Consider the following 114,559-nt stretch of genomic DNA (forward strand, 5'->3'; position numbering starts at 1 on the left):
TCGGAGGCTAGTCGACGAGCAAATCCCCATCAAGCAGTTTTCCTCTGACAGCACCAGCGGGTGTATTAAACGTCACTTTGACATACAAAAACTTTCTTATGCCGTCTGACTCTTCGGATTCGATTAAACGCCGCTCACAAAAGTCAATTGGAAATTCAAAAGGTTGAGCATGCTCAGGCTGCCCAGAAAAAAATAGGTTAAGCGCCCTCACCACATTCGACTTACCTGAGTCGTTTTTCCCAAATATGATATTTAGATCTTTTAAGTGGCGAAATTTGAATTTATAGAAACTTCTAAAATAGGAAATCTCTATTTCTTCAATTAATTGCAATGGCACCTCATTTGTGGGTGAAAGCCACCCCCTTTAGGTTTAATGTACTTACTGAATATATCGCAAATAGAGTGTTTTTTGCAATATTATTATTTTTGCATTACCAACTTCTATAATCGTAAGTGTCGACACACGACTCTTGGCAACAGCAGCTCAATCATGTAGAAAATTAGCCGCTTAACCGGCACGCCCCTGACCATTTTTTAAAGGCTAATCCAGAATTCAACACCGATCAACGCAGCACCTTAAAAGCGCATACGTCTACGGATCATAGCCTCGTTATCTTGCCACTCCGCCTCATGGTTATAGTTCTCAACCATTTTGCGTAGCACGGATGCCATCCTTGGATAATCGTACTCGGATGCCACCGCCCACGCTTCGTATTGATTGGCCAGTTCTCGCTCCTGCGCACCACCTTCTCCTCGCCAAGTCGCTCCTCGAGAATTGTATCGCCCAATCGTAATACCGCGCGCCATATCAGAGTTGTATAGATCGTTGACAGCCTCGCGAACCGCTTCACAAGGCCAAGCATCGTCCTCACCCATAGGAGCGTGCGCGAGAAGTTCCCCGATTTTATAATCAAGCATGCTTCGATGGCCGGTTCTTTCGCTGATGCGACGTGCTTCCGATATCCAGGCTTTAAGCTTTTTAGCGTCAACTTTTCCATCATCATCGACGCCCGGAACAAAAGACAGCGCTCCAAGAAAAGTGTGCGCGTTGCTCGCGGCTCGCTCACGCTCATCAGATACTTCAGTTTCCCTAGGCTCGTCTTTGCCAAGGTAAGCGAAACTGATAGCCTCACAGAACATGGACGGATTATCGTTCACCTCAGCTTCCAGGTTAGGAATTTTCCCTTTGTCGAAACGGAAAAGTTTGAGATAAATAAACTCAAGGCTAGCCATTTTATCGCGCGGGATAGATCCACGTGCGTTCAACAGCTTGAACGTTTCCTCAATATAATGCGAATCCAGGCTGGACGCCCCTTTTCCAGCTTCAGCGCTTTCAGGGATTGCTTGCAGAATTGCGCATAATTGGTCAGACTCGATGCTCTTTAAATCGAGGTGAACGAGCTGCAACGCTGCTAGTCCACGATTGGCCTTTAAAAGTTTAGCAACGGCATATCGAAGCTCTCTCTCAGATTGCCTTGCCCAATTGGCAGGCACTTCTCGCCAGTAAGCTTGAATTACGGAGTGAATAGACCTCTCGACGGCACGCCAGGTGTTCTCACCAAATCGGCACAGGCACAGCAAACGAACCAATTCCTCTTCGGCAAGCTCAGCCCGGAGGTCCTCGATTACCTCTATGCAAGGCTCAGCGCCCAGTGAGAAGAAGAAGCCATCCAAAAGGTATTGCAGAACCCTATCCTTCAGGAAATCTTCGCGAGCAATTACATGACGTATAAATTCGAGTTGTTCATGGCGCTCGGAGAGAATCTCTGCCATCTTGTTGCCAACTAGGTGAGAAGCATTTCCCAAGAGCGCAAGTCGCACGACCCCAGGAAAGGCTTCCTTATCGAAAACCTCTTTGACCGCATCCCCTCTAAGCATCGAAATCCTATTGTCACGCGCTTCAAAATCGTGATCGTCTTCGCGAATATCGTCCCAAGACCACTCAACCCAAGCATTCTTGAACAGCCAGGCATATTTCCAAATTAAGTCTTTCGGTTCGAGCTCGAGATAAATGTCCTTTGCTTCGCTGATTTTTTCTTCTGCTTCCTGCTTCGATGCACCTTTTCGACTCATGCGACGCGCCTCACGACCGACATCCACACGAATTTTCTCCCGCAGCCAGGCAAGGTCTTCATCCGAAGCGGTCTTCGCCCAATCGAGTACTCGGTCCCACACACGCTTGGTATAGTCCGCATCAAGGATTTCTAGAGTGCCTATGAGATCCGCTAGTTTCTCTCTGTTGAGAGCTGCCCAGTTCAAAGCAGTGTCGAAGCAATGCCTCTCAAACTTCCCTCTCTGTCCATTGGTTACAACCTCCCCATAGCCGAAGGCATAGTCCCTCCATTTGGGCTTGACAGCGTACTCTCCAATACGCGAATGGGGGTCATATTGATCCTTCCCGACCGCCCAAGCTACATCAGGATAGTCTTTCACGAGTTGATCGAATGCAGCGATCCGTTTGTCCAGATCAGCGCCGGTTTGTGGCATCCAGCTTCGGAAAATCGAGCGGAGGCTTCCCATTGCAGTATTGCCGCTTTGATCGTCGGGTTCCATCTCAACGAGCTTGGCAAGTATATTGATTACTCGGTGCAGATATTTAGGCGACCAGGCCAGCAAGTCAAGCGCCCACAGCAAGCCGACGCGGGTATTTCTCGAAAAAACAACATCCGTCACCGGACGCATAAGTACCTTTGTTGTCGGGTCGTTCTTTTCCAAATCCCGTTCGATGATGCCCAAAAACTCATCGGGAGCCGCCTCTGCATAGCGCTGCAACTCATCCGATTGAGACTCAATTGTATCGGCAGTCATCCTCTCAAAAAGCTTACGTACAAGCTTTGAGGCTTCCAACTGACAATCAAAGCCAAGCCGGTTCTTGAACAGTGCAGGACCATGAATAGCCAGTATGACTAGGCTATCGGCAATCCCTTCACGCAAAGCCCCTGAGATTTTACGGGTTTTGTTGTAAATGCTCGCCGCCCAGCGGTCTTTTTCCGGCAAATCGAGCGATGGGTCCCGCTCGGAGAGAACCAGGTCGGCAGCCTCAAAAAAGCGCTTCAAATCCGCTTCGGTCACTACAGGGTGCACTGCGTAGAGCGCATCAATTTTTGATACAACACCTCGAAAAGAACCAATCGACCAAACAGGAGAACTATCCTTCCCAAGCAGTTCCCCGAACTTCCGCTCAATGTCTTCATAGCCTTCGGCTCCAAACAGATGTTCCAGCACAATGCGATCATCGTCATTGTCATTTTTCCACGCGCCCGCAAGCATGAAAGGAAAAACCGAGCGAGCGAGCGCTGCGTCCTGACTCCAGTCTGGAGATTTGATTGCCAAGTTCTTGGCGAGCCGTCTGCGAAGTACGGTGAGTGACCGGCCAGATTCATCTGCATAACGATCAATGGCTTCCCGGCCCAGTCCCATGGTTTCCAGTGCGTTATGGAAGGCCTTCCAGCTCAAGGTATCAAGCGTAATGTCCGTTTCGGCTTGAACCATTGTACGCGGGACTATCGAGATACCGCCTAACCTTACGCCCGTCTCTGATAGCTCCACTTCGGTTTCGCGATTTACAACTACTGGGATGAAGCGCGCAGACTTGTTGGCAAGTTCTGTAAGCGGTCCCTTTTCTGTAAAGATCACGATGCGGTCTCTGAGAGAGAGCAGCTTTTGGTCGCCAGAACTCAGCATGGAGTAAATGAAGGCCAAGCCTTCGAGCGTTGAGTCAGCGGCTATGCGCAGTGTAGTCTCTGATTTTTCCAGATGGGACAAAAGCTTCTTGCCCGCTATCAACTCGGCTTCGTCAAATATGTTGATCGTAAATGCTGGATCACAGTCAGCGTTCCATCTTGTCCAGCAGCGCTCCAACGAGAGTGTTCCGCGGTGCTCTTTGCCGAGTTCATTTCTAAACCAGACTTGAGCGGGGATAGACTGTTCAACCCATTGCTCCAAATCGCTGGAATCCCACACGATCACGTCTTTCCAGATATTTTTGCTTTTCTGGTCCTTTACCCATTTGACCTTGTCACGCCAGCGGCGGGGCGTAACGAACACAAAGGTTCTGTTAGGGCGCTCGGCGTTTGGCGTGGCTTTAACGCTTTTATCAAAGTCATCGTCCGCCTTCGTCTTTACTTCTTTGTTGACGCCAAATTCCCAACCCGAAAGGCCAACAGGCACCCAAGGATTTCCGCCAGATGTCTCCACTTCTCCATCCCATCCTGGGCGTTGAGAATCGTCGTGCGCAGGGACGTCGATCCGCTCTAAAGGGGAGCAAGTCGAATGAATCAATATCCTAAGAAAAGCTGCCAAAGTAGCGCGCGATGATAGGCTTTCAGACCATTGCTCAATCTCATTCGCTTTGGGCGCTGCGAATGGCGGCACAAAAGATCGAATGGCTGTCGAATTGACGGCTGCAACACTGTTTCCAGCCTCCAATGCACTTTGCTTAGACAGCAAATCACTGGCACTTTCACCAAAGGCCTTCTCAATTTTTGCCGCCATATCGCTCGACAGACTGGAATTTCCATTCAAGAGGTTCGACAACGCAGGTCTCCCAACTCCTAACAACTTGGCAGCTTGCGTTACCTTCATACCTTTCAGGATCTTATCTCGAATATGCGTTCCGATGTGTTCGCGCTTCTCGTCATTGCTCGACATGGCTTCCTCCAGATGTAATAGAGATTGATATGTGTATCGTGTAACGCTACACATGTCAATATTTGCGCATAAGCCAGCGGGGCGAGCTGTCGTGAACCGAACCCGACGCAAAGGAAAGAGTTTCCTCATTTGCGGATTATTGATCAGGACCTAAGGAACCGGGTTAATGAACGTCAGACAGCAACCTGCCCAATAAAGGTAAAATCGCCGGACGCAAGTTAAGCCGATAACATCGCCAGAAGCACCTTCTCAGTGGTGTTATGCTATGTGGAGAATGCGGTGAAGCCCTTACCATCGTCCAGACAGATACCTATGGCTGCAGCAACCACTGCAAAAAAGGGATTTGCTCAAATGAAACCCATATCGACCGCAAGGAGATGACAAAACGTGTCCTTTCAAACCTGATGAAGATTATGTCTGATGTTCAATATGTGGATCATTTCATTCAGGACGGGAATAAAGCCCTCGAGACACAATACGCCTATCAAACGGCGGAACAGGCACAAACCAAGCGCAGCCTAAAAAAGGTTAGGCGCGACATCGAAGCAACCTTGATTAATCTAAGTAAAGGTCCCGGCTCCAATTCACTACTTGAGCAACCGGATAAACTGGAAGAGGAAGAGAAAAGACTGGATGAGAAGATCGTGAAGACGCATAGCGACTACCCTGATGTGAATATACGTCCAAACAAGCGCGGTAAACTGTTAAGAGATCAAAGAAATTAGTCATGAGGAAGAGCCGGCGTCTGTCTATCATGTTGCTGAAAACTCCTTGTAGTTCTCAGCAACATGATAGACAGACGTTGGTTGCGGGGTAGGATTTGAACCTACGACCTTCAGGTTATGAGTTAGTTTTTCAAGGTTATCACGGATTAACATATAGTCGCATAGTTAGACATATATCGTTGTTATAATTATGATATTCTATGTAATCGCTACTCTTGCCTTCTCACAAATATCTTGATTTTCGCTGTCACTTGCTTCCATTATGCTTCCATATTGAAGGATGGAAGCGAATATGAGACTGAACAAGCGTAACATTGACGGCCTTTTAGCGAAAGAAAAAGACTATTTCGTCTGGGATGAAACCCTGCCCGGTTACGGCTTGCGGGTGCTGCCCTCCGGGCGCAAGACATTCCTCATTCAGTACCGGGACGGCGGCGGGCGCACCCGGCGGAAGGGGCTGGGGCGATACGGGACGGTAACCGCCGAGAAAGCCAAGGACAAGGCCCGTGAGCTGCTGGGAGGCGTCGCCCATGGGGCAAACCCTGCCGAGGAGGCCAAGCGCAAGCGCGGGGCGGCTCTGGTGTCGGAACTTTGCGAGCGCTTTATGTCGGATTATGTGCCGTCTCACTGCCGGGAAAGCACGGCGAAGGAATACCGGCGCTGCATGGACCTTTTCATCAAGCCCGCCTTCGGCGTGGTGCAGGTGGAGGACGTACAGCGAAGCGATATCGCCGATCTGCATCACAAGCACCGGGACACGCCCTATCAGGCGAACCGAACCTTGGGCGTTCTCTCTGTCATGTTCAATCAGGCGGAAGTCTGGGGCTTCCGTCCCGATAACTCCAACCCCTGCCGCCATGTCAAGAAATATGAAGAGAAGAAGCGCGAGCGGTACTTGAGCGGCGAAGAGCTTTCCCGGCTGGGCCAGACGCTGATTGATCTGGAAAAGGAAGGCATTGAATCACAATCGGCGATTAACTGCATTCGCCTGCTGATTTTGACCGGCTGCCGCCTTGGCGAGATACAGACCCTCAAATGGGAATTCATCAAGGGCAGTTCCGCTTTCCTGCCGGTATCAAAGACCGGCGCGAAACGGGTTTATCTCGGCCCGGCGGCCTTGGTGGCGTTATCGGAGATAGAACGTATCGAAGACAATCCCTATGTCATCACCGGCAAACTCCCCAGCTCTCATATCACCGATATGCAGAAGCCATGGCGGCGAATACGTAAGGCGGCAGGACTGGAAGATGTACGCCTTCATGACCTTCGCCATTCCTTTGCGTCAACAGCCGTTGGCACGGGCGAGAGCCTTCCGATGATTGGCAAGCTGCTGGGGCATAGCCAAGTGCAGACCACCGCCCGCTATGCCCATCTCGCCGATGATCCCATGCAGAATGCCGCCGAACGCGTATCGAGCGAGCTGGCGAGGTTGTTGAAGGGCGGCGCAATCGCATAATTCCTCGTATTGATTGGTATGGTTCGGAATCGAAAAGATACGTATCGTAACGTATAGGGAAAATGATTTTCCCAATAACTGCTTTGGCAGAAATTAAGCCGGTGCCCAATGGCCGGACTGAACGTCAGCTTTAATCCGCGTCGCCCCCATCAACTCCGCAACAATTGCCGCCCTGTTGTATCGGCGGGCAAGGAACCGTTCCATAGGAGCAATAGACACAGCAATCCCCTGCCTTGGGCTTCAGAAGAAGGCCGCAGCCCTTGCATTCATAAAACCACTGACAGGCATCCGTCGGCATGGTTTCCGCTTCGCTGTGCCCGCATTCCGGACAGGTAAGGGTCGAGGTCAATTCGATGTTTTGTGCTTGATTTTCCATAGGGCGTAACCCGTAATTCCTATAAATATCGCGAGCGCGGGCAGCAACACAATGTCCAGCACTCCCAAAATTGCCGAAAGGCCAACGGCGCTGACAAGGATAACGAGCAGCGGCGTAAAGCAACAGAGCGCCGTTATTACCGTCCCGACCATCCCGATTTTAAGCAGGTTCCTGTCTTGCATCCCCGTATGCTACAATCTGTAGTCGCTACAGGTACAAGGGAATTCTGACAATGAGCATAAAAAACTTTGGCATCGGCGCTCTGTCCCGGGAAACCGGCTGCAATATCGAAACGATACGATATTACGAACGTATTGGTCTGATCCCGGAGCCGCCGCGAAGCAATGGCGGGCATCGGAGTTATTCGCGTGATCATTTGAGGCAGCTGGCCTTTGTCATGCGGTCACGGGCACTCGGGTTTTCAATCAGCGAAATACGCCAGCTCTTATCCTTGATGGATGACAACAATAGCTGTGAGCAATTGCAATCCATCACCGTCAGGCATTTGAAAGAAATCAACAGGAAGATTGAAGAATTGACCCGGTTGCGCTCCGTGCTTGAAAGCGCCGCCGATAAATGCGCAGGCGGAACCGCGACGGACTGCCCGGTTATCGATATTCTTTACGAGAATGCCTGATCATGCCCATGAAATAGATAGATGCACCTCTACGTAACGATACGATACAAACCGTTTCCAAAGAATTATCTCCCAATCTATGCGCTCCTTGACTCAAACCCGTATGGGAACGTCTCACATTATCCCGTAAGGGAATTGATACGCCGGTATGCGCCAGTGGTTTATTTTTCCGTCTCTTTCCCTTATGGGTTATTCCCTCTCAATTACGTTGTTTATCCAGAAGGGTTTAATCCCATGCCGCTCAAATTCGATCTCGACAACCATTATTTCCTCTTGCAGGCATTCGATCGGCTCGGGCGTCATTTGTATCGAAACGATTGGACGGGCATGGAGGCTTTCGCTTCGCCGTCCGATGATCCGGACTTTCTGAAAACCCGGCATAACGAACTGGATGACCAGCTCGATACGATAGGGCTTGAGAAGACGGCGCTCTTTCAGAAGGGCGGCAGGTTGGAAGCGGGACCGGAGAAACAGCAGATTGATCAGCGGCTGTTCGAACTTCAAAGTCAGGAGCAGGAGCTTCTAAATCGGAAAAGCGCCCTGCCCTCCTATCGGGAAACCCTGATTGCCGATTATGAGCAATATCAGCGCGGACAGCGGGTGCGCGAAACCCTCTATGCCGGGTTCGCCGATAAAAAGATAAAGGCGCTATTCGGGCTGGACCAGATCATCGACTGGAAGCTCTGGTGCGGCTATGAGAGTTTTGAAACTTCCGTATCTCTTTCCCTTGCGACCGCACCGCCCGAATACAGCACGCGCGGGGATGCGCCTGTCTTCGTTTCGAAAACATCCTTTGAGCAATGGCTGATAACGCTTCAACCTCTTGTTGAAAGTGAGCCGGAAATCCTGACAATAAAGGAACAGGCCATCCGGCTTATTACGAAGCAAACGGAAACACATGAGAGAATAAAAAAGGATGATTGCTGGCAGGCAATGAATACCGAAATTCCTGATCTCACTCGCAATATGTTCGATGACGTCTGGAAAGATCATGCGCCTGCTCGTTGGAAGAAACAGGGACGGTTAAGAAATTAAACCTCCGACTTTTACCTTTTTATAGTCTGGGGTTTAATTTCTTTGAATCTCAACTCTTTGTTTTTAAGAACGATTAAACCCAAGGGTCAAAGCCTAGGGTTTATTTAAAACAGGTGGGGAGTTTTATCAAAAGACGGCGTTAGCGATATTCAGGTCATTCGATAACTTGTACGAAGGATTTGATACCATGAACGTTAATACTATCTCGAATGATCGTCCCGAAAATCCGGCCTATTACGACAGCCTGATCAATGAAACCGAAGCCGCGAAGTTTCTTGGCTATACCGTTCGCGCCTTGCAGAACTGGCGGGTACGCGGGGGCGGCCCGGATTTTGTCAAAGTCTCCTCCCGTTCCATCCGCTACCGCCGCCGCGATCTCATTTCCTGGGCAGAGTCTTTGCTGGTCGCCAACACGTCACAGTTTGCCGGGAGCTAACCCGCTTTATCCGCAGACTTGGTAATTTGAGGCTGTGAGGGGCTGTGGCGCAAGCGGCACCCCTTCGCCCCGCCCTCAAAACCCCTAAAAGCTTCCCCGGCGCGGAGCGCGCCAACAAACAAACTACTGAACACAAACCAACGGAACAATTCCGTTAAGGGGGGGTCTTGTAACACCCCCCTCCAGAAATACACGGAAGTAATAAGGAGTAATAGAAAATGAAATTGATTCATAAAGGCTTTGACGGATTGGATATCGCCTTTCAATCACACATTCCGGAAGAACTGGCGACCTTGCTGGAAGCGTCGAAGGAGGAGGCCGCAGTATCCCATGGAGAGACATTGCTGGAATATAACGGGGCCTTGATGCATGTCGCCGAAAGCGGCGGGCAAGGCGGCTATACTTACCGGGTGGATACCGGCCCGGACGGGGAAACTTGGTTCTTCAGGAAACCCAATCCCCGTGACCAGTGGGGCATCCGGGTTTCGGTTAAGTCCCTTTCGCTTGCCCTTTATGGTCTGGGCGGCGTCCGGGCGCGGTTGTTCGCCTTTATGGAAGCGATTGGCGCGCCCTATGCGAGCGGCGCGGAAAGCATTGGTCGCATCGATTACTGCCTCGATTTTCTAGCACCCGGTTTTCAGCTTTTTCCGGAACATTTTGTCATGCATTCCAATTGCAGCCGGGTTGATAATCATGAAATGGAAGCTCATGGCCGCTCGGGCCGCGTGACGGGCGTGCGCATCGGCAAGATGCCGGGGCGGCAGATTAATGTCTATGACAAGCGCGCAGACGTTATCGCCAAGCGAAAAGCGGAATGGTGGGAAATCTGGAACGCAAATCTAAAAGCGGAAGGCCTCCCGCCGCTTGACCCGCAAGACAGGGACGTCGCCCAAGTCTGGCGGGTTGAATGCCGGGCTGGCAAACGGCTTCTTAAAGATCGGTGGGATATCCGCAAATGGGGCGATCTTGACGACAAGCTTGGCGATCTGATGCAGGAGACATTATCCGCCCTCCGCTACTGCATCCCGTCCGGGGATACAAACCGCGCTCGCTGGTCCATTGATCCACTCTGGCGTCGGGTTAAACAGGAAATGCAATCCGACCTGTTCGAAATGGCTTGCAACGCCTCCCCAAGCGCCGTGAAAGAGATAATCCGCCATGAACATGCCGAAATGCTGGGACGGCAAATAACGGGTCTCTCCGCCTCATATGCGGCCATAATGGAGGACCGGCAAGCAGCGTCCCCGGAAACCCTTCCCGAAACTGTTCAAAAGCTGGTGCATGAAAGTCTGTGCCGGGATACGGACTATTTTTATTCCAAGCTCGAAAAGGCAGAGCGGCGGTATGTTTTCATAACTGCCTAGCAGGCGTCTTTCACAACGCTCTTCACGAACTCCCACTCTATTAAAGCGCAATTTCAGTGTCCGGATTTCCGGCCGCCAAAGCGTTCATATAGGCAAGACAAAGCTCGCAGGACCGGTACACACCGCCATAGGCGGCCTTCTCCTGCCGTTCGACGATGGGGAAGGTCGAATAGATATAGCGAACGTCGTCACGGTGGGTGATCCCGTAGAGGTGGAAGAAAACCGCGTCGAGCTTGGCGCGAAGGGTCAGGCGCCGTTCTTCATTCCAAGCAAAGGGCGGTAAAACCTCCCCGGCTTCATCCACATATCCCATATCTTTGGCGAGTGGGGCCATGTCATGCGCAGTGTAGGTCAGTTCCAGAACCGCCTCGCGTACGATCTGCGCGGCGGTTTTGAGGCCGAACCGGGCGGTCTCGAACCGCGCCGGCGGGATGACAGGGAGTTGTTCGACGATGAAAAGATTAAGAGTTTGCCCTTGAACTTTCTGTCGTGTCGCGAAGTCAAACGGAACAGCATTCATGTTGGCACACAATAGCCATTCCGCCCGTTCCTCCGTTGCTGGTATCAGCAACGGGACCTTATTCCCAAATCCAACGGTTGGAAACAACGTGGATATCATAGTTCTGACATTCGTCGGTGCAGTGATTTCCTTGAAACCAAGAACCCATCCTTGATCTGTCCAGTCGCATTTTTCTTCTGAAACCCAATACTGTGGATCGGGCAGCCAATTCGGGTCTTGATGCTGCTCCTTAGTCGCGGGAAAAGGCTGTGCGGGGCGATGCTGGTTTTCTTTATTCACCACGACATTCGCGGCGCGATGATCATAGGCTTGCACCATCTTGCCTTCGTAGAGTGGCACCCAAGGCCCGCCCGCACTTTCATATCGGTTCCCGCCGACGGGCCAAGCTCCTTCCTGTTCCTCAAGCTCCTGCTTGGTGCGGAACAGGCCAGAGTCGTTGGTCATGTGGAACATGGTCATGTATTTCACCGGCCATGCCTTTACGGCTTCGTCGGAGGATCGATCCACCAAGGGGACGGCGTTACCGTAAATCATGCTAGTGAGGTCCGCGTCCCGCTTTGACCGGAAAATCGGAGCTGTGCCGGTATTAGGGTTTACACGCGCGAAATCCGCGGCACTAAGGGTGAAACATATTTCCGGATCGGCAAGTTCCGAGACGTCATGGAGATAAAACGCACATTTGGCCTCATAATCGGTGGGGGACGGGCTAGCTACAAAGGTGCAGAATTTGAATGACGCGTGAACGTGTGGAAAAAACACCTTCCTGTTCTCAAAATCGTAGAGCGCCTTCAACCGACCCTCGGTCGCGACGCCCTTAAAAAAGTCGGCGGCGGTCTTGTCCGAGGCTATACCGGACGGGACGATCAGGCCTATCAGTCCTTGAAGTTGCACAATCGTCATCGCCCGCTCGACAAAGAGCGAATAAAGGTTTATATCGCCACCCGACAACAGGGGGTAATCCCCTCCCTTGCGCGCCATCCGCGTGCCTGCCTCGGCCCGCTCGGATGCCTTGGCATAATCCTGCGCCAAGGGATCATCGGCCTTCTCCAATGCCGTGATCATCTTTTTCCGGTCGGCAGCGCGCGGTGCCATGGCGATCCCGGGCCTGCGTTCGGCGAACCATTCAACCTGTTGCAGCTTCATCCGGTCCCATGGAGGGTTACCAATTACCGCGTCGAAGCCGCCGGTCAGTGTCTCCCTTTCCCAATCAGACCAAATGCCCGGAAATGTCACCTGCCAATTCATGAAGTTCTCTTCGTGAATGAGTACTTCCGCTTGTCCGAAAATTCCTGAAAAGTGATCGAATTTCTCCGCTGCGAGCATTTTTCCTTTCATGCCTTCTTCGGCTGATATCGCCTTTGGGCGAGCCAGCTTTCGTTTGCCCATCACGATCTCGATTGGATCACCAAACTCGCCGTCAAAGAAGCTGATCAGAGATGTCTTTTGGTCTTTGTCCTTGATATCGAGCCAGTCGAGCGCATGGATGAATGACAACAACGCGTCGAGCGACGCGGTCATTTCCTCAATCTCGGCGAAGACGTCCGCCGACCGGTGCGCCTCGGCGATTTCGGCGTCAGTCAGCCCTTCGACAATCTGCATCTTGGAAGCCGCGCGAAGGGCGCGCTTCATCGGCTCGTGTAGCAACAGCGGCGTGCCGTAGGTCGCGGCCTTGTCGATACCCTTTTTTACCCATGAGCCGAACAGGCTATCGCCGCAACGAAGGTGATGGTCAAGAAAGGACAGCGGCGCGCCAACGGTGAAGGTGTGCAGCCACAGCGCCACTTTAGCCAATTCGACCGCCATGGCGTTCTTGTCCACGCCATAGATACACCGCTTGAGGACCATTCGGCGAATGATATGCCGGTCGTCGAGCTGTTCTTCTTCAATCGTCCAGCTGCGCGCGTCGGCATTGGCTAAAATCGTATTGCGGATTGTATCAATCCGCTCGCCCAAAGGCGAGATGTAGTCACCCCATTCGACCGGCACTTCCAATTCTGCCTCGGCCATCGCCGTGATCACCTGATCGGCCATGAAGTCCACAAGGCTGACAAGAAAGTGGCCTGACCCCATGGCTGGATCGCATATTTTGAGTTCCAGCAACTTGGTGGCCGGGTCGATGGTTTTTAGCAAACCCATCTTCCGATGATCGGGAAGGGTACTTTTTGTCAGTTCTTCGATCTTGTCCAGGAACACACGTTTACGCTCCTCGACCAGCGGTTCGAGAGTCTCTTTCAAGATAAGCTGCACCAGATCATCCGGGGTGTAGTAGCTGCCCGATCCCTTGCGCGCAAATATGTTGGGGCTCACCGTGACCTCGCCCACGTCCCGCGTTACCTCGTATTCCAAAAGGCGCTCGTAGATCGAGCCGAGCTGCTGGACCGACAGATTGCGGTAATTGATATATTTGCGGCCGTCGGGCGTTCGCTCAAACGACATGGCATCAATTACGCGAGCCATAACGGAATCAGGGATGCGGATGTTCGTCAGGATCGGATGTTGCTCCTGATCAAACAGCCCGCCATTGTATGGCGGCAGGCCAATGGATGCATCCCCCTGATCAATTGCCATGAATAGATCGACCATTGCGGTCCAGTAACGCGCGGCGGTGTCGGAGAAGGTATCGTCGCGGTCCTTACGCACTTTCACGTCGAGCCGCACCTTGTTGCGCAGGCCATAGTCATCATATCGCGTGTCACGGACCGGCAAAAGGTCGCGGTCCTCAGCATAGAGGATAAAGAGAAGGCGATAGAGCAGGATCAGCGCGGCCTCTCGCACCTCCTGCAAGTCGGCGTCCGGGGCTGCCTTAGCAATCGCGCGGACCAGATCGGGGAAGACTTCTCCGAATACCTTCTTTGAAAGGTCTTCAGCCACCCGTTCTTCATAGAACTTGCCTTCCTCAAGAGCTTTTTCGTGGAATGTGCGTCGGTCCGTGCCGGAGGGAACGAAGGCGTCCCGCCGGAAAATCAGGTAAAAGACCGTCAGCCAGTGGCGACGGTCCTCATCACTCAGGGCAAACAGTCCTTCATTGTGACCCGGTAGATCAAGGACAGTTGCAATATCAAGCTCGAAAAACTGTTCGGACACGGATCGCGCGCCCGAGAAATAGAGCCGCCATTTCGCGCCGTTAGTCAGAATGCCCCAACGCAGGGCACCGCTGGTAATATCGTCTATACGCCGAAGATAGCGGAGCATTTGGGTCGACGGGGCAGTTTCCTCGCCCCGCTTTCCGGAACGGCGGTCGAGCGGTCGCCCCCAGCGTTTTGATTCAACAACGGCGCGCCCGAACTCGTAACGTTTCCATTCCTCGGGGAAGCCGTTCGCCTTGGCCTTCGTCTCTACACTATCGAACAAAAGGCCGTCAGGAACGTCATCGCGGCCCCTCGGCGAAAGGTTTTGCTGGCGAAGCGAATCCGTCCAGCCAAGAGCCGCGAGAATAGGCCAGATCAGGTCATCTTCCGTTTGCGATTCATTTGGAGTTTGATCTATTGGAAAGCTATCAAATATAGCTTTGAGGAGTTTTTCGAAATTTTTAATTTCGGCATTTGATAATGACTGCCATTCATCGACAGATACTATTGATTCTGTGAGGAAATCTGACGAAAATAAGCTTCCCTGCCCTGCAATCGAATCCGCCACTCTAACCCCATCGTTTTTTCTAGTATCAATTTTCTTGTTCACCATAGTTCTGGTGGATTTTTCAATCTAGCGTTTTTACAACTGATTTTCCTTCGACTGAATTCTATTCAATTCGCACGCTTCCGTATTGCTTCCAGATTTGATTTGATGGATGGGGTTGTTAACGCAAAAACCCACCTAACCTGTTGAGTTAGATGGGTTTAATTTGGTTGCGGGGGTAGGATTTGAACCTACGACCTTCAGGTTATGAGCCTGAGCGCCCTACGGCATCTCCTCCCACCAGTCCGGCCAGTTGACCTTCCAGGGTGTCCGTGTTGCTTTTAAAACGGTACGCTGCTCCTCACGCGATAGATGATTGTCTCCAAGGCGCTCGAGAGCGGCCTCGATAAGCCAGGGCTCCAACGCCATGCGGGCGGTTTCCCGATACTGATCAAGCGTCTTTCCCATGCGCAAGAGCTCAAGGGCGTGGTTAAGAGTACCGGGCGTGAACCGGTTAATGATGACCTCAATCAAACGCGATGCCTCATCCGACTGTTCGCTTTTCCCTGCTTCAATTGCTGTCATGGTCTCCCGGGCAGCCGAGAGGTCGCCCTCCAGCCCGCGTTTGGCAAGCTGCAGCAAGAAGGCTTCTGCCGCTGTGACTTTGCGCTCAATCCCCTCCTCCCGGATGGTCACCGTCTGGCCAAGTACCGCCTCATAAGGGGCCTGCTTGTGGCGTCCTTTTGGACGGCCCTTTGGATTGCCACTCCGGCCCTTTTTGAACCGTGTCGCGGCCGGTGGCTTTCCATAGCCGGCGACGCCGTCATCGCCGTTTCTGTCCCCGGTCACTCGAGTGCTCCTTTCGGCCAGCGAAGGCTGTCCGGATCATGTATGCATTGCCGGATCGCCTCGACCTCCTTCTTGTCAAGTTTTTTGCCGCCGCGGCGCCGGGTCAGGGCCGCCTGAACCGCCCAGGGCTCCAGCAACAGATGCTCTATAGCTTTATCATTGTCTTCATACTTCGGGTTGGGCGCGGCAACCTTCAGCAACAGAAGCGCCTCATTCGCATTGTCAGGACAATAGGAGTAGCGAACCGTCACTGCATTTGGAGAATTCCGCTGATTCTCCGCAGCATGATATTTATCGCGCCTGATAATCCATTTCAGCACCTCGCGCTGCGCGGACCGGTTCCCCTCCAGGGCCTGTTGAAGCGTATGTTGTTGCAGCGCCTCTTCCACGGATATTTCCCGCGGCTTTCCGTTGCGATTGACTATCAGCGTCTTGTCCAGGATCACTTCAATGGCAGAAGATGTCGGGGTCGCAACCTTCGATTTCGGACGTCCTTTCAGGTTACCGCTCTGGCCTTTCCGGAACCGTCCCGACACAGGCGGTTTTCCTCTCGTGGGTTTGTCCGTCATTGACCCTCTCTTTCTTCAAGCCGTGCCTCCTTGCCTGTCAGACTGGACCATCTCTCGAGGGCCACATCGACATAGGCCGGATCAATCTCGACACCGCGGAAGCGGCGCCCTGCCCGTTCAGCTGCAATCAGGGTCGTACCCGAGCCCAGAAAGATATCGAGAACTACATCGCCGTGACGGGTCACATCCTTGATCGCGTCCGCCACCAGTCCTGTCGGCTTGACGGTCGGATGCAGCGCCAGATCCTCGCGCCGGCTGCCACGGAAGGAATTGACGGAGGCATAGTCCCAGACATTGGTCCGGTTGCGGCCATGTTTGCCAAGCTCCACCATATTGAGATGTGTTGCCTCCCCGACCCGATAGACAAATATCAGTTCATGCTTTGATCGATAGAGCGAGCCCATCCCGGCATTGGATTTGTTCCAGATGCAAAGATTGAGAAAGGCGCCATAGATATCATGAGCAACAGCAGTCACATCCTCCATATGCCGCCAGTCCATACAGACAAAGTGAACCGCGCCGTCGCGGGAGACAGTGGCGCAAGCCCCCAGTGTTTCTTTTAGGAAGGTCCGGAACTCAGTCTCAGTCATTTCACCCGACGCCATCGCAAACTCCCGGTGCCGATCGCTGGTATTGGCATGTCCGCTGATCCGGACATTGTAGGGTGGATCCAGAAAGGCCGCATCGATTTGTGTATCTGCGCCAACCACCTTTTGTAAAAACGCGAGGTCACGACCGTCCCCGCAGCCAATGCGGTGATCCCCGAGTATCCAGATATCTCCTGCTTTGGTTCTCGGGGTTTCCGGGACAGCCGGAATGACCTCATCGTCGGGATCTGCCTGCCCCTCCAGAATTACATCGATCTCACCGGTCGAGAAGCCGGTCAGGGTCACATCCATATCGACATCAAGGGTGGCGAGGTCAGAGAGTTCCAGCTTGAGGATTTCCATATCCCATCCGGCATTGAGCGCGATCTTGTTATCCGCGAGCCGCAGCGCCCGCTTCTGCGTATCCGTAAGCCCTGTTAGGGTAATGACCGGCACTTCATCAAGACCCATCGCCTTTGCTGCAAGCAGGCGCCCGTGCCCGGCAATCAATAGACCTTCCGGATCAACCAGAATCGGGTTGGTAAAACCAAACTCATCAATCGAGGCTCTGATCTGCTCGATCTGCTTTTTCGAATGGGTGCGTGCATTCCGGGGATCCGGCACCAGATCGCTTACCGGGCGATAGGTCACGCTCAAGGAGTTTTCAGGGGCTGGCTTTTTGCTCATACCACTATTCCAATAAGGTGCTCGCTGTAAATACAGCCATGCTAGAGAAGAATCCAACAGCTGCCAACCTTTATAGGTCCAAACGGAAGGGAAGACTGGACTTCGGTGTACAAAGGAGCGGTACTGTCGCTGTGCCCGTTTACCGGGCTGTTGTCGGTAGGGACGGAATGCTTCCGCCCGATAACAGGAGGATAAGCTCTTATGGCATCTCACACTCCCAAACCCTCTGACCGCAGACGCGGCAAAGCAAACGACGCTGCAGCTTCCAAAAGCACAACGGCTACTCCGACCAAACTTGACCGGATGACCGCCCTTCTCCATCGAAAAAATGGCGTCAGTCTGGAGGAGCTATGCACTACTACGGGCTGGCAGTCCCATTCGGTGCGCGGCGCCATCGCCGGCTCATTGAAGAAGAAGGGCCATGTGATAACGTCGGAGAAGGCTGACGGCGTTCGTCGATACCGGATCGGGGATCCGCAATGAAAAGCATTTCCGAACTTGATGCAGAGGTCAGGTCATTGGAGACGCTGGGATTACGTGATCTGCGGCGTCTCTGGGCTGCCCGTTTCGGCCCGCCGCCAAGATTACGCTCCGAAGAGCTGCTGCGGCTGATGCTGGCCTGGCGCCTGCAGGCGGAAGCTCTGGGCGGGCTTCCACCCGGGACCCGTCGCCTGCTTGCCCGTCGTGGAGCCATTGCCCCCGAAGGCCGGGCCCTGGGTGACGGCGCCATCCTGCGGCGGGACTGGCAAGGCCGGCAGATCGAAGTCGTGGTCGAGGCGGACGGCTTTCGCTGGGAAGACAGGACATACCCGAGCCTTTCCGCCATCGCCCGGGCGGCAACCGGCACCCGCTGGAACGGGCCACGGTTCTTCGGATTGCGCGAGGAAGGTCCATGAATCCGCCGGTAAGGCGCTGCGCCATTTACACCCGCAAAAGCTCCGAGGAAGGGCTCAATCAAAGCTTCAACAGCCTCGATGCCCAGCGGGAGGCCTGCGAAGCCTATATCAAGAGTCAGGCGAGTGAGGGCTGGCGGGCCCTCCCCGCCCGCTATGACGATGGCGGCTATTCCGGTGGTACTATGGAACGTCCGGGCCTAAAACAACTGCTCACCGATATCTCACTGGAAAAGATCGACATTGTCGTCGTCTACAAGATAGACCGGTTGACGCGTTCACTTGCGGACTTTGCCCGCATGGTGGAACTGTTCGAGCAGCATGACGTCAGTTTCGTGAGTGTCACGCAATCCTTCAACACCACCTCCAGCATGGGACGGCTGACCCTCAATGTGCTTCTTTCCTTTGCCCAGTTTGAACGGGAAGTCACAGGAGAGCGAATCCGCGACAAGATCGCCGCCTCCAAGAAGAAGGGCATGTGGATGGGAGGCAGCCCGCCCCTCGGCTATGATCTGCCAGAGGCAGGCTCCCATAGCTTGCGGGTGAATGACGCAGAAGCCGACATTGTGCGCATGATCTTCAAAAGATACCTGCAGCACAAATCCGTCCATGCCCTGGTGCGAGAGCTGAAAGTAAAGGATATTCGATCAAAGACCCGGGTGACGCTGAAAGGAAGAACCATCGGAGGCCAACCCTTCAGCCGCGGCGCGCTGTATCATCTGCTCCGGAGCCGTGTCTATCTTGGCGAGGTTCCGCATAAGGATCAGTCTCATCCCGGGCTGCATGAGGCGATAATCGAGGCGGAGCTGTTCGACTCCGTGCAGGTGCAGCTTGACGAGAACGGCCGGCGTCGCAAGGCGACTGGAAAGAGGATTGCCAGCTCGCCGCTGGCAGGGCGCCTCTTCGATACGGACGGGCAATCGATGTCCCCGACCTTCGCCTATGGACGTGGCGGCAAGCTCTATCGTTACTATGTCTCCGCCTCTTTGCAGCGTGGGGCAAAACGGGACCAGCAGGACAACGCACCACGACGTGTTTCGGCGGCAACGCTTGAACGTCGGTTGATCAAAACACTGACCCGTCTTCTTCCCGATCTGCAGGTGGAACCGTTTGAGCTTATAAGTTCCATCGAGATTCATATCAGATGCGTCGAGCTTCTGATCCCGCTCAAATATCTTAACAAGGTCAACGGCAACCTTGCGACTGGCGAACGGGTGCGTCCGGATCCGGCAGAATCGAAATGCCTGCGGTTGACCCTGCCCTGGCGGATGCAGACGCGCGGGGGACGAACAGACATCCTTGCCGGCGATAAAAACACGCCGCAGCCGGACGCCTCTTTGATCCGGGCCCTGCGCAACGCCCACGCCATGCTGGATCGAGATTCAGAGAAAAGGCCCGTTCTGCAGGCAGCACCCATCTCTCCCTGGCGGCGCAACCTTGTCCGGCTGGCGTTTCTGGCCCCCGATATCCAGCGTGCTATCCTTGATGGACGCCAGCCGGATCATCTGACACTGGCTCTTCTGATGAAGAAAGAGGTCCCGTTGCTCTGGGCTGACCAGCATCGTAAATACGGGATCGGAATCACAGATTAAGGGTACGTATTCACCGTTATTCGGAACGTCGGAACTCACCTGTTAACAGGAATAAAACACCCTGTTAATACCAATAACAGGCCCTGTTATGGCAATTAATCACCCTGTTATGACGAATAACAGGAAAGTGGCAAATTCATCACGTAACTCACTGATATTAGGTGATAAAATATTTTGTCTTTCGATAACAGACATCAATTTTACCCTGTTAACGGTCATTTTTATAAAAAATTCCCTGTTAATGTCCCTGTTCAAGGGAAACTCACCCTACCATCAGACAGGCAGAGACTGGCGGGCAGATTGGCCCTGAAGAACCGTCATCTGACGGTCCGGAGACGATGCCAGGAATGGGATTGGCCGCGAAATATCGCCCTGTTACGGGCGGTTACAAGGCCTCGTAAAATCAGAGACGAATTGTCAGGGGTGGGTGGCGGAGGGAGGGGGATTCGAACCCCCGATACGGTTTCGCCGTATACACACTTTCCAGGCGTGCGCCTTCAGCCACTCGGCCACCCCTCCGCAAAGGCACCCTGCGTTTAAGTGAGGGCGCGCGGGGAATATACTTGAGAAGAGCGAGAATGCAAGGGATCAAACCCGACTTTGGCAAATTAATAACACCTTGATGACAATCGGGTGAAGACATGAGAGAAACTTTGAACTCCCGCCTGTTTCAACGTACCATCCGAGGCATGAAACATGCTGATGGAACAATACAGTGATTATCGGTCGCCTTTTGGGTTGGATTTTGGTCGGCTGCGCCTTTCTGGTGCTCGGTCACGATATCCTGCAATATCTGAATACCGAAGCTTGGCACTCCATTTTACTGGGGGAACTTTGGTACAACCTTAATCCGCAAGGGATAAATCTGATGCAGGCCGTCATCCAACGTTATCTGACTCCTGTATTGTGGGACCCCATCATTCTGACAGTCCTGTTATGGCCTGCCTGCCTGGTTTTCCTTACTCCCGGCATTGTCTTCCTTTTACTCTTTCGCAAAAGGCAATCCGCTGGCACCCGCCGTTTCTCCACTTAGTCATCCCCCATTTTGAGAGCCGCCAGAAATGCCTCTTGCGGTATGTCAACATTGCCGACGGAACGCATCCGCTTTTTACCTTTCTTCTGCTTTTCCAGAAGCTTTTTCTTGCGTGTAATATCGCCGCCATAACATTTTGCCGTTACATCCTTGCGGAGGGCAGAGATCGTCTCCCGAGCGACAACCTTGCCGCCAATTGCCGCCTGCAGCGCAATCTTGAAGAGCTGCCGGGGGATAAGATCTTTCAGTCGTTCACATAGCTGCCGACCGCGCGCTTCCGCCTGATCACGGTGAACGATCATGGCGAGCGCATCTACGGGCTCGCTATTCACAAGGATGGATAATTTTACCAGATCACTCTCAATATAGCTGTCAATTTCATAGTCAAAACTGGCATAGCCGCGCGAAACGGACTTCAGACGATCGTAAAAATCAAAAACGACCTCGTTGAGCGGCAGCTTATAGACAACCATGGCCCGACTCCCGGCGTAGGTGAGATCTGCCTGCACGCCGCGCTTGTCTTCACACAGCTTCAAAACTTGGCCGAGGAATTCGTCCGGCACCATGATTGTCGCCTTGATCCAGGGCTCCTCTATCCGGTCAATCTGCATTACATCAGGCATGTCTGCGGGATTATGCATCTCTACCATCGACCCATTCCGCATATACAGATGATAGACAACGGAAGGAGCAGTAGTAATAAGATCGAGGTCGAACTCCCGTTCCAGCCGCTCCTGAATAATCTCAAGATGCAGCAACCCCAGGAAGCCGCAACGAAACCCAAAGCCCAGCGCCGCGGATGTCTCTGCCTCAAAAGAGAAGCTTGCGTCATTTAGGCGAAGCTTGCCGAGGCTGGATTTCAACTCGGTAAAGTCCGCCGCATCAATCGGGAAAAGGCCGCAAAAGACGACAGGCTGATTGGGCTTAAATCCGGGAAGCGACTCGGCGGCAGGCTTCCGATCATCCGTGATGGTGTCGCCCACTTTCGTATCCGCAACCTGCTTGATGGCCGCTGTCATAAAGCCGATTTCACCCGGCCCCAGCTCATCCACCACCAGACCTTTTGGCGTAAAGACGCCCACCCGATCGACAAGGTAACTCGCACCGGTTTCCATCATCCGGATTTTCTGGCCTTTTTTTATGACACCTGCACGGACACGAAACAGCACAACAACGCCCAGATAAGCATCATACCAGCTGTCAATGAGCAACGCCTGTAACGGCGCTTTCCGATCCCCTTTTGGAGGTGGAATATGGGCGACAACAGCCTCGAGCACCTCATCTACACCCATGCCAGTTTTAGCTGAAATCGGAATCGCCCCACTCGCGTCAATACCGATCACCTCCTCGATCTGCTCGACCACGCGATCGACATCCGCCGCCGGCAGATCCACCTTATTTAGTACCGGCAGTATTTCGTGATTAACCTCAATTGCCTGATATACATTTGCGAGGGTTTGCGCTTCCACTCCCTGACTTGCATCAACCACTAAGACAGAGCCTTCGCAGGCAGAGAGCGAGCGGTTCACCTCATAGGCGAAATCCACATGACCGGGCGTGTCGATGAGGTTAAGGGTATAAGTCTCCCCGTCTTTTGCAGTATACAGCAGTCGAACCGTCTGCGCCTTGATCGTGATACCGCGCTCACGTTCAATATCCATGCTGTCCAGAACCTGTTGCTGCATCTCGCGATCATCCAGCCCACCGCACATCTGTATCAGGCGATCGGCAAGCGTCGATTTGCCATGATCGATATGGGCAATGATAGAGAAGTTCCGGATTTTACTGAGTTCTGTCATCTGGGTGCTTTTCAAGTGTACTGACTGTTCATCCAACTAGCAGCTTTGGGGACAAATTCAATCGAATTCATATGAATCAAATCGACGCGTCCGAATAGCGGCCTTTATCCGATGGAATTTTCATGATCCCGGAACCGCTGAATACCGTTTTGTCATCGGCCGTCAACAGGCATGTAGCGAATAACAGGCCACGGGTCTGCTTTACAAGCTGGGTCCGTCCTTGCAGCCAGGTGCCTTTTTGCGCTGGCGATACAAAGTCACAAGACATCTGTATCGTCGGAATGAATTTGCGAAGCCCGGACAAGGCCAACGCCCCCACGCCAAGCTGCATATCGGCAAATGTCATCAGCATCCCGCCATGGCATATTCCGGCAATATTGCAATGTTTGCCCTCAATCCGCAGGCCGAGATAAGCATCTCCCTCAACTCTCTTTACCATCAGCAGGCCCGTCAGCTCGACAAAACCGACATTGCCCTCAAACTCTTTAAACCCTTCCGGTGCGTTGTTCGTCATTCTTCTCTCCAGAAACGGAACAAGGGGAGCAACATTGGCTCCCCTTACTTTGTCCGGTCAATTTTGTCAGCTGCGCAAACTGCCGCCTGTCGCTTTCTCTACACTTCCAATGACCTTGGCCGCGACGGCATCGATTTCCTCTTCTGTCAGCGTCCGGTCCGTTGGCTGCAGTCGGATGGAGAAGGCCACAGACTTCCGCCCCTCCGCCATATGGCCACCCTGATATATATCAAAGATGGAAACATCCTTGATCAGCTTTTTATCGCTTCCCCTCGCGGCCCGGATAATGGTATCCGCCGGGGTATCGATATCCACTTCAAACGCGAAATCCCGTTCCACGGCCTGATAATCCGAGACGGTCAGGGGCGGGCGCGCCGTCGCCGTCGCTTTTGGCAGCGGGATATTGTCGAGATAAACTTCAAACCCGACAATTGGTCCTTTCACTTTCATGGTATCCAGCACCCGGGGGTGTAATTCACCAAACGCGGCCAACCGGTTCTTTGGGCCAAGCTGCATAACGCCGGAGCGGCCCGGATGATACCAGTCCGGTGCCCCTGTCACGATCTGAACAGAGTCCGCAGGTCCTCCTACCGCCTCGAGCAGCGCGAGTGCATCTGCCTTGGCATCAAAGGCATCGAACTTACGGCCATTTCCCGCCCAGTGGCGCGGTGATGTCAGCCCGGTGCGAATGCCCCCTGCAACAGTGACCTGCCCTTCGACCTGGTCCGAGTGATACTCCGAACCCACTTCAAACAGCGAGATATCCGCAAAGCCACGTGACATATTCCGCCCCGCCGCCGCGATCAGATTTGGCAATAGTGAAGGGCGCATGGCATCAAGATCTGCACTGATCGGATTTACCAGAACAATTTCATCCGGCACACCTCCGAATAGATCAGCATGGGCACGCGGCAGGAAGGACCAACTTACAGCCTCCATCATCCCGCGACCGGCAAGGGCCCGTTTGGCAATCCGGACTCGCCGCTGCTTTGCATTGACGGCCGGTTTTGCGACGACATTTTCCATCGGCAACGGAACCGGCGGAATATTGTCATATCCGTATATGCGCAGAACCTCTTCCACCAGATCCGCTTCGCCATCGATATCCATCCGCCAAGACGGAACCTGTGTCCGGATCACGCCGTCTGTCTCTTCCGGGCTGAAGCCAAGTCGGTCAAGAATAGCGAGCATTTCCGACGGCGGCACATCAACGCCGCCAAGCTCCCTGACACGGGGTTTTCTCAATTCGACTGTTTTTTGCCAGACGGGCCCCTCACCTGCAACGACCACCTCGCTGGCTTCACCGCCGCAGATATCCAAGACGAGCCGCGTCGCAATTTCCATGGAGGGCTCAACAAAATCCGGATCGACCCCGCGTTCAAAGCGATAGCGGGCATCGGATTCAATGCCAAGCTTGCGCCCCGTCGTCGCAATACGCACGGGATCGAACAACGCCGCCTCGATAAAGACGTTCATCGTTTCATCCGAACAGCCGGACAACTCTCCGCCCATAACACCGCCAAGGCCAACAGCGGATTTATCGTCTGCAATCACGCATGTTTCCGCATCAAGCTTGTATTCTTCCCCGTCAAGTGCGAGGAGCGTTTCCCCGGCGACTGACAGCCGCGCCTGAATGTTGCCGTCGATCTTGTCCGCATCAAACACATGGAGCGGTCGGCCAAGGTCAAACGTCATATAGTTTGTCATATCGACCAGCGCCGAGATCGGACGCAACCCGATGGAACGTAATTTATCCTGCAGCCACTTCGGGCTGGGACCATTTTTAACACCGCGAATATACCGGCCCACAAACTTTGAGCAGGGAAGCGGATCAACATTTTCAAAATTGAGATTAACGCCGATCGGGCTTTTAAACTTTCCTGCAACCGGGCTCATGTCCAGTGGCTTCAAGGTGCCGAAGCCGCTTGCCGCGAGATCACGGGCAATGCCGTAAACGCCAAGCGCATCCTGATGATTGGGCGTAATCGCAATTTCGATGACAGGATCGTCAAGACCGGCAAGCGATGCAAACGATGCTCCGATCTCCGCGCTGTCCTCCAATTCGATAATACCATCATGATCATCGGAAAGACCCATTTCCCGCTCGGAGACCAGCATGCCGTTGCTCTCGACGCCGCGAATCTTCGTTGGCTTCAGCCACAGATCCGTGCCTGGAACATATGAACCGGAAGGGGCAAACACGCCTTTCATACCCGTCCGGGCATTCGGCGCTCCGCAAACAACCTGCACAACCTCGCTACCGGTATCAACCTTGCATACACGCAAACGGTCCGCATCCGGATGCTGGACAGCCTCAATCACATGCGCAACCCGAAAGGCGGCCAGTTCCTTTGCGCGATCCGTAACCTCCTCAACTTCCAATCCAATCGACGTCAGCCGGGCTGTCAGCTCGTCCAATGTCGCATTGTAGTCAAGATACTCTTTCAGCCAGGAAATCGTGAATTTCATCGCGACAGCCCTCCCCCGAGTGTTGGTACATCGAGTGGCACAAATCCATAATGTTTAAGCCAGCGCAAGTCTGAATCAAAGAAAGCTCGCAAGTCCGGGATACCGTATTTCAGCATGGCAATCCGGTCGATACCCATCCCCCAGGCAAAGCCCTGATATTCCGCGGGATCGAGACCGCAATGCTCCAACACCCGCGGATTGACCATGCCGCAGCCAAGAATTTCCAGCCAGTCATCCCCCTCCCCGACCTTCACATGATCTCCGGCGAAGGTGCAGCGGATATCCATCTCTGCCGACGGCTCGGTGAAAGGGAAGTAGGATGGACGGAACCGCATGGTGACTTCTTCCAGTTCGAAGAAAGCCTTGCAGAATTCCGCCAGCACGCCTTTCAGGTGACCCATATGGCTGGTCTTGTCGATAACCAGTCCTTCGATCTGATGGAACATGGGCGTATGTGTCTGATCGGAGTCGCTGCGGAAGGTCCGCCCTGGCACGACAATCCGATGCGGTGGTTTCTGTGACAGCATAGTACGGATCTGCACCGTCGAGGTGTGGGTTCGCAGAAGCTGGCGTGAGCCATCCTCTTTTTCGGGCAGGTAGAAGGTATCATGCATTTGCCGGGCGGGGTGCTCCGGCGGGATATTCAGCGCCGTAAAGTTATTGAAGTCATTTTCAATATCCGGACCTTCGGCAATATTGAATCCCATTCCGGCGAAAATTTCCGTGATTTCATCCATTACCTGGCTGATGGGATGAATGCGGCCCATGGCCTCTGGTCGGGCCGGCAGGGTAATGTCTATCTTTTCCTGCAGCAGCTTTGCATCCAGCGCTGCAGCGTGCAAAGCGGATTTTGCCTCGTCAATGGCATTCCCCACCGTAGTCTTCAGTTTGTTGAGCTTTGGCGCAACTTCCTGACGCTCGGTTGGATCCATCTGGCCCAGCCCGCGCATCATCAGGCTGATGCTGCCTTTCTTGCCAAGCGCGGAAATCCGCAAAGACTCCAGCCCATCCAGATCGGCTACGTTACCGATCTTCTCCAGCAATTCCTGTTCAAGCTTTTCAATATCCTGCATCACAACTCGCAAATAAAAAGGGGCCGCAAACGGGGCCCCCTTTTAATAAAGTGGTCTACGAAAATGTCTAGGTTTTCGAGGGCCCGGATTATCAGGCTTTGGCGACAGCCTGCTGTGCTGTATCTACCAATGCCTTGAAGGCCTCAGGCTCGCGTACGGCAATATCGGCGAGAACCTTGCGGTCCACTTCGATGCCGGCCAGCTTGAGGCCGTGCATAAAGTTCCCGTAGGTCATGCCCTGTTCGCGCGAGGCCGCGTTGATGCGCTGAATCCACAAGCTGCGGAAATTTCGCTTCTTGGTCCGGCGATCGCGATAGGCGTACTGGCCCGCTTTTTCAACAGCCTGTACTGCTACGCGGAAGGTATTCTTGCGGCGGCCATAATAACCTTTTGCTGCCTTGATAACTTTTCTGTGGCGGGCGTGCGTCGTGACGCCCCGTTTTACACGTGCCATGAGTCTCTCTCCTTAGCCGTAAGGCATAAATTTTTTGACGATACGGGCATCCTGATCAGCAAGAATTGTGGTTCCGCGCTGATTCCGGATCTGCTTTTGCGTCCGCTTGATCATGCCATGCTGCTTGCCGGCCTGGTTTGCGCGAACCTTACCCGATGCGGTGAGAGAGAAACGCTTCTTCACGCTGCTCTTGGTTTTTAACTTGGGCATTTCTGGCTTCCTCTAAAATATCGTTGAAGCAATGAGCAAACTCGGCAGCCCCAATTGGCCGGAACGCTCAGCGAAGCGAGGGTTATACAGCCGCGCAAACGCAAATACAAGTCCTATGAAAGGCTTTTTTTGCCCTGCGTCACAAATCTTCATGTCCCGCGTCATCAAGGACAGTCTGGTTCGTCCAGCAGCGTCTCAAGTACTTAAAAATCCGGGTGGACAAAGAAAATGCAGATCAGTTTTTTATATAGAGCGCAAATGACCTTCCTCTGCGCCCTCTTCCTCTTTCTTATGGCCTCCAAGACGACAGCAGAAGAAAGCATGACGGCGGGCCCCTTCAGCTTTCTCGCCATTTCAGACATGCCTTATTCCTCGAAGGAAGATTACATCCTGACGCAACGCACGCGGCCCGCCATAAAGGCCAGCCCCCTGCCCTTCGCCATATTCATGGGGGACTTCAAGAACAGCACCCTCCCATGTACCGCCGCCTTGCTAACCGAACGGCGCAATCAGATCATGGCGCTTCATCCGGGTCGTGTTTTCTACACACCGGGTGACAATGACTGGACGGATTGTGACCGCACAGAGATCATCCAGCGTTTCTCCGAGCTTGATCGCCTTGATTTGCTGCGACGGCTTTTCTACGACACGCCCATGTCGCTGCCGCCGGAATGGCTTTATGCGCGCCAGGCCCTGTTCCCGGAAAATATGCGATGGGTCTATAAAAATACTCTTTTTGCAACCGTTCATCTGGTCTCTACGAATAACGGCCGTGAGGAAATCCTGCTCAGTGATGTGGATCTCGCCCTGACCCTCACGGATGCGCGGGACCGGGCCAATCATGTTTGGCTAAGCCAGACATTTTCCGAGGCGGAAAAAATCGGGGTAGATGCTGTCGTTATCGCAACACAAGCAGACGTGACCCGCAGCAAATACAAACCCCGCTGCACCGAGACCCTCCGACAGGAATGTGACGCATTCGCCGGTTTCAACCTGCATCTCCGTTATCTGTCGACACAATTCAAGAAGCCGGTTCTTCTGTTGCATGGCGACACCTTCCCGTACTGCCTGGATAAAGGATTTGGCGGCGCCGGTGCCCCCAATCTTTGGCGGTTCAACTCGACGGGGGATTACGGGCTAACCGACGCTACCATCATAACCGTCAACCCAGCGAACAGATCGACGCCTTTCGATTTTACCTCATTAACGGATAACATACCTCCCGCCCCCAGCTGTTAAGATAAATAAAAAAAGCCTGCAACCGATAAGGATTGCAGGCTTGAATTGAAACGATTTCTGTTTGTGCTTATTTGGTCGGCGCAATGACCATCGTCATCTGACGGCCCTCCATTTTCGGGTGCTGCTCGACTTTTGCAAGTTCTTCAGTTTCATCGCGAACCTTGTTCAGGAGCTTCATGCCAAGTTCCTGATGCGCCATTTCACGGCCACGGAACCGCATGGTCACCTTTACCTTATCGCCTGTGCCAAGGAACTTGTTTACCGCTCGCATTTTGACTTCATAGTCATGCTGGTCGATATTTGGCCGCATCTTGATTTCCTTGATTTCAAATGTTTTCTGCTTCTTGCGGGCTTTGGCGGCTTTTTTCTGAGCCTCAAACCGGGCGCGACCAAAATCCATAAGCTTGCAGACCGGCGTTTCCCCGGGGGAAACCTCTACCAGATCGAGGCCGGCTTCGTCCGCCAGCCCAAACGCGGCCTGAATGCTTACCAGACCGATATTCTCACCTTCATCATTGATTAATCGAACGTTGGCAACGTTGATATCTTCATTTGTGCGCGGCCCATCCTTCGTGGGTACCGTATTTCTTTGTGGACGAGCTATTTACTTTCTCCTTGAATGATTGATCCAATTCCCTCCCCATTAGGAGGGTTTAACTACGTTATTCTATAATTTTTAACGATTTATTTCCACCGCTACTTTCAGCGCCAACAATAATTCACTGGCCCGGCACAGCGGCCTCCTCAACAAGCTCGGCAATTGCCCCATCAAGGGGCAGTACTTTTTGGTGTTTTTCTCCAAGCCTGCGGATCGAGATGGTCTTCTCTTCTGCTTCGCGTTTTCCCGCAACCAGAAGTGCCGGGACCTTGGCCAGGCTATGTTCACGGACCTTGTAATTGATTTTTTCATTCCTGAGGTCAAGTTCAGCACGAATACCTTTGGCCTTCAACGCCGAGAGCACCTCACGGGCATAGTCATCGGCGTCATCGGTAATCGTCGCCACCACTACCTGCAACGGTGCCAGCCATAGCGGGAAGCGACCGGCATACTCTTCAATCAGAATGCCAATAAACCGTTCCATGGAACCGAAAATGGCACGATGCAGCATAACCGGACGGTGTTTCGCCCCATCCTCTCCGATATAGTTGGCATTCAGACGCTCCGGCAGAACGAAATCCACCTGCAGCGTCCCGCATTGCCAGTCCCGGCCAATAGCGTCCGTCAGCACAAACTCCAGCTTCGGCCCGTAAAATGCTCCTTCACCCGGATTCATGCTGTAGGCAATATTGGTGGCTTCAATCGCTTCTCTGAGCGCGCCTTCCGCCTTGTCCCATATTGTGTCGTCACCGGCGCGCACAGCCGGACGATCAGAGAATTTAACCTTCACTTCAGTAAATCCGAAGTCCTTATATATATCGAGAAGAAGTTCGCAGAAAACTTCGGTTTCCGACATAATCTGATCTTCGGTGCAGAAAATATGCGCATCATCCTGCGTAAAACCACGCACACGCATAATACCATGTAACGCGCCCGAGGGCTCATATCGATGGCAGGAGCCAAACTCCGCCATCCGGAGCGGCAGGTCCCGATAGCTGGTGATCCCCTGATTGAATATCTGGACATGGCATGGGCAGTTCATCGGCTTGAGAGCAAAAGTTCGCTCTTCCGATTCGGTGGTGTACATATGCTCCCCGAACTTTTCCCAATGTCCCGACGCCTCCCACAGCTTGCGATCAACAAGCTGCGGGGTCTTGACTTCCTTGTAATCGGCCTCTTCAAGTTTGTGGCGAATATAATTTTCCAACGTGCGATAAAGAGTCCAACCCTTTTCATGCCAAAAGACCATGCCGACAGCCTCTTCCTGCAGATGAAAGAGGTCCATCTCCCGGCCAAGTTTGCGGTGATCCCGCCGTTCCGCTTCTTCCAGGCGATGGAGATACGCCTTCAACTCTTTTTCGTTCCGCCAAGCGGTCCCATATATCCGCTGTAACATTTCATTCCGCGAATCGCCCCGCCAATAGGCGCCTGCCAACTTCATCAATTTGAAAGCATGGCCAAGCTTTTTGGTCGACGGCAGGTGAGGACCCCGGCACAAATCCTGAAAATCGCCCTGTCGGTAAATGCCGATCGGCTGATCTTCCGGAATTGCATGGATGATGTCCGCCTTGTAATGCTCCCCGGCATTCTTGAAGAAGTCGACAGCTTCACTCCGAGACCATTCCTCCCGGGTGATTTCCTCGTCCCGATCAACAATCTCATGCATTCGCTTCTCGATCTTTTCAAGATCGTCGGGCGTGAATGGCTCGGAACGGGCAAAATCATAGTAAAATCCGTTCTCAATGGCCGGGCCTATGGTCACCTGAGTCTCAGGATAAAGTTCTTTCACAGCCTCTGCCATCACATGTGCAGCGTCGTGACGCAGAAGTTCCAGCACTTCATCGCCTTCTTCGTTCGAGGTGACAATTTCTATGGCGGTATCCTGATCAAGGACCGTTTTCAAATCCTTCAGTTCACCATTGATGCGCAGCGCCAGCGCGGCTTTAGCGAGACCCGGGCCGATATCCTGCGCCAACTCTGCGCCCGAAATCGCTTTGTCGAATACCCGCTGGCTTCCATCCGGAAGCGTAATCTGTACCTGTCCGTTTGCCATTTTTACCATCCATTCCATGACCGGTACCGAGCAACACCCTGCCCTGAATTCGCGATCATGCCGGGGACTTTAGAAAACTGGGGGACCATGTCAAGCGATAGACGCGACAAGCCCTTATTTAGCGAAATATACCTTTGTCTTTAGCGGAAATAAGGCACCTTACGTGCGATCTTCAAGGATATCCTCATACAGCGCAATGGTGGAGCTACACATTTTTTCGATATCGAAGTGACTCTTCACATGTTCCCGCGCCTGATTTGCAACTGCTTCGCGCGCCTCCCAGGACAGGCCGATCGCAGATGCCAGCGCTGCGGCCATTGCCTCAACGTCACCGACCGGCACCAGCCAGCCAGTCTCGCCATCGATAATCGTTTCCATGGAACCGCCATGCGCCGTTGCGATAACAGGGCGTCCCATGGCTTGCGCCTCGACAGCGATACGGCCGAACCCTTCCGGTACCGTCGTCGCCGATACGACTACATCCGACAACATAAGCGCCACGGCCATATCGTCACAATGTCCCTTTATCTGGACCCTGCCTTCCAGTCCATGAGATTTCACCATGGCATTTAACTCGTTACAATATGCATCCCGCCCTTCCGTGCTCCCCACCAGCAGCGCAAGGAACTCTCTGTCCTTTATCCGGGCCAGTGCCTCGATAAAAGTCTGATGACCCTTCAATCGGGTAAGCCGCCCCGGCAGCATGATAACGGGAACGCCATCAGGCAGTCCCCAGCTTCGTGCCATGTCGATAATCCGCTCGGCATGAATGGCCGCCGGATTAAATTTCCGGCAATCCACGCCACGCGGAATTGTGATGATTTTTTCCGGCGCCACGTCATAGTTGCTGAGGATATGGTCAGCGATAAAATCAGAGATCGCGATAACCCGCTCTCCTTTGGTCATGATTGCGTTATAGGTATTTTTAAGAAAGCCGCCGCGATTGTATGCCGCATGAAAGGTTGTTACAAAATGTACGCCGGTTCTTTTTGCTGCATAATAAGCGCTCCAGGCCGGGGCCCGGCTCCGGGCGTGAATGATATCAACGTCATATTCACGAATGAGCCCCGCAAGGCGCGTTATATTTCGGCGCATAACCCAGGGATTCTTTGATCCTGCTGGCAAGATCAGATGGCGCACACCGATCCGTTTTAATTCATGGGTCATTAGCCCGCCGGAGGAGGCAACGATTGGTGTCCAGCCCCTCTCCTTCAGTGCCGATGCCATCTCCACCGTGCCACGCTCGACCCCGCCGCCGTTCAGACTTGGAAGTATCTGCAAGACAGTCGGATGACGGGTTTCGTTCATGGGGGAAGGAGTGTTATGCTCAGGGTCCATAATGATTTTCAACGGTTTCTGTTACTCAAAAATGACTTCGACTGACTCACCTAGTATGCTTGCCCGGCCTGATGGTCAATCCATTGCCTATCATCACCATGCCGGCTTTTCCCCCGGCGTGATTTTTTGCTCCGGTTTCATGTCCGACATGGAAGGAACAAAGGCACTTGCTCTTGAAAAAGCAATGACCGACCTTCATCGTAGCTATACACGATTTGATTATCTGGGGCACGGGCAATCGACAGGCAATTTCAAGGATGGCACCATTAGCCGTTGGACGGATGACGCTGTGGCGGTGCTGGATGATTGTACGGCCGGCCCGCAGATCATTGTCGGATCGTCCATGGGGGGCTGGATCGGGCTCAGAATGGCGCTGCTGCGCCCGGAGCGTATCGCCGGTTTCGTCGGCATTGCTGCGGCGCCGGACTTCACCAGCCGAATGTGGGATGACATGCCGGAAACGGGCAGGGAGTCCATCAAGTCAAAAGGATATTGGGAGCAGCCTTCGGAATATTCCGACGAACCCTATACCATCACCAAAAAGCTGCTGGATGACGGACCGCGTAATTTCCTGCTTGATGGGCCGATCAATGTAACCTGTCCGGTACATCTCCTGCAGGGGATGAAGGATGACAGTGTTCCCTGGGAAACGGCTCTTAAAATACAGGCTGCCCTTGTCAGTGACGATGTGACTGTTTCCCTCATAAAGAACGGAGATCATCGTCTTTCCGAGCCCGACGACATAACCCGACTTATACGGGCGACGGAAAGTATCGGAAACATGCAATAAATTGCCGGAAAATTTTACGTTTCGCCGTAAAACGGTCATATTATCTGAATAAAAACAAGTCAGTTTAATCTGTCCGTTGGATACTAACAGGCTATAAAATAATAATATTTTTTGATGCCGATAATTTTGGGATCCGGTTGGGCGCTTAACCGGAAAAAAGAGTGATACTGATCACTGGAAATTAATAAAAAAAACACCAGATAGGGTGTATAGCTTAGTACAGACGCTATCAAACTTTTGCTGATCCTTGGGAAAGTCCCCCTCTCCCATTGAAAGGCAATGTAAAGCCGGATCGATCCCCCCTCTCGATCCGGCTTTTTTTATAGTCTTAATCAACCTCCGGCATTGACTGCATCCAGCGAACTATTTTCATAGCCGGGAAAATCCAGATAACCCCCGCAACAGCATAGAAAATCAGCTCTGCCAGCTTGCTGTCCGGGAGAAACTGTACGGCAATGAAAACGCATATTCCACAATAGACAGCGAGGAGCGCCATCAACACAACTAGACCTATGACTTTTCGTGATTGCATCGGTATCCTTCAGATTCTACAGTTTCGCCTTCAACGGATATGGTAGTTGCCGCAGAGATGCCTTTTAAAGGAAAACTCTCGTTTATTGCCACATTTTTGACAAAGTACCAACGCATGCCGGACACTATTTTATGGCCAAATCCGGCATATTACTGAATTTAGCACTATTGGGGAAAAATATGTTTCAAAAGAAACCGAAATTGACCGACACACCCGAAAGTAACAAAGAGACATTACCTCCTTCTGAACAAAAACTGGAAAGCAGAGTTAAACCCATGACAACAACTGGCGGAACGAGAAGCTTTGGTATTGATAACAGCCTGCGCCCAAAATCATCTCCTTATGGTGCCGCTCCGGAAGAGAAAAAGGAAGGCAGCAAACTTCATGTTGGCGCCGATATTCATCTCAAAGGTGAAATTACCGCCTGTGATCGTCTGATCGTCGAAGGAAAAGTTGAAGCTTCGATGACCAGTAAGGAAATCGAAATCAGTCAAAGCGGTGTTTTCAACGGAACAGTCGATATCGATACCGCCGATATCTCGGGCGAGTTTGACGGCACCATGAAAGCCCGCAAACGCCTCGTCGTCCGGAAAACCGGCCGGGTTACCGGCGATATCAGCTATGGCGAGATTGAGATTGAGCCTGGCGGAGAAGTCGGCGGTACCCTGAAGAAAATTGCCGGGGAACAGCCAAACCTGCTGACGGAAATGGAAAGCGGCAAGGGCACAGCGAAAAAGACTGGCGACGCCGACAGCGAAAAAGAGTCGGTCTAGCTCTCTGCCCTTTCTTCATATTCCGCCATCGCAAAAATTAATTGCGACGGATTTGATCCTGCCGCCCGTTTAAAAAGTAAATGTGACGGGCGGCAAACAGCCGTTCCTTGGAAACCGTCAGGTGACTATGCATAATCCAAGCGAGATTGAAAAAGATGCCGCACTTATGCAAGACGTCGCTGATGGGAACGCGACAGCAAGCCGCTTGGTGGCCGAACTATATCTGGATGGACCTTTTCGGCTGGCGTTGCGCATTTTAGGGGACAGCAGTCTTGCAGAAGACATGGCTCAGGAAGCGTTTATCAAGCTCTGGAAGCAGGCGCCAAAATGGCAAGCCAAAGCTCAGATAAAAACCTGGCTGCATCGCGTCACTCACAATTTATGCGTCGATTATCTGCGTAAGCAAAAACGATATAGTGATGATGAAGTACCCGATATGGAAGATACTAGGCCGGGAGTTATTGAGCTAAAGGAGCAGCAGCAACTTGGTGACAAGGTGAATGAAGCCCTGCAAATGCTTCCTGCACGACAACGCATTGCCATTTCGTTAGTGCATTTTGAGGAATATGGGAATATAGAAGCCGCCGAAATCATGGAAATATCGGTGGATGCACTGGAATCCCTTCTTGCCAGAGGACGAAGAAAGCTGAAAGAATTATTGATGCCGACACGGCGGCTAATGGATGGAGAGGCAATATGAAGGAGATTCTGTCAAAAGAACTCGCCCGTTTCAAGACTGTCGTGGAAACCTATGGTGCTCGCGTGGAAAGCTGGCCAAAGGCTGACCTTCCCATGATGCAAAAGCTCCTGAGTTCTTCGGATGTTGCCCGCAGCCTGCTCCGCCAGGAGGCGAAATTTGATCAGCTCCTCAGCAGCAAAACCAAACCCGTAGTGGCGCCATCCGGTCTTATGGGCCGTGTTCTGATGAATGCCGAAGACATCAACCAAGGATCTTTCCTGAAAAGCCTCTGGCCCTTCGGCTCCATCTGGCAACCCGCCGCTGGGATGGCGATGGCTGCCTGCATCGGTATTCTGCTCGGCTTTACCAGCCCCAACATTCTCGAAAATAGCGATGACTTTGCGTTAAACGATCCGTCCTTCAGCGGTGCAACTATGTCTGATCTGGAATCTGAATATGAGAATCTCTAGGCAAAAAATTCTGTCGGCCGCACTGGTTCTATCGATTGCCGTAAACCTCATTATCGGGGGTTTCCTCATCACCCAATTGATTGACCATGACGGGGACAAGCGGCGACATGGCAAATTTCATTTCGACCGCAAAGAGGCCGTCACCGTCCTCGATGAAAAGGATCAGGAGCAAATTCGGCAGCAGTGGAAGGATAACCGTGGAAGCCTCCGCCCTTTCTTCCGGGAGTTTCGTGAACATCGCGAAAAACTCGCAGAGCTTTTCAGTGCGGAAACACTTGATCTTGTTGCGATTAACCAGACTTACGCAGACATGATCGCAACACAGATCCAGATCGAAAGTTTTTTGCAGGCCTCTATGATTGAACTTGCCAAGTCGCTTCCTGAAGACAAACGCGCGGCGTTCTTTGAAAAAGGATTTGAACATCGCCAAAAATGGCGCGACTCGAAAGATGAGGATAAAAAATGACAGATCGGCGGCAATTTGCCCCAGCGACCGAGCGAAATCGCAGTTCTATCCTGTCAGTCCTGAAAGTCAAACTCCCTGATACAGGCACAGTTCTGGAAGTTGCCAGTGGCAGCGGCGAACATGCAGTATTTTTCGCGCCCGCACTGCGCCCACTGAAGTGGCAGCCGAGCAATTATGACCCCGAACAGCTCGAAAGTGTTGAAGACTGGATCGCCCATCAACCATCCGACAATCTTCTTCCGCCAATTTCACTGGATGTGACAAAGCCGCTCTGGCCTGTCGAGGAGGCAGGCTATAACGGGGGGCCGATTACGGCAATTTTCAACGCCAATATGATCCATATTTCCCCCTGGCAGACATGCGAAGGGTTGATGGCAGGCGCACGCAGAATTCTGCCCGTCGGCGGACGGCTTATCCTTTATGGGCCCTTCAAAGTAAACGGTGAGCACACCGCCGCCAGCAATGCGAAATTTGAAAGCTGGCTGAAATCACTGGATCCCGATTTTGCCGTCCGCGACATAGAAGTTGTGAGCGCTGAAGCTAAGAAAAATGACCTTGGCCATACAGCGGTCCTGCCGATGCCCGCGAATAATTATATCCATATATTCGAAAAGACCTGATGCTGCCGTCTCAAAGGCAGGGTTAAGCACAAAAAAGGGCCGCCCCGAAGGACGGCCCCATTCTTTTGACATGCGGGTATGAACGGGCGACTTAGAAGCCCATGCCACCCATACCACCCATGCCGCCCATATCGGGCATGGAAGGTCCGCCACCGGAGTCTTTTGCCGGTAGATCCGCAATCATTGCTTCCGTCGTGATCAGAAGGCTGGCGATGGACGCTGCGTCTTCAAGAGCGGCGCGAACTACCTTAGCCGGATCAATAACACCATCTTTAGGCAGATCAGTGTATTTGCCAGTCTGAGCATTAAAGCCAAACGTTACACTTTTCTGTTCCAGCAACTTGCCAACAACAACCGCTCCGTCGGAGCCAGCGTTTTCAGCAATCTGACGGCAAGGAGCCTGAAGGGCGCGACGAACGATCTTGATGCCAACGTTCTGCTCTTCATTCTCGCCAGTGAGGCCGTCCAGCGCACGGGATGCATAGAGAAGAGCAACGCCACCACCGGCCACGATACCTTCTTCAACCGCAGCGCGGGTTGCGTGTAGCGCATCATCAACGCGGTCCTTGCGTTCCTTCACTTCGGTTTCCGTCGCGCCGCCAACCTTGATCACGGCAACACCGCCAGCGAGTTTGGCAAGTCGTTCCTGAAGTTTTTCGCGGTCATAGTCAGAGGATGTTTCCTCGACCTGAGCGCGGATCTGGTTACAACGACCTTCGATGTCCGCTTTTTCACCGGCACCGTCGATGATTGTCGTTTCTTCCTTGGAGATGGATACGGATTTCGCTGTACCCAGCATATCAAGGCCGACATTCTCAAGTTTGATACCCAAATCTTCGGAAATCACTTGTCCACCGGTCAGGATGGCAATGTCTTCAAGCATCGCCTTGCGACGGTCACCAAAGCCAGGAGCCTTGACAGCCGCAATTTTTAGGCCGCCGCGGAGCTTGTTGACAACAAGAGTTGCAAGTGCTTCGCCTTCGATGTCTTCCGCGATGATGAGAAGCGGCTTGCCGGCCTGAACAACGGCTTCAAGAAGCGGTAGCATCGGCTGCAGATTGGTCAGTTTCTTTTCGTGAAGCAGGATGTAGGGGTTGTCCATGTCGGCAACCATTTTCTCTGCGTTCGTGACGAAGTAAGGAGAAAGATACCCACGGTCGAACTGCATGCCTTCTACAACGTCCAGCTCAGTTGCAAGGCCTTTGGCTTCTTCAACAGTAATCACACCCTCGTTGCCAACGCGCTGCATGGCTTCGGAAATGATGCTACCGATTTCAGCTTCGCCGTTGGCCGAGATCGTGCCGACCTGTGCAATTTCATCCTGACCGGAAACTGGCTTGGACATTTCCTTGATAGAGTCAACGGCTTTTGCAACAGCAAGATCAATACCGCGCTTCAGATCCATCGGATTCATCGCAGCCGCAACAGCTTTTAGACCTTCCTGAATGATGGACTGTGCAAGAACGGTTGCTGTTGTTGTGCCATCACCGGCGATATCATTGGTCTTGGAAGCAACTTCCTTGACCATCTGCGCGCCCATGTTCTCAAACTTGTCTTCAAGTTCGATTTCCTTGGCGACTGTCACGCCATCTTTGGTGATGCGCGGAGAACCGAAGGATTTGTCGATAACTACATTCCGGCCTTTCGGGCCTAGGGTAACTTTCACAGCGTCCGCAAGGGTGTTTACGCCCTTCAGCATGCGCCGACGAGCGTCTGTGTTAAATTTTACATCTTTTGCCATGTCTATTTTTCCTCAATCATAAATGGGTTGATTAGGCCAAAATGCCCATGATGTCTGATTCTTTCATGATCAAGACGTCTTCGCCTTCAACCTTGATCTCGGTTCCGGACCATTTACCGAAAACAACCTTGTCGCCCACTTTAACGTCAAGCGGACGAACTGTGCCGTCTTCTGCAATGGCACCGTTGCCAACCGCCAGAACGTCACCCTGGGATGGTTTTTCCTGCGCGCTATCCACGAGAATAATGCCACCGGCTGTCTTTTCTTCGGCTTCGATACGCTTGACCAATACGCGATCATGCAATGGACGAAATTTCATTAAAGTCTCCCTCATGCTTGTTGAGTAACCGTTTCATTTGTTATTAGCACTCTCCAGGTGAGAGTGCTAATAATTTCGCTAGGGATGTAATGAAAAGTTCGTTAGGTGTCAAGGGATGTGAGAAAAATCGCCTCACAAAATAATCCGGAAGGGCAAATATTTTCCCTTAGGATCGGCGAGTGTCTCCAAAATCCTTGGCCCAAAACGGATTTTCCAGTAGATAGGGCCACATCGTCTGCGCGGGACATATGTTCGCAAAGACGTCTATACAAGTCAGGAACCAAAAAAGATCGGGAAAATCCGTGACAGCATCGCTTTTATCCCAGCTTAGCCAGATTGCCGGGCTGGCCTTCGAGACGGTTGGCCTTGATACCTCTTACGGCATGGTCGTACCTTCGCAACGGCGGGAATTAGGGCAGTTTCAGTGCAATGGTGCCCTCGCCGCCGCGAAACAGGCAAAACGAAACCCAAGGGAAATCGCGACCGAGGTTCTGGCCGAACTCGAAAAAACCGGGCTGTTTTCTGAGCTCACTTTGGCTGGCCCAGGATTTATCAATATCCGCCTCATGGATGATTTTCTCGTAGGCCATATCAGTGATCTGGCTGAAGATTCATATTTCGGGTGCCGTTCGCGTCATATCCCAAAGAAAGTCATACTCGACTATGGCGGACCGAATGTCGCCAAGGCAATGCATGTCGGCCATCTGCGGGCAACCATCATTGGAGAAAGTCTGCGCCGCCTGCGCGAATTTCTGGGCGATACCGCCATCAGCGATGTCCATTTTGGCGACTGGGGCCTTCCCATGGGCCTGCTGATCAAGGAAATCGAACGGCGACAGCCTGAACTCCCCTATTTCAATGCAGATTTCAGCGGACCATACCCAGAAGGCTCACCGGTGACGGTTGAGGAGCTGCAGGAGATATATCCAGCAGCCTCCGCCCGAAGCAAGGAAGACCCGGCCTTTCTTGAAAGTGCCCGCAAGGCCACCTTCGAGTTACAGAAAGGTCGCGTCGGCTATCTCGCGCTCTGGCAGCATATGCGTGACGTATCCATTGCCGAAACCCGGATAGATTTTGATTTGCTCGGCGCCCATTTCACCGAGTGGAAAGGTGAAGCCGATACGAATGACCATATCCCGCTGATGATGGATCGCCTCGCCAATGAGGGATATTCAGAAGTGTCCGAGGGAGCGGTGGTCGTTAATGTGGCTGAGGAGGGCGACAAAAAAGAAATGCCGCCGCTGATCCTGGAAAAATCCGATGGCGCCGTGATGTATGGCACAACTGATCTGGCTACTATCGAAATGCGGCGGAAAGAACATGACCCGGATGCTATGCTGTATGTTGTCGATGCCCGCCAGAGCCTTCATTTCGAACAGGTTTTCCGGGCAGCCCATAAATGCAACAGCATCGGTTCCGATTGCCAGCTTGAACATATCGGCTTTGGTACTGTCAATGGGAAGGACGGAAAGCCCCTTAAAACCCGTGATGGCGGCGTCGTCCGACTTCGGAGTTTGATTGAGGATGCAATCGGGGAAGCCCGCAAGGTCATCACCGAGACAGGAATGTCCGAACGGTTCGACGCGGTGGAACTTGACGACATCTCGACAAAGGTCGGGGTTGCCGCAATCAAATATGCGGACCTCTCGAACCAGAGAATGTCCAACTATGTTTTCGACCTTGAAAGATTCACGAAATTTGAAGGACGCACCGGACCGTATCAGATGTATGCGGCCGTTCGTATCAAATCCATGCTACGCAAAGCGGCAGAACAGAACCTGACGAAAGGCCGCTTACTGGCGACACATGATGCGGAAAGAAATCTGATGCTGGCGATTGCCGCCCTTCCGGAGGCCGTCGCCGCCGCTGCGGAGAAAAATGCGCCTAATATTCTCTGCGATCATGTTTACAATCTGAGCCAGGAATTCAATAGCTTCTACCACGAATGCCCAGTTCTTGGTGAGGCAGACCCCGGCATTCGCGCGTCCCGCCTGCGCCTATGCGGCATTACGTTGCGCCAAATGGAAAAGGTTTTGTATATTCTGGGAATTGACGTTCCCGACCGGATGTAAAGAATTTTAAATATTTGTCTCCTATCTTCTCGTGCAAATCACGAAAACTGTCATCAAGAGGAATTAAGACGTGCAAGAAAAAACCAAGAAGCTGAAACCAGGTGTCGTAACAGGGCGGGATTACCTCACCCTTGTTGAAAACTGTAAGTCGCAGGGCTTCGCACTTCCCGCAATCAATGTTACCGGCACCAACACCGTCAATGCAGCGCTGGAAGCTGCAATGCTCAGCAAATCTGACATCATTATTCAGCTTTCAAATGGTGGCGCACAATTCTTCGCCGGCAAGGGCATCAAGGATGTCGATAAGGCACGCATCGTCGGCGCCATTTCAGCTGCCCGTCACATTCATACAGTTGCCAAGGAATACGGAATCTGCGTCGTTCTGCATACGGACCATGCAAACAAGGGCCTTATTCCCTGGGTTGAAGGTATGATCGACGCCAGCGAGGCGGAATATGAAGCAACGGGCAAGCCGCTTTTCAGCTCCCACATGCTCGACCTCTCTGAAGAGCCGATTGAAGAAAATCTCGCCGATTGCGAGCGCATTCTGACGCGGCTCGCCAAGATCGATATGAGCCTTGAAATCGAGCTTGGTGTTACCGGCGGTGAGGAAGATGGCGTTGGCAGTGATGTCGATGTTATGGATAACAGCAAACTCTATACCCAGCCTGAGGAAGTGCTACAGGCATATGAGCGCCTCTCTTCCATCGGTCACTTCTCTGTTGCCGCCGCCTTTGGCAATGTGCATGGCGTCTACAAGCCGGGCAATGTTCAGCTTCGGCCGGAAATATTGCTGGCGTCGCAGAAGCATGTGCAGAGTGTATACGACACCAAGGAAAAGCCGCTTGATTTCGTCTTCCATGGTGGTTCCGGTTCAAGCGCCGAAGAAATTGCGGAAGCCGTCAGCTATGGTGTGTTCAAGATGAATGTCGACACCGATACGCAGTTTGCCTTTTCCAAGCCGGTTGGCGCCTATGTTGAAGCGCATCCGAAAGCATTCAAATACCAGATCGATCCGGTCGACGGCACGCCCTTCAAAAAGCATTACGATCCACGAGCCTGGTTGCGGGAATGCGAAAAATCCATGGCGGAACGCGTTCAGCAGGCATGTAAGGAACTCGGCGCAACCGGAAATACTATCGCCGAAGCCTGAGCCTCAAATCAATACGCGAGGGCGCAGCCGTCCTTTCGTGGTTCGGAGCCGGCGGAAAGAACGCCGGTCTCCGGATTGATGGCTATGATCTGTCCGCCCCCGAGAGGAACGTCGGGATCTCTGAGCTGATAGCCCATGTTCGCCAGTTCCTGGCGTACGGCTGCCGGAATAGACTTTTCAACATCCAAGACACCTGCGTCATAGAACGCGCGCGGACAGTCCAGCGCTTCCTGCACATCCATTCCATAATCCCAGATATTCATGAGAACATGTGCGTGGCCGACCGGCTGATAGCCTCCACCCATGACGCCGTAGCTCATGGTCGCCTTGCCGTCCTTCGTTACCATACCGGGGATGATGGTATGCAACGGTCTTTTGCCAGGAGCAATACAGTTGGGATGGTGCGGATCGACGACGAAACCAAAACCCCGGTTCTGGAATAAAACACCCGTTTTGGCACAGGCAATGCCGCTTCCGAATCCCTGAAACAGTGAATTGATGAAAGATACCGCGTTTCTATCCTTGTCAACGACGGTCAGATATACGGTATCCCGGTGACGTTCCAGTGCATTGGCCCCAGTAGGATCACCCGCTTTTCCAACTTCGATAAACCCGCAGAGATGCTCGGCGAACTCATCGGACAGCAGCATATCGACGGGCACATCCGCCTTCATCGGGTCGGCGACATATTTATTCCGAGCAAGATAGGCAAGACGCGCCGCCTCTGCCTCCAGATGAAGCCGCTTGGCCCCCATGGGATCGAGCCCGTTCATATCAAGGCGTTTCAGGATATTCAGCATGATGAGGGCCGTAATCCCCTGACCGTTCGGGGGAATCTGGTGAACGATATGCCCATGATATTCACTATGAATAGGTGCCACAAAATCAGCGCCCGTCTCGGCAAAATCCGATGCCTCGTGCAATCCGCCTACGGCTTTCAACGTTTCCGTCATCTGCGCCGCAATATCTCCCTCATAAAAGGCTGAGCGCCCGTTTTTGGCAATGGCCTTCAATGTCGCCGCCAGCTTCGGCAGACGCCAGGTAGTTCCGGCTGCCGGCGGCTTCCCGTTTTTGAGGAAAATCTCGCTTGCGGCCTCATTCTTTTGGAGTTTTGCCGCTCCCATCTGCCAGTCAACGGAAGTACGGTCCGTCACCACAAAACCGTTCTCTGCGCAATCGATGGCGGGCTTTAGAATATCCGCAAATTCCATACTGCCATATTTTTCATGCAGCCGAACCCAGGCGTCAATGGCCCCCGGAATGGTAATCGAATGGGCGCTGGTCGCGTCCATTTTGTCGACACCTTTCGAGAGAAGGTAGTCCGCAGTCAGCGCGCCTGGCGCCTTGCCCGATCCATTCAGCCCTTCGACCTGACTGCCACCGCCCATGGCAACGAGCGCAAAACAATCCCCGCCGATACCGGTTTGCATAGGATCGACAACACATTGTATGGCACAGGCGGCAATGGCCGCGTCCATGGCGTTGCCACCGGATTTCAGGATGCTGATTGCTATCTGCGAAGCATGCATGCTGGAGGCGGCAGCAGCGCCGTTCAAGCCGTAGGTCACGGAACGGCCGGGTTGGTAAAAATCGCGCACGGGACACCTGCTTTTCAATAAAGTTCAGAAGGGACCACAATACGCCATCTCCAACAGTTGTGCAAAATTACACGGCCTGCTTTGACAGCTTTTCCGCGGTGTGGAAAAGTCCGTTAGTTACCAGAGACGGACAATCACATATTTTGTAAAGGCATCATCGACCTGTGACTGGCTGGCGGCGCGCCATGCCGACAGGGCACTGTCATAATTTTCAAAAAAGCCGCGGACGTCCAGTTTACCCGGGTCAGCAAAATCCCGGCCCCGCGTATCTGTCACCCTGCCGCCAAAGACCACAAACAGTTCCTTGGCCGATTTCGAATTTGCTTCTGCCATGACACCCTTTCTATTTCAAAATGGACAGAACATCGTCAGCCGGGCATAACGGACCGGACGATTCGCCGCCGGTTATAACGAGATACAAAGCAAAATCAATACACCGCGAACGAATATAGCAAAAAAGCTACTCCCAATTATCCCGCGACGCAGACAGGCCGAACGAAATAACGGCAAGCGACAGCAGGACATGATAAATATTCACTTCCGCCATTCCCGTGTTAACGGCGAGCCATCTGGTGGCGATGTCGGACAGGATCAGACAGGCAACTCCCAGCAACAGGTATATGGCGAGCAAACCGGACGAGATAAGCCGGATCACCCCGACAAGCAGGATCAGCCCGACCAGGCCGAGCTGGATTTGCGCAGGAAAACGCCAAGTATCGAGCAATAATACTGCACATAGCAACAGGATCACGACGAGCAATATCCACCAGTGAAAGCGAATAAAGAAATTTGCGAGCAATCCCGCAAGAGCGCCGAGGGCAAATGAGGCTATGCCGATCGAACCGGCAAAATGCTTCGCCAGCGTGTGATATGATTCCAACCCGCTGAACCCGGCAAACTTGAAACCACCCAGAGCCGCCGCCACACCGATTGTGACAACGCCAAAAGCCCAGAAGAGACTTGCCGGAAAAAAGGACTGTCGCGCCAGATTCAGCGAAATCAGGCAACAAACAACCAAAATTGCTTCAAACGCGACAACCAGATTCATGCAGGAAGTATATCGACTTGCACGGCTTTGTCTACTGGCCCATATAGGGTTTAACTTTGTATAAAATACCTGCCTATGCTATCGGAAAACAGCGCCCGTTCAGGAGAAGTAAGATTTCACCCAGCCCCCGTAAACCTATCAGGTCCCTGCCGATTGCGACTGTTCTGGCCGTCAGCTTTGGTACATTGGTTGTCATTACCGTTGTCATTGTCTTGGGCATCAGCCTCACTTCCGGGCTTACCAACACACGGAATCTTCTGATTGATAAGGCCAGTACGGCAATGGAATCGGCGGAGAACGACCTGACGGAACTGCTCAACCCGGCCGCATATCAAACGCAATATATCGCCAAGCTGATCGAGGAAGGTAAGCTCGACATAAACGACCAAGACCAGCTTAGAGGCTACCTCTTGGCGGCGGTGGCGGGAACACCGCAGATTTCCACCCTCTCGTTTGTAGGACCCACATTGCAGGGCATGGCCTCGAGCAGGGACAACCAAAATATTATCACCTTCGATGAAAGCAGGGATCCCGTCGCACGGCTGGCCATCAGGGAAATTTCAAGCCGCAAGAAAGGGAGCTGGGGGCAGCTCATTTATGTGCCGACCTTGAAGGAAACCATTCTCAGTTTTCGTGAACCCGTCATTCAGGATGGGCAGTTTATAGGCGCCCTTATTGCAACGATCACTGTGACGACGGTCAATAACCGGATGAATGCGGCGCAATCTCTCACCAACGGAAAGCGCTTCATACTATACGGGCGGGATCACGTGCTTTTGCAGCAGGGCATCAATAGACCCGTCAGCGGCTTGAGCGTGGACAATGTCGTTCCGAAACTTGAAGAGGTTGAGGATCCGGTTCTCAGGAAAATCTGGTCAGCAGAACGTCAAAATCTCGATCTTTTGGGGGATTCAACCGCATTTGAAAGCCATTATCTGGAGATTGAGGACGACGGCTATATCTTTATTTACAAACAGCTTGACGGATATTCAGACGAGAGTTTCACATTAGGGTACTGGATCCGGGATGAAGATATAACGGCAGAACTTCGTCGCCTGGTGATCGCCGGAATTGCCGGGCTCGTGATAATGTTGTTAAGCGCAGTGGTCGCAATTATCATCGGGCGACGGATTTCCCGGCCTGTCCTTATGTTGTCGGACGCCTCAAGGCAAATTTCAAATCTCGATTTTCAGGCGGTGACGTCCTTACCCAGAAGCCGCTTTACCGAAGTTAATGAGGCAAATGAGGCCTACAACGCCATGCTGCGTGGCTTATCATGGTTTGAGACATATGTTCCTAAATCCCTCGTTCGCAAACTCATGGAAAGCGGAGAAGCCAATTCCGAAGAACGCATCGTAACTGTCATGTTTACGGACATCGCAGGCTTTACCCCGCAGGCGGAAAGCATGAAAACGGAAGAAGTCGCGAACTTTCTCAATCACCATTTTGAGCTGGTCACAAGCTGCATAGAGGCGGAAGGAGGAACCGTCGACAAATTCATCGGCGACGCCGTCATGGCGTTCTGGGGGGCACCGGAAATACAGGAAGATCATGCGGCGCGTGCCTGCCGCGCGGCCAAGGCAATTAAAGAAGCCATAGTCTCAGATAATAAGAAGCGCCGCGAAGAGGACCTCACGGAAGTCCATATGCGAATTGGAATTCATACGGGACCGCTTGTCGTCGGAAATATCGGCTCAGCGGGACGGCTCAATTACACCGTGGTGGGTGATACCGTTAATACGGCCCAGCGAATGGAACAGCATGGCAAGACCCTCTCTCCAGACCAAACGGAAGAGGTTTTTATCCTGATGACCGACGCAACCTACAAAGCCGCACCAGACATCAACGCAACGAAAATCGGAGATTACCAGCTAAAAGGCAGGCGGGACCCGGTAACGATTTACCAATTAACTTGAAGTAAAAGGATTAGGCTGGCTGATAATAGGGATTGGTCCCGTCAGCATGATCGGTCACGTCCAGCACCTCGGTGATCGACGGCACCAGATTCTGGATTTCAACCGCAACCCCCTGTTTCAACGTTACATCCGCCATACCGCACCCCTGACAACCGCCGTCCAGGCGAACATAGGCTCGGTCCTTCTGCAGATCGACGAGTGTGATACGCCCGCCATGTGCCGCAATTGACGGATTCACCTTTTCCTCCAGCAGCTTGCGGATCGCAACTCCCTCCGGTGTTTTAAGGCCCGGCTTTGGCAATGCTTCACGATAATCAAGTACTGCGGTAATTTCCGGAATATAGTGCCTCAGCATGTTCTGAATGCCCGTCAGCATAGAGAAGGCAGGGCCCTGGAACTTCAAATAGAGCTTACCGCTTTTATAGCTATGAAACGAGACATCTCCGCCCGACTGCGTTACCGCCGGAACAATCCGCGTTGCGAGCAGATCCTTGATTTGATCAATAATTTCAATATCGAACTCACCGGGCGCATCATCCGCATTTTCGTTGACGGCGGGCTCTCCACTCTGGAAATGCGCCACAATCGCACCAAAAATTTCTGTCCGGAGAGACGACCAGTCCCGCGCATCCGTCTTTGAGACAATAATACTTTCAGATTTCAATGTTATGGCGGCGACACCGTCAATCTCATAAAGCCGCTGTGCAAGCGGCGATCTGCTCGCCGCATCCTCCTGCGAGATATCGAAAGGACCATTTTCATAAACGGTCTCGGCCGGGAAAAATTCCAGCTCTGTCGCATTGTTGCCGGGCTTTGTCTGAATAAACATATTTTCGTCTCTATTTTCACTATTGTGAAGATTGGTTGTTATACCAAGGCCGGTGGCTTTGGCATTCTTTCAGTAGTAAATTAATAATAATAGCGGAGAAAACAATGACCAAATTTATTCTAACAGAACTGAAAGACCGGCCGGAGGGCAAAATCGCGCGTGTGACCGTAGATAACCAGCGTAAACTCAACACCCTAAATTCACATGTTATACGGGAACTGGACGAGGCGATCACTACACTCGATAAAGACACGGATATCGCCGTTCTCATCATATCCGGAGCCGGGAACAAAAGTTTTATCGGCGGTGCAGATATTACCGAAATGGCGGGGCTGGACCCTGTGTCCGCCCGCAGCTTCATCACCAACATGCATCATGTCTGCCATAAAGTCCGTTATTTCCACGCACCTGTCGTTGCCAGGGTTAACGGCTTCTGTCTCGGCGCAGGAATGGAATTTGCGGCGTCCTGCGATATGATTGTCGCCTGCGAAAGCGCTGAATTTGCTATGCCCGAAGTCCGGGTCGGGATCCCATCCGTTATCGACGCGGCGCTGTTACCGCGCATTTTGGGGTATAACCTTGCCCGCGAACTGGTACTGACCGGACGACGCCTCGGGGCTGGCGAGGCGCGTGAAGCCGGCCTTGTCCAGCGACTGACGGAAGACGACGCCCTTGACGCGGAAGTGGGTAAGGTCATCGACGAAATCCTGTCCGGTGGCCGCAACGCTATGGCAATCCAGAAAGAACTATGTAACGACTGGGAGAATAACTCCCTTCGCGACGGCATCCAGCTCGGGATTGAAGCCTTCGCGCGTTCCTATGAGAGCGACGAGCCAAAAAGGATGATGGAGAATTTCATCAATCGCTCGCGATAGCCCTCCCGCAAGCGCACTGATCCAAAATAAATACCGCTCACAGAGTTTATTTGTTATGAAAGGATCGTCAGTCCGGTCGAGGGGGTAAGCAATCAGTGCTGGTTTATTTGTATGACGTTTTTTCCGGAGGCGGACGCCAATCTGCGTCAGCGGAAGGACTGGAGCGTCTTATTTCCAACCAGAGCCACTCGCCGCTGCTCATCCGCCGACGCGCACGTGTCATTATATCCCGTATCCGGTTTTTAAGCCTTCTATGCGTGGTCGCTTTCCCTCTGGGTTTTCTGCTGGATCTGCTGACTTTCGAGGCCGAGACCTACATCACGCTCGGGATAACACGTGTGCTGATGTCGGTCCTTTTCCTTGCCCTCTTCTTTGGCATCAGTAGCGGGGAGACCATGCGCGATGCCTATCGCGCCCTCGGTATCTTCTTCGCCATCCTGCTGACATTCCAGACAATGTATCAGCCGCTTCTCGACATTACAGACATATTGTCCATCACCAGTCTGGTTGCTGCCGGTTATGCCTTGTTTCCTTTTCTGATCGTCGGATGTATCGCGATCTTCCCGCTAACGATAAAGGAGGCCGTGCTTACGCTGGTTCTGTTTTTCGTGATCCAGATGCTGATTTTGATCCTGATGCCTGAAAATGCAGACCCTAACCTGCAGCTCGGAATGCTCCTGACCCTTACTGCGACAGCTGTTCTGAGCGCCTTCGCCGCGATAAGCCAGTTGTTATACATTTCTCTGCTTATCGACCAAGCATCCATCGATACATTGACCCACTGTTACAGCCGGAACAGCGGTGAGGAGATTATCGATGTTCAGTTTAAAATCTCAAAGCGACAGAACACACCCTTTTCCATCGTTTTTACGGACCTGGACAGTTTCAAGTCTGTCAATGACCGGTATGGCCATGAAGCGGGCGACCGGGTTCTCTCCACGGCAGCAGCAAATATTCGCCGAAACGCGCGCGGATCGGACGTGCTGATCCGCTGGGGCGGAGAGGAGTTTGTCATTCTGCTTCCTAATACGGATGCAGAGGGTGCGTTGAAGTCGATCCGACGGTTGCGCAATATCGGTCTCGGGACTCGTCCCGACGGAAAAATGGTGACGGCCAGCTTTGGCATTGTTGACCGGCAAAGCGCTGATGTCAGCGATTGGTCTGCTCTTGTCGAAATTGCAGATAATCAGATGTACGCCGTAAAATCGAGGGGCGGCAATGATATTGCCATATACTCTCCCTCGGAGACAATGGATGCAGATACGTCAGATGAGGAGCTAGCCACCTCAACATGATCCTGAAACTTCTCGCCATCGCGTTTGTTGTCCTGTTTATCGCCCGTATTTTATTTGCCAGGAAACTGAAAGAGATGGGCAAGGCCGCGGATCGCACCCTTAATCTTTTTCTGATCGCCATCGGTATTTACCTCGGCCTGCAAATGGTGGTTTTCTATGGTTTATCCTGACCCATATCTAGAGGCAGTGCTGACGACCTGACTGGAGGAAAATTATGGCTTCGACGCGCATCGAAACCGACACCATGGGAGACATCGCTGTTCCGGCAGACCGTTATTGGGGTGCGCAAACGGCGCGATCTCTGAAAAATTTCAAGATTGGCACAGAGCGCCTGCCGCGACCTCTCATTCGTGCGCTGGGTCTACAGAAGAAAACTGCGGCCCTCAGCAACCAGATTCTTGGACAACTTGAGCCCCGGCTGGCCGATGCAATCGTTCTGGCCGCGAATGAAGTAATAAACGGACAGCTTAACGATCACTTTCCGCTCGTGATCTGGCAAACCGGTTCCGGCACCCAGAGCAATATGAATGCCAATGAAGTCATTGCCAATCGCGCCAATGAAATTCTCGGGATGCCGATCGGCCAAAAGAAGCCGGTTCATCCCAATGACCATGTCAATATGGGTCAAAGCTCTAACGACAGCTTTCCAACGGCGATGTCAATCGCCGCAGCGGAGCAAGCCACTCATCATCTGCTACCGGCCCTTCATCATTGTCATCAGGCGCTCCAGGATAAATCCTTTGAATTCAAGGATATTATCAAAATCGGCAGAACCCATGCGCAAGACGCGGTACCAATCACGCTCGGGCAGGAATTTTCCGGTTATGTCCGTCAGATTGATCTCGGGATGGCGCGGCTCCAAGACAGCCTTCCACGCATAATGGAAGTTGCACAAGGTGGCACAGCAGTCGGAACAGGCCTGAACGCGGCCCCAGGATTCGCGGAAACCTTCGTTGCAACCTTATCCGACCTGACGGAGCTTCCCTTTACAAGCGCCAAGAATAAATTCGAAGCGATTGCCGCGCATGACGCTTTGGTGGAGCTGTCAGGGGTCCTGAATGTAATTGCGACCGGCGCCATGAAAATTGCCAATGATATCCGCTTTCTCGCCAGCGGGCCAAGAAGCGGACTGGGTGAACTTATTGTGCCCGCGAACGAGCCCGGCTCCTCCATCATGCCCGGCAAGGTAAATCCCACACAATGCGAAGCCCTCTCCCAGGTGGCCGCTCAGGTGATGGGGAATCACGTCACGGTCACGATTGCCGGATCAAACGGACATTTCGAACTGAATGCGTTCAAACCGGTGATTATTCACAACGTGCTGCAATCCATCCGGTTGCTCGGCGACGCATTTAGAAGCTTCACGGATAACTGCGTCACGGGAATAGAAACCAACAAACCACGTATTGAGGAATTGATGGCACAATCGCTGATGCTGGTCACGGCGCTGAACCCTCATATCGGCTATGACAATGCGGCAAAAATCGCCAAGAAAGCCTATGCGGAGAATAGCAGCCTGAAAGAAGCCGCACTCGAACTGGGCCTCCTGACCGAAGAAGAATTCGACGACTGGGTCCGCCCCGAAAATATGGTCGGTGAAAAATAACTAATCGATCGGAATACTATAATCAATTTCGGTATTCCCATGACCATCGGCGGTGATAATGACGTACCCATCACTGTCTGGATCTATGTCGCCTTCATCCTGAGTGTTGCCAGTATAAAAAACCGTTACATGCGTTTCGACTGCTTGGACAGTTACACTATCCTGCAGATTACTCCCATTCTCACCCCAACGTGCAACATCACTGCCGTTCTGAGTCAATAAAACTGCCTTCACATTTTCTTTCTCGCTGCCGTCAAGGGCTAGCTGTAAGGATATCGTCATATAATATGCTCCAATTACGCGTCGTCGAATAACTGACGAACTCCGCAGCCAAATGTGATGCTGAAAATTTATATGCAAAGTAAAAGGATAATTGGAGCGGGCGAAGGGAATCGAACCCTCGTCGTAAGCTTGGGAAGCTTCTGCTCTGCCATTGAGCTACGCCCGCGCAATTCCAGTTCCTACAGAAAGAACGGCGGGACCGCAACAGAAATTCTTGACAGCCTCAGCCTGTGGCGATAATGCTTTTTGCCGTGGTGATTTGTGCCGACCGGCTTGCGGCCACGTTAAAAGAAACGCTAAAAGGTCGGGGCTCGTATGAACCCTGATCGATGGTCGGGGTTTTTTTATGCCTCGAGGGTAAGATGACAGAGAAAAAAGAGACAGCGCCGACCCGCGCATCGGAATACCGGACCGCGACAAAGCTGGTCCGCGGCGGCACCAAGCGTTCCCAGTTTAATGAGACATCCGAAGCCATTTTCATGAATTCGGGTTTTGTTTATGACAGCGCCGAGCAGGCCGCCGGACGCTTCAAGGGAGAGAATGACGGCTATATCTATTCCCGATACGCCAATCCCACCCTCTCCATGTTTGAAGAACGCATGATCCTTCTGGAAGAGGGAGCAGAGGCCGCCCGCGCAACAGCAAGCGGCATGGCCGCAGTCAACGGCGCCCTGATGTCGCAACTAAAAGCCGGAGATCATGTGGTCGCCCCAAAGGCGCTGTTTGGATCCTGCCTGTATATTATTGAGACGATTCTTCCAAGATTCGGGATAGACGTGACCCTGATCGACGGCACGGACATTGATCAGTGGAAAAAGGCAATTAATGAAAAGACAGCCTGCGTGTTCTTCGAAACGCCGTCCAACCCGGCGCTGGAAATCATGGATATCGCGGCAATTTCGGAATTAGCCCATAAAGTCGGCGCAAAGGTCGTCGTGGATAACGTTTTCGCGACGCCCGTATTGCAGCACCCGATCACATTAGGCGCGGATATTGTTGTCTATTCTGCAACAAAGCATATTGATGGTCAGGGTCGCTGCCTCGGCGGTATCGTCCTCGGATCAGAGGAATTTATTGAAGACACCCTTGCGCCATATCTCAAACACACAGGGCCCGCGCTCAGCCCATTCAATGCGTGGAATCTGTTAAAAGGGCTGGAAACACTGGAACTGCGTGTCGAGAAGCAGTGTGATAACGCAGAAAAAATTGCTAACTTCCTAAGCGGTCATCCGGCTATCAAGCGCGTTTTATATCCGGGCAGCGACATGCATCCGCACCATGCCCTGGCAAAGCAGCAGATGTCGCGCGGCGGCTCCCTCGTCGCATTTGAAGTGGCTGGCAATCAAGACGATGCCTTCTCCGTTCTCAATCGCCTGTCGCTGATCGATATAAGCAATAATCTCGGGGATGCAAAATCACTGATCACCCATCCAACGACGACAACCCATTCCAGCGTTGACGAGGCAACGAAGCAGGAATTGGGCATAACGGAAAGCATGTTAAGGCTGTCTGTCGGACTGGAAGATGTCGACGATCTGATCGAGGATCTTGGGTATGCGCTTAGCCGGCAAAACGCTTGATTAAAGGGACGGGAGAAAGAGTTTTTCTTCTTCTCTCCCGACATCCCAAAAACCGATTTACTGGACAAATTGCTCCCGGAACGCAATATTCAAGTCAAGTATGTAGCTGAAACCGCAAACTAGGGGGATATCATGACGGGCGGGGAGGCCTATAGCAAAATTACCGAGAATATCATGGTTTCGGTGACGCCCGTCTATTTGGCCGAGCGATCACGTCCGTCCGATGGATTGTATCTCTGGGCCTATCAAGTCAGAATCGAAAATCAGGGAATTAGAACCGTAACCCTCAGAAACCGGCATTGGCGCATCACCAATGCCGACGGGCACACTGAGACCGTCGACGGAGAGGGCGTTATCGGGGAGCAACCTGTCCTTGCACCCGGCGATATTTATGAATATACCAGCGGAACGCCCCTTTCCACATCGTCCGGCATCATGGTCGGCACCTATGATATGGAATCGGAAGAAGGAAAGACATTCGCAGTCGACATTCCGGCCTTCTCACTTGACAGCCCGGATTCAATGTCGTCCATAAACTGATAGTGGCGGACGATACCTTGGGAAATGATCCAGAAATGAACAAGCAAATTCATCCGGGAAAACCGGCGCAAAACAAGCCAACAAAACAGGAAGCGGAAGAAGCTGTCCGAACATTAATACGTTGGGCAGGGGATGATCCGGCGCGCGAAGGATTAAAAGGCACGCCTGATCGCGTGACGCGTTCCTACCTTGAATTTTTTGCCGGATACAACGAAGATCCGGACACTTATCTCTCCCGCACATTCGAGGAAGTGAACGGCTATGACGAGATGGTGGTTCTGAAAGATATTCGCGTTGAAAGCTACTGCGAGCATCACATGGTCCCCATCATTGGTGTTGCCCATGTTGCCTATATGCCGAGCAATCGTGTGGTCGGCATATCCAAGCTGGCGCGAGTGGTGGATGCCTATTCCAAACGCTTGCAGATACAGGAAAAGCTTACCCGGCAAATCGCGGAAACCATAGAGCGGACACTCCAGCCAAAAGGCGTCGCCGTTGTTATCGAAAGCGCCCACCAATGCATGACGACACGCGGCGTTCACAAGGATGGCGTGACGATGATCACCAGTACAATGCTCGGCATTTTCCGCCGGTCCGATATCACACGACGCGAGTTGCTCGCGTTCATCGACAAAGGCTGAGTACGGCCGCGCCGTGAACAATTATCGCCTGATTCTCGCCATTCTCGGTATCATGCTTGTGGTTATCGGACTGGCCATGATCATTCCGGCGATGGTGGATCTGTTCGTTGGACATAGTGACTGGCAGGTTTTTCTGGTTTCCGCCGCCGTTTCAGTGTTCGCAGGAGGCGGGTTATTCCTCTCTAACCGAGGCGGCAGCCTTGAACTTGGGCGTCAGCAAGCCTTTATTCTGACAACGGCCGTCTGGATTTTAATGCCGGCCGCGGCGGCTCTTCCGTTCACCTTCAGTGAAATGAGCATCCCCTACACGGATGCTTTTTTTGAAGCTATGTCAGGTCTAACAACCACCGGATCAACCGTATTGACCGGCCTCGATACGGCGCCGCCCGGCATTCTCATGTGGCGAGCGTTGCTACAATGGTTTGGCGGCATCGGGATTATTGTCATGGCAATTGCCATCATGCCCTTGCTCCGGATTGGCGGGATGCAACTTTTCCGTATGGAGGCCTCCGAAGCGACATCGGAGAAGGCCTTGCCCAGAGTCGCCGATATCGTCAAGGCAATCAGTTATATATATCTGATACTCAGCCTGATCTGCACGCTTTCCCTGTGGATGACGGGAATGAGTCTGTTTGATGCGGCGACCCATGCGATGACAACCATATCCACAGGCGGTTTTTCAACATCTGATCAGTCCGCCGGGGATTTCGAAAGCCCGCTTGTCGAGAGCATCATGGTCGTTTTCATGATTATGGGCGCACTACCCTTTTTGATGTATCTGCACATCGTCAAAGGCAAGCCAGGTAGTTTCCTGATGGATAGCCAGGTCAGATGGTTTCTCTCTATTATCCTTTTCGGCATTATCATAATGATCATCTGGCAAATACTGAACGAAGACATTCCTTTCTGGATAGCCTTGCGCCATGCCACCTTTAACGTAACATCCATTATCACGGGCACGGGCTATGCGACCGTTGACTATAGCAGCTGGGGTGGGTTCGGAACGGTCGCGTTTTTCTTCTTCATGTTTGTCGGCGGGTGTGCGGGGTCGGCATCCTGTAGTATCAAGGTTTTCCGTATACAGATTCTCGTTGAAACCGTCCGCTGTCAGTTTATGCAGCTGATCCGGCCCAGCGGAATTTTCAAGCCTCACTATAATGGTCAACCTCTTCCGGAGGAGACTATTATCTCGGTAACCAGCTTTGTCTTTTTGTTTCTGGCTATATTTACGCTTCTTACAATCGCACTCGGCCTGACCGGGCTTGATTTTCTGACCGCGATTTCCAGTGCTGGAACCGCAATCACCAATGTCGGACCGGGCCTCGGTGAAATTGTCGGCCCATCAGGCACCTTCAAATCCCTGTCAGATCCGGCGAAATGGCTGATGTCGCTCGGGATGCTTCTGGGCCGACTTGAACTCTTTACCGTGCTTGTCCTATTCTCACGACGGTTCTGGCAGCGCTAAACAGCGGCGCAGCGGGGAACAATTATTCTATTCTGACGCGATCTATATAATCCCCGAGATTGAGCGACCGCAAGACCATTTCCGCCATGGAAATTTTTATCCCTTCAATTTCAATGGGGCCAATGTCTGACCACCCCATCCGTGCCTTCACCATCTCTTCATTCAGCGCATATTGCAGGCAGATCGCGAGGATGGACATGGCTTCAAGTCTGACATTCTCAGTCGTTGGTGATTCTCCGGATATTTTAGAGATCAGGATGCCAAGCAAGTCATGAATGACATTGATATGCCCTTCCATGATGATCTGGAAGCAATCTGTCGGCATCTCTATTTCCCGCTTGATCAGGCGCATACGCCAGCGTGTAACGGGCGAAATCGCACTGTCGACAAGGCGGGAGACGAAAAGTGTGACAGTCTCGGCATAGGCGTTACGATCATCACTGGCCGCCGCAAGCTGGTTTTCAAGTATAAGCGCCAGACTCACCCTGACCGGTTTTAGATCCCGGACGATCTTCTCGAACACCGCCCGATAGAGCCCTTCCTTGTTATGAAAATGATAGGAAATAGCTGACAGATTAACCTCAGCTGCCGCCGCTATCTCGCGGGTCGAAACAGAATCAAACGCCCTGTCGGCAAACAATCGCCCCGCTGTTTCCAGCATTCGTTCCGAAGTTGAGGAGCCTGGCTGTTTCATTTTACTGGGTCAATCGTTTGAACTTGGTCTCTGTTAAAATGCGCCATGCATACTGCAAAGGCATCTCGGAAAGGCTTTTAGAGCCGTTTTCTGTTATCGCAAATACGCGCCCATAAAAGTCCGGATATTCTTTTCCATCTCCGGATCAAATGCTCTCATCAGAGCTTCCACTTGGTTAAAGTAGGTTTTTTCGCGCTGGTTCAGCGTAATGCCCTCGGCGACTGATTTTGTACGCGTTGCCTCCGCTGTGACGAAGGCAGAGGAGCCGGATATTTCCGTAATCTTGAGCTCCACCAACACATGAAACTCATAAAGCTCGGACTGATCCTTCGTAATCAGGCCTTTGAGGCCAGTTTCCTTATCCAGTCCCTTTTCAACCGCGCTCGCGTCCTTGATGGTTACCGTCGCCACCGCACCACTGTTTCCGGTGGTCCGCAAGCGATCCCGCACCCAGTTCCGTACTGTCTGATCAATGGAAACGGGAAGCTCATGTTCGACATGTGGTGGTTTGAGAGGCGGCGTAAACTCATCCACGATCTTTATTTCACCCACATTAAGATACAGCGGGTTGAGATGTTGAAAAGTAATCTCCGGATAGACCGGATTTGGCGGTGGTGCGGCACAACCGAAAAGAAGGGTTGGCAGCAGGAGGGTAGCAATTGTCAGAAGACGGCGAAGGCCAGCCATTTTACTCTCACCTTGAAAGGAATTGAACCAGTTATACTCTATTACGGTCCGTGGATGAAGTTCAACCCTGTGTTTAAGGGATGCCCCCTAACTGTTGTCAGATAATATCATCAACCCGGATTTCATATTTGCTGGAACAAAACTGGCAATCAACCGAAATGACGCCGCCCTCTGCCATATCCTCCACATCCGATCCGGCAAAGGTTTTTAACGTATTCAAAACCCGCTCCTCGCTACAGCTGCATTGATCCTGAAGTTCTTGTGGATCATAAAGCCAGACGCCGTCTTCATGAAACAGCTTGTACAGCAACTCGGCGGATTTGAGGATCGGGTTGGTCAGTTCTTCCGCCGTAATTGTGCCTGCAAGTGCCAGCGCATTTCGCCAGTTCTCTTCTTCCTGGTCCTGATTGATTTCGGTTGCATTCTCATCCGGTAACCGCTGGATCATCAGGCCGCCTGCGCGCCATTTTCCGCCGCTTTTGTCAACGGCGACCCGCAGCAATGTATCGATCTGTTCCGACTTGTCGAAATAGTTCTCCATGCAGGCAGCGAGGCTGTCTCCCTCAAGATCGACGATCCCCTGATATCTTTTATGCTCTTCACCGGCGTCAATGGTAAAGGCGGCATAACCTTTACCCAGGTAATCCTTGACGTTTAGCGAGACAGCATCCGTAGAATGCTCACCCAGCTTTTCCGGATCGAATGACGCATAGCCCCGCATGTTGCCGGGAGTCGTCATATCCGCAGCAATCATGCTGATGGCTCCGTCTCCTTTGGTTTGCACCGTAAAGATACCATCAAACTTGAGAGCACCACCCAGCATCGCCGCCAGCACCAGGCCTTCCCCCAGAAACCGGGCGACAGCTTCCGGATATCCATGCCGATTGAGAATGGAATCAACGACACGTCCCATCCGTACGACGCGTCCCCTCACCCCGGCTTTCGCCATCTGAAAGGGCTGGATAAGGTTATCAGTGATTATTCTCTGACCTGCGTCGGCCATAAGGTTTCTCTCTCGTTCAAATGAAATATCAATTCGCGCCAAGACACCAGCGAAGGACGGCTTTTTGCGCATGAAGACGGTTTTCCGCCTCATCAAAAATAACCGATTGCGGACCATCCATAACGGCGGCCGTCGCCTCTTCCCCACGATGCGCAGGCAGGCAGTGCATGAAGATCGCGTCATTCGCCGCGCGCGCCATCAGGGCTTCATCCACCTGATAAGGCGCCAGCAGATTATGACGGTTGGCAACATCATCGCCCATGGAAACCCATGTGTCCGCGACGATACAATGGGCGCCGGATGCCGCCTCGGCCGCATCCCGGGTCACATGTACCGCTGCTCCTATTTCTTTCGCCCAGTCAAGCGCCCTTTGATCTGGCGCAAGCTCTTCCGGACAGGCGATCCGAAACTCAAAATCGAATACTCCCGCTGCATGGATCCAGGAGGTGACCATGTTATTTCCGTCCCCGCACCAGGCAACAATCTTGTCCTTGATCGGGCCGCGATGCTCTTCAAACGTCATGACATCTGCCATTAGCTGACATGGATGGCTGTCATTCGTGAGGCCATTGATGACCGGCACCGTCGCATACTCGGCCAGTTCAAGCAGCTTCGCATGCTCGTCTGTGCGGATCATGATCGCATCCACATAGCGCGAGAGAACCCGCGCCGTATCCGCAATCGTTTCCCCTCGCCCCAGCTGCATGTCATTGCTGTTCAGGACAATCGTATGCCCTCCGAGCTGGCGCATCGCCATGTCAAAGGAAACGCGGGTCCGGGTTGACGGAAACTCGAATATGGCGGCAAGAGTAAGGCCCTTGAGCGGCGCCTCCTTGTCCATCGTGCCCTTTGGCAAATTCGCGCGCGCGCGCTTCAACGCTATGCCGTCATCGATAATTCCGCGCACGTCGGCTTTCGAGAGTGCATTCAGGTCAAGAAAATGAAGTGGGTTAGCCATTCTCAAGCTCCGTACAGGCTTCATCCAGCAGATTGATAAATTCTGACACCTGGGCATCTTCAATGATCAGCGGCGGCAGGAGGCGGACGACATTGTCTCCACCTTTCGCTGTCAAAACGCCGAGTTCCAGCAATTTGTTGTTCACCAGCGTGTTTTCCACCTTGCATTTCAGGCCGAGATGCAACCCAATGCCGCGAATTTCCTCAAGGATATCCGGATGGCGATCGATCACACCGACAATCCCCTGCTTCAGGTGATTCCCCATCTCGACGACATGGTCCATAAAGCCTTCTTCGCTCATAACATCAACAACGGCACCGGCAACCGCCATAGCGAGCGGATTACCGCCATAGGTGGACCCATGGCTCCCGACGGTCATGGCCTTTGCGACTTTCTCGACGGCCAGGCACGCGCCTACGGGGAAACCGCCGCCGAGCGCCTTCGCAGAGGTCAGGATATCAGGTTTGATGCCTGCATGTTCGTAAGCGAAGAGCTTGCCAGTCCGCCCCATGCCGGTCTGTATTTCATCCAGCATCAGGAGAAGATCACGCTCATCGCATAATTTTCGAAGCGCGCGCAGGAACTCGGGCTCAACAACCTGAATGCCGCCCTCCCCCAGAACCGGTTCAATCAGAATGGCCGCCGTTTCATCCGTAATCGCTGCCTTCACTGCCTCGATGTCGTGAACGGGAACATGGTCAAATCCGTCCACAACCGGCCCGAAACCAGCCAGCAGCTTCTCCTGCCCGGCCGCAGCAATTGTCGCAAGGGTCCGGCCATGAAAAGAGTTTTCAAAAGCAATGATCCGGTATTTTTCGGGATGACCGTTGGTGCTGAAATACTTCCGGACCATCTTGATACCGCACTCATTGGCCTCCGCGCCGGAGTTACAGAAATACGCTGCGTCCGCAAAAGTCGCATCAACCAGCTTGCGGGCAAGTTCCTCCTGTCCCGGAATGCGGAAAAGGTTGGACACATGCCAGACTTTCTGCGCCTGGTCCGTCAGTGCCGCAACAAGCTTCGGATGGGCGTGCCCGAGCCCGCTGACCGCGATGCCCGCCGCAAAATCGAGGTATCGTCGACCATCATTTCCATAGAGATACGGACCTTCCCCCTTTTCAAAGGAAAGATCGGCAGGAGCATAGTTTGACAATAATGCGGGAATCATATGCTTTCTCCACGAAACTAAAGGATAACCGGCTAATTTTAGCTACCAGAAAGCGCGGAAGTATTGACAGGAGACCGTGCCCTGTCAATCAAACTCTTACGTTGAAAACGATATTTTCAGGCTTTCAGACGATATCCGCTTCTTATCAGCGCCCAAACGGCAATGTAGAGTAGAATATCGACGCAGGCGATAAACAGCGACCCAACCCAGACAGAGCTGTCAGAAGTGCCAATAAACCCAAACCGAAAGCCATCAATCATATAGAAAAAGGGGTTGAGATGACTGATCTGGTACCAGATGCCATCCAGCCGGTCGATTGAATAGAATGTCCCGGACAGGAAGGACAGCGGCATGATGATAAAATTCGTCATGGCCGCCATATGATCGAATTTTTCCGAGACTATTCCGCCAATCATCCCAAGCAGCGACAGCATCAAACCGGCGCCGATGGTGTAATAGATCACCGCTACCCAGGAATATATGGAAATGTCGATCAACACCCACATTACCGCGCCGACGGCAAGGGCAACCGTCACCCCGCGGGCGAGCCCAGAGAGTACATAGGCAAGTGTTAACTCTGCCGGAGACAATGGGGGCATCAGAATATCAACAATGTTTCCCTGAATTTTCGAAATCAGAACTGACGATGATGTGTTGGCAAAAGAATTCTGGATAATTGCCATCATGATCAGCCCCGGCGCCAGGAAACTGGCGTAGGAAACATCGCCGACATATCGCTCGCTTCCGCCAAAGGCCAGCGTAAAGATCGCCAGAAATAGAATTGTCGTCATCATCGGCGCCAGCACGGTTTGCAACGGCACTTTCAGGAACCGGCGGACCTCCTTGGACAGGAGGGTGATCATACCGCGCCAGTTAACGAGCCCAATCTTGGACCCGATACGCAGCATCACGCCGGGTTTATCAGCGTTATTTTGAGTTGCCATGTGAATTGTCATGCGGCCTAAATATGCAATCGCGCCCCAACAGGCAAGCAAACAATTCAGGCATCGTTCCAAACCTGCCGATCAGAAGCTGGCATAAACGTGAGCACTGCGTTAAATAATAAGCCACAATAAAGACCTGTCATAACCTGTCCGGAGTAGAACATAGAATGTCCGTTGAAATCTTCCACAATCCCCGCTGCAGCAAATCCCGTCAGACTCTTGCCCTTTTGCAGGAAAAGGGCATTGAGCCCCAGGTTACGGAGTATCTCACCTCTCCTCCAACCAAAGGCCGACTGACAGAAATACTGAAAATGCTGGATATACAGCCCCGGGATTTGATGCGGAAAGGCGAGGCGGAATATAAGGAAAATAATCTCGGCGACACGGCGCTCAGTAACGATGTCCTCATCAATGCCATGGTCGATCATCCAAAACTGATCGAACGGCCGATCGTGATTGCCAACGGCAAGGCCCGCATCGGCCGCCCGCCGGAATCAGTCCTTGAAATCCTGTGACGGGAACAGGATCCAACAATTTCATAGAGTTGTTGCGGTCATCACAGCGAGACCGCAATTCATCCTTTCCATCGGCGATTACTCTATATAGAATTGCGGGCAATTCCCGTCTGCGTTTACAGGGCATGGGCGCATAAATAATAACAAATGAGGAGAATTCTTATGGCAGATGCCGTTATCGTATCCACCGCCAGAACCCCTATCGGCAAGGCATATCGCGGTGCCTTCAACAACACCCACGGGGCGGACATGGGCGGGCATGTTATCAAGCATGCCGTTGAACGCGCCGGTGTTGATCCGGCTGAGGTTGAAGATGTCATCTTCGGCGTGGCCAATCCCGAAGGCGCAACCGGTGGAAATATTGCTCGCCAGGCGCTGCTTCGGGCTGGCCTGCCCGTCACATCATCCGGCACGACAGTGAACCGTTTCTGCTCCTCCGGCCTGCAAACTATTTCAATGGCTGCACAACGGGTTATCGTCGACAAGGTGCCTGTCATGGCCGCCGGCGGAATGGACAGCATCAGCCTCGTGCAGAATGAGCATATGAACCGCTATCGCGCGCAGAATGAATGGCTCCTTGAACATAAGCCGTCCATTTATGACCCGATGCTGAAAACTGCGGAAACCGTCGCAACACGTTATGGCATCACCCGCGAAGCCATGGACGAATATAGCTATCAAAGCCAGATGCGCACTGCTGCAGCACAGGAAGCAGGTCGGTTTGATCAGGAAATCGTCCCCATGACCACAATCAAGGTGATGGAGAACAAGGAAACCGGCGAAACCCTCCATGAAGAAGTCACCCTAACCCAGGACGAAGGCAATCGCCCAAGCACAACGCTGGAAGGGCTTTCAAGCCTGAAACCGGTCATGGGGGAGGATTGCTTTATTACGGCGGGGAATGCGAGTCAGCTCTCCGACGGCGCCTCTGCTTGTGTTGTCATGGACAGCAAACTTGCCGAGCAGCGTAATATCGAACCGCTTGGAATCTATCGCGGTCTGGTTGTCGCGGGCTGTGAGCCCGATGAGATGGGAATCGGTCCGGTTTTTGCGGTTCCGAAACTGCTCAAACGCCATGGCCTAAAGATGGATGACATCGGCCTTTGGGAACTCAACGAAGCCTTCGCCGTACAGGTTCTGTACTGCCGTGACAAGCTTGGTATTCCCAATGACCTTCTCAATGTTGACGGCGGGGCAATCTCCATCGGACACCCATACGGCATGTCCGGGGCTCGCCTGACAGGTCACGCCCTTATTGAAGGCAAGCGCCGGGGCGCGAAATATGTGGTCGTCACCATGTGTATCGGCGGCGGCATGGGTGCGGCGGGACTTTTCGAAGTCAACTAATCATAAAGTAGCCTAAAGAAAAACCCCGGAAGCCTAGACAGGTTTCCGGGGTTTATTTGTGACCGTACTTTACAATCTAGCGTGTCGGGATTGGTTCTTCGCCAGTGTAATCATAGAAACCGCGGCCGGATTTACGTCCAAGCCAGCCAGCCTCCACATATTTCACCAGAAGTGGGCAAGGCCGATATTTTGTATCCGCCAGACCTTCATAAAGAACCTGCATAATGGCCAGGCAAACATCCAGTCCGATAAAATCCGCCAGTTGAAGCGGACCCATCGGATGGTTGGCGCCAAGGCGCATTGCCGTATCGATCGCCCGAACCGAACCGACTCCTTCATACAGGGTATAGACCGCTTCATTGATCATAGGGAGCAGGATACGATTGACGATAAAGGCAGGAAAATCCTCCGCCGGAGTCGGCGTCTTATCGAGACGAACAGCAAGATCCTTGACCGTCTCGAATGTTTCCTCATTCGTCGCAATACCCCGGATCAGTTCCACCAGTTGCATCACCGGCACCGGATTCATAAAATGCATGCCTATGAACTTTTCCGGCCGATCCGTTATCGCGGCAAGGCGGGTAACGGAAATGGACGATGTATTGGTGGCGATAATCGCTTCCGGTCTTAGCTGCGGTCCGAGAGCACTGAGAATCTTCTTCTTGATTTCCTCATTCTCGGTAGCCGCCTCAATCACCAGATCCACTTCAGAAAGATGGGCATCATCGGTAACCGGACTGATATGAGTGAGCGCCTTGGTAATATCTGCCTCGGAAAGAGCGCCACGCCCCACCTGTCGCCGCAAATTATGCTCAATGGTATCCAAAGCCTTTTCCAGCTGTTCCTTGGAAATATCCTTGAGAAACACATCTATTCCCGCAACAGCCAGAACATGGGCAATACCATTGCCCATCTGGCCAGCGCCAATCACACTAACTTTGTTAATCATTGCCTAATTCCAAGCATAAAGGTGAGCGCGATCATAACGCCAATAGTCCGACTTCCACACGTCATCACAGAGCGGCATCCAGCTCCGGCAGGGCCTTGAACAAGTCTGCAACAAGTCCATAGTCAGCCACCTGGAAAATCGGGGCTTCCTCATCCTTGTTGATGGCCACAATCACCTTGCTGTCTTTCATACCGGCAAGATGCTGAATGGCACCGGAAATACCAACGGCAATATAAAGCTGTGGAGCAACGACCTTACCGGTCTGGCCCACCTGAAACTCGTTGGGCACGAACCCAGCGTCAACTGCGGCGCGGCTGGCGCCAACGGCAGCACCAAGCTTATCGGCAATTGCTTCAAGCAGATGAAAGTTATCACCGGATTGCATACCGCGACCGCCAGAAATCACAATTTTAGCAGATGTGAGTTCAGGACGTTCGGATTCAGAAAGCTCCGCTCCGACAAAGGTGGAAAGTCCGGCATCCGCAGCGGCGCTCGCGGCTTCAACAGAGGCCGAACCACCGGTTGCGTCTGCGGCCGCAAAGTTCGTTGCCCGCACGGTGATCACCTTCTTCGCGTCACTGCTCTGCACGGTCGCCATGGCGTTACCGGCATAGATCGGGCGAACAAAAGTATCTGGCGAGATTATTTCGACAATTTCAGAAATCTGTCCAACATCAAGAAGAGCGGCAACACGCGGCAGGATATTCTTCCCGGCAGAGGTTGCGGCCGCCACAATCGCGTCATAGCTATCGGCGAGAGAAACAATAAGCGCCGCAACATTTTCCGCCAGCATGTCACCATACAGGGCGTCTTCCACCAACAGAACTTTTGCGACACCAGAAACTTTTGCGGCTTCATCGGCAACCGCCGAGCACCCATTCCCGGCAACCAGTACATGGACGTCACCGCCCAGTTCAGTCGCAGCAGTCACAGTATTCAGCGTCGCAGTGCCAAGCGCTTCATTGTCATGATCGGCAAGTACAAGAACAGTCATCAGATAACCCCCGCTTCGTTTTTCAGCTTGTCGACCAGTTCTGCGACAGATTCTACCATTACACCGGCTTCACGTTTTGCCGGTTCTTCCACTTTCAGCGTCGTCAGACGCGGTGTAATATCAACACCGAGATCTTCGGGCGATTTTTCATCAATCGGCTTTTTCTTTGCCTTCATGATGTTTGGCAGGGACGCGTAACGCGGCTCGTTCAGGCGGAGATCAGTCGTGACAACGGCAGGCATTTTCAGATTGATTGTCTGCAGGCCGCCGTCAACCTCGCGGGTGACCTTTGCCGTGCCGTCTTCCAGGCTAACTTTAGAAGCAAATGTGCCCTGGGACCAGCCGAGCAATGCCGCCAGCATCTGACCGGTCTGATTGGAGTCATCATCAATGGCCTGTTTGCCGACGATGATCAAATCCGGCTTTTCCTCATCGGCGACGGCTTTCATCAATTTGGCAACACCAAGGGGTTCGACTGTCTCATCCGTTTTTACCAGAATGCCCCGGTCTGCGCCCATGGCGAGGGCAGTGCGCAATGTTTCCTGCGCAGCTTGCGGCCCGACGGACATGGCGATAACTTCCGTTGCCACGCCGGCTTCGCGAAGGCGAAGACCTTCCTCAACGGCAATTTCATCAAAGGGGTTCATGGACATCTTAACGTTTGCGAGGTCTACACCAGTCTTGTCCGCTTTAACACGGATCTTAACGTTGTAGTCCACGACACGTTTAACAGCGACGAGAACTTTCATGGATCGGTCTACTCCCGGGTTATAGTTTCTTCACTTTCTACCGGAAACCCGTTACTCCGATAGTGTGAATTTGAGATCATAATATATGTAATTTCTACTCTTATTCGGCAGTGCACAATAAATAGCTATTGACTATCTGTCAATTCGCCGTAGCAGGACATTTTTACATGACCTAACTAATTGTTTTACCTAAATAATTAAACTCAAACCGTTTCTCTGTTGGCCCCAGGGACCCAGAGAACGTCTCCCGCTCCCTTGTCATTCAGGAAGCGACCAAGCACAAACAGGAAATCAGATAGACGATTGGCATAGGCAATCGCGAGCGGATTGACTGTTTCCGAATCGCTCAATGTAATCATCCGCCGCTCTGCCCGCCGACAGACTGTTCTAGCCAGATGCAGATAGGAGGACGCCACAGAGCCCCCCGGCAGAATAAAGGAATTAAGCGGCGCCAATTCCGAATTCATCTCGTCAATCTCTTCTTCAAGGCGATCGACCTGCGCTTTTACAATCCTGAGCGGCGGGTATTTCGGGTTCTCCTGCTCAGGTGTGCAGAGATCCGCCCCCAGATCAAAAAGATCATTCTGGATACGCGACAGCATTTCACCAGTCTGGCCGGTCACATGCAACCGGACAAGTCCGACGATAGCATTTGTTTCATCCACGTCACCGTAGGCTTCAACACGCGGGCTTGTCTTGCTGACCCGCGCGCCATCTCCGAGGGATGTTTTCCCTTTGTCTCCACCACGCGTATAGATTTTTGTAAGCTTTACCATTTTTCATGCTTCATCGATATAACAACTGTCCGGAAGGCTGGGATCAATTTGAAGTCCCTGCAAGCCATATCCCGATCATAATAAGGATAACCGCGACGGCCTGCACCAGAATACGCAAGCGCATCAGCTTGTTTCCGTAGCGACGGTTGAACTCACCACCGCGCGCCATTGTCAGCACGCCAAAGAACAGGACAAGCGCCGTTGCAATTACAGCAGCAACAATGAGATAGTTAATCATAATGATCGGTCCGGCTTCATCATATAAACAGATTCACCTAACGCTACACGTTCACGCCTTATATGGACAGGAAAAGTCATGGAAGCAACCCAGGATATCGTAATTATCGGCGGCGGCGTTGTCGGATCGTCCATTGCCTATTTCCTGAAAAGCATGGCCGGGTTTGACGGCAGCGTGACTGTCCTCGAAAAAGACCCGAGCTATGAGTTCGGCTCCACCGCACGTTCATGGGGAGGAGTCCGGCAACAGTTCTCAACGCCCGAAAACATCCTCATGTCACAGTTCATGCAGGAATTCCTGAGAGAGATTACCCATCATCTTGCCGTCGATGACACGCCGGTTGATGTGGACTATCGCGAATATGGATATCTGTTCCTGGCAGAGGACCGCCACATTCCGCTGCTCTATACAAACAATGCCATTCAGCGAAAACTGGGCGTCAATGTCGGTCTTCTCGATACCGAAGATCTTATGCGCGGCTACCCCTGGATGAATGTTTCCGACCTCGCAGGCGGGTCGCTGGGATTAAGCGGGGAGGGCCGCCTTGATGCCTATAGCCTTAATCAGGCTTTTCGCAAGAAATCAATTTCTCTGGGCGTGCAATTCCTGAATGCCGAAGCCGTCGGTTTTGAGATGACGGCAAAGCGCATAAACAGTGTCCTTCTAAAGGATGGCTCGAATCTGCCTGCGGGGAGCGTCGTAAATGCCGCAGGACCTCAAGCGGCGGAAATTGCCGGATGGGCCGATATCGAGCTTCCCGTCCGCTCACGAAAGCGTTTTGCTTTTTGCTTCAGCTGCCGTACGGAGATATCAGATTGCCCGCTGGTGATTGATCCAAGTGGCGTTCATTTCTCTCCGGAAGGGCGCCAGTTCATTGCCGGCTGCTCCCCGGATCCCGGGAATGACCCGGATTGTTCAGACTTCGAAATAGACTATGGCTGGTTTGAAGAGCATATATGGCCGATCCTGGCCCATCGTGTGCCCGCATTTGAAGCGATCAAGCTTGAGAATGCCTGGGCAGGCCATTATGCCTATAATACTTTGGATCAGAATGCCATTCTTGGACCGCACCCTGAGATCATGAATTTCTTTTTTGCAAATGGATTTTCGGGGCACGGTTTACAACAATCACCGGCCGTTGGTCGCGGCATAGCCGAACTCATTACCCACGGTGAATATAAAAGCCTCGACCTCTCCCGCTTCTCTTTTTCGCGGGTGGCGGCAGGGGAAGCTGTACTGGAACGTAATATTGTGTAGATAATTTGAAGAAGGATGCCTTAAATGCCTGTTGTCAGAATTGATATGTTTGAAGGGCGCGACCGCGAAACCAAAGAGGAGCTGGTTAAATCGATCACTGCCGAAATGGTTCGCATTACCGGTTGCGGCGCAGCCAGCGTCAATGTGATCATCAATAACGTCGCCAAGGATGACTGGGGACTGGGGACTGGGGACTGGGGACTGGGAGGGGAGCTTGCCAGCAGCAAATTTCCCGATTAGCGGATTATACAAGAGGGCAATGTGCAGAATTCTGTTGTCTCATTACTGATCCGAATCTGGCAGCATTTCACCGGACAGAATTGCCTGCGGATGGCGACCGCCCTGAGCTATCAGACATTGCTTGCAATCGTACCGCTTGCGGCCGTCGCTTTTGCCCTCTTTACCGCTATCCCCGCTTTCACCCATCTGCAGGAACAAATCACCAATTTCCTTTTCGACAGTCTGCTGCCGTCAAAAATCTCAACAGTAGATGCGGCGCTTCGTGATTTTACCATCAATGCCAGTCAGCTAACCCTCTTCGGCCTTGGCGGTATCGCCATAACGGCATTACTGCTCATGTCCAGCATTGAAGAAATTTTCAGCCAGATATGGAAAGTTGCGGCGACGCGTAATCCGCTCAAGCGATTTGTCATTTATATCATCATTACCCTGATTGGTCCCATTGCCATTGGGACCAGCCTGACCCTTATTGACTGGATCATTCAGGTAAGCGAAGAAGCAACCGGTATCCAGATTGCGGGAACCGTCGATCTCGTTCGTTCAACACTGCCGGTTCTGTTGCCTTTTATCGTGCTGTTTATTCTTTACCGGATTGTCCCGGCCTGCGATGTTAAATGGCGCCATGCCTTCATCGGTGCAGCGATTGCGACGGCGCTGTTCATGCTCGGAAAGTATTTCTTCAAGCTGTACCTTCAATATTTTCCGTCATACGAGGTGGTTTACGGCGCCATGGCGGCCATCCCCCTCTTCCTGATCTGGCTCTATGTAAGTTGGGCTGTTGTGCTGTTCGGCGCCACCATTGCCGCCGTCCTCGGTTTTGAATTCACCGGAGATATGGAAGAGAGATAGAAAGAGCGCTATCAATCCGGAAGCGTTACGGCGCCAGAGCTATCGATCTCAAACCCGGGATTCCAGGCGACTTCCCAAAGATGACCGTCAAGGTCGCGAAAATATCCTGAGTACCCGCCCCAGAATACATCCGCCGCCGACTTGACGATTTCCGCGCCGAGCAACTGAACTTCCGACAGCACGTCATCAACTTCAGCCTTACTACGGGCATTATAGGCGATCGAGAATCCTTCAAAACCTGAACCGGTTGCGGGCACGCCAGCGTCCTTTGCCAATTCATCCCGGGGAAACAGGCTAAATGCAATTGAACCGCATTGAAAAAAGGAGACGCCGGGAGCGTCCTTTACGGAACGCTTCCAGCCAAGGGATTCGAAAAAGGCAGTGCTTCGCGCCAGATCCCTGACACCAAGCGTTATCAACGACAGCCTTTGTTCCATAGCGGAACTCCGTCAGTTTGCCCCTTCCAGCAGGCGGCGGGCAATTACCTGCGCCTGAATTTCACCGGCGCCCTCAAAAATATTGAGGATACGCGCATCACACAAGACACGGCTGATCGGATACTCCAGCGCGAAGCCGTTGCCCCCGTGAATTTGCAGGGCATTGTCTGCCGTGCTCCAGGCCACGCGGGCGCCCAGAAGTTTGGCCATCCCCGCCTCAAGATCACAGCGCCGACCTTCATCCTTCGCACGGGCGGAGGCATATGTGAGCTGCCGCGCCATCATGATTTCAACAGCCATCCAGGAGAGCTTTCCGGCAACACGTGGAAACTTGATGATCGGCCGGGCGAACTGAATTCGGTCCAGCGCGTACCGAAGGCCAAGCTCCATTGCGTTCTGCGCCACGCCCAGCGCACGGGCCGCCGTCTGGATACGGGCGCTTTCAAAGGTCTGCATCAATTGCTTAAAGCCGTTCCCCTCTTCCTCGCCCAACAGGTTTTCCGCCTTGATTTCAAAACCGTCAAAACCAAGCTCATATTCCTTCATGCCGCGGTAACCGAGCACTTCAATCTCGCCGCCGGTCATGCCTTTCGCCGGGAAATCTTCCATTTCCGTCATATGCGGCTTTTCTGCAAGGAACATGGAAAGCCCCTTGTAGCCCGGCTCATTCGGGTTTGTCCGCACCAGCATAGTCATCACATCAGCGCGCGCGGCATGGGTAATCCATGTCTTGTTGCCGGTGACTTTATAGACATCCCCATCCTTCACGGCACGGGTCTTCAATGAGGCAAGGTCGGAGCCGGTGTTCGGTTCGGTGAACACGGCTGTCGGCAGTATTTCACCCGTTGCAATAAGGGACAGCCATTTATCCTTCTGTGCATCCGTACCGCCGGTCAGAATAAGTTCTGCCGCAATTTCCGACCGCGTCCCAAGTGACCCGACACCAATATATCCCCGTGAAAGTTCTTCCGAAACAACACACATGGACATCTTGCCAAGACCGAGACCGTCATATTCCTCCGGCACCGTCAGACCAAACACGCCAAGCTCCGACATTTTTTGAACCACGGGCATGGGGATCAATTCGTCTTTCAGATGCCAGTCATGGGCGTAAGGCATAACCTCCTCATTGGCGAACCGCCGGAACTGGTCGCGAATCATCGCGAAAGTCTCATCGAGACCGGGATCCCCGAAATGCCCGGTGTCCATTCCTTCCGCCACCAACTCGGCAATACGCTCCTTAACGTCGGCGCTGTACCCGGCGCCAATCAGTGCGGCGACTTCTGCCGTCTTGAAGCCTGCAATGGCGGCATCGTCCAGACCGAGGTCCGCCGGACGGATAATTTCGCCCAAGGTCATCGGAATGCCGCCTGCAATCTGGCTTAGATACTCGGCGAAACCGGCCTGGAGAATAAGCTGCTCCAATTCTCCAAACTTTCCCTCAGAGGCGAGATGGCGTGACCAGTTAAGTGTCTCCCGCAATGCCTCGACATAGGTTGCGAGCCAGGCAAGGCCGTGAGTTGCATACTGGTGAGCTTCAACCAGTTCCGCACTGATCCGGCCATTGCTGCCACGTGTCAGTTCGGCAACGGAGATAATCGCCTTCTGCTTGAAAGATTCAGCGGAATCCAGAGCTTTTTCACAAAGGCCATCCAGCCCGCTTAGCAAAAGAGTGCGGGGCGCTTCAGTCATTTCTGACATTGTCATTATTATTCTTCCTTGTTTATTTTGGTGGCAATTTAGCCGTTTCCGGCTTCAATTGCATCCTCAATAGTCCGCAGGCCCGGATATTTTGATGACACCAGCACTGCCATATTGCCAGGCTTATGCTCGTTATTCATCATTTTCGTATGCGCGCGGGGGATATCATCCCATGAGAAAACCTCGGACATACAAGGGTCAATCCGCCGCTCGACAACCAGATTATTTGCCTGCGAGGCCTGTTTCAGGTTAGCAAAATGGCTGCCCTGAATACGTTTCTGGCGCATCCAGACAAACCGCGCGTCCATGGTGAGGTTAAATCCGGTCGTACCGGCACAGAAGACCACCATACCGCCACGCTTCACCACATTACAGGAGACAGGGAAGGTCTGCTCACCCGGATGTTCAAAGACAAAATCAACATCGTTGCCTTTGCCGGTAATGTCCCAGATCGCCTTGCCGAATTCCCGGGTTTTCTTCATATACTCGCCGAAGCCTTCACCGTTCACCTTGGGAAGCTGGCCCCAGCAATCGAAGTCTTTTCTGTTCAATACGCCTTTCGCACCAAGCGACATCACGAAATCGCGTTTGCTTTCATCCGAAATCACCCCGATGGCATTCGCACCTGCGGCGGCGCATATCTGGATCGCCATGGACCCTAAGCCCCCGGACGCGCCCCAGATAAGAACATTATGACCCGGACGCAGGATATGTGGGCGATGACCGAACAGCATGCGATATGCCGTCGCCAATGTCAGAACATAACAAGCGCTCTCTTCCCAGGTCAGATGTTTTGGCCGGGGCATCAGCTGCCGGTCCTGAACCCGCGCAAATTGCGCGAAGGACCCGTCTGGTGTTTCATAGCCCCAGATGCGCTGGCTCGTCGAGAACATCGGATCGCCGCCGTTGCATTCTTCATCATCGCCATCGTCCTGGTTACAATGAACCACGACTTCATCGCCAATCTTGAACCGTTTTACCTTGTTGCCAACGGCGTAGACAACACCGGACGCATCAGAGCCCGCGATATGATATGGCTGTTTGTGAACATCAAATGGGGAAATAGGTTCGCCGAGCGCTGCCCAGACGCCATTGTAGTTGACACCGGCCGCCATAACGAGAACGAGGACATCATGACTGTCCAGTTCCGGCGTATCAACAACCTCAACCTGCATGGCGGATTCCGGTTCACCATGACGCTCACGCCGGATCGCCCAAGCATACATTTTGGAAGGAACATGGCCAAGCGGTGGAATTTCTCCAACCTCATACAGGTCCTTGATTTCACCTGCCGGCGTCTCGTTACCTGTGTCGGACTGCGCGGAAACTTGCGTATTTGACATCAAAAATATCCCTCGTATTTATTATCATGTCTTCTTTATAGGGCATCAGGTCTTTAGATTTTACAAATCCCCATTTCTCGACTTCATATATCGCATTGCATCAAAAAACGAAACAGAGACCTTTACTTTAGCCCGGTTTATGAGAAGATTACTGACCTTTGACCAGATAACAAGTTTTTTTTGCGCTGCAGCACAAAGTTATGTTATTACGTGTGACGATAAACACACGAAATAACCAATCTTATTAGGGTTCAAAAACGAAAGAAAATTATGGCAAACGACAAGCAGGAAGCCGCAAACTCCGGCGCTCCAAAAAAAGATCGTCCGTGGCTTTTCCGCACATATTCCGGCCACTCCTCCGCGCAGGCGTCAAATGAACTCTATAAGACCAACCTTGCGCGGGGTCAGACTGGCCTGTCCGTCGCCTTCGACCTGCCCACCCAGACAGGGTATGATTCGGATCATATTCTGGCGCGTGGCGAAGTCGGCAAGGTGGGCGTCCCGATCTGTCATCTCGGTGACATGCGGACCTTGTTCGATGAAATACCGCTTGAAAAAATGAATACCTCGATGACCATCAATGCAACCTCTGCCTGGTTGCTGGCGCTCTATGTCGCGGTCGCCGAGGAACAGGGCGCGGATGTCTCCGCCCTGCAGGGAACCGTGCAGAATGACATCATCAAAGAATATCTCTCGCGCGGGACCTATATTTTCCCACCTGCGCCCAGCATGCGACTGATAACCGATGTCGTCAGCTACACTTATCAGCATATGCCGAAATGGAATCCGACCAATGTCTGCTCCTATCATCTGCAGGAAGCAGGCGCGACGCCGGTTCAGGAACTCTCCTTCGCGCTCGCCACGGCAATCGCGGTCCTCGATGCCGTCAAGGAAGGCGGACAAATCAGCGCGGAGGATTTCCCCGCCGCGACAGGCCGGATCAGTTTCTTCGTGAATGCAGGTATCCGGTTCATCACCGAGATGTGCAAGATGCGCGCGTTCGTCGATCTGTGGGATGAAATCCTGCGGGATCGATACGGGGTTGAAGACGAAAAATTCAGACGGTTCCGATACGGTGTGCAGGTAAACTCCCTCGGCCTCACAGAACAGCAGCCGGAGAACAACGTCTACCGCATTCTGTTGGAAATGCTTGCGGTTGTCCTTTCCAAGAATGCCCGCGCCCGAGCAGTGCAGCTTCCGGCCTGGAATGAAGCGCTGGGCCTCCCTCGCCCATGGGATCAGCAGTGGTCTCTCCGTCTTCAACAGATCGTTGCCTATGAAACAGACCTACTGGAGTTTGGCGATATCTTTGAAGGGTCAGTCGAGATCGACCGCAAGGTGGAGGAGCTGAAAGCCGCCGCGCGTGAAGAGCTTCGCTTAATAGATGAAATGGGGGGCGCCGTCGCCGCTGTGGACACAGGCTATTTGAAGGAAAGCCTGGTCAATGCCAATACCGACAGGGTTCAATCGGTCATCGCAGGCGATTTACCGGTCATTGGCGTAAACAAGTTTACCGATTCCGCACCGTCACCGCTTACGCAGGAAGCGGACGGCGGCATCATGACGGTGGATGAAAAAGCGGAAGCCGAGCAGATTGAACGCCTGCAAGCCTGGCGGGCGGAACGGGATGATGGCAAAGTGCAAAAGGCTCTCGAAGAATTGTCAAAAGCTGCGAGGGAAGGTCAGAACATTATGCCACCCTCCATTGCGGCCGCAAAAGCGGGGGTCACGACAGGCGAATGGTCGGAAGCTCTGCGTCAGGTCTATGGCGAGTATCGTGCGCCCACCGGGGTGGGATCCGCCATCTCCAATGCGGAAAATGATATTCTGGAGCCGGCCCGGGAAAGGGTTGCCGCGGCAGCAGGAGCTCTCGGTCGACCGCTAAAGGTTCTCGTTGGCAAGCCGGGTCTGGATGGCCATTCGAACGGAGCGGAACAGATTGCCGTTGCCGCGCGCGACAGCGGTATGCAGGTCGTGTATGAAGGCATCCGCCTCACGCCGGAGCAGATCGTGAACGCGGCCCGCGCAGGCACCGTGGATCTGGTTGGCCTCTCGATCCTGTCTGGCTCTCACGTATCCCTCGCAACGGAAGTCTGTAAACAGCTGCGTGAAGCCGGGATTGGCGATGTCCCGGTTGTTGTGGGCGGGATTATCCCGCCGGAGGATGCGGAGAAGCTCACCAAAGCAGGAGTGAGCGCAATCTATACACCGAAGGACTTCGACATGGCGGGCATCATTATCGACATGGTCGATATGATCATGAAATACGAAGATGTTGCATAATCAAGCGGTTTAAAAAGATTCGCAAAACGGGCGGAAAATTAACCATAATCGACCATTTTCCGCACTTCTTCGGGCTGGTAACCATATTCGCGTAAAGATTTGATTGTTGCATCCTTGTCACGCTTTGACAGCCGACGGCCTTTCCCATCGGAGATCAAACCATGGTGAAAATAGGTCGGCGTGGGCAGGTCCAGCAGACCCTGCAGCAATCGGTGAATATGGGTTGACGGGAACAGGTCCTGCCCCCGGATAATATGGTTAACATCCTGAATTGCATCATCAAATGTTACAGCAAGATGATAGCTCGTCGGCGTCTCCTTGCGGGCCAGAACGATGTCCCCGAAAGGTTCCGGATTACACTGAATGTGACCCTTTCCGATTTCATGAAAACGCATCGTCTCAAGCTCTACGGCTGCAATAGCATTAACCATATTCAGCCGTAGCGCGTATGGTTCGTCTTGTTCAAATCGCCTTTGCCGTTCCACTTCCGGCATACCCCGGCAAATGCCCGGATATACAGGGCCTTCCGGGCCATGAGGTGCGGAATTACTGCGGGCAATTTCCGCCGCTATTTCTTTCCGGGTGCAAAAGCAGGGGTAAATCAGATCGCGGTCGCTGAGCTTCTCCAGCAAGGCTGAATAGTCATCCAGATGCTCGCTTTGGCGGCGCACGGGCGGGTCCCATTCCAGGCCCAGCCAGGACAGATCTTCATAGATAGCCGCCTCGAATTCCGGGCGGCATCTGGTCTGGTCTATGTCTTCCATCCGGAGAATGAAACGACCGCCACTTTCTCGCGCCGAACGCCAGGCGAGTGAGGCCGAATAAACATGTCCCAGATGAAGAAAACCGGTTGGGCTTGGCGCGAAACGCGTTATAGTTACCATATCGTTAACAAAAGGGTGGTCCGGAAAAAATATTCAATACGCCTAAAATTTTATCTGTTTTTCTTGTCAGTGGCCTGACCCGGCGCTAGCCTTTGTTAAGAATTTATTAATTATAAAAAATTTCTACGGGCGAGACAAATGTTTAAAAGATTTTTGATCGCACTCAATCTGTTAATGCTGGTAACGGCATGTGCGATTCCGATTACGCGAAGCCATGACGTTAGTGCTGCTCTTGACCGTTACGAAGTCGCCTATCGCGAAACCGTCAAGGATGACCCGTTGATGGCGCAGAACATAAATGTCATGGCAGATGTCTTGCAAACAGTGGATCAGCGGTATGTTGACGATGTGAACCCTGAAGATCTCATCGACAAAGCAATTGAGGGCCTGAAAGCCGCGCCGACGGGGGAAAACTGGGAAAGCGATCCGACGACCCGGGCATTGAACGCGATGCTGGCCTCAATGGATCGTTATACCAACTATATGGAACCGCAGAACTATTCCTCATATCGTGAAGGGCTGGAAGGGCATTTTGTCGGGTTGGGCATCCATATCCGGATGATCGACGGCAACCTGACTGTTCTGAATCTTCTACGCGGGTCAGGGGCGGAAGAAGCGGATGTCCGGGAAAAGGATATTATTACGCATGTAGACGGGGATCCAATTCACGGCCTGACGATGGCACAGGCACGGGCAAAATTACGTGGACCGGAGAATACCGTCGCCGCGCTCACCGTGCAGCGACAGAGCAGCCCACTGCCTATCCAGATCGACGTTACCCGCCGCGAGGTGGATGTCGCGGCGGTCACCCATCGTATCGATGGCAATGTCGGATATATCCGTATTTTCTCCTTTACCAAGAAGACGGGGCCGGGCGTTGTCGCCGCACTTGAGGAATTTGAAAGCACCTTGGGCTCCGGCCTGTGCGGCATTGTTCTGGATATGCGCAACAATCCTGGCGGTCTTGTATCCGAGGCAGAGGTTGTCGCGAGCGCGTTTCTGGATGGCGGAAATATCTATACGGTCAGAAATCGTGGACGGGAACTGATTGCACGCGAAGCGGATCGCGGAGATCAAACAAAAGGCGCTCCGATTGTCGTCATGCTCAACAGCAAGTCGGCATCGTCATCCGAAATTGTGGCGGGCGCGCTTAAATATCAGGCCCGGGCCAAACTCTTTGGCGAGAAAAGCTTTGGCAAAGGGCTGATGCAATCCCTGATGCCGCTTCGAAACGGCGGAGGGCTGCGTCTCACGACGGGGCGGTTTACAACCGGTGGCGGACCGACCTTCCACGATGTAGGCCTTGCGCCGGATATCCCCCACCTCATGGCGGAGGGAGAGAGTGATGAAGCACAGATTGCTCTTGCCGCGAAAAGCCTGAACTGTTCTTCCGGCCTGACAACGGCCTATGCAACGACACAATGACGGAAGATAAGGACCTCTCGGCCGCATTTGAGTTTTTATGCGACCGGGACCCGGACTTCAGCCATGCCATTTCCCTGATCCAGCCATTGCCTTCGCGCACACGTCCGGCCGGATTTGAACCTCTTGCTAAAATCATCGTCGAACAACAGGTCTCCCTGGCAAGTGCCGAAGCAATCTGGCGGCGGCTTACCGATGCGATCGTGCCTTTTACGCCATTGCAGATGGTAGAGTTTAGCGAGGAAGACCTGCGCGGTTTGGGCCTTAGTCGGCAAAAGGCACGTTATTGCCGGACCCTCGCCGAAGACATATTGGACGGTCGATTGACCCTCGACGGACTGCACAATCTAGACGACGAAGATGTCCTTGGCCAGTTGACGCAAGTCAAAGGGATCGGCCGTTGGACGGCGGAAATATACATGATGGCCTGCCTGGGCCGGACGGATATCTGGCCTGCCGGGGACGTCGCGCTGCAATCCGCCTTCGGTCACCTCAAGAAACTGCCGGTGCGCCCGGACATCGCCCAGATGGATGCCCTGGCCGAGCCTCTCCGGCCATACCGGACCATTGCTGCCCGCGTCTTATGGCGCTACTATGCCGACGTGGTCCAGGCGCCGACCCGCAAGAACATATCTGATTAAGCCACAGGACCAAACCAGACTTCGTTTGATTCCCGAGTTACCCGCGGTTCTCCTGACAACCGGACTTGGCGGCAAGACGCCTTCAATATGCGGTAGTTTCATATTTATTTCACACAAAATACTGTATTAGCGTTTGCATTTTTCAGAGGGACGCGCCAAACTTTCATGACAGCATCCAGTTTGGAGACCGATAGAGCCTTGCAAACATCAATGGAGAAATATCCGGCGCTGGTTTTAAACGCCGATTACAGGCCTCTCAGCTATTTTCCGCTGTCGCTGTGGTCCTGGCAGGATACGCTTAAATCAGTCTTTCTTGAGCGGGTGGACATTGTCTCGGAATATGACCGCATTGTCCGCTCCCCCAGCTTTGAGATGCGTTTGCCCAGCGTGATCAGCCTTAAACGCTACATCAAACAGAACAAACAGCCCGCTTTCACCCGGTTTAATCTCTTCCTGCGGGATGGATTCAGCTGTCAGTACTGCGGGTCGACCGAGGAACTCACCTTCGATCATGTACTGCCGCGCCGCCTCGGTGGCCAGACAAGCTGGAAGAACATCACAACGGCCTGCGCCCCGTGCAATATGAAAAAAGGGGGGCGGCTTCCGCGGGAAGTGAACATGTTCCCGGCAATCCGGCCCTATATACCCACCCCGCAGATGCTCAACAGGCAAGGCCGCGCCTTTCCGCCCAACTATCTTCACGAGAGTTGGCGCGACTATCTTTACTGGGATACGGAACTCGAAGAATAACGAAATTTCGGATACCGGACTTCTCGTGACTTGCGTTCCCCACGCTTCGACGGCTATATAGAATTCTGTTTGCAATCAATCCCTTTATCGCTGAAGAAGTGACGCACAATGAGTTATGGTCTTGGACTTTCGGAGAAAAAACAGGCGCGGCAACGACGCAACCGGTTTTTCAAATTCATCCTGTTTATTGCGTTGCTCGCCGGCGTCGGCGTCTACGGATATTACGAAGGCCAAGCCAATGCCGACCGACGTGTTGCCGACATCGAAGGGCAGGTCATTGTTTTGACAAGCGAGAACGACCGGCTGAACGATCAGGCCCGCGCGGCTCTCGACAAGCAGAGTGCTGCCCTCGCCGAAGCAAGGCAATGGCGCGACAAGTTCGAAAATGAAATCCCGAGCGGCCCAACCCGCGAAATTCTTGATCTGGTGCAAGAACGTCTTGCAGAAGGATTGGAGCCGGATCGTCTGTTATCATTGATTTCCCTGGCGCAAAACAGCCAGAATTGCGATGCCGCACCGGAAACCAAGCGGTTTATCGTCAATACACCGATTTTTTCCAGTCCTGGAAATTCTGTCAGTCTCGGCGATGGCACAATCACCGTCACCGGCAACGGACAATCCGTCGTCAATTCGGAAAACAAGGTAGAAGCATGGTATGACCCGGATCAACCGGTCGAGATTACCTTCACCCAGCTTGGGGGCCAGACGGAAAAACTGAGTGGCATTCTTCCGCTTCATAAAAGTGTCGTTTTCGGCTCAAACGAGTATCGCTTCAGCATACTCGCGGGCAAGCAAAGCTTCGCGACCATTTCCGCCACCCGCTGCGATTTTCCTTAAAAACAGAAGGTTTTGTCAGATACGGGACGACAACCAGATCGCCACTCTTGATCCAGCTTTCACGGCCGAGGTGAGTAGTTCATACCCCGGGGCTTCATTCGCGCCTTCTTCCCGGGCAATATCACGATGCTCTATCTCTTCCTCCCGGAAGTTAGAGATGGTTTTTTTCAATTCCGCCTCATCCTCACCCAGGGCCTCCAGCTGTTCCTGATAATGGGCATCGATGACCTCTTCCACAGCTTCGGTACAGGCCATGGCGGCCTCTTTTCCCAGCATCGCAGTGCCTGCACCCAGCGCATATCCGGCGACATGCCAGAGCGGGCCGAGAAGTGTCGGGCGAACACGCCGGGATGCCAGAAGCGCCTCAAACTTTTTCCGGTGAGCCTCTTCCTGCTCTTTCATATGTTTCAGGGTATCTGCCGCTTCGGTTTCTTTAAGAACCGCATACTGCCCTTCGTAGATCCTCACCGCGCCGAATTCGCCAGCATGATCAACGCGAATGGTCCGTTCAAGCCGTTCACGCGGGCTTAGGTCGCCAGGTTGACGACCGAATGCTGGCTTAGTGGTCTTGGAGCGCTTCTCTGTCATGACAGGTCCTTACTTGTTCTTGTAGGAACTTAGCGCAGCCATAAATGAAAAAACAGCCAGAATTGCGGCCGCGATAAAGTTGTACCCCGCCATCGATATCCCGAAAAGCGACCAGGCAACATCATCGCACCGAACAATCGGGGTCGACATGATCTTGGCTTTCAGATCTTGCAGGCTGTCTGCCTTGGCCGTATCCCCGACGCATTCCTGGCTTCCTTCCCACCAGCCCTGCTCAACCCCCACATGATAGCCTCCGATCCCTGCCGTCACTGCAAAGGCCAAGGCACAGAGCATTAGAAAGAACCCTGCTCCCATCCGCTTTCGCAAGGCAATTCCGATTATTGATACAACGATAACAGCGGCGTAGGGCCAGCGCTGATAAAGGCAAAGAACGCACGGCCAGAGATCAAATACATATTGTGCCGTAAAGGCAGTGCCAAGCGCGACAATTGCCGATAACAGGGTAATCCACAACGCATTCTTATCCAGAAATGTCAAAACTTCCCGACCTCCGCGCTAAGCCGATGTCTAAATCACATATTTGAGCAGTACAAAGCCGCCGATCAGCAATATGAAGAAGAGAAGGGTCAGCAACCCAAGATATTTCTCAATAAATACCTGTATCGGCGCCCCAAATTTCCAAAGAAGTCCGGCCACAAGGAAAAACCGCAAGCTGCGTGACAAGACGGAGGCAACAATGAACACTGCCAGATTAAGGTCTGTCACACCGCTCGCAATCGTAATGACTTTGTAAGGAAAAGGCGTCAGCCCGAAAAAGGCGACAATCCAGCCTCCCCACTCGTTATATGCCTCGGTGAAACTTGCGAATTTATCGGTATAGCCGTAGAAATCAATAATCGGCGCGCCGATCCAATCAAAAAAAAGAGCCCCGAGCATATAGCCGAAAAGACCCCCCAGAACCGATGTTATGCTGCAGAGGATAGCGAGTCGCCAAGCCTCTTTGCGATTAGCAAGAACCATGGGGATCAACAGAACATCGGGTGGAATGGGGAAAAAAGAACTTTCCACAAAGGAAACGCCCCCCAGAAACCACTTTGCTCGCGGTTTCGCCGCCAGCCCCATGGTGAAATCATATAAACGTCGCAGCATATAGCGGACCAGAACTTGTTTAATCACAAAAAAAGAGGTGAAAACTTTTTAGCCGCTTTTTCCCAACCCCACAATCTTTAATCAACAAATTGCCGTGAAACGACTTCCAATCAGAAGGTCTATTGACCCGGTCAAAATCATCGCTATAGTGCGATTTTTCCACGCAGGCCCCTGTGGCGGAATTGGTAGACGCGACAGATTCAAAATCTGTTGTCCTTAGGGCGTGCCTGTTCGAGTCAGGCCAGGGGCACCATCTGACCACCTCTCATTTGACAGATTTTCGCAGAAAATTATTAACGATATGCTAAGACCTGACCGGTAGGATTCCGGCAACTACGCTGGTTTATTGACTGTTGAGGTTACATAAAATGCCTGTCCTGATGATGTCGGCCGGTGGTCTGGTCCTTCTTGCAGCGATCTGGGATGTCTTTTCACGCCGGATACCGAACCTGCTTCCCCTGATCATTGCCGCACTCTATCTGCTGCAAGCCGGAATTGCCGGTGACTGGGCCACACTTCCCTGGCATTTGCTTTGCGGTGCCGGTGTTCTGATTGCCGGAATCGTCATTTTCTCGTTCGGCTGGCTTGGAGGTGGCGATGTGAAACTTCTTGCCGCGCTTGCCCTATGGGCCGGGCCGGATCAGCTTCTTCCGCTCCTGCTGATCACGTGCCTTGCCGGAGGTGCGCTGGCAATCATTTATGTCCTGCCAATCATCCTTTATAGGATACCCGCCGTGTCCGCGCTGATTGACTGGTTCTTCATCTCCATTTTGAAAAAGCCGGCGCTGCATTTACAGGCCGGTAAAACCCTCGGTCTGCAACTCCCTTATGGCGTCGCCATAGCCATTGCAGGCTTCGTTGTTTTCTATCAGTTCTTCAAGGTAATGTAGAGGCGAACACCCTATTTTTTCCTGTCCTTGGCGAGCAATCCTTCATCTGAGGTGGTAGCAGGCTTGAGAACGCTGCGGTCGCTTACCAGAGCCTCGGCGACCTTTTCGCATATTTCGTCAAGGGTGAACGGTTTTGAAATCACGTCATGTATCAGCATCTCGAGATTATAGGCCCGCTGCCGTTCTGCGGCATAGCCGGTCATCATCAGTATTCTGATATCCGGCAATTCCTTGGTGACTTTGAGGGCCAGCGCAATCCCGTCCATGACCGGCATGACAATATCGGTAAGAATCAGGTCAAACGTCCCGGAATTTTGTAATATCGTCAGCGCTTCCGCTCCATCCGCCACTGCAACGACTTCATGTCCGTGATGCGTCAACGCGCGGGTGATAAACTCCCGAAGGGCCACTTCATCTTCTGCAACTAGGATGCGTGCCATCTGAAATTCCGTTCAATGCTTGGTGATATGACCGATATAGGGAAGCTCCCGATAGTAATGCGCGAAATCAAGTCCATAACCAACGACGAACAAATCCGGGCAATCAAACCCGACGAAGTCCGCCTCGAAATCGGAAACCCGCTTTCCCTTTTTATCAAGCATCAGACAGGTTTTCACCGTTTCAGCGCCACGGGATAGCAACTCCTTTGTCGCAAAGGCCATGGTACGACCGGATTCCAGAATATCGTCAATCAGCAACACCTTGCGACCCTTTACCGTATCGACAATATCACGGGTGATAACCACATTTCCGCTGCTGATCGTTTTGTCCCCGTAGGAAGACAGCGCCATAAAGTCGATTTGCGGATTAACGCCCGCATGATGAAGCGCGCGAATGAGATCCGCCGCAAAGACAAAGCTGCCCTTCAGCACCGCGATGACGAGAATATCCGATCCCATGGTTGATGCAATTTCCTCCGCCAGCTCTTCATTGCGTTTGGCGATGTCTGCGCTTGCAAACAGAATTTCAATTTCGGGTTTGGCTTCTGCCATATTCTTCACATTCCCTATGGTCGGCAGATGAAATAATGCCGATCCAGTTGCATCTAATTTTCCAGATCAATCAAATCGACTTTGACATTCTTCGCCTCTTCGGGCGGCTGATTCATGCTGGTAGAGAACTCCACCTGCCCCCAGGGCATAACCTCAGGTTCTTCAACGGTCGTGGTCCAGCTGTAAACACTTTGACCCACCTCATCGATAAGCGCGACCTTGATTCTCGGCAGGGCCTGCGGGCTATCGGTAACATTCTTGATAATGCCGGAAACGGTCAGGGTCGTAACACCGTCCTTCAAAACGGATCTGGTTTTGAGATCATGTATTTCCAGACCGAGCGTATTCTGTGTTTCAACATCAATGCGCAAATACTGGTAATACTCCGCCGAGCCCGGCCAGACCTGCACCACGACATTCCGGGCAAAATACGCGCCGCAAACAAGCGCGAGCAATATAAGCAGGAGGAGCAGCCAAGCGAGCCAGCGTCGCTTTTTACCGCCATTTACCGGAGACGCCGTTCGAGATTGAGCCTTCGTCATCTGCTCAATGCTCATGCCGGATTGCGCTTGTCCCGTTTCCTCCAGTTTAACTTTTTCTGCTTCCAACGCGTCGGGAGCAACGGGTTTCGGTATGTCTTCGGGTTGAAATTCCCGCCATTTATGGCCACATTTGGCGCATTTTACCGCACGCCCCTCCGGGCCGATGGTAATCGGGTCAATCGAATAACGGGTTGAGCAACTCGGACAAGTTAAAATCATCGGCCAGAAACACCAGCTCACGAATTAAAAGTTTCTTTTTTATAGGCGTTTGCTTGGACATGCACAAGACTGGCTGATAAATCTATCATAGTTTATCTTTCGTCGCGTATTATTTAGGAGGACGGATTGGTCAGGTTTGAAAATGTCGGCATGCGCTATGGCCTCGGGCCGGAAGTATTGCGTGATATCAATTTTCACCTGCGTCCGGGATCCTTTCATTTCCTGACAGGCCCAACGGGAGCCGGGAAAAGTTCCCTGCTGAAGCTACTGGCTCTCTCCCATCGCCCGAGCCGGGGACTGATAACGCTTTTCAATAAGGAAGTCTCGAGCCTCGCCCGCGACGACCTCCCTGCCATGCGCCGGAAAATCGGTGTCGTTTTTCAGGATTTCCGTCTGCTCGATCATCTTTCCGCTCTTGAAAATGTCGCCTTACCGCTGAAAATTGCAGGTGCAAAAAATGCCCAGATTTATCAGCATGTCGCCGAATTACTGGAATGGGTCGGTCTCGGTCGGCAAGTCGATGCCAAACCGCCGACCCTCTCAGGCGGTGAAAAACAGCGCGTCGCAATTGCCCGCGCCGTCATAAACCGCCCCCAACTCCTGATCGCAGATGAACCGACCGGCAGTATGGATGCGGAAATGGGCCTTCGATTGATGTATCTGTTTCAGGAACTTAATAAGATCGGTACGACGGTCGTGGTGGCGACCCATGATCTTGAACTCATCAAGCGATTCGGCAATCCAGTTATGTATCTTAAGGACGGATTGCTTACGACCAGTGGCCCCGCGCAGGCGCCAGCACAATCCAGCAGGGCCGAAACATGATGCAGCTATTCGGAAAATCGGCTGAACTGCAGTTGGAAAAGGATGTCTCGACGCGATACCTCCCCGTTGTGATATCCGCCATGATCTTCCTCGCGGCTTTATCGATCGGCGGCCTTTTCTCTCTAAACAATGCCATTAATGACTGGTCAGAAACTCTTACCGGAAATCTGACGGTAGAAATCGCCTTTGATCCGACCGCGGATCTGGATCAGAAGGTTGAGGATGCCGTCGACCTTCTTACCAATACACCGGGAGTCGCGGCAGCCCGCGCCATTGAACGCGATGAAACCCTGAAACTGTTGGAACCGTTCCTTGGCAAGAATACGGCCCTTGGCGATCTGCCGGTTCCCCGGTTGATAGAAGTTATAATTGCGCAGGACAGCGCCATTGATCTTGCCGCGCTCAATGACAAGCTGTCCGAGTCGGTTCCCGGTGCCCGCCTTGACATACACCGCCCCTGGCTTGACAAGATGGTTCTCTTAGGACGCTCTATCCAGCTACTCGCTGCCGCCATCATGCTGCTGATCGGCGGCGTGACCGTGATTATTGTTATATTTGCGGTACGAACCGGCCTTATCATGCATTCAGAAGTTATTCAGGTTCTCCACCTGATCGGCGCCCGGGATAACTATATCGCGGAACAATTCCAGAATTATTTTTCCAGGCTCAGTTTTCTCGGCGCCCTGCCTGGCCTTATCGTCGCCATCATTGTCATGTTTGTTTTCAATTTTCTGGTCGGATCGCTTGAGGCCTCGATGTTACCGCCCTTGTCTGTCGGTATTGAAGGGATTGTTGCCTTGTTATTATTGCCCATTCTGGTCGCGCTGCTTACGAAATATACGGTGCGGCTGGTCGTCCTGAAATCGCTCGGCCGGATGATGTAGGATGCTGGTTTTGCTGGACAGAGACGGTGTGATTAATGAGGATCGGGCGGATTTCGTGAAATCTCCGGAGGAGTTGGTTTTCATTCCGAAATCCCTGGAAGCAATTGCGCGACTCAATGGCCATGGACACAAGCTGGTGCTTGTTACCAACCAGTCCTGTATCGGACGCGGTATCATCAATGAAGAACAACTTGCAGCGATTCATGGAAAATTGCGTGATATGCTGGCGAAAGTGTCAGGACGGCTAGACGAAATATTAATTGCGCCGGATGCGCCCTGGGAGGCGACAGAACGCCGCAAGCCCGGGCCGGGCATGCTGATAGAGGCCATGCGGAAATTCAACATGCGCTCCGCCGACACTATTTTAATCGGCGATAGCGAACGCGATATCGAGGCGGCCAAGTCCGCAGACTGCCATCGCATCCTTGTTCAGACAGGGAAAGGGGGGAAAACTCTGGCAGCAGGCCTGAAACGCCATCTGATGCCGGTTCATGTCGCAACCGACCTGGATCAGGCGGCGGACTTCATACTTGAAGGGAGGTTCTAGACCATGCCCTTCGGGATAAAAGGCATTTTCACGACCCTGTTCTTGTTACTTTGCCTGTGGATGGGTGCCTTCTTGACTTTCATGACGGATGTGAATGATGACGCACCCACACCATCACAAAAAGTCAGCGGAATAGTCATACTGACGGGAACACCGGCACGACTGACCGCCGGGTTTGACCTGCTTAAGGACAATGAAGGGGCGCGACTGCTGGTGTCCGGTGTAAATTCCAAAGTGACACGCGAAAACCTGCGGCAAGCGACAGGACAGAGCCAAGAGCTTATGAATTGCTGCGTTGATCTGGGGCGGCTCGCCCGTAACACGGTCGGCAATGCCTATGAAACATCGCTATGGGCGAAATCCAACAATTTCAACAGCCTGGCGATTGTCACCAGCGCCTATCACATGCCGCGCAGTCTGGTTGAGTTGAAACGGCAGATGCCGGGCGTCAAACTTATTGCGTATCCGGTGGCAAGTGATACGCTCGAACTATCCGGCTGGTGGAAAAATCCGCGAGCCTTTATGGTGGTTGCCGGTGAGTTTAACAAATATGTTTTCAGTCTTGTCCGGGCCCGACTCGAATAACCTCTGCCGAAAGAGAGTTTTGTGACACAACTGCGTTCCCTTGGCTTTTTCATTTGCTTTTTTGCCTGGTCGGTCATCATGAATCTGGCCTTCCTGCCGGCGCTCCCATTTGACCGGAAATGGATTGTCCTTGGCCAGCGCATTTGGGCAAACGGAATCGTCTTTCTGCTGCAGAATATCTGCGGCCTTAGACTGGAAATCCGGGGAAAAGAATATTTATCCAAAGGAGCCGCAATCGTCGCCGCAAAGCATCAGTCGGCTTTCGAGACCATGGTCTTTCACCGGATTACGGACGACCCGGCGATTATCCTCAAGAAAGAACTCCTCAATATCCCGGTTTATGGATGGTACTGCCGCAAAACGAAAATGATTGCGGTGGACCGTAAGGGTCATGCGGCGGCGTTAAAATCAATGCTGGCACAAGCCCAGCAAGCGATTGAGGACGAACGACCGATTATCATTTTTCCCGAAGGCACACGGTCACCTTTGGATGAGGATCTTCCGTTTCAGCCCGGTATCGCCGCCCTGTATACGAAATTGCAGCAGCCTGTCACCCCGGTTGCTCTGAACACCGGGCTTTTCTGGCCACGGAAAAGCTTTTTCTGCCGCCCCGGTGTAATGGTCATCGAATTTCTTCCGCCCATCGAAGCGGGGCTTGACCGCAAAGTCTTTATGAAAGAGCTGAAGGAGCGCATAGAGACAAAAACCCAGGCCCTCGTTGCCGAAGGGCGGGAGAATTATCTCTCCTAAGGCCTGTCTTCCACTTTAGATTTTGCGCATCGTTCCTTTCGGACTATATTTATAGATAGTCTGAATTTACAGGATACGAGGTGCCTCATGCCACCCGTTGCCCCCATTTCGCAGCAGATCTGGAATATGAAATACCGGCACAGATCCGCCGATGACAATAACAAGGAACGCTCAATCGAAGATAGCTGGCGGCGTGTCGCCAAAGCCATGGCCGAGGTTGAGCCCGCTGAAACTCGCGACAAGTGGGAAGAGCGCTTTTATGCCCTCCTTGAGGATTATAAATTCCTTCCGGCAGGCCGCATTTTATCCGGCGCAGGAACGAAGCGGAAGGTCACCCTGTTTAACTGTTTCGTCATGGGCGATATTGGCGATGATATGTCGTCCATCTTCGATAACCTGAAGGAAGCGGCCCTGACCATGCAGCAGGGCGGCGGCATTGGTTACAACTTCTCAACCCTGAGGCCGAAGGGTGCGCCCGTCCGTGCTTTGGGATCGGACGCCTCCGGCCCGCTCAGTTTTATGGATGTCTGGGACAGCATGTGCCGCACGATCATGAGCGCAGGCTCCCGCCGCGGCGCCATGATGGCAACGATGCGCTGCGACCATCCGGATATTCTGGATTTCATCAAGGCAAAACAGGACCCCGGCCGGCTCCGGATGTTCAATCTCTCGGTACTGGTAACGGATGCGTTTATGGAGGCGGTCAAGAAGGATGACGCGTGGGAGCTCCGGTTTGACGGAACCTTGTACAAAACGCTTCAGGCCCGAGATCTGTGGAATGAGATCATGCGCGCGACCTACGCCTTTGCGGAGCCGGGCGTCATCTTTATCGACCGGATCAACGCCCGGAACAATTTATATTATTGCGAAACCATAACCGGCACCAACCCGTGCGGGGAACAGCCGCTGCCTCCCTATGGCGCCTGCCTTCTGGGGTCGGTGAACCTGACGAAAATGGTGGCGGATCCGTTCGAGAAGAAAGCCGCTGTCGATCTGGACAAACTCGATGATGTGGTGAGAGACGCCATCCGGTTGATGGATAATGTGATTGATGTTTCGGGTTATCCCCTGCCCGAGCAGGCGAATGAAGCGCGGACGAAACGGCGGATCGGCCTTGGAATTACCGGGCTTGCCGACGCGCTAATCATGTGCGGCGTTCGTTACGGATCAGAAAAGGCGCTTGATCTCACCCGCAAGTGGATGGCCCAGATTCAGCGCTCCGCCTATCTTGCCTCCACCGAACTTGCGAAGGAAAAGGGGGCGTTTCCGCTTTATGACAAGGAAAAATATCTTGCTGGTGAAACGATCCGGAAACTAGATAAGGATGTGCAGAAGGCCATCGCGGAAAATGGAATACGCAACGCCCTTATCACATCCGTCGCACCGACAGGAACCATTTCATTGCTCGCCGATAATGTCTCGAGCGGGATCGAACCGGTTTTCAGCTTTTCATACACCCGCAATGTCCTGATGCCCGATGACAGCCGCAGGACGGAAGAAGTAACCGATTATGCGCTTCGGCTTTTCCGGCGCCTGAAAGGCGAAGATGCCCCGCTGCCCGACTACTTCGTGGATGCACAGGTTTTAACACCGCCGGACCATGTGCGTATGCAGGCGGCCGTGCAGGACTATATCGACAGCTCCATTTCCAAAACCATCAATTGTCCTGAAGACATCAGCTTCGAAAATTTCAAGGATATTTACCTTCAGGCTTATGAACAGGGCTGCAAGGGCTGCACTACCTATCGGCCCAACGATGTTACCGGAGCTGTCCTTGAAGTGAAGAAGCAGAATGAAACCAGCGGTCAGCCCGATCTGCCGCTTCAGGAACCTTTCTCCACCCCCGATGATAATTTCGAGGCCGGCGGCATTGTGTATATGACCAAGCCGCTGGATCGCCCCGGAACACTGCCGGGTCAGACCTATAAACTGCGCTGGCCGGAGAGCAATCACGCCATATATATAACACTGAATGATATTATCCAGGACGGACGGCGGCGTCCGTTCGAGATTTTCATCAACTCCAAGAATGTCGAGCATTTTGCCTGGACCGTTGCCCTCACCCGGATGATCTCCGCGGTTTTCCGCCGAGGCGGTGATGTCAGTTTTGTCGTCGGTGAGCTGAAAGCCGTTTTCGATCCACGCGGCGGCGCCTGGGTTAAGGGAAAATATGTTCCCTCTCTTCTGGCGGCCATTGGCGAGGTTATCGAAACCCATATGATCCAGATTGGTTTCCTGCCTCCCGCCGGGGAGAGCAAAGACAAGGCAAGCGAGGCTGTCTCAAAAGTCATGGTGGGCGGGGAAAGCAAACCGAAAGAGGGTCTCTTGCGTCAATGCCCGCAATGCGGAGAGGCCGGCTTGCTCAAAATCGAAGGCTGCGATACCTGCACCACATGCGGTTATTCCAAATGCAGCTAATAGCGGACATTCTTTATCGGAGTTATTTATGACGGAAAAAACCATCCGCCCCTTTCATCTCGCCTTTCCGGTTGACGATCTAGAGGCCGCGCGCGTGTTCTATAAAGATCTCCTCGGGTGCGGTGAAGGGCGCAGCTCCTCGGATTGGGTGGACTTCAATTTTTACGGCCATCAGATCGTTGCACATCTTGCGCCTGAGGAAATTGGTTCGGTCAAAACCAGTGCCGTAGACGGACATGGTGTGCCTTGCCGTCATTTCGGGCTGGTCATGGACATGGACGACTGGCAGAAAGCCGCCGACCGCCTGACCGGCGCCGGCATCGACTTTGTCATTGAGCCCTATATCCGTTTCAAGGGTGAGCCGGGCGAACAGGCAACAATGTTTTTCACCGATCCGGCAGGCAACGCTATAGAGTTGAAGGCATTCAGGAACCTGGATCAGCTTTTTGCCAAGTAGCCATACTCGATGGCAAAAACTTTAAATTCCGCGTTCGATCAGATTGAGGATGCGATGAAGGGGGCCATCTGCGATGCCGAATTCATCAAGATGCTCCAGCGTGCTTTTCAAATAGTCTACGTTGGGACCACCGCGGCCATGGGCGCGGGCGATGATCTTTGCCGCCTCTTCCACTGCGGGCTTGCCGCAATATTGCGCGTGAGATGGATCGGCAACAAAAGTCAGTGCTGGCGCCATGACTCCGTCGTCCAACAGCATGATCCGCACCATCCTCGGCCGGTAAACACTGGTGACCATTTCACGCCGGTAAAGATAATCGATCACGGGCTCGCGGATATCTGCAGGGCAGAGAATACCTTTCCCGCGGCAGGAGCCGCCCCGATCAAGGCCCAGCACAAGGCCCGGATTTTCCGGCGTTCCGCGATGCACAACCGAAGACACACAGAACGCCCGGTGATATCCGAAAAGCCGCGCATCGCGGATGCCCAGATGATCAAACCCTGGTCGCCACATTAACGACCCATATCCGAAAATCCAGAGATTCTGGCCCTCCGGCAATTCCGGCAGAGGATAATCGACCGGGGGCAGATCGGGCTCCAGCTGCAAGTCATATTTCCGTGTCATACGCCACTCGTCTTCTTCCGTTGATAATTTACCAATGCAACGCCAACCGCCGCAACCGCCATGCCAACCAGGGAGAGAAACCCAAGCTGTTCATCAAAAAGGAAATAGGCAACCACCGCCGTACAGGGCGGGGTCAGGTAAAACAGGCTGGAGACATTTGCCGCAGCCCCGCTCCGCAGCAACAGATACAACAGCGTCATGGCGCCAAGCGACAGAACGAACACCAGCCAGAGCAGCGCGAAAATCAACTCACCGGACCAGACAATGTCTCCCGTCTCAAATATCTGGGAGGTTATGAAAAAATACCCCCCCGCCACTGCGAACTGGATCATATTGCCGCTCTTGATGTTCATATTTGAGCAGAAGCGCTTCTGATAGAGGGTTCCGGCCGCAATACAGAAAAGTGCGATGAAGGAGAAGCTCATCGCAAAATAGGTTCCTTCCCCCAAGGCCAGCTTATTGAAGACAACGAGAAAAACACCGGCAAGCCCCAACAACAGACCGATCCATTTTTGAAGGGAGACATCCTCTTTCAATAAAAAGCCCGCGAGAGCTGCAACGATCAACGGCTGAATGCCGACAATAAGCGCAGAGATGCCTGCCGGTGTTCCGTAGCTGATAGAGAGAAAAACAAAGCCGAGATAACCGCCATGCATCAGAAGGCCACCGACGGAGATATGGAAATAATCCTGCCCGCGGGCGGGCCAATGGGTCCGCGTGAACAGGACGACGGGTACCATCAACAAAAAGCTGATGCCGAAACGGATCGCAAGAAAGTTAAGCGGTTCAATATAGGGGAGGCCGAGTTTTGCTCCGATAAATCCCGTGCTCCACAAAAACACGAATACAAAAGGCATGGCCTTCAGGTATAATGTTTCATGCAAGGGGGCGGCGGGATTGGTCATAAGATACGAAGGGTCCGGATGCCGAAAATTCAGTGACAGTTACTGCCCTTTCTATATAGAGTGCCAAGCAGTTTCACAAGCAATCAACCCCGGACTTTAAATGCGAATCCTGTATAGCGGAATATTGGCGCTGATCGTTATTGCGGGCGGCTATGTCTATTGGTGGCATCATGTCGCTGACCGGCTTGTGGAGCTCGCCGACAACTGGAGAGAACGACGTATCAGCGAGGGGTATGACATCACCCATGATCCTCTGGTGACATCCGGCTTTCCCTATCGTGTCAAAGTAACGTCAGGGAATCTCGCCCTCGCCAATCCGGCACATATCCAGTCTCCAGTTATCCGAATTCCTGAGTTCTGGGCCGTGGTTCAACCCTGGCAGATTAATCATGTCATTTTTGGCGCCAACGGAGACGTAAAGGCCCGCTGGCAGGAGAATGGCGAAGAGAGGACGCTCGAAGTTTCCTCCGCGTCCGCGTTGGGGAGCGCGACATTCAATTTTCAAGGACGCCTGCAAACCGTTGCCCTCGATATCCGGGAACTTGATGCCCTGCCGTCCTGGCATCCTCCGGTCACGGCGCACAGGGTACAGCTTCATGGCCGGCCAATGCCGCCGAAGGAGAATGAAACCCAAGATGAAAAGCCGAAGCTTGCCGCACAACAGATTGTCCTGCGTGCAGAAGATGTAACCGTCGACAGCATGACCGATTTTCCGCTGGGCCGCCGGATAGAGGATTTTTCCATCTCCGCCGTTCTCCACGGGCAGATTCCGCGCCTGCCCGCGGAGGATACGCTCGCGATCTGGCGAGACAACGGGGGCTATGTCGATGTTGAAGGATTGAATATCAAATGGGGTCAAAGCGCCATGACGGGCGAAGGTGCAATCGCCCTGGATGACAGAATGCGCCCCCTCGGCAAACTTGACACCCGTATCTCCGGCTATAGCGCAATACTCGCTGCTTTGGCCGAAACCCGTCAGTTGGACGCCCAGACGGCCCGCACAATCGGGTTCGGGCTCAACCTGCTCTCGCGGGAAGATGAGGAGGGCAGACGATATATCGCTCTGCCGCTATCCGCTCAGGACGGCGGGATGTATCTCGGCCCCGTTTTCCTGATGCAACTCGGCTCCGTTATCGGAAGCAAATAGCTCCTCAGGATTTTTTCTCGGCGTCTTCCGATTTATGCGTACGACCAAAATCAGGCTCCGGCGTTTCCTGCCCGGCATCGATAATCTGTCGCCGGATTGCTCGCGTGCGGGAAAAGATATTGAACAAAGTTTCCCCATCGTCGCGCCGGATGGCCCGCTGTAATGCTGTCAGGTCCTCGGTAAATCGGCCCAGCATCTCCAGCACGGCCTCCTTGTTGTGCAGGAAGACATCCCGCCACATGGTCGGATCGGATGCGGCAATACGGGTAAAGTCCCGAAAACCACCCGCAGAGTATTTAATGACTTCCGACTGGGTCACATCTTCCAGGTCATCTGCCGTACCGACGATGTTATAGGCGATCAGATGCGGAATATGGGACGTGATGGCAAGGACGAGGTCATGATGATCCGCGTCCATTATCTCTACCTTACTGCCCATGGCGGCCCAGAAGGCCGTAAGTTTCTCGATCGCAGCATCGCTTGCCCGCCCGCATGGCGTCAGGATGAGCCAGCGATTTATGAAAAGTTCTGCAAACCCTGCGGCGGGCCCGGACTTTTCCGTCCCCGCAACCGGATGGCCCGGGACAAACTCCACGCCCTCCGGCACATGCGGACCAATGGCGTCGATCACCGCACTTTTAACCGAGCCCACATCGGTAAGAATGGCGCCTTTTTCCAGTGCGGGCGCAACCTGTTCCGCCAGCTTGCCATAAGTGCCAAGGGGGGTGCAGAAAATCACCAGATCCGCGCCCTTGACCGCATCAATCGGATTGTCATAGGCCTCATCAACAATGCCAAGCTCCTTGGCGACGCGGCGGCTGTCCGCCGTGCGGGCCGCACAGACGATCTCGTCAGCAAGATCATTCTTGCGCGCGGACCGTGCGATCGAAGAGCCGATCAGGCCGATTCCCACAAGAGCCAATCGTTTGAATTTCACTTCCGTCATAATCTATTTCCCGAGAAACGTCCGTAGCGCCTCTATCACTGCGTGGTTCTCATCTTCCAGCCCGATTGTCATACGCAGGCAATCTGGCAGGCCATATCCGGCCACCGCCCGCAGCAATAACCCCTGTTCCGCCAGATAAGCTTCGGCATCCGCCGCCGACGTGCCGGTACCTTCGAAGTCAAGCAACAGGAAATTGCCGACGCTCGGGGTCACGCCGAGGCCCATTCCCCGGAAACTTTGTGTCAGAACCGGAAGCCATTTTTCATTATGCTGTCGCGCCTTTTCAATATGCGCCTGATCTCTCACCGCCTCGACGCCACCCGCCTGGGCCAGCGCGTTTACATTAAAAGGCCCTCGCACACGATTAAGGACATCAACAACGGCAGGCGGACAATAGGCCCAGCCAAGGCGCACAGCAGCAAGACCGTAGATTTTCGAGAATGTACGCGTCATAACGACATTGTCATGAGCCTCTACCATTTCTATACCGGCCCGATAATCATCCCGTGTCACATACTCTGCATAAGCCGCATCAAGGACCAAGAGGATATCGTCGCGCAACCCATCCCTAAGGCGTTCGACCTCAGAATGGGAGATATAGGTTCCTGTCGGATTATTAGGATTGGCAAGAAACACAATTTTGGTTTTTTCCGTCACCGCCGCAAGCAGGCTGTCAACATCTGTTGTCAGGTTTACCTCCGGCGCCTTGACCGGCGTTGCCCCCGCAACGGTCGCGGAAATGGCATACATCAGGAAGCCATGCTCAGGAAAGAGCACCTCGTCACCGGGTCCGACATAGGCCGTATTCAGAAGTGAAATCAACTCATCCGAACCGTTTCCGCAGACGATTTGCGCCGGGTTAATATCATGGACCTCAGCAATTGCTTCGATCAAAAGCCGGGACCCGCCATCCGGATAACGATGTCCGTCCTTCAGCACAGTCTCGATCGCAGCGACCGCCTTGGGGCTTGGGCCGAGCGGGGACTCATTGGAGGAGAGCTTCGCAACCTTCTGGTTCTCTCCCGCCTTTGATTTGCCGCCCACATAGGGTGATATACTCATAATACCTGGTTGCGGGACCGGTGTCGTCATAGCATTGCTTTCAACTGGGATTACGTGAATGATTATTGTATGGGGACAGCATACGCCCCAAGGATAACCGCCTTGATAAACCCGTCTCCATTTATCTTACCAAGTTCCTCAAGGCGCGGGTCATTCTTCGCCACAAATTCCGGCATTTCAATAAGATGCAGCCAGTCACCATCACCGGTATCCGGAGACCGGGAGTCAGCGCAATAGCCCTTCAGGCCGGCTTTGGCAAGATTCTCATTGAGACGGGCACGGCTTACTTCATCGCGGGTAACGACCACCATCAAGGTCACATCGTCACCGGAGGGTTCCGGCTCCGCCTGCCCAATAACCAACGAGTTCAGGTCTTCAAATCCGCCGGAAGGGTTATCGAGAAACGGCAGAGCCGCAAGAATCTTGGGAACATTGTCCCCGCCCTGAGCAAGCTGCATCCACCAGGTATCCCGCTCCCGGGACAGCCATGGCAACACGCCCAACGTCGACGGATTTTCATATACTTCACGAAGAACCACCGTCGGGAGCTGATAAAGCTTCATTGGTGTCGCAGAACCGAAATGAAATCTTGCAAGATCCCAGTAACCAACAGACTTGTCCGGGGCCGTAATGGAAACAGAGTAGGGCCGCTGCATCGCGCCAACCGCGGAAATAAGCTCCCGCCAAATCGCCGCAACAACCGCATCGGGAAGTTTGCTGGAATGTGACTTAAGAATATTGCGAAGAATGGACGCCTCTCTGCCCGGACGAAAGGCGGTCGCCTTGCCATCCCCCTTCTTTGCCGCCGCGATATCCTCGACAATGGCAACGCGCTTCTCCAGAACCGACAGAAGTTCCATATCCAGCCGATCGATTTCAGCCCGAAGTGCTTCCAGTTTCGTATTTGTTATTGTCACTTTAGTTACCTGAATAAACAGACCATTTCGTCAAAATTGGACCACAAAGCCCGTTAATTGGCAAAGAATATATTGACAGACCTCGCCTCGCCGCACTAGCTAACAGCAAAGTCATGCAAAACAAAGATTTTTCTAATCCAATTTAGGCGAAAAGAGAAGTAAACGTGTCCGCAAACCCACCACATTCCGGTAATCACTCCGTTGTCCTCGCAACGGAAACCCCCTTACCGCTGGATTGTGGCATATCGCTGGAGGCCGTCAATATCGCCTACTGCACCTATGGGCAGTTGAATGCGGATAAGTCCAATGCGATTCTGATCTGCCATGCGCTGACGGGCGACCAGTTTGCCGCCAGCCGTCAGCCGCTGACCGGCAAAAACGGCTGGTGGGAGCTTATGATTGGCCCGGGCAAGGTTCTCGATACCGATAAGTATTTTATCGTTTGCAGCAATGTTCTGGGTGGATGCATGGGAACGACCGGCCCGAAAGACACGGACCCCAAGACCGGCAAGCCGTATGGATTAAACTTCCCGATCATCACGATCGCCGACATGGTGCGGGCGCAGGCCCTTCTGCAGGACTATCTTGAAATAGAAAGCTGGTTCAGCGTCATCGGCGGATCCATGGGGGGAATGCAGGCCCTGCAATGGGCAGGCGCCTATCCCGATCGGGTTTTCAGCGCGATTCCTATTGCCTGCGCCGCTCGGCACTCCGCACAGAACATTGCATTTCATGAAGTTGGAAGGCAGGCTGTCATGGCTGATCCGAACTGGCAGAGCGGCAATTATTACGCAAGTGAAAGCAAGCCGACCGCAGGCCTCGCCGTTGCCCGTATGGCCGCGCATGTAACTTATCTGTCAGAAGCCGCATTGCATCGTAAATTTGGCCGGAATCTTCAGGATCGGGATAATCTGACATACGGCTTTGATGCGGATTTTCAGGTAGAGAGCTACCTCCGTTATCAGGGCATTAATTTTGTCGATCGGTTCGATGCCAACTCCTATCTCTATATCACCCGCGCCATGGACTATTTCGACCTGGTGGAAGACCACGGCGGCTCCCTCGCCAATGCTTTTGAAGGGACGAAGACCCGCTTCTGCATTGTCTCCTTTACCAGCGACTGGCTGTTCCCGACCTCGGAGAACAAGGAGATTGTCCATGCGCTGATTGCCGCGGCGGCCAATGTCAGCTTCGTCGAAGTGGAGACGGACAAGGGTCATGATGCTTTCCTGCTGGATACACCCGAAATGTTAAAAACCATTGACGGGTTTCTGCAATCAAGTGCCAAAAGCCGGGGCCTGATATCATGAACGATCCGATCAAATTTGTGCCCAAGCGGGATATCCGCGTCGATTGGCAGCTTATCGCGGATATGGTCGAGCCGGGAAGCCGGGTTCTGGATGTCGGCTGCGATGACGGCCAGCTCCTCGCCCATCTAGCGGAGACAAAAGATGTCGACGGACGCGGGCTTGAACTTAGCCAGCATGGCGTTAACATCTGCGTTTCCAACGGCCTGTCGGTGGTACAGGGAAATGCGGACACCGATCTTGTCTATTATCCTGACGACAGTTTCGATTACGCTATTTTGAGCAAAACGCTGCAAACCACCCATCAGCCCCATGTCGTGCTGCAACAGCTCTTGCGCATTGGGCGGCGGGCGATTGTCTCTTTTCCGAATTTCGCCTATTGGCGCTGCCGGACCTATCTCGCTTTTAAGGGCCGGATGCCAATGACAAACTCGCTGGATATTCCCTGGTACGAGACACCGAATATTCATTTCTGTACGCTCAAGGATTTTACCACGCTCTGCGAACAGATGGATGTCAAGATTGAGCAATCGGTCATCGTCAAGGCATCGGGGCAGGTCATGACTCGCGCGTCCTATGGCAGCTTTGCCAATTTCTTTGGCGCCGACTGCATTTTCATGTTGTCCAAAAAAGATTAGCCGTCGTTTGAGGTCCGCCGGACCTCTCTGCCGGCAATCACCGGTCTCGCGGCGGGCAGGATGACCGGGCGCTGCCGCACTTTCCTCTCCGGCAGGGCTGTTAAGGCATAGACCTGTTTTTCCGCCTCCATCAAGCGGACGCCACTGAAATGGCCCCACCATTTCTCCCCGACGTTCTCCCAGGCTTTTCCAAGCCGCAGGTTAAGCCGCCATTTACTAGGTGGCATATAGAGCGCACCCTGAAAGTCCCCGGGTGTGAAGCTGTTATCCCGCAGCAAGCGGTTGAGTTGCTTGTCACTGTAGGGATGGCCGTAGCCAAAGGGCGTATTCTCCGTACGCGCCCACATGCCGCGCCGGCCCGGCACCACAACCAGAAGTTTGCCCGTTGAGGTCAGTACCCGCCATAATTCCTGCATGATCGGATCCACATCCGTGGTGTTCTCAAGCCCGTGCACCCAGATGATCCGGTCAATCGAAGAATCCGGTAGCGGCAATGTTCGTTCATCCACAAGGCTGACAAGGCTACCGCCTTCCCGCGGCCACTGAATCACTCCCTGCTGCAGTGGCATGAAGGAAATCACCCGCTCCGCCTCGGACCGGAAGGAATTCAGATAGGGGGTCGCATATCCTAAACCCAAAACACGAAAATTCTTCAAATCCGGCCACATCAGCCTGATTTTACGGCCAATCGTCCGGCGCACCACCTGCCCGAGAGGGCTGTGGTAAAAATTCCGCAAATCGATGACATCAGGTCTTATCATAGTGTTATACTGCCATAAATTATGAGAATGGACACTTAACAAAAACACGAAATTCCGAAAGAGCACATTATGAGCAAGCTGGAAATTCATCAAATTCCTGTCCTCAGTGACAATTATGTTTATCTCTTCCGCGACCCCGTCAGCGGCCAGGTCGGTGTCGTTGATCCCGCGGTCAGCGAACCGGTTCTGAAAAAGCTGGACGAACTCGGCTGGAAGCTTACCCATATCATCAACACCCACCATCATCCGGATCACACTGGCGCCAATCTGGAGCTGAAAGAAAAGACCGGCTGCACCATTGTCGGCGCAAAGAATGATGCCACGCGTATTCCCGGGATCGATATTCAGGTGGAGGAAGGCGATATTTTCGAGTTCGGCAGCGAGAGCGCCAAAGTGTTTGAGGTTCCCGGCCATACCGTCGGGCATATCGCGTACTGGTTCAAGGAGTCAGATGCGTTATTTTGCGGCGATACTCTCTTCGCCCTTGGATGCGGTCGTCTGTTTGAGGGAACACCGGCGCAAATGTGGCACAGTATCGGCAAATTCCGCGCCCTGCCGGATGATACGAAAGTCTACTGCGCCCATGAATATACCGAGGCCAACGGCCGGTTTGCCCTGTCGGTAGACCCCAAAAACTCCGCCCTTAAGCAGCGCTTCAACGAAATCCTTGAGATGCGGAAGAAGAAGCTCCCGACGGTTCCCTCCACCCTCGGTGAGGAGAAGGAAACCAATCCCTTTATGCGCGCTGATGACCCTGGCCTGCAGGCGGAACTGGCCCTGACGGGCGCCGATCCCGTGGAAGTCTTTGCCGAAACCCGCCGCAGGAAGGACAGTTTCTGACCGATGACGAGTGAACTAACGGCGGCGGACATCATTCAGCGTCTCGGGATGCAGCCGCATCCGGAAGGTGGCCATTTCGTAGAAACCTTTCGCGATGAAATGACGCTGCCGGACCAGGAACGGGCCTTTTCCACCGCGATCTATTATCTGTTGGAGAAGGGAGATTATTCGCACTGGCACCGGGTTGACGCCGTTGAAGTCTGGCACCATTACGCCGGCGCACCGCTTACCCTGACAATCGCTGCAGACGACGCCCCGGCGGATGAGTGGATATTGGGCCCCGATCTGATGGCAGGAGAGTGGCCGCAGGTTATCATCCCGCGGGGATACTGGCAGTCGGCCCGGTCGCGAGGGGAATGGACCCTTGTCGGCTGCACCGTTGCACCCGGATTTGAATTTGAAGGGTTCGAGATGGCGCCGAAAAACTGGAACCCCGGCGATATCTAGTCCGGTGTCCCAGGCGAGAATAAGGATCGCAGCAAATTCAGGGAGCCCACAAGCGCACCAATTGTAATAAGAAGACACCCAAAGATCAGTGACCAGGAAAAATTCGCAACGCCCATCGCCAGCAAAATCAGGGTCGACAACAAGGGCGCGAGATAGGACAGCACACCGAGGGACTGGATATCCCCATGCTTCATTCCCCGATCCCACAGGAAGAAAGCGGCCCCAACGGGCCCGAGCCCAAGACAAAGAACTGACAGCCATTGCAGGACATCTTCGGGCCATAACGTTGTCTCAAACAGCAGATGGGCACCAAGCGATAGGACAGCGGTAATACCGCAAAACAATCCGATAACATCAGAGGAAACAGCTGCAAACCGGCGACTCAGCACCGAATAGCCGGACCAGATAAAGGCGCAGCAAATCGCCGCAAGATAACCAACGGTGTATTCTGGCTGAAGCTCGAATGCGGCTCCCTTGGTGATCAAAAGACCTGCACCTGCCAGACTTATCAGCGCTCCCACAAGATGAAACCAATAGAACCTCTCTTCGGGAAGCAGGGTGGAGAACAGCACGATCAGCAAGGGCCAAAGATACGCGATCAGGCTCGCTTCCGCCGCCGGGGCATTTTTAAGGGCCAGAAAATAAAAGAAATGATAGCCAAATAATCCGGCAACGCCGAGCAGCCAGAGAGACGGCGGGATGCGAAAGAATTTCCTGACATCCTGCCGGTAGAACATCCATTTAAGGGACACCCCGCAAAAAGCGATCAGGAACGTCATCGCCGTCAGTTGAAAGGGGGGAATGTTTGCCGTTCCCGCCGTAAACAGCGCGAGCAACGCCCAGAGCAGGATCGCGCAAAGCCCGCATAGGCTCGCAATCGTTCTTCCCCCAACCTGCTTGTTCATGATTTTACCGCGAGAATACTGACAAAAAGAAATGGCATGACGGGCCGCGCCGCATCATGCCATTCCCATAATTCGCCGTAAAGCCGCGAAAATCAGTACATATGCTGACCACCGTTGATGGACAGGGTCGAGCCGGTAATAAAGCCCGCATCATCCGCTGCGAGGAAACAAACACCGCGGGCAATTTCCGACGCCTGGCCAAGGCGTCCGACCGGAATGCCGGCGACAATCTTCGCCAGCACATTTTCCGGAACGGCCGCAACCATATCCGTATCGATATATCCCGGTGCAATCGCATTCACGGTAATACCCTGTGCGGCCCCTTCCTGTGCCATGGCCTTGGTGAAGCCATGAATGCCGGACTTTGCCGCCGCGTAGTTTACCTGTCCATATTGTCCGGCCTGACCATTGATGGAACCAATGTTGATCACACGGCCGAATTTATTGGCCCGCATATCCTCAATGGTCACCCGGCACATATTGAAGCAGGAGCCGAGATTGGTATCGATGACCTTCTGCCAGTTTTCAGGGTCCATTCGATGCAATGTCCCGTCACGGGTAATTCCGGCATTATTGACGAGAATTTCAACGGCGCCAAGGTCGGATTTGACCTTGGCAACGCCTTCAGTGCAGGCATCGAAGTCAGAAACATCCCATTTGTAGGCGGAAATACCGGTCCGGTCCGAAAACTCCTTGGCCCGTTCATCATTTCCGCCATAGTTTGCCGCAACCTTATAGCCTTTCTCATGCAACATGATGGAGATTGCCTCCCCAATCCCTCGCGTTCCACCTGTTACAATTGCTACTCTCGACATTATCTGCTCCCTTTAGATATCTAAGTAAGTATTTACCTCTCGACACACATGGCGATGCCCATGCCGCCCCCGATACAGAGGGTTGCAAGACCCTTATGCGCGTCACGTTTCTGCATTTCATGCAACAATGTCACCAGAACTCGGGCGCCCGATGCACCGATAGGATGCCCGATGGCAATGGCGCCGCCATTCACATTGACCTTGTCCGTGTCCCAGCCAAGATCCTTGTTTACCGCACAGGCTTGCGCGGCAAACGCCTCATTTGCTTCAACCAGGTCGAGGTCATCCTTCGACCAGCCCGCTTTTTCGAGAGCCGCACGACTCGCCGGAATAGGACCGGTTCCCATGATGGCCGGATCAACGCCGCTCTGTGCCCAGGACACGATCCGTGCCATCGGCGTAAGGCCTTTGGCTTTTGCCGCATCTGCCGTCATCAGGACAACGGCTGCCGCCCCGTCATTGATGCCGGAGGCGTTACCGGCCGTGACGGAACCATCCTTTGCGAAAGCCGGACGCAAGCCGCTCAGTTTTTCAACAGTTGTCCCGCCTCGAATATATTCATCTTGGTCAACAACCACATCCCCCTTGCGGGTGGAAATTGTAACCGGCACGATTTCATCCTTGAACCGGCCGGAAGCCTGTGCTTCCGATGCTTTCCGCTGGGAGTTCGCGGCAAATTCATCCTGTGCATCTCGGGTGATCTGCCATTTCGCCGCAACATTTTCCGCCGTGTTACCCATATGGTAGCCGTGGAAAGCGTCGATCAGACCGTCTTTGAGCATGGTATCTGTAAATTCAAGCGCCCCCATTTTCTGGCCGTTTCGCAGATGCGCACAGTGCGGCGCCCGGCTCATGCTCTCCTGACCGCCAGCAACCACAATCTGCGAATCGCCATTGAGAATTGCCTGATAGCCGAGCGCTACAGCCCTGAGACCCGAACCACAAAGCTGGTTCACACCCCAGGCCGGAACCTCATAGGGAACGCCCGCATTAACGGAAGCCTGCCGCGCCGGATTCTGGCCTTCGCCGGCATTCAATATCTGGCCGAGGATAACCTCGGAGACTTCAGACGCGTCTGTCCGGGACCGTGACAGCGATTCCTTGATAACGATTTCACCAAGCTGATGAGCCGAAAGCGGCGACAACGCACCATTGAAGGACCCGACAGGCGTCCGTACGGCACTGGTAATGACAACGTCCATGATTTGTTTCTCCTATTTACCGATTTTGTAATTATAGTTCAAAAATTACCTCGCATGAGAAACTTTTCATATTTTTGAAGCCTTCATACGAAATAACGTTAGTTGTCCTCAATCGCAACCTTTTTCTGCCCCCACGTGCAAAAAACTCAATTCGCCAATATCCAGTCCCCCAGATGGCGCCATAAACCGTCTTTTGCCCGCCGTCCGGTCATCATCCCGACATGTCCGGAAGGCGGCGTAATGACTGTTGCCGCGGGCAGCGCGGTCCCTAACGCAATAGCAGAAGAACGCGGTACAATCTTGTCGATTTTCGGCACAGCAATAAGCGACGGAATTTTTATATCCTGCGGGCGAATAACGGCGCCGTCAACCGCCCAGCTACCGGTCCCCGGCTCATTCCGATCATACCATTTATCGAATACATCCGCGGCCACCCCTTTTACCAGGGGATACCCGTCATTCAGCCAGTCTTCAATCGCGACAAACTCCTGCGCCTCTTCAGACGACATATCCATCTTAGCAAACTTACTGAATTTTCGCAGTCCAAGATTGGGATCCAGGCTGGCAAAAAATGTCTGCAGCAAATCCACCGGCAATTCGCCAAAACCACCAAGGATATTCGCCCACATCTCCCGCTGGCTCAGCAGGATCTTCGCCTGCCCGCCAATCTCCGCATGAAAATCCCAAGGCGAGGCAATTGCAATGAAGCTGCGTATATTCTCCTGCTGCCGCAACACGGCGGCAACGGCGAATGTTCCCCCCATGCAATAGCCCGCAAGATGCAATGGCGCCTCCGGATATGCTTTCGCGACAAACTCAATCGCCGGACAGATGCGTTCCGTTACATAGTCAGCCACATCAAATTCACGTTCCTGCTCCCCCGGGGCCTGCCAGTCGAGGACAAGAGGCCGGATGCCACATTCCGCGAGGAAATCAACAAGGCTGCGTCCGGGCATCAAATCCAGAACATACGCGCGATTCACGAGGGACGGCACCAATAGAACTGCCGGCGCCGTTGCCGGAGCCGTCGGCGCGCCGTCCAGAAGCACGGCTGTGCCAGCGTGCCAGATGATCGGACGATCCCGGGACACGCGCCGATAGGGATGGCAATGATACAGGCGAATGCCATCAATCATATCCTGAACCAGCTCGCTGCCTTGGTCTGCCAGCGCCTGCAACATTTCAGTGCCGCTATTTGCAGCCGCAGCATTCAGAGCGTGATTAAAAGAATCGGGAAGCGGCAGGGAGGAAGCCCCCTCTTGGCAATGAAACGGCAGGCCAGCAAGAGAGCTGGCCACGGTTGTCGTTGCTAACCCCAGATGCAAAGCCAGTGGCCGTGGACCAAGGCGCGGCGGAGTCAATTGCGAAATGCTTGTCATAAAACTGCCAATTAGTTTCTTTGGCGGGCAATAAAAGGCTATGGCCTGATTATTCCGGCCATTATTGCATATCATCGTACCTATATATACCCAAGAAGCGCTCTAATCCACAGAACAGGAAGGTAATTTTTCAATTTTTAGAGGTTTTTTACGAACGGCATTGCACAATAAACTTGCGCACTGCAACAATAACAGGCGAAAATGGTGTAAAATAACTCTTCCAACATAAGTTAGGAGAAACAGTGGTTGATAAATCGTCAGATGGCAAAAAGCCCATTGTCATAAAAAAATACGCAAACCGCAGGCTGTACAATACCGCCACCTCTTCTTACGTCACGCTGGATCATTTAAGCCGGATGGTCAAGGAGGGGACCGAATTCGTCGTGTTCGACGCCAAGACGAATGAGGATATAACACGGTCGGTGCTAACACAGATTATTTTCGAGGAAGAAGCCAAGGGACAGAATCTTCTCCCCATCAACTTCCTGCGTCAGCTTATCAGCTTTTACGGCGACCGGTTGCAGACAGTGGTACCGGATTACCTCGAAATGTCCATGCGGTCCTTTACCGACAATCAGGATAAAATGCGTGATGTCTTGCCCGATAACCTGACTGCAAATCCCATGTTCAAGCAGTTTGAGGAAATGGGGCGCAAAAATATGGAGATGTTCAGCCAGGCTGTCCGGATGTTCGCTCCACCGACCTTCTTTGGTGGGACAGACAGCGAAACATCAAATGAAAAACCTGCGTCAGCGAAGGAACCGGACGCCGATCAGACAGCTGAAATGATGCAGGAGTTGAGGGACCAGCTGCACTCCATGCAAAAGCGCATAGATGAAATGAGCACAAAGAAATAACGATTACACGGGCTTAACCTCACCAAGAGTTGCATTCCATGTAACTTTGTGCTAATTTTTGTGAATAATTTTATTCCTTGTTAAGGAAATATTGTCGGGTTTTCATAATAGTGACCTGATAGATTCCGGGATGATGGAGAACCCGCACCATCCCTCACCGCCAAACGGCCTCAGAATGAAGGTCGAATGCCCCTAAATTTTAACCGGCTCCGGATCGGATATCGATGGATATATCTCGGCCCATAGCAAGTATAGTCCCGTTGCCCCCTCGGCGCGACGACGGCGATGCACATTTTCAAAGTCGTAACACCGCGGCATCAAGACGCGATTCTGCATACATGGAAGCGGAGCGGAACCTTTCGGCCGAACGCCAGCAATCCCGGTCAAGTTCAGAGACGTCACAGAATCCATCTACCGCTCCGGTTCAGTTAAGAGATATACAGCAGACTTTTATTTCCGCGGGCGAAATGAAATCGGCGGACCATTCGCCCTACTCTGCGCAATTTCTGACACAACAACTTGCCCAGCAAGGAAGCAGTGATGTTGACGCTTCAGACCTGAAACGTGCCCACATCCGGGCAACAGCCGCCTACGATAATAGCCTCAACCTAACGGCGACAATTATAGGCTTCGACGGGCGCGCGGAACGGCTGGTCTAAACGTCGTCAGATATGACAGGTCGCAAGGCCCCGTTTTTCCAGATACTGCTGATGATAGTCTTCCGCCGGATAGAAATCTAGCGCCGGTGAAATCTCGGTCACAATTGGGCGGCGGAAAAACCCGCGCCGGCCCTGAGACTGCTTGGACGCCTCCGCGATCGCCTTCTGCTCGTCATCGCGATAAAATATTGCAGATCGATATTGAGTGCCGATATCCGGACCCTGGCGGTTGAGCGTGGTCGGATCATGGCTTTGCCAGAATACGTTCAGAAGATCATCATAACTCACGACGCCGGGGTCAAAGACAACCTTGACAACCTCGGCATGCTGGGTCTGGCCGGCGCAGACATCCTGATAGTTGGGATTGATGGTAACCCCGCCCTGATAACCAACAACCGTTTCCCGAACGCCCTGCACCTGACGGAAGGCTGCTTCCACGCCCCAAAAACAACCCGCCGCGAAATAGGCGATATCTGTTGTATCTGTCATTCTCACTTCCTCTCAATATCGATCGGCTCTGGTGTATATTTTGCGCATTTCCGCCAGAATACAATAACCCACAAGAAAACTTGATCACAAACGTCAGACCCGTGAAATAAACCTTGGTATTGGTTCCTTCTTTACATAAAATTTCCGACATTCTAAAACCACTTTGGTCAAAGCATATGGCCCGACGACTCAGAAACGCGCAGCTGCATACAATTTCGCTCGACAATAACAGCAGCATGGCCCTGCATCAGCAGCTTTTTCTCGCTTTGCGGCAGGCAATCCTTGAAGGACGGTTGAGGCCGGATACGCGGCTGCCGTCCAGCCGGTCGCTTGCGGCCGACCTTGGTGTTTCACGAAATACGGTTCTCAGCGCTTATGATCAGTTGACGGCGGAAGGGTATCTCGTCAGCCGGGTTGGGGCTGGCTCCTACGTATCGGATCAATTGCCCGACGATCTTTTGCAGCGCAAGGGCGGCGGCATTGTCTCCGGTGTCCGGGCGCGAGATGTGTATCTGTCGAAAATGGCCGCGCCGTTTAAAGACATGCACATAAAGGGACAGTATAGGGGCCTCCCCTTTTCACCCGGCCTGCCCGCGTTGGAGGCCTTCCCCTTTGAGGACTGGGCGCGGTTGCTTGCGCGTCACTGGCGCCGACCGGGACGGGAGTTTCTTGTCGACAATCCGATTGGCGGAGCAAATGTCCTGCGCGAGGCCATTGCATCCCATCTCGGCCAGACGCGGGCGGTACGATGTCACGCCGATCAGGTCATCGTTCTTTCCGGCTCTCAACAGGCAATTCATCTGGTGGTTCGTGCCTTTGCGGAACCCGGAGATTCCATCTGGATGGAGGAACCCGGATATCCGGGCATCCGCGAATCCATTTTGGGGGCCGGGGCCCATCCGGTATCCGTGCCCGTCGATGAAGAAGGCTTTTCGCTTGAACTGGCCCGCAAAATGGCACCGGATGCGCGTCTTGCCTGTATCTCACCATCACATCAATATCCGCTCGGTCAGACCATGTCTCTCGCCCGGCGCCTGGACCTGCTCAAATGGGCGAAGGAAGAGGGGCGCTTTATTCTGGAAGATGACTATGACAGCGAATATCGCTATACCGGCCGTCCGCTTTCTTCCCTTCAGGGGCTGGATGACGATAACCGGGTTATCTATGTCGGCACCATGAGCAAAGTCATGTTCTCCGGTCTGCGGGTCGGTTACATGGTGGTGCCGGATGACCTTGTGGATGTGTTCCTTGCGCTTCGCCGCTCGATAGACAGTCACTCTCCTGCCGTACCGGAAGCCGCCCTCGCGGATTTCATAAACGAAGGCTATCTTGCCGCCCATATCCGGCGGATGCGATTGCTGTATGAGGCCCGTCAAAAGGCACTCGTTCGGCTTTTAAAAGAAAAGCTCGGCGACATAATCCGCGTGGATGCGCAAGGGTCCGGCATGCATCTGGTTGCCTATCTGCCACCGAAAATCAAGGACAGGGAAATCGAGCGCGATGCCCTCAAAAACGGAATGCTGGTTCGCGCGCTTTCCGGATTTTACAGCCTGCCGACGGAGCAGAACGGTCTGATCCTCGGATTTGCGGGTACCTCGGAGGAAAAAATGCCATATTTGGTCGATAGGCTCGCCGACATAATTCGCAGCAAGGCCGTATAATTCTGAATGAGACAACTCCTGCTTTTTCTTCTACTCGCCCTCGTCTTTTCCATCGTCATGGAAGACCGTCTCTCTGCGGAAGAACAACATGCCATCGCAATGCATGGCGATCCCAAATACGCCGCCGGTTTCCCTCACTTTGACTATGTCAATCCTGAAGCGCCTGTCGGTGAAACTCTCCGTCTCAGCGCCATCGGCAGCTTCGATAGTGTGAATCCCTTTCTGCTGAAAGGGGTCAGTCCGCGCGGGATCGGCGATGTCTATCAGTCCCTGCTCTCCCGTTCCCGGGATGAGCCCTTTACACTCTATGCCGATATCGCAAGATCGATCGATGTGGCGACGGACCGGAGCTGGATCGTCTTTCATATTGATCCCAGAGCGCACTTTTCCAACGGACAGGAGATCACAGTAGAAGACGTCCTTGCGTCCTTCGAGGCGCTGCGCGATGAGGGGCGGCCAAACGTTCAAAGCTATTACCGGAAGGTGACGAAAGCAGAGATTCTGGGAACCCAAACAATCCGGTTTGAGTTTGAGAAAGAGGGGCGCTATGAAATGCCTCTGATCATCGGATTAATGAGCGTTTTGCCGAAGTCCACCGTGACGAACCCCGACTTCACCAAGTCCTCCCTGTCCCCGATTCCCGGCTCGGGGCCCTATCTTATTGAAAAAGTCGAGGCGGGACGGCGCATCGTCTATCGGCGTGACGACAATTTCTGGGGGTGGCACCTGCCGCAATATAAGGGCCGATTTAATTTCGAGAGAATAATTTATGACTATTTCCGGGATGACGATGTGGCGCTGGAAGCCTTCAAATCCCATAATATTGATGCCCGGTTCGAGCAGAGCGCCGCCAAATGGGCCAATGCATATGATACTTCCGATCCCGGCACCGGTTTTCAAAAGGCGGCGCCCAAGCTCCAGATTCCGGCGCCGATGCTGGCATTTGTTTTCAACACCCGCCAGGAGAAGTTCAGCAATCTCCGCGTACGCCAGGCGCTCACCCTCGCCTTCGATTTCGAATGGGTCAACGCCAATATTCTTTACGGATTGTACCAACGGACCGAGAGCTTTTTCGAGAATTCTCCTCTTGCGGCCAACGGCCCTATCACCGAAACGGAACGGGACTTGCTCAGTCCGTTCAAAACGGAATTACCGGAGGCTGTCTTCAATGATGCCTTTCACCTTCCCCAAACCGATGGATCGGGTCGATCGCGGGAAAATTTACGCCGTGCGCAAGAACTACTTTTCGAGGCCGGCTACATCATCGACGCAGGTATTCTCCGCCGTGAGAAAACCGATAAAGCTTTTACCGTCGAGTTTCTCGTCAACAACAGCGAGTATATCAAGCTGATTGCCCCCTTTCAGCGAAACCTCGAGACCCTTGGGATTCGAAGCACGATCCGCCAAGTCGATACGGCCAGCTACCAGAACCGGGCCACCAACTACGATTTTGACATGATTATCAACAGCTGGGGCCAGTCTCTTTCGCCGGGAAACGAACAGGCCTTCTATTGGAGCCGTGACGCCGCCGATACCCCCGGCACGCGCAACTATCCGGGAATCCGCCTCGCATCCATCGACATGCTGATAGAAAAGATCGCGACAGCCACCTCACACGACGCACTTGTCACCGCCACCCGCGCCCTCGACCGGGTTCTGCTCAACGGCTACTATGTCATCCCGCTTTACTTCACGGAGCGGCAATGGCTCGCGCATTGGCCGGACATCAAATTGCCCGAAACGCCTTCCTTCTGGGGAACTTCGCCGGACCTCTGGTGGCACGAATAAACACACGCAGATATCGGACTAGTCAAACCGCTTCTTGTCCCGCCCGCGCCAGATTTCACGGCTGAGGATTTCCGCCTCCGCGAACTCAAGCGGTGGTTCGGCGAGCTTGAGTGCAAAGGCAAGCGTGCCGATAATGGCGAGTTCCGGTACGGGCAAATCCAGCTTTCCCTGCCACATCCGGAGCAATGCAACAGGTGAAAGCTCTTCCTCCCGCCATTTATAAACGCTCTGATCCGTCATCGCGGGCCACTCCTGCACCCCCGTGCGGCCATCCACCAGGGCGTCAACGAGGGCCGGTTTCATCGGATTGCGCTGCACTTCACCCCCGCCACCCTTGAAAATATATCCATTCGGTTGGGAAAGGGCCTTGATCGTCTCAAGATGGAGGGATTTATAGGGCGGATGAAATACGCCCTGTAGCTGATAGGGTGCCGCAAACGGGTTGAGATCGCGCCCAAAGGTATTCACCGCCGTGCGAACTCCCAGAAAGGGGCGCAACTCAAACAGCGACTGGACAGAGGGGCAGAAGTTCTCCAGCCCCAGATAGACGAGGTTATTGTCGCCAAGCAATGCCGCCGCATTTGACAAAGAAGCTGCCTGCGGGACGCCAAATATCTCAAGGCCCGGGCGGGTTGGCGCATATCCCTCGGTATAGCCTTCAATGCCATGCATCAGGATTTTATACCCCTGATCGGCCAGAAGGAGTGCGGAGAGAATAAACCAGGGTTGCTGACGATGCCTGTCGGCGTAGGACGGCCAGTCGAAATCAACTTCCGCTGTAACATTTTTTTCAAGAAAATGATCCCGGGCGCCGGCCACCATCCCTGCCAGTTCCTCTCCCGTTTCGCCCTTGCGGCGCAACAGGAGAAGAAAGGCGCCAAGTTGCAACGGCTCCACCTCGTTTGACAGCACCATGTTCATGGCCGCCCGGGCTTCGTCGAATGTCATGTCACGCCACATTTTCGGGCCCTTGCCGAGAATGCGGACATATTGTGCGAACGGATGATCCTGTGTCATGTAGGGGACTTTAACAGAATTCGGAGGCAGGTCAGAAAATATCGAGCAGGCGCTTGAGGTAATCTCTTTCCAGCATGCTGCGGGCGGGATCAGACAGCCGCCGTTGCACTTCATCGCGGATCGAACGGCTCTTGTTAAAGCTGTCCGCTTCACCGCGCATCATTGCGTCCCCGGCATTCCGGCCCTGACTGCCTTCATCATCCAGAGGGCGCCCAAGCGGATCACGCCCCTGCCCGGGCTGACCGGGACCGGCTGACTGCGTGCCTTGTCCCTGTCCGTTTTCCATCATCTGCTGCGCAAGCGCTTCCGTTCCCTGCCGCAGGCTTTCAAGTGCCTCACCCTCTGATTGCAGGGCGGACTGCCCCTGCCCCTGCTCCAGCGACCCGCGGGCATCATTCATAGATCTTTCCGCTCGGCCCAGGGCTTCCGGGATTTCGCCATTCTCTCCGATCCGTCCCATCAGCTCGCCAAGCATCTGGCGGATAGCCTCCTGTACTTCGGCAAGATCCTGAAGATTTCCGCGCTGTCCGGACTGGCCTTGTTGGCCCTGCTGCCCTTGCTGTCCCGGTTGTTGGCCATTCTGCTGTTGCTGGCCGTTCTGACCACGCTGGTTCCCCTGCTGGGGCTGTCGGCCTTGTGATTTACGGAATGTCTGATCAAGCAAATCCTGCTGCTTCTGCATCAGCTGCCCAAGCTCGTTGAGCATTTCCTGAGCTTCCTGCTGACCGGCGGACGGCGGGCGGGCCTCCGCCGCTTTTAGGTTCTCCATGATATTCTGAAGCTCGCTCAGCAATTGCCGCGCCGCGTCCCGCGCGCCGCCGCGCGCAAACTGATCAATGCGGTCCAGTAGTTTTTGTAGATCCTGCGATTCGATAAGCTGATCCTGGTTGTTGGGATCGCCTGTCGCCTGATTTTCCATCGGTTGGGCCTGTTGCGCCAGCGCCTGAAGGAAGTTTTCCATGGCGGTCCGCAATTCCTCAACGAGCCGCTTGATCTCTTCATCACTGGCATCGCTGTTGAGCGCTTCCATCAGAGCTTCCTGCGCCTTTCGAAGCGCGGCTTCCGCCATCGACAAATCGCCATTTTCAAGATGCAGTGCCGTATCCCAGAGTATCTCCACCACCTCATCAATAGACTTCTGGCTTTCACCATTCACAAGCATCGCCCGCGCCGTCGAGAGCGACAGCTGCACCGTCATATCGTTATTAAAGCTTTCGGGCAGGTCGGCGAGCGTATGCAACACCAGCGCAACATCCATTCTGCTCTCTTCCGGCTCGGTGACCAACTGCTTGCGTTGCTCAATCAGGGCCTTCGCCACCGGATGGGTAAAAATCCGCTCCGGCATCACAAAATTCAGCGCTTCGGAATATCCTCGCTGGCCAAGCTGGTCTTCCGCAAACAGCGTCAACGTCACCGGTAGCCCCGCCCAGGGATGTGAGGTCAGTTCGTGATAACTCTTGCCCACAACCCGCTTGGTGCCGCGCCCGGGGGTCGGCAGGGCAAGATTAATCTTGCCCTCTGCGGCCTCACGTGTGATCTCACCGCCAATATTCTCCACGCCATAATCATCCAGCGCCTGATACTGCAGGTTAAAGGCGGATCTCTCCGTCACTTTCAGCTCGTCAAGAAGGCTCACGGTCGGCACTTCATCCGGTATGATATTCAACTGCCACTGCGCAATGACCTCACCGTCTTTCTCGATCTTCACATCTGCCGGCTGCTCGAAGGACGTTTCAATCTGAAAATTCCGCGCATCGGTCGCAGAGAATTGTTGCCGTTCCTCCCCGATGATCAGGGCAGGCGCCTCTCCTTCACTGCCGAAGACATGTGCAATGAAAGAGCTTTGGGTCGGGACAACATATGTTTTCACTTCAGCGTCGCCACCTTCAGACTGAGACAGCAAGATCGGCGCCTGCGCCGTATAGGCAGGCGGTGTAATCCAGGCTGTGACATTGGTGGGAATGGCAGGGCTTCCAATCCGGGGGGTGACAGCCGCAGAAAGCCGCTCCACCGAGCGCGGACCGGCGACAATAAAGGCGGCGACCAGCAGAAGAATGACAATTGCCCGGAAGCCATAGTTATCCCCCGCCCCCATATCGAGGCTCGGACCTCCGACCTTCAGGCCCACCAGACTCCGCCGGAGAGTCTTCTGATAAACCCGCCACATCAGATTGGACGATGTATTGTTTATTTTCTCCGCTTCCGATGACGCCCCCAGGGATTGCAATGGACGATGACGCAATTGATTGCGCTGCTCAAGATAGCGAAGAGCGCGGGCGCGCGTCGGTCGTTCAAATCGCCTTACCGCATAATACAACGTGTAGAGAGTGGCCGCCGCAAACAGGACGAGCGCCAGAATATGAAGCCAGTTGGAGATGTAGGACCAGATATCAAGGAGTGCCAGACCAATGAACAGGCCAACGACGCAAAAGAACAGCCGGCCATGGCGCCATAGCCCTTCCAGGAGAAGGTTGGCTTTCGCCAGCAGAATACGGACTTCGTACGCTAATCCATATCCGCTGTCACTCGTATCGTCGCGACGCTGCATTCATCCTCGATTCACCCCTCGAGCCATGTCGGCAGTATATCAAGTTTCAGCAATTCTTCCAAGCTCGGACGCGCCCTGATCACTTCATATTGATCGCCCTTCACCAGAACTTCGGGCACCAAGGGCCGGGTATTGTAGGTGGAAGCCATTACCGCGCCATAGGCCCCGGCGCTCCGGAAAGCCACGAGATCCCCTCGCGCCAGGTCCGGCATATCCCGCTCCCGCGCAAAAGTGTCCCCTGTTTCGCAGACCGGTCCGACCACATCCGCAGGCGTATAGGCGCCTTTTTTCAAATCTTCGCGAATTGGATCAATATGATGATACCCGTCATACATGGCCGGACGGATGAGGTCGTTCATCGCCGCGTCCAGAATGACGAATTTCCGTTGCGTCGCCTGCTTAATGAAGATGACTTCGGAAACAAGCACCCCCGCATTCCCGACGATCAGCCGGCCAGGCTCAAAAACGATCTGACAGCCGAGGTTACCGATTGCCTCCAGCGCGACCGCCGCATAGGCGTTCGGTTCCGGAGGAATATTGGCGTCATAGGGAATACCGAGCCCGCCACCGAGATCGACACGGGAAATATCGTGCCCCTCACTGCGAAGCTGCTGGACAAGTTCCCGCACCCGGTTGAACGCGTTCTTGTAAGGTTCGAGGTCCGTCAATTGAGAGCCAATATGCACATCAACGCCTTTGATCTCGATTCCCGGCAGCGCGGCGGCTTCGGCATAGATGCGCGAGGCATCCTGCCAGGGCACGCCGAACTTGTTCTCGGCCTTGCCGGTCGAGATCTTGGCATGGGTTTTCGCATCCACGTCCGGATTGACACGAAATGTAATGGGCGCCTTCAGCCCCATGCTGCTCGCGACCTCGCTCAAAAGATGGACTTCCGGCTCCGATTCCACATTGAACTGATGAATGCCGGTTTCCAGCGCGTAGCGCATTTCCGCTGGTTTCTTGCCGACACCGGAGAAAACGATTTTTTCCGGCGGAACGCCCGCCTCAATCGCGCGGCGAAGTTCTCCTTCAGACACCACATCGGCGCCCGAGCCAAGATTGGCCAGCGTGCGGATCACCGCCTGATTGGAATTGGCCTTGAGCGCATAGC

The 114,559-nt window shown here is 53.2% G+C and carries 114 protein-coding genes, 3 tRNA genes, 1 pseudogene and 1 riboswitch (1 of these 119 cut by a window edge); of the genes and pseudogenes, 56 read left to right on the forward strand and 62 right to left on the reverse strand.

Annotation, left to right across the window (positions count from 1 at the left end; genetic code table 11):
- Positions 1-7: 7 nt before the first annotated feature.
- The gene (locus AAC599_RS00005) at positions 8-331 is read right to left on the reverse strand and encodes an AAA family ATPase (RefSeq protein ID WP_340148353.1); all 324 of its coding nucleotides are present in this window, start codon (positions 329-331) and stop codon (positions 8-10) included.
- Between the two features lie 245 nt (positions 332-576).
- Entirely contained in the window at positions 577-4,650 is a 4,074-nt protein-coding gene (locus tag AAC599_RS00010) for a helix-turn-helix domain-containing protein (protein WP_340148354.1), read from the reverse strand.
- Between the two features lie 257 nt (positions 4,651-4,907).
- On the opposite strand from AAC599_RS00010, the pseudogene AAC599_RS00015 reads away from it, so the two are divergent.
- A pseudogene (locus AAC599_RS00015) lies at positions 4,908-5,375 on the forward strand (recombinase zinc beta ribbon domain-containing protein); the annotation flags it as partial.
- A 292-nt stretch (positions 5,376-5,667) separates the two neighbouring features.
- Positions 5,668-6,831 (forward strand): tyrosine-type recombinase/integrase, encoded by a 1,164-nt coding sequence (locus AAC599_RS00020; RefSeq protein ID WP_340148355.1) that lies wholly within the window; start codon positions 5,668-5,670, stop codon positions 6,829-6,831.
- Positions 6,832-6,961: 130 nt separating this feature from the next.
- Here the strand turns inward: AAC599_RS00020 and AAC599_RS00025 are convergent, their stop codons facing one another.
- Together AAC599_RS00025 and merF are read right to left on the reverse strand one after the other, a co-directional pair.
- Complete coding sequence (locus tag AAC599_RS00025) at positions 6,962-7,207, reverse strand: GDCCVxC domain-containing (seleno)protein (protein ID WP_340148356.1); 246 nt, start codon at positions 7,205-7,207, stop codon at positions 6,962-6,964.
- Positions 7,177-7,389 carry a mercury resistance system transport protein MerF gene (merF, locus tag AAC599_RS00030; RefSeq protein ID WP_340148357.1) on the reverse strand — a complete coding sequence of 71 codons (213 nt, stop codon included), beginning with the start codon at positions 7,387-7,389 and terminating at the stop codon, positions 7,177-7,179. The genes AAC599_RS00025 and merF overlap by 31 nt, the downstream gene beginning before the upstream one ends.
- 50 nt (positions 7,390-7,439) lie before the next feature.
- Here merF and AAC599_RS00035 point away from each other — a divergent pair, with 50 nt between their 5' ends.
- The 4 genes from AAC599_RS00035 (at position 7,440) to AAC599_RS00050 (ending at position 10,679) form a co-directional block, all read left to right on the forward strand.
- Entirely contained in the window at positions 7,440-7,844 is a 405-nt protein-coding gene (locus AAC599_RS00035; RefSeq protein WP_340148358.1) for a helix-turn-helix domain-containing protein, read from the forward strand.
- Positions 7,845-8,078: 234 nt separating this feature from the next.
- Complete coding sequence (locus AAC599_RS00040) at positions 8,079-8,879, forward strand: hypothetical protein (RefSeq protein WP_340148359.1); 801 nt, start codon at positions 8,079-8,081, stop codon at positions 8,877-8,879.
- A gap of 187 nt (positions 8,880-9,066) precedes the next feature.
- Positions 9,067-9,315, forward strand: a complete 249-nt coding sequence (locus tag AAC599_RS00045; RefSeq protein ID WP_340148360.1) for a helix-turn-helix domain-containing protein — start codon at positions 9,067-9,069, stop codon at positions 9,313-9,315.
- Positions 9,316-9,533: 218 nt separating this feature from the next.
- Positions 9,534-10,679: a hypothetical protein gene (locus tag AAC599_RS00050; RefSeq protein WP_340148361.1), complete on the forward strand. Its 1,146-nt coding sequence runs from the start codon at positions 9,534-9,536 to the stop codon at positions 10,677-10,679.
- Between the two features lie 40 nt (positions 10,680-10,719).
- Here AAC599_RS00050 and AAC599_RS00055 read toward each other — a convergent pair whose 3' ends face one another.
- The 4 genes from AAC599_RS00055 to AAC599_RS00070 all read right to left on the reverse strand — a co-directional run bounded on the left by AAC599_RS00055 (position 10,720) and on the right by AAC599_RS00070 (position 17,506).
- The gene (locus AAC599_RS00055; protein ID WP_340148362.1) at positions 10,720-14,835 is read right to left on the reverse strand and encodes a hypothetical protein; all 4,116 of its coding nucleotides are present in this window, start codon (positions 14,833-14,835) and stop codon (positions 10,720-10,722) included.
- Positions 14,836-15,096: 261 nt separating this feature from the next.
- The gene (locus tag AAC599_RS00060) at positions 15,097-15,663 is read right to left on the reverse strand and encodes a DUF5681 domain-containing protein (RefSeq protein ID WP_340148363.1); all 567 of its coding nucleotides are present in this window, start codon (positions 15,661-15,663) and stop codon (positions 15,097-15,099) included.
- Positions 15,660-16,232: a DUF5681 domain-containing protein gene (locus AAC599_RS00065; RefSeq protein ID WP_340148364.1), complete on the reverse strand. Its 573-nt coding sequence runs from the start codon at positions 16,230-16,232 to the stop codon at positions 15,660-15,662. The genes AAC599_RS00060 and AAC599_RS00065 overlap by 4 nt, the downstream gene beginning before the upstream one ends.
- Positions 16,229-17,506 carry a DNA methyltransferase gene (locus tag AAC599_RS00070; protein WP_340148365.1) on the reverse strand — a complete coding sequence of 426 codons (1,278 nt, stop codon included), beginning with the start codon at positions 17,504-17,506 and terminating at the stop codon, positions 16,229-16,231. Before AAC599_RS00070 ends, AAC599_RS00065 begins: the two co-directional genes overlap by 4 nt.
- Before the next feature lie 201 nt (positions 17,507-17,707).
- Here AAC599_RS00070 and AAC599_RS00075 point away from each other — a divergent pair, with 201 nt between their 5' ends.
- Genes AAC599_RS00075 through AAC599_RS00085 form a run of 3 tightly spaced genes read left to right on the forward strand, consistent with a single transcriptional unit; the run spans position 17,708 to position 19,991 of the window.
- Positions 17,708-17,989 (forward strand): DUF3489 domain-containing protein, encoded by a 282-nt coding sequence (locus tag AAC599_RS00075; protein WP_340148366.1) that lies wholly within the window; start codon positions 17,708-17,710, stop codon positions 17,987-17,989.
- Entirely contained in the window at positions 17,986-18,402 is a 417-nt protein-coding gene (locus AAC599_RS00080; RefSeq protein ID WP_340148367.1) for a DUF2924 domain-containing protein, read from the forward strand. The genes AAC599_RS00075 and AAC599_RS00080 overlap by 4 nt, the downstream gene beginning before the upstream one ends.
- Entirely contained in the window at positions 18,399-19,991 is a 1,593-nt protein-coding gene (locus AAC599_RS00085; RefSeq protein WP_293963672.1) for a recombinase family protein, read from the forward strand. The genes AAC599_RS00080 and AAC599_RS00085 overlap by 4 nt, the downstream gene beginning before the upstream one ends.
- Positions 19,992-20,419: 428 nt before the next feature.
- On the opposite strand, the gene AAC599_RS00090 is transcribed toward AAC599_RS00085, so the two are convergent.
- Positions 20,420-20,510: transfer RNA gene (locus tag AAC599_RS00090), tRNA-Ser, on the reverse strand.
- A gap of 196 nt (positions 20,511-20,706) precedes the next feature.
- On the opposite strand from AAC599_RS00090, the gene AAC599_RS00095 reads away from it, so the two are divergent.
- A complete protein-coding gene (locus AAC599_RS00095) occupies positions 20,707-21,024 on the forward strand; it encodes a hypothetical protein (RefSeq protein WP_340148368.1) in 318 nt (105 codons plus the stop codon).
- Here AAC599_RS00095 and lepA read toward each other — a convergent pair.
- From lepA to rpmI, 6 genes are all read right to left on the reverse strand, one after another.
- On the reverse strand, positions 21,021-22,823 hold the full coding sequence (gene lepA / locus AAC599_RS00100) for a translation elongation factor 4 (protein WP_340148369.1): 1,803 nt from the start codon (positions 22,821-22,823) through the stop codon (positions 21,021-21,023). The genes AAC599_RS00095 and lepA overlap by 4 nt on opposite strands.
- A 76-nt stretch (positions 22,824-22,899) precedes the next feature.
- Positions 22,900-23,337 carry a PaaI family thioesterase gene (locus AAC599_RS00105; RefSeq protein ID WP_340148371.1) on the reverse strand — a complete coding sequence of 146 codons (438 nt, stop codon included), beginning with the start codon at positions 23,335-23,337 and terminating at the stop codon, positions 22,900-22,902.
- A gap of 66 nt (positions 23,338-23,403) precedes the next feature.
- Entirely contained in the window at positions 23,404-25,806 is a 2,403-nt protein-coding gene (gene pheT / locus AAC599_RS00110; RefSeq protein WP_340148372.1) for a phenylalanine--tRNA ligase subunit beta, read from the reverse strand.
- A complete protein-coding gene (gene pheS / locus AAC599_RS00115; RefSeq protein WP_340148373.1) occupies positions 25,803-26,879 on the reverse strand; it encodes a phenylalanine--tRNA ligase subunit alpha in 1,077 nt (358 codons plus the stop codon). The genes pheT and pheS overlap by 4 nt, the downstream gene beginning before the upstream one ends.
- A 91-nt stretch (positions 26,880-26,970) precedes the next feature.
- Complete coding sequence (gene rplT, locus AAC599_RS00120; protein WP_340148374.1) at positions 26,971-27,333, reverse strand: 50S ribosomal protein L20; 363 nt, start codon at positions 27,331-27,333, stop codon at positions 26,971-26,973.
- A 12-nt stretch (positions 27,334-27,345) separates the two neighbouring features.
- On the reverse strand, positions 27,346-27,543 hold the full coding sequence (gene rpmI, locus AAC599_RS00125) for a 50S ribosomal protein L35 (protein WP_161340767.1): 198 nt from the start codon (positions 27,541-27,543) through the stop codon (positions 27,346-27,348).
- Between the two features lie 258 nt (positions 27,544-27,801).
- On the opposite strand from rpmI, the gene AAC599_RS00130 reads away from it, so the two are divergent.
- The gene (locus tag AAC599_RS00130) at positions 27,802-28,782 is read left to right on the forward strand and encodes a hypothetical protein (RefSeq protein ID WP_340148375.1); all 981 of its coding nucleotides are present in this window, start codon (positions 27,802-27,804) and stop codon (positions 28,780-28,782) included.
- Positions 28,783-28,849: 67 nt separating this feature from the next.
- Here the strand turns inward: AAC599_RS00130 and infC are convergent, their stop codons facing one another.
- From infC to AAC599_RS00145, 3 genes are all read right to left on the reverse strand, one after another.
- Positions 28,850-29,386: a translation initiation factor IF-3 gene (gene infC, locus AAC599_RS00135; protein WP_340149055.1), complete on the reverse strand. Its 537-nt coding sequence runs from the start codon at positions 29,384-29,386 to the stop codon at positions 28,850-28,852.
- A 115-nt stretch (positions 29,387-29,501) separates the two neighbouring features.
- Entirely contained in the window at positions 29,502-31,433 is a 1,932-nt protein-coding gene (gene thrS / locus AAC599_RS00140; protein WP_340148376.1) for a threonine--tRNA ligase, read from the reverse strand.
- Positions 31,434-31,592: 159 nt separating this feature from the next.
- Entirely contained in the window at positions 31,593-32,771 is a 1,179-nt protein-coding gene (locus tag AAC599_RS00145; protein WP_340148378.1) for a glycosyltransferase, read from the reverse strand.
- A gap of 55 nt (positions 32,772-32,826) precedes the next feature.
- Here AAC599_RS00145 and AAC599_RS00150 point away from each other — a divergent pair, with 55 nt between their 5' ends.
- Positions 32,827-33,561, forward strand: coding sequence for an alpha/beta hydrolase (locus tag AAC599_RS00150; RefSeq protein WP_340148379.1), 735 nt, complete (start codon positions 32,827-32,829; stop codon positions 33,559-33,561).
- Positions 33,562-33,889: 328 nt separating this feature from the next.
- Here AAC599_RS00150 and AAC599_RS00155 read toward each other — a convergent pair whose 3' ends face one another.
- Entirely contained in the window at positions 33,890-34,093 is a 204-nt protein-coding gene (locus AAC599_RS00155) for a DUF2842 domain-containing protein (protein WP_340148380.1), read from the reverse strand.
- Between the two features lie 275 nt (positions 34,094-34,368).
- On the opposite strand from AAC599_RS00155, the gene AAC599_RS00160 reads away from it, so the two are divergent.
- The 5 genes from AAC599_RS00160 to AAC599_RS00180 all read left to right on the forward strand — a co-directional run bounded on the left by AAC599_RS00160 (position 34,369) and on the right by AAC599_RS00180 (position 37,101).
- A complete protein-coding gene (locus tag AAC599_RS00160) occupies positions 34,369-34,866 on the forward strand; it encodes a polymer-forming cytoskeletal protein (RefSeq protein ID WP_340148381.1) in 498 nt (165 codons plus the stop codon).
- 127 nt (positions 34,867-34,993) lie between these two features.
- A complete protein-coding gene (locus AAC599_RS00165) occupies positions 34,994-35,566 on the forward strand; it encodes a sigma-70 family RNA polymerase sigma factor (RefSeq protein WP_340149056.1) in 573 nt (190 codons plus the stop codon).
- Positions 35,563-36,015: a hypothetical protein gene (locus AAC599_RS00170; RefSeq protein WP_340148382.1), complete on the forward strand. Its 453-nt coding sequence runs from the start codon at positions 35,563-35,565 to the stop codon at positions 36,013-36,015. The genes AAC599_RS00165 and AAC599_RS00170 overlap by 4 nt, the downstream gene beginning before the upstream one ends.
- Entirely contained in the window at positions 36,002-36,481 is a 480-nt protein-coding gene (locus AAC599_RS00175) for a periplasmic heavy metal sensor (RefSeq protein WP_340148383.1), read from the forward strand. The genes AAC599_RS00170 and AAC599_RS00175 overlap by 14 nt, the downstream gene beginning before the upstream one ends.
- Positions 36,478-37,101 (forward strand): DUF938 domain-containing protein, encoded by a 624-nt coding sequence (locus AAC599_RS00180; protein ID WP_340148384.1) that lies wholly within the window; start codon positions 36,478-36,480, stop codon positions 37,099-37,101. The genes AAC599_RS00175 and AAC599_RS00180 overlap by 4 nt, the downstream gene beginning before the upstream one ends.
- 91 nt (positions 37,102-37,192) lie before the next feature.
- Here AAC599_RS00180 and groL read toward each other — a convergent pair whose 3' ends face one another.
- A complete protein-coding gene (groL, locus tag AAC599_RS00185) occupies positions 37,193-38,842 on the reverse strand; it encodes a chaperonin GroEL (RefSeq protein WP_340148385.1) in 1,650 nt (549 codons plus the stop codon).
- Between the two features lie 31 nt (positions 38,843-38,873).
- Positions 38,874-39,161: a co-chaperone GroES gene (gene groES, locus AAC599_RS00190; protein ID WP_293962366.1), complete on the reverse strand. Its 288-nt coding sequence runs from the start codon at positions 39,159-39,161 to the stop codon at positions 38,874-38,876.
- Positions 39,162-39,463: 302 nt separating this feature from the next.
- On the opposite strand from groES, the gene argS reads away from it, so the two are divergent.
- Both argS and fbaA read left to right on the forward strand, forming a co-directional pair.
- Positions 39,464-41,233 carry an arginine--tRNA ligase gene (gene argS / locus AAC599_RS00195; RefSeq protein ID WP_340148386.1) on the forward strand — a complete coding sequence of 590 codons (1,770 nt, stop codon included), beginning with the start codon at positions 39,464-39,466 and terminating at the stop codon, positions 41,231-41,233.
- Between the two features lie 70 nt (positions 41,234-41,303).
- Entirely contained in the window at positions 41,304-42,386 is a 1,083-nt protein-coding gene (gene fbaA / locus AAC599_RS00200) for a class II fructose-bisphosphate aldolase (RefSeq protein WP_340148387.1), read from the forward strand.
- An 8-nt stretch (positions 42,387-42,394) separates the two neighbouring features.
- On the opposite strand, the gene ggt is transcribed toward fbaA, so the two are convergent.
- From ggt to AAC599_RS00215, 3 genes are all read right to left on the reverse strand, one after another.
- Positions 42,395-43,984: a gamma-glutamyltransferase gene (ggt, locus tag AAC599_RS00205; protein WP_340148388.1), complete on the reverse strand. Its 1,590-nt coding sequence runs from the start codon at positions 43,982-43,984 to the stop codon at positions 42,395-42,397.
- Between the two features lie 117 nt (positions 43,985-44,101).
- Complete coding sequence (locus tag AAC599_RS00210; RefSeq protein ID WP_340148389.1) at positions 44,102-44,317, reverse strand: DUF4170 domain-containing protein; 216 nt, start codon at positions 44,315-44,317, stop codon at positions 44,102-44,104.
- 127 nt (positions 44,318-44,444) lie between these two features.
- Positions 44,445-45,032, reverse strand: a complete 588-nt coding sequence (locus AAC599_RS00215; RefSeq protein ID WP_340148390.1) for a hypothetical protein — start codon at positions 45,030-45,032, stop codon at positions 44,445-44,447.
- Positions 45,033-45,088: 56 nt separating this feature from the next.
- On the opposite strand from AAC599_RS00215, the gene AAC599_RS00220 reads away from it, so the two are divergent.
- Positions 45,089-46,948 (forward strand): adenylate/guanylate cyclase domain-containing protein, encoded by a 1,860-nt coding sequence (locus tag AAC599_RS00220; RefSeq protein ID WP_340148391.1) that lies wholly within the window; start codon positions 45,089-45,091, stop codon positions 46,946-46,948.
- A 10-nt stretch (positions 46,949-46,958) separates the two neighbouring features.
- Here the strand turns inward: AAC599_RS00220 and AAC599_RS00225 are convergent, their stop codons facing one another.
- Positions 46,959-47,777 carry a NifU family protein gene (locus tag AAC599_RS00225; RefSeq protein ID WP_340148392.1) on the reverse strand — a complete coding sequence of 273 codons (819 nt, stop codon included), beginning with the start codon at positions 47,775-47,777 and terminating at the stop codon, positions 46,959-46,961.
- Between the two features lie 104 nt (positions 47,778-47,881).
- On the opposite strand from AAC599_RS00225, the gene AAC599_RS00230 reads away from it, so the two are divergent.
- The 4 genes from AAC599_RS00230 (at position 47,882) to fumC (ending at position 51,553) form a co-directional block, all read left to right on the forward strand.
- On the forward strand, positions 47,882-48,652 hold the full coding sequence (locus tag AAC599_RS00230; RefSeq protein ID WP_340148393.1) for an enoyl-CoA hydratase: 771 nt from the start codon (positions 47,882-47,884) through the stop codon (positions 48,650-48,652).
- 95 nt (positions 48,653-48,747) lie between these two features.
- Positions 48,748-49,947: a GGDEF domain-containing protein gene (locus AAC599_RS00235; RefSeq protein ID WP_340148394.1), complete on the forward strand. Its 1,200-nt coding sequence runs from the start codon at positions 48,748-48,750 to the stop codon at positions 49,945-49,947.
- Positions 49,944-50,117, forward strand: a complete 174-nt coding sequence (locus tag AAC599_RS00240; RefSeq protein ID WP_340148395.1) for a hypothetical protein — start codon at positions 49,944-49,946, stop codon at positions 50,115-50,117. Before AAC599_RS00235 ends, AAC599_RS00240 begins: the two co-directional genes overlap by 4 nt.
- Positions 50,118-50,161: 44 nt before the next feature.
- Positions 50,162-51,553 carry a class II fumarate hydratase gene (gene fumC / locus AAC599_RS00245; protein WP_340148396.1) on the forward strand — a complete coding sequence of 464 codons (1,392 nt, stop codon included), beginning with the start codon at positions 50,162-50,164 and terminating at the stop codon, positions 51,551-51,553.
- Here the strand turns inward: fumC and AAC599_RS00250 are convergent, their stop codons facing one another.
- Both AAC599_RS00250 and AAC599_RS00255 read right to left on the reverse strand, forming a co-directional pair.
- Positions 51,554-51,835: a hypothetical protein gene (locus AAC599_RS00250; protein ID WP_340148397.1), complete on the reverse strand. Its 282-nt coding sequence runs from the start codon at positions 51,833-51,835 to the stop codon at positions 51,554-51,556.
- A gap of 92 nt (positions 51,836-51,927) precedes the next feature.
- Positions 51,928-52,001 (reverse strand) — tRNA-Gly (locus AAC599_RS00255).
- 75 nt (positions 52,002-52,076) lie between these two features.
- Positions 52,077-52,155: riboswitch (SAM riboswitch) on the forward strand.
- 42 nt (positions 52,156-52,197) lie between these two features.
- Here AAC599_RS00255 and metZ point away from each other — a divergent pair.
- The 4 genes from metZ to AAC599_RS00275 all read left to right on the forward strand — a co-directional run bounded on the left by metZ (position 52,198) and on the right by AAC599_RS00275 (position 56,061).
- The gene (metZ, locus tag AAC599_RS00260; protein ID WP_340148398.1) at positions 52,198-53,415 is read left to right on the forward strand and encodes an O-succinylhomoserine sulfhydrylase; all 1,218 of its coding nucleotides are present in this window, start codon (positions 52,198-52,200) and stop codon (positions 53,413-53,415) included.
- Positions 53,416-53,547: 132 nt separating this feature from the next.
- Positions 53,548-53,955: a Co2+/Mg2+ efflux protein ApaG gene (gene apaG, locus AAC599_RS00265; RefSeq protein ID WP_340148399.1), complete on the forward strand. Its 408-nt coding sequence runs from the start codon at positions 53,548-53,550 to the stop codon at positions 53,953-53,955.
- A 35-nt stretch (positions 53,956-53,990) separates the two neighbouring features.
- Positions 53,991-54,596: a GTP cyclohydrolase I FolE gene (gene folE / locus AAC599_RS00270; RefSeq protein WP_340148400.1), complete on the forward strand. Its 606-nt coding sequence runs from the start codon at positions 53,991-53,993 to the stop codon at positions 54,594-54,596.
- Between the two features lie 13 nt (positions 54,597-54,609).
- Complete coding sequence (locus tag AAC599_RS00275) at positions 54,610-56,061, forward strand: TrkH family potassium uptake protein (RefSeq protein ID WP_340148401.1); 1,452 nt, start codon at positions 54,610-54,612, stop codon at positions 56,059-56,061.
- A 22-nt stretch (positions 56,062-56,083) separates the two neighbouring features.
- On the opposite strand, the gene AAC599_RS00280 is transcribed toward AAC599_RS00275, so the two are convergent.
- The 6 genes from AAC599_RS00280 to AAC599_RS00305 all read right to left on the reverse strand — a co-directional run bounded on the left by AAC599_RS00280 (position 56,084) and on the right by AAC599_RS00305 (position 61,515).
- Positions 56,084-56,755: a CerR family C-terminal domain-containing protein gene (locus AAC599_RS00280; RefSeq protein ID WP_340148402.1), complete on the reverse strand. Its 672-nt coding sequence runs from the start codon at positions 56,753-56,755 to the stop codon at positions 56,084-56,086.
- A 93-nt stretch (positions 56,756-56,848) separates the two neighbouring features.
- On the reverse strand, positions 56,849-57,442 hold the full coding sequence (locus AAC599_RS00285) for a hypothetical protein (RefSeq protein ID WP_340148403.1): 594 nt from the start codon (positions 57,440-57,442) through the stop codon (positions 56,849-56,851).
- A gap of 97 nt (positions 57,443-57,539) precedes the next feature.
- A complete protein-coding gene (locus AAC599_RS00290; RefSeq protein WP_340148404.1) occupies positions 57,540-58,445 on the reverse strand; it encodes an Hsp33 family molecular chaperone HslO in 906 nt (301 codons plus the stop codon).
- Positions 58,446-58,473: 28 nt separating this feature from the next.
- A complete protein-coding gene (gene argF / locus AAC599_RS00295) occupies positions 58,474-59,403 on the reverse strand; it encodes an ornithine carbamoyltransferase (RefSeq protein WP_340148405.1) in 930 nt (309 codons plus the stop codon).
- On the reverse strand, positions 59,396-60,571 hold the full coding sequence (locus tag AAC599_RS00300) for an aspartate aminotransferase family protein (protein WP_340148406.1): 1,176 nt from the start codon (positions 60,569-60,571) through the stop codon (positions 59,396-59,398). Before AAC599_RS00300 ends, argF begins: the two co-directional genes overlap by 8 nt.
- 116 nt (positions 60,572-60,687) lie before the next feature.
- The gene (locus AAC599_RS00305) at positions 60,688-61,515 is read right to left on the reverse strand and encodes an ABC transporter permease (protein WP_340148407.1); all 828 of its coding nucleotides are present in this window, start codon (positions 61,513-61,515) and stop codon (positions 60,688-60,690) included.
- 167 nt (positions 61,516-61,682) lie between these two features.
- Between AAC599_RS00305 and arsC the strand changes: the two genes are divergently transcribed.
- Positions 61,683-62,030, forward strand: coding sequence for an arsenate reductase (glutaredoxin) (gene arsC, locus AAC599_RS00310; protein ID WP_340148408.1), 348 nt, complete (start codon positions 61,683-61,685; stop codon positions 62,028-62,030).
- A gap of 162 nt (positions 62,031-62,192) precedes the next feature.
- A complete protein-coding gene (locus AAC599_RS00315) occupies positions 62,193-63,377 on the forward strand; it encodes an acetyl-CoA C-acyltransferase (protein ID WP_340148409.1) in 1,185 nt (394 codons plus the stop codon).
- A gap of 76 nt (positions 63,378-63,453) precedes the next feature.
- On the opposite strand, the gene AAC599_RS00320 is transcribed toward AAC599_RS00315, so the two are convergent.
- From AAC599_RS00320 to AAC599_RS00340, 5 genes are all read right to left on the reverse strand, one after another.
- Positions 63,454-64,326, reverse strand: coding sequence for a 3-hydroxybutyryl-CoA dehydrogenase (locus AAC599_RS00320; protein WP_340148410.1), 873 nt, complete (start codon positions 64,324-64,326; stop codon positions 63,454-63,456).
- 64 nt (positions 64,327-64,390) lie between these two features.
- Positions 64,391-65,320 carry an FAD-binding protein gene (locus tag AAC599_RS00325; protein ID WP_340148411.1) on the reverse strand — a complete coding sequence of 310 codons (930 nt, stop codon included), beginning with the start codon at positions 65,318-65,320 and terminating at the stop codon, positions 64,391-64,393.
- Complete coding sequence (locus tag AAC599_RS00330; protein WP_340148412.1) at positions 65,320-66,069, reverse strand: electron transfer flavoprotein subunit beta/FixA family protein; 750 nt, start codon at positions 66,067-66,069, stop codon at positions 65,320-65,322. Before AAC599_RS00330 ends, AAC599_RS00325 begins: the two co-directional genes overlap by 1 nt.
- 203 nt (positions 66,070-66,272) lie before the next feature.
- Positions 66,273-66,845 (reverse strand): cob(I)yrinic acid a,c-diamide adenosyltransferase, encoded by a 573-nt coding sequence (locus tag AAC599_RS00335; protein ID WP_340148413.1) that lies wholly within the window; start codon positions 66,843-66,845, stop codon positions 66,273-66,275.
- Between the two features lie 43 nt (positions 66,846-66,888).
- Positions 66,889-67,083 (reverse strand): twin transmembrane helix small protein, encoded by a 195-nt coding sequence (locus AAC599_RS00340; protein ID WP_340148414.1) that lies wholly within the window; start codon positions 67,081-67,083, stop codon positions 66,889-66,891.
- Between the two features lie 78 nt (positions 67,084-67,161).
- Here AAC599_RS00340 and AAC599_RS00345 point away from each other — a divergent pair, with 78 nt between their 5' ends.
- From AAC599_RS00345 to AAC599_RS00355, 3 genes are read left to right on the forward strand one after another with little or no spacing between them, the layout of a single operon-like run.
- Positions 67,162-68,340, forward strand: a complete 1,179-nt coding sequence (locus tag AAC599_RS00345; RefSeq protein WP_340148415.1) for an FAD-binding oxidoreductase — start codon at positions 67,162-67,164, stop codon at positions 68,338-68,340.
- A gap of 24 nt (positions 68,341-68,364) precedes the next feature.
- On the forward strand, positions 68,365-68,580 hold the full coding sequence (locus AAC599_RS00350; RefSeq protein ID WP_340148416.1) for a 4-oxalocrotonate tautomerase family protein: 216 nt from the start codon (positions 68,365-68,367) through the stop codon (positions 68,578-68,580).
- Positions 68,581-68,601: 21 nt separating this feature from the next.
- Positions 68,602-69,429 (forward strand): YihY family inner membrane protein, encoded by an 828-nt coding sequence (locus AAC599_RS00355; RefSeq protein ID WP_340148417.1) that lies wholly within the window; start codon positions 68,602-68,604, stop codon positions 69,427-69,429.
- Between the two features lie 11 nt (positions 69,430-69,440).
- Here AAC599_RS00355 and AAC599_RS00360 read toward each other — a convergent pair whose 3' ends face one another.
- From AAC599_RS00360 to ccrA, 3 genes are read right to left on the reverse strand one after another with little or no spacing between them, the layout of a single operon-like run.
- The gene (locus AAC599_RS00360) at positions 69,441-69,866 is read right to left on the reverse strand and encodes a VOC family protein (RefSeq protein WP_340148418.1); all 426 of its coding nucleotides are present in this window, start codon (positions 69,864-69,866) and stop codon (positions 69,441-69,443) included.
- Between the two features lie 12 nt (positions 69,867-69,878).
- Positions 69,879-71,573, reverse strand: coding sequence for an acyl-CoA dehydrogenase family protein (locus AAC599_RS00365; RefSeq protein WP_340148419.1), 1,695 nt, complete (start codon positions 71,571-71,573; stop codon positions 69,879-69,881).
- 32 nt (positions 71,574-71,605) lie between these two features.
- The gene (gene ccrA / locus AAC599_RS00370; RefSeq protein ID WP_340148420.1) at positions 71,606-72,910 is read right to left on the reverse strand and encodes a crotonyl-CoA carboxylase/reductase; all 1,305 of its coding nucleotides are present in this window, start codon (positions 72,908-72,910) and stop codon (positions 71,606-71,608) included.
- Between the two features lie 270 nt (positions 72,911-73,180).
- Between ccrA and AAC599_RS00375 the strand changes: the two genes are divergently transcribed.
- The gene (locus AAC599_RS00375) at positions 73,181-75,193 is read left to right on the forward strand and encodes a protein meaA (protein WP_340148421.1); all 2,013 of its coding nucleotides are present in this window, start codon (positions 73,181-73,183) and stop codon (positions 75,191-75,193) included.
- Positions 75,194-75,231: 38 nt separating this feature from the next.
- Here AAC599_RS00375 and gluQRS read toward each other — a convergent pair whose 3' ends face one another.
- The gene (gene gluQRS / locus AAC599_RS00380) at positions 75,232-76,077 is read right to left on the reverse strand and encodes a tRNA glutamyl-Q(34) synthetase GluQRS (RefSeq protein ID WP_340148422.1); all 846 of its coding nucleotides are present in this window, start codon (positions 76,075-76,077) and stop codon (positions 75,232-75,234) included.
- A 138-nt stretch (positions 76,078-76,215) separates the two neighbouring features.
- Between gluQRS and AAC599_RS00385 the strand changes: the two genes are divergently transcribed.
- From AAC599_RS00385 to AAC599_RS00400, 4 genes are all read left to right on the forward strand, one after another.
- A complete protein-coding gene (locus AAC599_RS00385; protein WP_340148423.1) occupies positions 76,216-77,502 on the forward strand; it encodes a S41 family peptidase in 1,287 nt (428 codons plus the stop codon).
- Positions 77,499-78,140, forward strand: a complete 642-nt coding sequence (locus AAC599_RS00390; RefSeq protein WP_340148424.1) for a DNA-3-methyladenine glycosylase — start codon at positions 77,499-77,501, stop codon at positions 78,138-78,140. The genes AAC599_RS00385 and AAC599_RS00390 overlap by 4 nt, the downstream gene beginning before the upstream one ends.
- A 165-nt stretch (positions 78,141-78,305) precedes the next feature.
- Positions 78,306-78,890: an HNH endonuclease gene (locus tag AAC599_RS00395; protein ID WP_340148425.1), complete on the forward strand. Its 585-nt coding sequence runs from the start codon at positions 78,306-78,308 to the stop codon at positions 78,888-78,890.
- A gap of 108 nt (positions 78,891-78,998) precedes the next feature.
- Positions 78,999-79,727 (forward strand): hypothetical protein, encoded by a 729-nt coding sequence (locus AAC599_RS00400; protein WP_340148426.1) that lies wholly within the window; start codon positions 78,999-79,001, stop codon positions 79,725-79,727.
- A 15-nt stretch (positions 79,728-79,742) separates the two neighbouring features.
- Here the strand turns inward: AAC599_RS00400 and AAC599_RS00405 are convergent, their stop codons facing one another.
- The 3 genes from AAC599_RS00405 to AAC599_RS00415 are packed head-to-tail and all read right to left on the reverse strand — an operon-like array spanning position 79,743 to position 81,425.
- Entirely contained in the window at positions 79,743-80,315 is a 573-nt protein-coding gene (locus tag AAC599_RS00405) for a demethoxyubiquinone hydroxylase family protein (protein WP_340148427.1), read from the reverse strand.
- Between the two features lie 9 nt (positions 80,316-80,324).
- Complete coding sequence (locus AAC599_RS00410) at positions 80,325-80,813, reverse strand: disulfide bond formation protein B (RefSeq protein ID WP_340148428.1); 489 nt, start codon at positions 80,811-80,813, stop codon at positions 80,325-80,327.
- Positions 80,814-80,843: 30 nt separating this feature from the next.
- A complete protein-coding gene (locus AAC599_RS00415) occupies positions 80,844-81,425 on the reverse strand; it encodes a YqaA family protein (protein ID WP_340148429.1) in 582 nt (193 codons plus the stop codon).
- A gap of 167 nt (positions 81,426-81,592) precedes the next feature.
- On the opposite strand from AAC599_RS00415, the gene AAC599_RS00420 reads away from it, so the two are divergent.
- Together AAC599_RS00420 and AAC599_RS00425 are read left to right on the forward strand one after the other, a co-directional pair.
- Positions 81,593-81,678 (forward strand) — tRNA-Leu (locus AAC599_RS00420).
- Positions 81,679-81,793: 115 nt separating this feature from the next.
- Positions 81,794-82,315 (forward strand): prepilin peptidase, encoded by a 522-nt coding sequence (locus tag AAC599_RS00425; protein ID WP_340148430.1) that lies wholly within the window; start codon positions 81,794-81,796, stop codon positions 82,313-82,315.
- 11 nt (positions 82,316-82,326) lie between these two features.
- On the opposite strand, the gene AAC599_RS00430 is transcribed toward AAC599_RS00425, so the two are convergent.
- From AAC599_RS00430 to AAC599_RS00440, 3 genes are read right to left on the reverse strand one after another with little or no spacing between them, the layout of a single operon-like run.
- Complete coding sequence (locus AAC599_RS00430) at positions 82,327-82,755, reverse strand: response regulator (RefSeq protein WP_340148431.1); 429 nt, start codon at positions 82,753-82,755, stop codon at positions 82,327-82,329.
- Between the two features lie 12 nt (positions 82,756-82,767).
- Complete coding sequence (hpt, locus tag AAC599_RS00435) at positions 82,768-83,307, reverse strand: hypoxanthine phosphoribosyltransferase (protein WP_340148432.1); 540 nt, start codon at positions 83,305-83,307, stop codon at positions 82,768-82,770.
- Between the two features lie 53 nt (positions 83,308-83,360).
- Positions 83,361-84,068, reverse strand: a complete 708-nt coding sequence (locus AAC599_RS00440) for a DUF3426 domain-containing protein (protein WP_340148433.1) — start codon at positions 84,066-84,068, stop codon at positions 83,361-83,363.
- Positions 84,069-84,194: 126 nt separating this feature from the next.
- Here AAC599_RS00440 and ftsE point away from each other — a divergent pair, with 126 nt between their 5' ends.
- From ftsE to AAC599_RS00475, 7 genes are all read left to right on the forward strand, one after another.
- Positions 84,195-84,893, forward strand: coding sequence for a cell division ATP-binding protein FtsE (gene ftsE / locus AAC599_RS00445; protein WP_340148434.1), 699 nt, complete (start codon positions 84,195-84,197; stop codon positions 84,891-84,893).
- A complete protein-coding gene (locus tag AAC599_RS00450) occupies positions 84,890-85,777 on the forward strand; it encodes a hypothetical protein (RefSeq protein ID WP_340148435.1) in 888 nt (295 codons plus the stop codon). The genes ftsE and AAC599_RS00450 overlap by 4 nt, the downstream gene beginning before the upstream one ends.
- A gap of 1 nt (position 85,778) precedes the next feature.
- Positions 85,779-86,324 (forward strand): HAD-IIIA family hydrolase, encoded by a 546-nt coding sequence (locus tag AAC599_RS00455; RefSeq protein WP_340148436.1) that lies wholly within the window; start codon positions 85,779-85,781, stop codon positions 86,322-86,324.
- Positions 86,325-86,327: 3 nt separating this feature from the next.
- Entirely contained in the window at positions 86,328-86,909 is a 582-nt protein-coding gene (locus AAC599_RS00460; RefSeq protein WP_340148437.1) for a YdcF family protein, read from the forward strand.
- A gap of 21 nt (positions 86,910-86,930) precedes the next feature.
- Entirely contained in the window at positions 86,931-87,659 is a 729-nt protein-coding gene (locus tag AAC599_RS00465) for a lysophospholipid acyltransferase family protein (RefSeq protein WP_340148438.1), read from the forward strand.
- 87 nt (positions 87,660-87,746) lie between these two features.
- Positions 87,747-90,077: an adenosylcobalamin-dependent ribonucleoside-diphosphate reductase gene (locus AAC599_RS00470; protein WP_340148439.1), complete on the forward strand. Its 2,331-nt coding sequence runs from the start codon at positions 87,747-87,749 to the stop codon at positions 90,075-90,077.
- 28 nt (positions 90,078-90,105) lie between these two features.
- Positions 90,106-90,534, forward strand: coding sequence for a VOC family protein (locus tag AAC599_RS00475; RefSeq protein WP_340148440.1), 429 nt, complete (start codon positions 90,106-90,108; stop codon positions 90,532-90,534).
- A 21-nt stretch (positions 90,535-90,555) separates the two neighbouring features.
- Here AAC599_RS00475 and AAC599_RS00480 read toward each other — a convergent pair whose 3' ends face one another.
- Together AAC599_RS00480 and AAC599_RS00485 are read right to left on the reverse strand one after the other, a co-directional pair.
- Positions 90,556-91,158: a gamma-glutamylcyclotransferase gene (locus AAC599_RS00480; protein WP_340148441.1), complete on the reverse strand. Its 603-nt coding sequence runs from the start codon at positions 91,156-91,158 to the stop codon at positions 90,556-90,558.
- Complete coding sequence (locus AAC599_RS00485) at positions 91,155-92,063, reverse strand: DMT family transporter (protein ID WP_340148442.1); 909 nt, start codon at positions 92,061-92,063, stop codon at positions 91,155-91,157. The genes AAC599_RS00480 and AAC599_RS00485 overlap by 4 nt, the downstream gene beginning before the upstream one ends.
- Before the next feature lie 100 nt (positions 92,064-92,163).
- Between AAC599_RS00485 and AAC599_RS00490 the strand changes: the two genes are divergently transcribed.
- Positions 92,164-93,210 carry a DUF2125 domain-containing protein gene (locus AAC599_RS00490; RefSeq protein WP_340148443.1) on the forward strand — a complete coding sequence of 349 codons (1,047 nt, stop codon included), beginning with the start codon at positions 92,164-92,166 and terminating at the stop codon, positions 93,208-93,210.
- Positions 93,211-93,214: 4 nt separating this feature from the next.
- On the opposite strand, the gene AAC599_RS00495 is transcribed toward AAC599_RS00490, so the two are convergent.
- From AAC599_RS00495 to AAC599_RS00505, 3 genes are all read right to left on the reverse strand, one after another.
- Entirely contained in the window at positions 93,215-94,156 is a 942-nt protein-coding gene (locus AAC599_RS00495; protein WP_340148444.1) for a prephenate/arogenate dehydrogenase family protein, read from the reverse strand.
- 3 nt (positions 94,157-94,159) lie between these two features.
- The gene (gene hisC / locus AAC599_RS00500) at positions 94,160-95,218 is read right to left on the reverse strand and encodes a histidinol-phosphate transaminase (protein ID WP_340148445.1); all 1,059 of its coding nucleotides are present in this window, start codon (positions 95,216-95,218) and stop codon (positions 94,160-94,162) included.
- Positions 95,219-95,280: 62 nt separating this feature from the next.
- Complete coding sequence (locus AAC599_RS00505; RefSeq protein ID WP_340148446.1) at positions 95,281-96,135, reverse strand: chorismate mutase; 855 nt, start codon at positions 96,133-96,135, stop codon at positions 95,281-95,283.
- A 164-nt stretch (positions 96,136-96,299) separates the two neighbouring features.
- Between AAC599_RS00505 and AAC599_RS00510 the strand changes: the two genes are divergently transcribed.
- Positions 96,300-97,445 (forward strand): homoserine O-acetyltransferase, encoded by a 1,146-nt coding sequence (locus tag AAC599_RS00510; RefSeq protein WP_340148447.1) that lies wholly within the window; start codon positions 96,300-96,302, stop codon positions 97,443-97,445.
- Positions 97,442-98,080, forward strand: a complete 639-nt coding sequence (gene metW / locus AAC599_RS00515; protein ID WP_340148448.1) for a methionine biosynthesis protein MetW — start codon at positions 97,442-97,444, stop codon at positions 98,078-98,080. Before AAC599_RS00510 ends, metW begins: the two co-directional genes overlap by 4 nt.
- On the opposite strand, the gene AAC599_RS00520 is transcribed toward metW, so the two are convergent.
- The gene (locus AAC599_RS00520) at positions 98,077-98,841 is read right to left on the reverse strand and encodes a methyltransferase domain-containing protein (protein ID WP_340148449.1); all 765 of its coding nucleotides are present in this window, start codon (positions 98,839-98,841) and stop codon (positions 98,077-98,079) included. The two genes, metW and AAC599_RS00520, sit on opposite strands and share 4 nt — an antisense overlap.
- Before the next feature lie 69 nt (positions 98,842-98,910).
- On the opposite strand from AAC599_RS00520, the gene gloB reads away from it, so the two are divergent.
- The gene (gloB, locus tag AAC599_RS00525; protein ID WP_340148450.1) at positions 98,911-99,681 is read left to right on the forward strand and encodes a hydroxyacylglutathione hydrolase; all 771 of its coding nucleotides are present in this window, start codon (positions 98,911-98,913) and stop codon (positions 99,679-99,681) included.
- A gap of 3 nt (positions 99,682-99,684) precedes the next feature.
- Positions 99,685-100,128 carry a cupin domain-containing protein gene (locus AAC599_RS00530; protein WP_340148451.1) on the forward strand — a complete coding sequence of 148 codons (444 nt, stop codon included), beginning with the start codon at positions 99,685-99,687 and terminating at the stop codon, positions 100,126-100,128.
- Here the strand turns inward: AAC599_RS00530 and AAC599_RS00535 are convergent.
- The 4 genes from AAC599_RS00535 to AAC599_RS00550 form a co-directional block, all read right to left on the reverse strand.
- Entirely contained in the window at positions 100,125-101,033 is a 909-nt protein-coding gene (locus AAC599_RS00535; protein WP_340148452.1) for an EamA family transporter, read from the reverse strand. The genes AAC599_RS00530 and AAC599_RS00535 overlap by 4 nt on opposite strands.
- A gap of 92 nt (positions 101,034-101,125) precedes the next feature.
- Positions 101,126-101,848 (reverse strand): acetoacetyl-CoA reductase, encoded by a 723-nt coding sequence (phbB, locus tag AAC599_RS00540; RefSeq protein ID WP_293962274.1) that lies wholly within the window; start codon positions 101,846-101,848, stop codon positions 101,126-101,128.
- A gap of 32 nt (positions 101,849-101,880) precedes the next feature.
- On the reverse strand, positions 101,881-103,050 hold the full coding sequence (locus AAC599_RS00545) for an acetyl-CoA C-acetyltransferase (protein ID WP_340148453.1): 1,170 nt from the start codon (positions 103,048-103,050) through the stop codon (positions 101,881-101,883).
- Between the two features lie 146 nt (positions 103,051-103,196).
- On the reverse strand, positions 103,197-104,429 hold the full coding sequence (locus AAC599_RS00550) for an alpha/beta fold hydrolase (RefSeq protein WP_340148454.1): 1,233 nt from the start codon (positions 104,427-104,429) through the stop codon (positions 103,197-103,199).
- 242 nt (positions 104,430-104,671) lie between these two features.
- On the opposite strand from AAC599_RS00550, the gene phaR reads away from it, so the two are divergent.
- Together phaR and AAC599_RS00560 are read left to right on the forward strand one after the other, a co-directional pair.
- On the forward strand, positions 104,672-105,286 hold the full coding sequence (phaR, locus tag AAC599_RS00555) for a polyhydroxyalkanoate synthesis repressor PhaR (protein WP_293962268.1): 615 nt from the start codon (positions 104,672-104,674) through the stop codon (positions 105,284-105,286).
- Between the two features lie 467 nt (positions 105,287-105,753).
- Positions 105,754-105,945, forward strand: coding sequence for a hypothetical protein (locus tag AAC599_RS00560; protein ID WP_340148455.1), 192 nt, complete (start codon positions 105,754-105,756; stop codon positions 105,943-105,945).
- 6 nt (positions 105,946-105,951) lie between these two features.
- Here the strand turns inward: AAC599_RS00560 and msrA are convergent, their stop codons facing one another.
- On the reverse strand, positions 105,952-106,434 hold the full coding sequence (gene msrA / locus AAC599_RS00565; protein WP_340148456.1) for a peptide-methionine (S)-S-oxide reductase MsrA: 483 nt from the start codon (positions 106,432-106,434) through the stop codon (positions 105,952-105,954).
- A 176-nt stretch (positions 106,435-106,610) separates the two neighbouring features.
- Between msrA and AAC599_RS00570 the strand changes: the two genes are divergently transcribed.
- Positions 106,611-108,095, forward strand: a complete 1,485-nt coding sequence (locus AAC599_RS00570; protein ID WP_340148457.1) for a PLP-dependent aminotransferase family protein — start codon at positions 106,611-106,613, stop codon at positions 108,093-108,095.
- Between the two features lie 6 nt (positions 108,096-108,101).
- Positions 108,102-109,883 carry an extracellular solute-binding protein gene (locus AAC599_RS00575; protein ID WP_340148458.1) on the forward strand — a complete coding sequence of 594 codons (1,782 nt, stop codon included), beginning with the start codon at positions 108,102-108,104 and terminating at the stop codon, positions 109,881-109,883.
- 18 nt (positions 109,884-109,901) lie between these two features.
- On the opposite strand, the gene AAC599_RS00580 is transcribed toward AAC599_RS00575, so the two are convergent.
- The 3 genes in view from AAC599_RS00580 to lysA are tightly spaced (at most 31 nt apart) and all read right to left on the reverse strand, a layout consistent with a single transcriptional unit that may run on beyond the window.
- Positions 109,902-110,900, reverse strand: coding sequence for a glycosyl transferase family protein (locus AAC599_RS00580; protein ID WP_340148459.1), 999 nt, complete (start codon positions 110,898-110,900; stop codon positions 109,902-109,904).
- 31 nt (positions 110,901-110,931) lie between these two features.
- Positions 110,932-113,448 (reverse strand): TIGR02302 family protein, encoded by a 2,517-nt coding sequence (locus AAC599_RS00585; RefSeq protein WP_340148460.1) that lies wholly within the window; start codon positions 113,446-113,448, stop codon positions 110,932-110,934.
- An 11-nt stretch (positions 113,449-113,459) separates the two neighbouring features.
- A protein-coding gene (lysA, locus tag AAC599_RS00590) for a diaminopimelate decarboxylase (RefSeq protein WP_340148461.1) crosses the window boundary here: on the reverse strand, positions 113,460-114,559 show its 3' portion. It continues 166 nt past the right edge of the window; 1,100 of the gene's 1,266 nt are visible here — the last part of the coding sequence; the start codon falls outside the window, past its right edge; the stop codon is at positions 113,460-113,462.

Source organism: uncultured Sneathiella sp. (assembly GCF_963976355.1).
GTDB lineage: Bacteria > Pseudomonadota > Alphaproteobacteria > Sneathiellales > Sneathiellaceae > Sneathiella.

Coding starts and splice junctions, on each gene's coding strand:
- AAC599_RS00485 (WP_340148442.1), bottom strand. CDS start 92,063: ATGACCAATCCCGCCGCCCCCTTGCATGAAACATTATACCTGAAGGCC.
- groES (WP_293962366.1), bottom strand. CDS start 39,161: ATGAAATTTCGTCCATTGCATGATCGCGTATTGGTCAAGCGTATCGAA.
- AAC599_RS00150 (WP_340148379.1), top strand. CDS start 32,827: ATGCTTGCCCGGCCTGATGGTCAATCCATTGCCTATCATCACCATGCC.
- AAC599_RS00025 (WP_340148356.1), bottom strand. CDS start 7,207: ATGGAAAATCAAGCACAAAACATCGAATTGACCTCGACCCTTACCTGT.
- AAC599_RS00215 (WP_340148390.1), bottom strand. CDS start 45,032: ATGAATCTGGTTGTCGCGTTTGAAGCAATTTTGGTTGTTTGTTGCCTG.
- AAC599_RS00075 (WP_340148366.1), top strand. CDS start 17,708: ATGGCATCTCACACTCCCAAACCCTCTGACCGCAGACGCGGCAAAGCA.
- rplT (WP_340148374.1), bottom strand. CDS start 27,333: ATGGCACGTGTAAAACGGGGCGTCACGACGCACGCCCGCCACAGAAAA.
- AAC599_RS00440 (WP_340148433.1), bottom strand. CDS start 84,068: ATGATTTTAACTTGTCCGAGTTGCTCAACCCGTTATTCGATTGACCCG.
- AAC599_RS00360 (WP_340148418.1), bottom strand. CDS start 69,866: ATGGAACAAAGGCTGTCGTTGATAACGCTTGGTGTCAGGGATCTGGCG.
- AAC599_RS00175 (WP_340148383.1), top strand. CDS start 36,002: ATGAGAATCTCTAGGCAAAAAATTCTGTCGGCCGCACTGGTTCTATCG.
- AAC599_RS00520 (WP_340148449.1), bottom strand. CDS start 98,841: ATGATAAGACCTGATGTCATCGATTTGCGGAATTTTTACCACAGCCCT.
- AAC599_RS00395 (WP_340148425.1), top strand. CDS start 78,306: ATGACAGCATCCAGTTTGGAGACCGATAGAGCCTTGCAAACATCAATG.
- AAC599_RS00480 (WP_340148441.1), bottom strand. CDS start 91,158: ATGACACGGAAATATGACTTGCAGCTGGAGCCCGATCTGCCCCCGGTC.
- AAC599_RS00290 (WP_340148404.1), bottom strand. CDS start 58,445: ATGGCCGACGCAGGTCAGAGAATAATCACTGATAACCTTATCCAGCCC.
- AAC599_RS00350 (WP_340148416.1), top strand. CDS start 68,365: ATGCCTGTTGTCAGAATTGATATGTTTGAAGGGCGCGACCGCGAAACC.
- AAC599_RS00065 (WP_340148364.1), bottom strand. CDS start 16,232: ATGACGGACAAACCCACGAGAGGAAAACCGCCTGTGTCGGGACGGTTC.
- AAC599_RS00535 (WP_340148452.1), bottom strand. CDS start 101,033: ATGAACAAGCAGGTTGGGGGAAGAACGATTGCGAGCCTATGCGGGCTT.
- AAC599_RS00495 (WP_340148444.1), bottom strand. CDS start 94,156: ATGACGGAAGTGAAATTCAAACGATTGGCTCTTGTGGGAATCGGCCTG.
- AAC599_RS00315 (WP_340148409.1), top strand. CDS start 62,193: ATGGCAGATGCCGTTATCGTATCCACCGCCAGAACCCCTATCGGCAAG.
- hpt (WP_340148432.1), bottom strand. CDS start 83,307: ATGGCAGAAGCCAAACCCGAAATTGAAATTCTGTTTGCAAGCGCAGAC.
- AAC599_RS00325 (WP_340148411.1), bottom strand. CDS start 65,320: ATGACTGTTCTTGTACTTGCCGATCATGACAATGAAGCGCTTGGCACT.
- AAC599_RS00335 (WP_340148413.1), bottom strand. CDS start 66,845: ATGGTAAAGCTTACAAAAATCTATACGCGTGGTGGAGACAAAGGGAAA.
- AAC599_RS00570 (WP_340148457.1), top strand. CDS start 106,611: ATGGCCCGACGACTCAGAAACGCGCAGCTGCATACAATTTCGCTCGAC.
- msrA (WP_340148456.1), bottom strand. CDS start 106,434: ATGACAGATACAACAGATATCGCCTATTTCGCGGCGGGTTGTTTTTGG.
- AAC599_RS00390 (WP_340148424.1), top strand. CDS start 77,499: ATGACGGAAGATAAGGACCTCTCGGCCGCATTTGAGTTTTTATGCGAC.
- AAC599_RS00305 (WP_340148407.1), bottom strand. CDS start 61,515: ATGGCAACTCAAAATAACGCTGATAAACCCGGCGTGATGCTGCGTATC.
- hisC (WP_340148445.1), bottom strand. CDS start 95,218: ATGAGTATATCACCCTATGTGGGCGGCAAATCAAAGGCGGGAGAGAAC.
- arsC (WP_340148408.1), top strand. CDS start 61,683: ATGTCCGTTGAAATCTTCCACAATCCCCGCTGCAGCAAATCCCGTCAG.
- AAC599_RS00040 (WP_340148359.1), top strand. CDS start 8,079: ATGCCGCTCAAATTCGATCTCGACAACCATTATTTCCTCTTGCAGGCA.
- AAC599_RS00470 (WP_340148439.1), top strand. CDS start 87,747: ATGCCACCCGTTGCCCCCATTTCGCAGCAGATCTGGAATATGAAATAC.
- lepA (WP_340148369.1), bottom strand. CDS start 22,823: ATGACAGAACTCAGTAAAATCCGGAACTTCTCTATCATTGCCCATATC.
- AAC599_RS00240 (WP_340148395.1), top strand. CDS start 49,944: ATGATCCTGAAACTTCTCGCCATCGCGTTTGTTGTCCTGTTTATCGCC.
- AAC599_RS00375 (WP_340148421.1), top strand. CDS start 73,181: ATGGCAAACGACAAGCAGGAAGCCGCAAACTCCGGCGCTCCAAAAAAA.
- thrS (WP_340148376.1), bottom strand. CDS start 31,433: ATGGCAAACGGACAGGTACAGATTACGCTTCCGGATGGAAGCCAGCGG.
- rpmI (WP_161340767.1), bottom strand. CDS start 27,543: ATGCCCAAGTTAAAAACCAAGAGCAGCGTGAAGAAGCGTTTCTCTCTC.
- AAC599_RS00450 (WP_340148435.1), top strand. CDS start 84,890: ATGATGCAGCTATTCGGAAAATCGGCTGAACTGCAGTTGGAAAAGGAT.
- metW (WP_340148448.1), top strand. CDS start 97,442: ATGAACGATCCGATCAAATTTGTGCCCAAGCGGGATATCCGCGTCGAT.
- phbB (WP_293962274.1), bottom strand. CDS start 101,848: ATGTCGAGAGTAGCAATTGTAACAGGTGGAACGCGAGGGATTGGGGAG.
- ccrA (WP_340148420.1), bottom strand. CDS start 72,910: ATGTCAAATACGCAAGTTTCCGCGCAGTCCGACACAGGTAACGAGACG.
- groL (WP_340148385.1), bottom strand. CDS start 38,842: ATGGCAAAAGATGTAAAATTTAACACAGACGCTCGTCGGCGCATGCTG.
- pheT (WP_340148372.1), bottom strand. CDS start 25,806: ATGAAATTCACGATTTCCTGGCTGAAAGAGTATCTTGACTACAATGCG.
- AAC599_RS00160 (WP_340148381.1), top strand. CDS start 34,369: ATGACAACAACTGGCGGAACGAGAAGCTTTGGTATTGATAACAGCCTG.
- AAC599_RS00155 (WP_340148380.1), bottom strand. CDS start 34,093: ATGCAATCACGAAAAGTCATAGGTCTAGTTGTGTTGATGGCGCTCCTC.
- argF (WP_340148405.1), bottom strand. CDS start 59,403: ATGGCTAACCCACTTCATTTTCTTGACCTGAATGCACTCTCGAAAGCC.
- AAC599_RS00045 (WP_340148360.1), top strand. CDS start 9,067: ATGAACGTTAATACTATCTCGAATGATCGTCCCGAAAATCCGGCCTAT.
- AAC599_RS00345 (WP_340148415.1), top strand. CDS start 67,162: ATGGAAGCAACCCAGGATATCGTAATTATCGGCGGCGGCGTTGTCGGA.
- pheS (WP_340148373.1), bottom strand. CDS start 26,879: ATGCAGGATATTGAAAAGCTTGAACAGGAATTGCTGGAGAAGATCGGT.
- AAC599_RS00340 (WP_340148414.1), bottom strand. CDS start 67,083: ATGATTAACTATCTCATTGTTGCTGCTGTAATTGCAACGGCGCTTGTC.
- AAC599_RS00425 (WP_340148430.1), top strand. CDS start 81,794: ATGCCTGTCCTGATGATGTCGGCCGGTGGTCTGGTCCTTCTTGCAGCG.
- AAC599_RS00430 (WP_340148431.1), bottom strand. CDS start 82,755: ATGGCACGCATCCTAGTTGCAGAAGATGAAGTGGCCCTTCGGGAGTTT.
- AAC599_RS00165 (WP_340149056.1), top strand. CDS start 34,994: ATGCATAATCCAAGCGAGATTGAAAAAGATGCCGCACTTATGCAAGAC.
- gluQRS (WP_340148422.1), bottom strand. CDS start 76,077: ATGGTAACTATAACGCGTTTCGCGCCAAGCCCAACCGGTTTTCTTCAT.
- AAC599_RS00230 (WP_340148393.1), top strand. CDS start 47,882: ATGACCAAATTTATTCTAACAGAACTGAAAGACCGGCCGGAGGGCAAA.
- AAC599_RS00020 (WP_340148355.1), top strand. CDS start 5,668: ATGAGACTGAACAAGCGTAACATTGACGGCCTTTTAGCGAAAGAAAAA.
- AAC599_RS00280 (WP_340148402.1), bottom strand. CDS start 56,755: ATGAAACAGCCAGGCTCCTCAACTTCGGAACGAATGCTGGAAACAGCG.
- AAC599_RS00580 (WP_340148459.1), bottom strand. CDS start 110,900: ATGACACAGGATCATCCGTTCGCACAATATGTCCGCATTCTCGGCAAG.
- AAC599_RS00385 (WP_340148423.1), top strand. CDS start 76,216: ATGTTTAAAAGATTTTTGATCGCACTCAATCTGTTAATGCTGGTAACG.
- AAC599_RS00300 (WP_340148406.1), bottom strand. CDS start 60,571: ATGATTCCCGCATTATTGTCAAACTATGCTCCTGCCGATCTTTCCTTT.
- AAC599_RS00070 (WP_340148365.1), bottom strand. CDS start 17,506: ATGAGCAAAAAGCCAGCCCCTGAAAACTCCTTGAGCGTGACCTATCGC.
- AAC599_RS00085 (WP_293963672.1), top strand. CDS start 18,399: ATGAATCCGCCGGTAAGGCGCTGCGCCATTTACACCCGCAAAAGCTCC.
- AAC599_RS00405 (WP_340148427.1), bottom strand. CDS start 80,315: ATGACAGAGAAGCGCTCCAAGACCACTAAGCCAGCATTCGGTCGTCAA.
- fumC (WP_340148396.1), top strand. CDS start 50,162: ATGGCTTCGACGCGCATCGAAACCGACACCATGGGAGACATCGCTGTT.
- AAC599_RS00585 (WP_340148460.1), bottom strand. CDS start 113,448: ATGCAGCGTCGCGACGATACGAGTGACAGCGGATATGGATTAGCGTAC.
- AAC599_RS00225 (WP_340148392.1), bottom strand. CDS start 47,777: ATGTTTATTCAGACAAAGCCCGGCAACAATGCGACAGAGCTGGAATTT.
- AAC599_RS00560 (WP_340148455.1), top strand. CDS start 105,754: ATGAAATCGGCGGACCATTCGCCCTACTCTGCGCAATTTCTGACACAA.
- apaG (WP_340148399.1), top strand. CDS start 53,548: ATGACGGGCGGGGAGGCCTATAGCAAAATTACCGAGAATATCATGGTT.
- merF (WP_340148357.1), bottom strand. CDS start 7,389: ATGCAAGACAGGAACCTGCTTAAAATCGGGATGGTCGGGACGGTAATA.
- metZ (WP_340148398.1), top strand. CDS start 52,198: ATGACAGAGAAAAAAGAGACAGCGCCGACCCGCGCATCGGAATACCGG.
- AAC599_RS00145 (WP_340148378.1), bottom strand. CDS start 32,771: ATGGACCCTGAGCATAACACTCCTTCCCCCATGAACGAAACCCGTCAT.
- folE (WP_340148400.1), top strand. CDS start 53,991: ATGAACAAGCAAATTCATCCGGGAAAACCGGCGCAAAACAAGCCAACA.
- AAC599_RS00010 (WP_340148354.1), bottom strand. CDS start 4,650: ATGTCGAGCAATGACGAGAAGCGCGAACACATCGGAACGCATATTCGA.
- AAC599_RS00490 (WP_340148443.1), top strand. CDS start 92,164: ATGCGAATCCTGTATAGCGGAATATTGGCGCTGATCGTTATTGCGGGC.
- AAC599_RS00210 (WP_340148389.1), bottom strand. CDS start 44,317: ATGGCAGAAGCAAATTCGAAATCGGCCAAGGAACTGTTTGTGGTCTTT.
- AAC599_RS00080 (WP_340148367.1), top strand. CDS start 17,986: ATGAAAAGCATTTCCGAACTTGATGCAGAGGTCAGGTCATTGGAGACG.
- AAC599_RS00170 (WP_340148382.1), top strand. CDS start 35,563: ATGAAGGAGATTCTGTCAAAAGAACTCGCCCGTTTCAAGACTGTCGTG.
- AAC599_RS00035 (WP_340148358.1), top strand. CDS start 7,440: ATGAGCATAAAAAACTTTGGCATCGGCGCTCTGTCCCGGGAAACCGGC.
- AAC599_RS00400 (WP_340148426.1), top strand. CDS start 78,999: ATGAGTTATGGTCTTGGACTTTCGGAGAAAAAACAGGCGCGGCAACGA.
- AAC599_RS00545 (WP_340148453.1), bottom strand. CDS start 103,050: ATGGACGTTGTCATTACCAGTGCCGTACGGACGCCTGTCGGGTCCTTC.
- AAC599_RS00320 (WP_340148410.1), bottom strand. CDS start 64,326: ATGATTAACAAAGTTAGTGTGATTGGCGCTGGCCAGATGGGCAATGGT.
- AAC599_RS00250 (WP_340148397.1), bottom strand. CDS start 51,835: ATGACGATATCCTTACAGCTAGCCCTTGACGGCAGCGAGAAAGAAAAT.
- AAC599_RS00105 (WP_340148371.1), bottom strand. CDS start 23,337: ATGACGAACAACGCACCGGAAGGGTTTAAAGAGTTTGAGGGCAATGTC.
- AAC599_RS00365 (WP_340148419.1), bottom strand. CDS start 71,573: ATGACAATGTCAGAAATGACTGAAGCGCCCCGCACTCTTTTGCTAAGC.
- gloB (WP_340148450.1), top strand. CDS start 98,911: ATGAGCAAGCTGGAAATTCATCAAATTCCTGTCCTCAGTGACAATTAT.
- AAC599_RS00475 (WP_340148440.1), top strand. CDS start 90,106: ATGACGGAAAAAACCATCCGCCCCTTTCATCTCGCCTTTCCGGTTGAC.
- AAC599_RS00285 (WP_340148403.1), bottom strand. CDS start 57,442: ATGGCTGGCCTTCGCCGTCTTCTGACAATTGCTACCCTCCTGCTGCCA.
- AAC599_RS00455 (WP_340148436.1), top strand. CDS start 85,779: ATGCTGGTTTTGCTGGACAGAGACGGTGTGATTAATGAGGATCGGGCG.
- AAC599_RS00415 (WP_340148429.1), bottom strand. CDS start 81,425: ATGCTGCGACGTTTATATGATTTCACCATGGGGCTGGCGGCGAAACCG.
- AAC599_RS00130 (WP_340148375.1), top strand. CDS start 27,802: ATGACCTTCCTCTGCGCCCTCTTCCTCTTTCTTATGGCCTCCAAGACG.
- AAC599_RS00460 (WP_340148437.1), top strand. CDS start 86,328: ATGCCCTTCGGGATAAAAGGCATTTTCACGACCCTGTTCTTGTTACTT.
- AAC599_RS00575 (WP_340148458.1), top strand. CDS start 108,102: ATGAGACAACTCCTGCTTTTTCTTCTACTCGCCCTCGTCTTTTCCATC.
- AAC599_RS00530 (WP_340148451.1), top strand. CDS start 99,685: ATGACGAGTGAACTAACGGCGGCGGACATCATTCAGCGTCTCGGGATG.
- AAC599_RS00550 (WP_340148454.1), bottom strand. CDS start 104,429: ATGACAAGCATTTCGCAATTGACTCCGCCGCGCCTTGGTCCACGGCCA.
- AAC599_RS00330 (WP_340148412.1), bottom strand. CDS start 66,069: ATGAAAGTTCTCGTCGCTGTTAAACGTGTCGTGGACTACAACGTTAAG.
- AAC599_RS00180 (WP_340148384.1), top strand. CDS start 36,478: ATGACAGATCGGCGGCAATTTGCCCCAGCGACCGAGCGAAATCGCAGT.
- AAC599_RS00050 (WP_340148361.1), top strand. CDS start 9,534: ATGAAATTGATTCATAAAGGCTTTGACGGATTGGATATCGCCTTTCAA.